This is a genomic window from Flavobacterium sp. GSB-24 (genome assembly GCF_027924665.1).
Lineage (GTDB): Bacteria > Bacteroidota > Bacteroidia > Flavobacteriales > Flavobacteriaceae > Flavobacterium.
The window spans coordinates 1,210,482-1,325,824 of sequence record NZ_AP027043.1 but is presented as its reverse complement, the minus strand read 5'-3'; the positions used below and the strand labels follow the sequence as shown (position 1 = coordinate 1,325,824).

Here is a 115,343-nt window from a genome sequence, read left to right as displayed (position 1 = left end):
AAAAGACTTTGCTTAGCACAGGTGCAAAAGCACAAGATGTTTCCTTTATTGCAGATTGTTTTTTTACAAAATTAAAAGAACAAAATTTAGGTCCAGCTGATTTACAAAATCCAAAAAATGGTGATTTGGTTCAAAAAATTGGTAAAGAATGTGGTGAAGAATTAATGAAAAAGAAATAATTTCAACTTAAATTAAAAAAGCCGTAATTACAATCTTGCAATTACGGCTTTTTCTTTATAATATTTTTTTATTAAACAAATTTAAATAGCTGGCTAAGATTCCATTAATGCTTTTATATTTTCTGCAACTTGTTCATAATCTCCAGTTTCATGATACCATATATAAATACGTTCACTTAATTTTTTATTGTTATCTAAAGGAATAAGAATTAAGTAATCACCACAACCATTTCCTGCAATAGCGATCGCATTTACTGGAAAATTATCCCATTCTTTAGCTTGTTTGGTTTCTAAAATAATATGATTACAAGTTCTGCTTATTCTCTTCTTATCGCTCTTATCAAAAAACGGGTAAAGATTCCAATTATCGTTTTCGGTTATAGCTTCACCTCCATTTTCTGCTGTCATTTTTTCTTTGAACAAAGTAGGAAAGCTTACTCCTAATTCTTCTTCCGTTTCAATTATATATTTTAGATCGACTGGAAATGCCATAAAACTTAATTTAACTCTATTTACAAAAGTAATTTTTAAACACTAGATAACAAAAAAACAATCCTATAGAATTCAAAAAAGCCGTAATTACAATCTTGCAATTACGGCTTTCTCTTTATAACAATTTATCTATTTACTATCACTTTTTTTATTCTCAACTCGTAACATTCTTTGTTCAGCATCTTCAAAATCTTCATCATGATCAATAGAAAAGGATACAAAATTTTCATTTTTAGGTATAGTTTTATAAATTTCTGACTCTCTAAATTCAAGTAAACATTCACAAAAAAGTTCCATTAATTCTTCAACAAAGAGTTTCCAAGATTTATAGTCATCATCTGGTAAATCATTAAATATTTTGTTCAATTCTTCTTCTGACAAAACATTAATTGTATCAAAACACATATATTCCCAATCACCTATATTATACTTTAGACCTTTAACAGCTTCATCTAATCTATAATACTCACTATATCTGCCATTTTTATAACGATTAAGAGTTTTTTCAAAATCCTGGATGGTATTGAAACATAAATTTACTTGCGCATCTTCAGCATTACAAGAGTAGGCGAAAGCATAAAATTCAAGATCTGGATTTTGTGATAAAAACTCCTGTACTCCAGTAGTGGTAAAATCGATAAGCTTCTGTTTTATTTTAGATCTGTCCATATTTTTATAATTTTAACTTGGCAAAAATACTTTCCTCAAATTATTAAATCACCTAAAAAAGCCATAAAGCAAACAGAATAAGCCATTTATAAAATCAAAAAAGCCGTAATTACAATTTTGCAATTACGGCTTTCTCTTTATAACAATTTTCTTTAATCTCTCAGATTATACCAAACCTGCTTGAATTAAATATTCAGCGATTTGAATCGTGTTTGTTGCAGCACCTTTTCTTAAGTTGTCAGCAACGATCCACATGTTTAATGTGTTTGGCTGGCTTTCGTCACGACGGATTCTTCCAACAAAAACATCATTTTTACCTTCTGCATATAATGGCATTGGGTAAGTAAAGGTATCTAAATTATCCTGAACCACTACTCCATCTGTATGGTGTAGGATTTCGCGAACTTCATTTACATCAAAGTCATTTGTAAACTCAACGTTTACCGCTTCGCTATGTCCGCCTACAACTGGCACACGAACTGCAGTAGCTGTAACTCTAATTGTATTATCACCAAGAATTTTTTGAGTTTCACGAACTAATTTCATTTCTTCTTTAGTGTATCCGTTTTCTTCAAAACTATCGCAGTGTGGAATCGCGTTTCTGTGAATTGGATATTTGTAAGCCATATCACCTTGAATTCCTGCGTACTCATTTTCTAGTTGTTTTACCGCTTTTACACCAGTTCCAGTGATCGATTGGTAAGTAGAAACAATGATTCTTTTAATGTTGTATTTTTTGTGCAGTGGAGCCAAAGCCAATACCATTTGAATAGTAGAGCAGTTTGGGTTTGCAATAATTTTATCTTCTTTTGTCAATACAGAAGCATTGATTTCTGGAACTACCAATTTTTTAGTAGGATCCATTCTCCAAGCAGACGAGTTGTCGATAACAGTTGTTCCTGCTGCAGCAAATTTAGGAGCCCATTCTAATGAAGTATCTCCACCTGCAGAAAAAACAGCAATATCCGCTTTCATATCGACAGCTGTTTGTAAGCCTACTACTTTATATTTTGTTCCTTTGTATTCAATTTCTTTTCCTACTGATCTTTCAGAAGCAACAGGAATTAATTCTGTAACCGGAAAATTTCTTTCCGCTAAAACTTTAAGCATTACTTCGCCAACCATTCCGGTAGCACCTACAACTGCAATTCTCATTTTTATATTTTTAAATAATTCAATAATCAAATTTTATAGGACAAAAATAAGTATAATAAAAGTCTAAACAAGGTGATTCACAAAAAATAACAAAATGTTACAAAATAAACATTTTGTAAAAAAACCGCCTCTTTAGAAGGCGGTTAAGTTAGACTTAGTGTAGCGGTATTATATCTTATTGTTTGTTTTTCAACAAATCTCTAATTTGAGTAAGTAATTCTTCCTGAGTTGGTGCTGCAGGTTGATTTGGAGCTGGTTCTTCTTTCTTTTTAAGACTGTTTAATCCTTTAATTATCAGAAATAAAACAAAAGCCACAATAATAAAGTTAATTACTGCCGAAAGAAACAAACCGTACTTAACACCTCCAAAAGCTGTTAAATCTTCTATTCTTGACAAATGAGCTGCATCTAAAGCAGGTTTTAATACTAAAGGCGTAATTACATCTTCAATAAATGAACTTACAATTTTACCAAAAGCCGCTCCAATAATTACTGCAACAGCAAGATCAACTACGTTGCCTTTCATTGCAAATGCCTTAAATTCTGAAAAAAATCCCATATCTAACGTGTTTGTGTTTATAATAAGTGAATATCGAAAATACGGAATTTTATTGAAAGTTTTTAAGATTATCGGAAAAATACCCGTTTTACGCGCTGCGAAATACTCGTCATAATCTCGTACGGAATTGTTTTTAAAGCTGCTGCCATTTCAATAACGGTTGGGCTTTCGCCGAAAATAATTACAGAATCGCCTTCTTTGCAATCTATTTCGGTTACGTTTACCATCAGCATATCCATACAGACACTTCCAACAATTGGTGCTTTTTGATTTTTTATGACAACAAAACCAACTTCATTTCCCCACAATCTGGCAATTCCGTCCGCATAACCAATTGGAATTGTAGCAATTTTAGTTTCTTTTTCGGCCATAAAACGGCGTCCGTAACCCACGCTGTCTCCAGCGGGAATAGTTCTAACCTGTGAAATAATCGATTTTAAGGTTCCAACATTTTCCAAATATTTTTGTTCTAATGGATCGTTGGAAACTCCATACAAACCAATTCCTAAACGCACCATATTGTATTGCGCATTCGGGAAATTACTAATTCCAGAAGTGTTTAAAATATGACGAATCGGATTGATATTTAATTCGCTTATTAATTTTGACGACAGTCTATCAAATAAGTTGATTTGTTGGTTTACAAATGCATAATGTTTTGGTTCATCGCTTGTTGCCAAATGCGATAGAACACTTTGAACACGAACTGTTGAATTTCCTTTTAAAGTAGCGATCAATTCGTCGATCGTATTGTCTTCAAAACCTAAACGATGCATTCCAGTATCAATTTTAATATGAATTGGAAAATCTTTTAGATTCTTTTCGCGGGCAATTTTCAAAAAGGCATTCAGCCCTTTTATGCTGTAAATTTCAGGTTCTAACTGATATTGTATAATAGATGGAAAACTTGTCGATTCTGGATTTAAAACCATAATAGGCAGTTTGATACCACCGTTTTTCAACAAAATCCCTTCATCGGCGAAAGCCACACCTAAATAATCTACTTTATGATGTTCTAATAATTTAGCGATTTCCAAACCTCCGTTTCCATAACCAAAAGCCTTAACCATTACCATCATTTTCACATTTGGTGCCAGTTTCGATTTGTAGTAATTAAAGTTATGACTGATTGCATCGAGATTAATTTCAAGAACTGTTTCGTGTGTTTTCTCTTCAAGCATTGAAACAATTTCTTCAAAATGAAACGACCTTGCTCCTTTTATTAAAATGGTTTCATTGGCAAAATTTAAACTTTCAATGGCCTCGATAAAGTCATTTTTAGTTGGAAAAATAGTACTGTTTGAAAATTTAGAGGCGAAAGCGCTAATCGTTTCTCCAATTCCAATTATACGGTTTATTTTATTAGAAGCAATTAAGTCAGCAACTTTTGAGTATAGTTCTTCATTGGAAAATCCGCTTTGAAAAATATCCGACAAAATAACTGTTTTAGCAGCATTCTTTTTTTGGCTTTCCAAGAAATCTAAAGCGATTTTTAACGATTGAAAATCGGAGCTGTAACTATCATCTATTATACTGCAATTGTTAATTCCATTCTTAACTTCAAGGCGCATTCGAACGGGATAAAGCATCTGGATTCGATTTTGAATCGCTGCCTGATCATAGTTAAAATGCAATAAAACCAATAAACAAGAAATACTGTTTTCTAAAGAAGCCGAATCACTGAACGGAATTTCTAAATCAAAAATTTCATTTTGATATTGATATTGAATCTGGGTGTGATCGTTTTTACTTTCTTTTTTCAGAATAAAAACATCAGCAGTTTTATCGGTAAAACTCCATGAAAAAAGTTTTCGAGGATGAAGCATATATTCGGCTGCAAATTGTGTCAAACAAGAATCTACAACTTCATTTTTTTGATAAATAATAACTGGGCAGTCTTTAAATAAAAGCAATTTCTCATCAATCTTCTGCACTAAATTTAAAAAGCCTTCATCGTGCGCGCTTCCAATATTTGTGAGCACGCCAATTGTAGGTTTAATGATTTTTTCGAGATTAACCATTTCGTTAACCGTAGAAATTCCAGCTTCAAAAATTCCGAGATTGTGTTTTTCGTTAATAGCAATTACCGAAAGCGGCACGCCAACCTGCGAATTGTAACTTTTTGGACTTCTGATAATATTGTATTCTGGACTTAGTAAAAAATTAAGCCATTCTTTTACTATCGTTTTTCCGTTACTTCCCGTTAATCCAATAACTGGAAAATGAAAAAGATTTCTATAATATGCTGCAAATTTCTGTAATGCTTCCAGCGTATTTTCAACAACCAAAAAATTAGCTTTTCCAGAATAATTATTGGGAATATATTGCACAACAAAGTTCTGCACTCCTTTTTCTATTAAATCGGGAATAAATAAATGAGCATCATTGTTTATGCCGGCCAAGGCAAAAAATAATGTCTGAGGTCCGTTTTGGAGTGAACGGCTGTCAATCGAAATATGATCTATAGAAATAGATTCATCAGAGCCAATCCATTTGGCATTAAGAACTGAAACTAGGCTTTTTAAATTTAGGCTCATTTAGGAAAATCTTTTTTTCAAAATTAAGATATTAAAGATAGAAAAGAGTTGTGATTTTCTTAAAAAATAAAGCGTTTTAGCTTCGCTATTTATATTTCTGTATATTTGTTTATTACCACAAATTTGAGCGTTTTGAAAAAGTTACTTCCTATTTTCTCCTATATATTACACCCCATTTTTATATCGTTGTATGCAACATTGTTTTATTTATTCTATAAAGGAGACATTTTTAGCACACAGGAAAAATATTTTGTTTTAATCCAGATTTTGGTGATTAATGTGGTTGTTCCTGTTTTATTTTATTTACTGCTGCGATCAACTGGACATGTAAAATCGATCATGCTGAGCCAGACTTCAGAACGCACCATTCCGCTAATTTTACAGTGCTTTTTGTATATTTTACTGGTAAAACGAAGTATAGTTATTATTCGTTATCCTGAACTTCATTTCTTTTTTCTGGGAGCCTTGTTTAGTACAATTTTGGCTTTAGTAAGTACACTATTTAAAGTAAAGGCAAGTTTACATATGGTTGCTATTTGTGGTTTTGCCATTTTTGTAATTGGCTTAAACATTCACCTGCAAATGCATAATCCATATTGGCCGGCTTTGCTTATTTTATTATCTGGAGTTGTGGCTTCATCCCGTTTAGAGATGAATGCACATACATCAAGAGAAATATTAATTGGATTATTTATTGGAATTATGCCCCAGCTTTTATTTTTATACCTGTGGTTATAAAATATAAAAGATCAATCCGGCATTTAAAGTTTTCAAATTGATTTTTTCGCCAGCCCCAGTAGTGGCAGAATTAAACAACGGATTTAAACCGTAGTAAATATATATGTTCCAGGTATTATATCCCGCGGCAAGATAAGGTCCGTATTGAAATTTGTTGATATCGGGATTATTATTGATTTTATAGGTTTTCTCTCCATCATCCAAAATTGATGCACTCGAAAAAACATAACTCAATTTCACACCGCCATAAATACGCCAGAATTTAGTGCTTTCATAAGTTGAATTTCTCCATCTAAATTCTATTGGAAGATCTACAGAATATTGTTTATAACGATTTGAAACAAATTCTCCGTAATCATTTACCCCATAAGCAATTGCACCTGATCCATCTTGAAAAATGGTTAGATTTTGATAATAATTTTGATAGCTTAATCCTAAACCGGCAGCAATTGATACTGTTCTTGATTTGTTAACCGGCATATCGCGCAGAAAACCTCCAGAAAGTCCCAAAGAAAATTTATTCTGTTTAAACTTATCAGGAATATCTGTAAACATGTTATAGGTAACCGAAAAGAAAAACTGATCTTCTCGATATAAAGAATCAATTTTGATTACTGGTTTTACTTCAGGTTTAACTTCTTCTTGTGCAAAAGAGCTAAAAAAAGTGAGTAAAAACAAGCAGCTAAAAATAATTCGCATATCGTGGTTTGGTTTTAAAGAGGTTTTAAAAATAAACGCTCTTCTGCGTCTATTTATTTCATATACAAATATAACATAATGCTTTTTCTAGTAACGATAAGAAATATAAATATTCTCTTTTTGTTGGAGATTAAAATTAATTGCTGCGTTTTTTGCAATAAATCAATAGGGATAAGCAAAAAATAAATGAATTTTCTTTTTATCTTTTATACCTTTGCTGGAAATGAAGAAAAAACAGCTCATATTAAGTTTATCTTTTGCTGTAACAATATTGTTCTCGATATTGTTTCAGTCGATACACAGTTATGAGCATATTGCAAAACAGCTTTTAGAAAAGCAGTGTCATCATAATTACAATGATCCCAGCGGAGAAATAACGCACCAGCATCATAATTATGAAGTTTGTTTTGTTTGTAATTTTGCGTTTGAATCATTTGTGGTTCCGCAAGATTTCTCTTTTCAGTTTTATTATTTCAACAGCGATATTCCTTATTTCTTTCCGCTGTCAGAAAAGATTTTTTCTGTTTCCCCAAGCGCCTATTTATTGCGCGGACCTCCTTTTGCTGTATTTTCTTAAATTTTTCGGTTTCTAAAAAAATCACATTTTCTTTTTATTTTAAATTGAAACTGCGTTGAGTTTCCTAATCCTAACTTATTTTTAATTAGGATCAGAATGCTTTGCTGCTCGTTTTGGTTTTCATTCAAAAAAGAAAAAATCAATTTAACTATAGCATCATTTTCAAATGAAAAAAATTGTAATTACCCTTATTTTAGGGTTCTCGAGCATTCTTACTGCTCAAAATTCGGTTTCAGGTATTGTAACCGATGCTCAAAATCAGCCATTACCAGGAGTTTCAGTTTACGCACCTGAATTACATAAAGGAACAACAACAGATGTGAACGGAAAATACGAATTAAAAAATCTTCCAAACGGGAGTCTTCGCATTGCTTTTTCTTATGTTGGATATGCTAATCAGAATCAAACTATTGCGAAATTAGTAAAGGAAAACACCCTTGATATTATTCTTTTAGAATCTGTTTTAGAAATGGATGAAGTGGTTGTTTCTACGCCTTTTAATAAATTGCAATCGCAAAACGTAATGAAAATTGAGCACGAAAGCATTAAAACATTACAGCAAAAAGGTACCTCAACTTTAATTGAAGGTTTAGCAACAATTCCTGGAGTTTCTCAGATTTCGACTGGAACTTCTATCGGAAAACCAGTAATTCGCGGACTTAGCGGTAATCGTGTTTTAGTATATTCTCAAGGCGTTCGTATCGAAAATCAGCAGTTTGGAGACGAACATGGTTTAGGTTTAAATGATGCCGGAATCGAAAGTGTCGAGGTTATAAAAGGACCAGCTTCCTTATTATATGGTTCTGATGCTTTGGGAGGAGTTTTATACTTTAATCCAGAAAAATTTGCTGATGCTGGTGATTTTAAAGCTAATTTCAGTCAAAAATATTTCACTAATACGCAGGGAAGTAATTCTTCTATCGGATTAAAAACTTCGACAGATAATTGGAAATTCTTAGTTCGTGGAAGTTACAACACACATTCTGATTACAAAATTGCCGATGGCGACCGCGTAACCAATTCGCGTTACAATGAAACTGATTTTAAAACTGGAATTGGATATAGCAACTCTACTTTCTCTAGTGTTTTAAGATACAATTACAACAAACTAGATATCGGAATTCCAGAAGATGGAATTGCAGAACAATCTTCAAGCAAAGACACTCAATTTCCGAGACAAGGAATTTTTAATCATTTATTGAGTTTGAATAATGTAATCTTTTTTGAAAACTCAAAATTAGATGTTGACTTAGGTTATATCGCTAATGATAGAAGCGAATTTGAAGACAGTAACGAGGCTTCTCTTCACATGAAATTGAATACTTTCAACTATAATGCAAAATATCATTTACCTAAATTCGGAAAAATCGAAACTATTTTTGGAGTTCAGGGAATGCATCAAACCAATAAAAATTCTGGTGAAGAATATTTAATTCCAGATGCTACAACCAATGATTTTGGCGTTTTTGGAACTGCGAATTACGAATGGGATAATAGTGTTATTCAAGCCGGATTGCGTTTTGATAACAGAAATATTACTTCAATTGCTCACGGAACTGAAGGCGAAGAAGGCTATTTTCAAGCTTTAGATAGATCGTTTGACAGTTTTAATGCTTCTTTGGGATATAAAACAAAACTGGCAGAACCGTTGACGCTTCGTTTAAATGTGGCAACTGGTTTTAGAGCACCAAACTTAGCTGAATTAACTTCAAACGGTGTTCACGAAGGAACAAATCGTTATGAAATTGGAAATGCTAATTTGAAAACAGAACAAAACGTTCAGACTGATTTGAACTTAGAATACAAAAATACACATTTCGAATTCTTTGTTAACGGATTTTACAATCACGTAAACAATTATATTTATACCTCTCCAACTGGAGACGTTTTAGATGATAATGATGTTTTTGCTTATGTTCAAGATAATGCAAAATTGTTTGGAGGCGAAGTTGGTTTACACTTTCATCCGCATCCTTTAGATTGGTTACATTTTGAAACTAGTTTTGAAACTGTAACAGGTAAAAAAGACAATGATGATTATCTGCCTTTAATTCCTGCTAACAATTGGAACAACACGCTTAGAACTGAATTTAATATCAAAGATTGGTTAAGCGAAGGTTTTGCTTCATTAAATGTTTCGTCTACTTTCAGCCAAGATAATGTAAGCGGATTTGAAACTGCTTCTAAAGGTTATACTTTAGTAAATTTAGGTTTTGGAGGAACTGTAAAACTAGGAAAAACAGCATTTGACATTAACTTAAACGGAAACAATTTATTTGATAAAAAATATATTGCACACCTTTCTAGATTAAAAACAGACGGAATTCCGAATATTGGAAGAAATATCGTTTTGGGAGTAAATTTTAATCTATAATATTTAATTTAACCGCAAAGAGCACAAAGAGTTTACACAAAGTTCGCTAAATTTAAAAAGTTGTAATTAAAAAATCTCGCAGAGACGCAGAGACGCAAAGTTAAAAAAACCTCTTTGCGACTTCGCGTCTTTGCGAGATTAAAACATTGCGCTCTTTGCGTTAAACATTTACCAATCTCACAAAAAGTGCTATTTTTGTTACAACAGATAAAAACTAACTATGAAAAAAACATTTTTATTAATGACACTTACAACCGCAGGAATTTCATTCGGGCAGCTAAAATACCCTGAAACAAAAAAAGGAGAAACTGTTGATGTATATTTTGATACCAAAGTAAGCGATCCGTACCGCTGGCTTGAAGACGACAAATCTGCAGAAACTGGAGCTTGGGTAAAAGCTGAAAATGAAGTTACTTATGGATATTTAGATAAAATTCCGTTTCGTGAAGAACTTAAAAAACGAATGGAAAAACTATGGAACTATGAAAAAATAGGTGCTCCTTTTAAAGAAGGAAAGTTTACTTATTATTCTAAAAATAATGGTCTTCAAAACCAATCTGTTGTTTATAGAAAAGATGCAAATGGAAAAGAAGAAGTTTTCTTAGATCCGAATACATTTTCTAAAGACGGAACAACTTCTCTTGGAGGTTTAGATTTCTCTAAAGACGGAAACAAAGCCGCTTATTCTATCTCTGAAGGAGGAAGTGACTGGAGAAAAGTAATTATAATTGATGCTCTTTCTAAAAAAGTTTTAGAAGATACTTTAGTTGATGTAAAATTCAGCGGGGTTTCTTGGCACGGAAATGAAGGTTTTTATTACTCAAGTTATGACAAACCTAAAGGAAGTGAATTATCTGCCAAAACAGATCAGCATAAATTGTATTTTCATAAACTGGGAACTTCTCAAAAAGAGGATAAAGTAATTTTTGGTGCAGATCAAAAAAGAAGATATGTAAGCGGTTATGTTACCGAAGATGATCATTTTTTAATTATTTCTGCTGCCAATTCTACTTATGGAAATGAATTGTACATCAAAGATTTGACGAAACCTAATAGTCCAATTGTTACGATTGTAGATAATTTCAATAGTTCAAACTCAATTATTGAAAATGAGGGAACTAAGTTATTTATAGAAACTGACTTAAATGCTCCAAACGTACGCGTAGTTACTGTAGATGCTGCAAATCCGAAGGTGGAAAACTGGAAAGATTTTATCAAAGAAACTGAAAATGTTTTATCTCCTTCAACTGGAGCAGGATACTTCTTTGCTAATTATACAAAGGATGCTGTTTCATTTGTACAACAATATGATTACAACGGAAAATTGGTTCGCGAAATCAAACTTCCTGCTGTTGGAACTGCAGGCGGATTTGGCGGCAAAAAAGAAGAAAAGATTTTGTATTACAGCTTTACAAATTACACAACTCCAGGAAGTATTTATTCTTTTGAACCAAAATCTGGTAAATCAGAAGTATATCAAAAACCAAAAGTTGATTTCAAAAGTGAAGATTACGAGTCTAAACAAGTATTCTACAATTCAAAAGACGGCACAAAAGTTCCAATGATTATTACTTATAAAAAAGGAATCAAATTAGACGGTAAAAACCCAACTATACTTTACGGTTACGGCGGATTCAATATTAGTTTAACTCCAAGTTTCAGTATAGCAAATGCTGTTTGGATGGAAAATGGAGGTGTTTATGCAGTTGCCAATTTAAGAGGTGGCGGCGAGTACGGTAAAAAATGGCATGATGCAGGAACAAAATTGCAAAAACAAAATGTATTTGATGATTTTATTGCTGCGGCAGAATACTTAATTGCTCAAAAATATACTTCATCAGATTATCTAGCTATTCGCGGAGGATCGAACGGAGGTTTATTAGTTGGAGCAACTATGACGCAGCGTCCTGATTTAATGAAAGTGGCTTTACCAGCGGTTGGAGTTATGGATATGCTTCGCTACAATGCTTTTACAGCTGGTGCAGGATGGGCTTTTGATTATGGAACTGCTCAAGACAACAAAGAAATGTTTGAATACTTAAAAGGATATTCTCCTGTTCATAATGTTAAAAAAGGAACTCATTATCCTGCAACAATGGTAACTACAGGTGATCATGATGATCGTGTGGTTCCAGCGCATAGTTTCAAATTTGCTTCTGAATTACAAGAAAAACAGACAGGAGAAAATCCGGTATTAATTAGAATTGATGTTAAAGCTGGTCACGGTGCAGGAAAATCTGTTGCTGCTTCGATACAAGAAAATGTAGACATTCAAGCTTTCACACTTTACAATATGGGTTTTAAAGCTTTACCGAAAAAGTAAAACTTTAAACTGGATTTTTTTAAGCCACGAATTCACGAATATATTTTGTGAATTTGTGGCTTTCTTTTTTGCCACATATAAAAGGATTAAAATGATTTATTCGCGTGCTTTTAATTTAATCTGTGAAAATCCTTTAATCTGTGGCAAAAATTCAAAAAATAAATTCGTGACAATTCGTGTAATTCGTGGCAAACCTTTTTTAAATTTGAGAAACTAAAAAACCAAACGATGAAAATTATAAAATGGGGAATTATAGGCTGTGGGAATGTAACCGAAGTAAAAAGCGGACCCGCTTTTCAGAAAGCCCCAAACTCTGCTTTAGTTGCTGTAATGCGAAGAGATGCCGCACTTGCTGAAGATTATGCAAAACGCCATAATGTTCCGAAATGGTACTCAAACGCCGCAGATTTAATAAACGATCCAGAAGTCGATGCTGTTTATATCGCAACTCCTCCATCATCTCATAAAGAATATACTATTTTATGTGCCAAAGCCGGAAAACCAGTTTATGTTGAAAAACCAATGGCGCTGACTTTTGAAGAATGTAATGAAATGATCAGCGTTTGCAAAGAACATAATGTTCCGTTGTTTGTTGCTTATTATAGAAGAGCTTTACCGCGTTTCTTAAAAATAAAAGAAATTATCGACCAAGGAAAATTAGGAACAATAAGACATGTAAACTGTGTTTTATATCATCCTTTTGAACAGCGCTATGATGATGAAATCAATCTTCCGTGGACTGTTCTGCCTCACATTTCCGGGGGTGGAATTTTTGTTGATTTAGCGTGTCATACTCTAGATTTTCTAGATTTCGCCTTAGGTCCGATAAAATCAGTTCGCGGTCATGCAACTTCTCAATTACAAGCTTATCCTGCTGAAGATGCTGTTTCGATGTCGTTTTTATTCGAAAACGGAATTCACGGATCTGGTCTATGGAATTTTGCCAGTTTTGAACGTTATGATAATACTGAAATTGTGGGTGATAAAGGAAAAATTTCTTTCTCAACTTTTGGCAATGATCCTTTGCATATTCAATATGCAGATGGAGAAAAAGAAAGTATTACGATAGAAAATCCATTACATATTCAACAGCCATTTATAGAAACTGTGATTGCTGAACTTTTAGGAGAAGGCGCTTCTCCATCAAAAGGGATTTCTGGCTCAAGAACGACTTGGGTTATTGATGAAGTTTTGAAAGAGTTTAGAAATTCTTCAAAATAATAATATTTAGAATTGAATAGCCTCCAGCTTTAGCTGGAGGTTTATGAATTTATTACAGTAATAGGGCTTTAGCCAAATTTAGGTTTGGCTAAAGCCTTTTTATTCTAGTCCATTTTCAACCTCCAGCTAAAGCTGGAGGCAATTCATCGTAAAAACTTTGACAAAGGCTGGTATCTGTAAAAAAAAAGAGGATATTCGTTATGAATATCCTCTTTTTGTAAACTATAAAAAGTCTAAAATTACAAGCTGTATTTAAGACCGAAAGTCAACCCTAATCCAGAGATCCCAACATACGAACTAATATCATTCATAGCATCATTAGGTCTAGTTGTATCAGTAGGAATATTTGTTGTTGCAGTATTTGGATTAAACAAATAGTGATTAGACCCTGTGTTTAATTGCTTAACGTAATCAACATGACTAGCAGAATAAGAAGCGTCTGGACGGAAAGATGTAGGCGTGTTTAATTTGTCTACACCATTTTCAGTATATACCTCTGTTTCTTTACTTTTACCATGAACAGTAAAGTTACGGTACTCTAATTCTGCAAAAACAGCTATGTGCTTACCTAATTTATATGATGTTCCTAAAGCTGCCAAAAACCCTACTGTTGGATTTGGTTTTACTACATCTTTAGCATAACTATTGACAACTCCCGCAGGATTAGTGTAAGTTCTAGTAGTTTCGATTGTTAAATCTCCGTGTATAGGTACAATAACTCCTACTTTCGTATAAGGTTCAAAGCCGTGAGATTCTCCTAAAAACAATACAAGAGCTGGAGCAACATCAAAAGCTTCAATTTTCCCAACTGCTTTTCCACTAGCAAAAGTAGGTCCAGCAGCAACTAATCTATTAGTGGTTTGAACCATAGTTTTACTAGCACTGCTAAAATAATTAATTCCCATTTCAACTCCCAAACGAGCTGTAAAACGATATCCTGCAGTTATACCTGTACGAAATCCTTCCCCAAATGAGCCGTGATTTGTTTCTCTTGAAAGTAATGTTGTACCATCTGCGGCATAAACATCTGTATTTGGCAATGCACCATTTACAATTGGAAACTCTGTAGCTGCTGTTTGAATAAAATAAGATCCACCTAGTTTAAAATACCAGCTTTCTGGTTTATCTGCTTTTTCTGTTTGCGCCATTGTGGCCATAGAGCAAACTAATAATCCTAATAAAAATAGGTTCTTTTTCATAATTCTGATTTAATTGATTAATACAAACTTAGAGTATTTTAACATATTCTTATAGTTTGTAAAGTTAGACTTGGCACGAAAACGTTGTAATTTTGGGCAATATTACTAAAAAAGTATTATGCATGCATATTTTTAACTAAAAAATTTAACATCTGGTTAAATTTTAACTGTTAATTTTTTAGTTCAATTTAAAATTGATCTGCATTTTCTCCAATTCCTGCAATAATTCAGTTGAAATTCTCACTTTTAAACGACGACTTGGCATAGTTAATTTCGTCACGACTTTTATTTCTTCAACCTCATTTACCTCTTGCACTTTTGTACTTTCAAGTACTTCATCTTCGTTTTCATTTTCATCTTCAAAAACGGCATCATCGGGTTCAAAATCTGTTGGTGTTTCTACCTCAACTAATCGTTTTATCTTTTCTAATTCCATGATTTCAAAAGTCACAGAATTATCTCCCTTGTTCTCGTTAAACAAATGACTCAGTTTATGAATAAATTCTGCCTGAATATCTTTAATATTTAATAGGACAATTAGTTTCTTAGCAAAAGCTTCTAAAATATCCTGCAGTTGTCGTATCTCTACAAACTGCATCCTCGGTTCAGATTTTTTACCTGTGTCATGATTTACCCAACCGTCTTTTATCAATATCTTTATGTAGGCAAAATTATTCTGAATCAGGAAATGACGGAATTTTAAATATTCTTCACCAAAAATTTTAAACTCATAACTTTCGTCATATCCTTCTAAATTAAATACAGCCCAGCCTTTTCCATTTTTAGCTACACGGTGCTGTACGTTATTAATGATTCCGGCGAAGTTCAAATTTTTACCCACATATTCATTCATACTTTTTAATGCTTCTAATCGGGCATTACAGAAGTATTTCATTTCAAATCTAAAATCGTCCAGAGGATGTCCAGAAATATAAATTCCGACAACTTCTTTTTCTTTGGCCAGTTTTTCCATTGTACTCCAGTCCTCGCATGGAGGCACAACTGGTTCTGCAATTTGTACTTCGCTGGTTTCCCCAAATAAACTTACCTGAGAGGAATTTTCATTTTCCTGAAACTTCGATCCATAACGCATTGCTTTTTCATAAAATGTAATTCCGTCGCCATCATCATGAAAATACTGCGCTCTGGTTGTTCCTTCAAATGAATCAAAACCACCGGCAAGAGCTAAATTCTCAATCGCTTTTTTATTGGCAGCACGCAAATCAATTCGCTTCGCCAAATCAAAAATCGATTTGTATCTTCCGTCTTTTCTGTTGGCTACAATAGTTTCAACGGCTCCAGAACCAACACCTTTAATCGCTCCCATTCCGAAACGAACAGCATATTCATCATTTACCGTAAATTTATAATACGATTCATTTACACAGGGACCCAAAACCTGTAATCCCATACGCTTACATTCTTCCATGAAAAATGACACTTGTTTAATATCATTCATATTATTCGAAAGTACCGCTGCCATATATTCTGCAGGATAATGCGCTTTCAAATAAGCCGTTTGATACGCAATCCAAGCATAACAAGTCGAGTGCGATTTGTTGAAGGCGTAACTCGCAAAAGCTTCCCAGTCTTTCCAGATTTTCTCTAGAATTTTAGCATCGTGACCTTTAGCAGCAGCTTGTTCCACAAACTTCGGCTTCATTTTATCTAGTACGTCTTTTTGTTTCTTACCCATCGCTTTACGCAAAACGTCGGCCTCACCCTTTGTAAATCCTGCCAAAGACTGAGACAAAAGCATTACCTGCTCTTGATAAACCGTAATTCCGTAGGTTTCAGACAAATATTCGGCACAGGCATCTAAGTCGTATTTAATTTCTTCGTCACCATTTTTTCTTCGAACGAAAGACGGAATATACTCCAAAGGTCCTGGACGATAAAGTGCATTCATCGCAATTAAATCTCCAAAAACTGTTGGTTTCAGATCTTTCATGTATTTCTGCATTCCAGGTGACTCGTATTGGAAAATACCTACCGTTTCACCTCTTTGGAAAAGCGCATACGTTTCTTCATCATCAATCGGGAAATTATCTGGATCTAAATCAATTCCTGTTCTATATTTTACCAGTTTAACGGTATCTTTTATCAGCGTAAGGGTCTTCAGACCCAAGAAGTCCATTTTAAGCAGCCCGGCACTTTCTGCAACCGAGTTATCAAACTGGGTTACATATAAATCAGAATCTTTTGCGGTAGTAACGGGAACATAATTCGTAATATCCGACGGCGTAATGATTACCCCGCAGGCGTGAATTCCAGTATTACGCATTGATCCTTCCAGGATTTTTGCCTGCTGAATGGTTTCTCCTGCCAAATCATCTTCATTGGCAATCGCGATTAATTCTTTTACATTATCAAATTCGTCAGAACGAAGTGCTTTTTTTACCTCTTCTTCACTTTCAGAAATAAAACGTGCCAAATTCCATTTTGACGGCATCATTCCCGGAATCAGTTTGGCAATTCTGTCGGCTTCGAACAAAGGTAAATCCAGTACACGAGCGGTATCACGAATTGCCGATTTGGTTGCCATTTTACCATAAGTGATAATCTGCGCCACCTGTTTTTGTCCGTATTTATTGATTACGTAATCCATTACACGTCCACGACCCTCGTCATCAAAATCGATATCAATATCGGGCATCGATACACGGTCAGGATTAAGGAAACGCTCAAAAAGTAAGTCGTATTTAATAGGGTCAATATTGGTGATTCCGAGGCAGTACGCAACGGCAGAACCCGCTGCAGATCCACGACCTGGCCCTACCGATACGTCCATTTTTCTGGCTTCGGCGATGAAATCCTGTACGATCAAAAAGTAACCTGGATATCCAGAATTCGAAATCGTTAATAATTCAAAATCCAAACGTTCTTGAATCGATTCTGTAATTTCGCCATATCTTCTTTTGGCACCTTCCATAGTAAGGTGTCGCAGGTATTTATTTTCACCTCTAACACCGCCGTCTGCTTCATCTTCGGGAACCATAAATTCTTCTGGAATATCAAATTTCGGAAGCAATACATCTCGATAAAGAGAATATCCTTCAACCTTATCTATAATTTCCTGAATATTGATAATCGCTTCTGGCAAATCGGCAAAGAGTTTTTTCATCTCTTCTTCCGACTTGAAATAATATTCCTGATTTGGAAGTCCGTAGCGATATCCTCGACCGCGTCCAATAGGTGTTGCCTGCTTTTCACCGTCTTTTACACAAAGTAAAATATCGTGGGCATTGGCATCTTCTTTGTTTAAATAATAAGTATTGTTGGTCGCAATTAATTTGACATTATGCTTTTGTGAAAACTCAATCAGGGTTTTGTTTACGCGATTTTCATCTTCCTGATTGTGGCGCATTACCTCTAAATAGAAATCTTCGCCAAATTGTTCTTTCCACCAAATTAAAGCTTCTTCTGCTTGATTTTCACCAATATTCAAGATTTTACTCGGAATTTCTCCGTATAAATTCCCAGACAAGACCATGATATCTGCTTTATATTGCTCCACAATTTTTCGGTCAATTCTCGGAACATAATAAAATCCCTCCGTGTAAGCAATCGAAGCCATTTTCGCCAGATTATGGTAACCAGCTTTATTTTTCGCCAGTAAAACAACCTGATAACCGTTGTCTTTTTTGCTTTTATCTAAATGATTTTCACAGATATTAAATTCACAGCCAACAATTGGTTTTACCTCAGTTTCTGTTGGCTCTTCTCCCGCTTCAACCAGAGCTTTGTTTTTTCCAGATGCTGCTTTGTTATGGTTCATAACGGCGCTCACAAAGTGAAAAGCTCCCATCATGTTTCCGGTATCCGTCATGGCAACTGCAGGCATTCCGTTTTTGGCTGCAGCCGCAACAATATTTCCGATTCCGATAGTGGACTGCAGAACCGAAAACTGTGTATGATTGTGTAAATGAGCAAATTTTGCTGCTTTAAAATCTGCTTTATCAGATTCTGAAACTACAGTTGGAGTATCATCAACTTGTAAAGCTTTGATTTGTTCCCTAACTTTTTCAGAAGCCGCTTTTAAATTGATATGCTTTAAACCAATCAGTTTAAATTCCTGCGGATTTCTATCTTGAAATTCTTTGAAATATTCCTTCGGAACGTCTAATTCTTCTTTGGTAAAAACTTCTCTTCTTACCAATTCCAAGAAACAACGCGTAGTTGCCTCAACGTCGGCAGTTGCGTTGTGCGCTTCCGCGAATGGCTGATTGAAAAGATAACTGTGTAATTCTGTTAAGGTTGGAAGTTTGAATTTTCCTCCACGACCTCCAGGAAGCTGCAATAACGAAGCCGTAACTTCTGTACAAGTATCTAAAACCGGCATTGTACCCATAGGAGAATCCACGCCCATTCTATGAAATTCAGCTCCCATAATATTAACGTCGAAACCTAAATTCTGACCAACGATAAATTTGGTTTTGCTTAAAGCGATGTTGAATTTTTCTAAAACTTCGGCCAAAGAGATTCCATCGGCTTCAGCCAATTCAGTCGAGATTCCGTGAATACGTTCGGCATCATACGGAATATTAAATCCTTCTGGTTTTACCAAATAATCCTGATGCTCAATAAGCTGTCCCATTTCGTCATGAAGCTGCCAAGCGATCTGTATACAGCGGGGCCAGTTATCAGAATCGGTTATCGGGGCATCCCATCGTTTTGGTAATCCGGTTGTTTCGGTATCGAATATTAAATACATATGTTTAAATAGCAAAAATTAAATTCCAAATTCCAAACTTTTCCAATATAACCATCTGATTATATGGAACGTAAAAAATCGCTTTGCAAATTATGGAGAGAATTCAAATTTACGCTTTTTTTAGAGAAATAACGAAGCGAAAGTTGTTAACAAAAGCACTTTTAACACCTTGTAAAATGTAATTCTTAAAAAACTCAAAATATGGATTTCAACGCGGATGACACAGATTCGTTATCACGAAAGACGCTGATTAAAACGGGTTTTTCAGATAAAATACAAAATCCGTTTTAATCAGCATTTTTGCAAAGCAAATCCGTGTCATCCGCGTTATAATTTTACGTTAAATCATCGATTATTCATTTTGAACACTCATTACACCAAAATGAACACTTTTAAACTGTGATGTATCCTGAACTTTGCTTCATCAAATTATAACAATTAAAAAATAATAATCATGAAAACAATTTTTATCACAGGTGCATCATCAGGTTTAGGAAAAGCAACAGCAAAATTATTCCACGAAAAAGGATGGAATGTAATTGCAACTATGAGAACTCCAGAAAAAGAAACAGAACTTTCTAATTTAAAGAACGTAACGCTATTACCGTTAGACGTTACAGATTACGATCAAATACAAAATACAGTTCAAAAAGCACTTGAAATTAGTGACATCGATATTGTCTTTAACAATGCTGGTTATGGGTTAATTGGCCCTCTAGAAAGCTTTTCAGATGATCAGATCACAAAACAATTGAATACTAATTTATTGGGAGTAATTCGTGTTACAAATGCTTTTATCCCGTATTTCAGAGAAAGAAAAAGCGGATTATTTATTTCAACAACTTCAATTGGCGGATTGATTTCTTTTCCTTTAGGATCAATTTATCACGCAACAAAATGGGGGTTAGAAGGCTGGAGCGAAAGCATGGCTTATGAATTAAATCCATTTGGAATAAATATTAAAACAGTTTCTCCAGGCGGTATTAAAACAGAATTTCTGCATGGCTCTCTTGATACAGGAGCAAAACCCGAATACGAGGCCATGACCAAGAGTATGTTTGCAAGTGTTGACACGATGTTTGAAATGGCATCGACTCCAGAGCAAATTGCCGATGTCGTTTATGAAGCTGCAACTGACGGAAAAAATCAATTAAGATATGTTGCCGGAGAAGACGCAAAAGCACTTTACAAACAACGATTAGAGTTAGGCGCTGAAACTTTCCGTACCGAATTTGGAAAACAGTTTTTGGGTGCGTAATAATTCCTGATGAAGCTATCTAAAAAGCATTGAACAATCTTTTATTAAGCTCCAACGGAGCGAAATATTCACACAATACATTTATATTTCGCTCCGCTGGAGCTTTGCTCTCAATAATAAATACGATTTCTATACATATTTCGCTTCTCCGAAGCTGGTCTTTCAAAATCAAGAAGATTGTTTAATACTTGTCGGAAAGCCTGATTAATCCTATAATTTTCTTATTTTTATATCATGGAAAAGAAAAACAATAATCCGGAAAAAATCTCTTCTATATCGCAGTTTCATAACCTGCTTCGATTGCCCAAACCGCTTCATCCGATGGTGAGTTTGGTAGACAATACACAATTGGTCATTAATGGAGACTTAGCGAATCATGCCTTTTTACTTGATTTCTATAAGGTATCTTATAAGTTTTCCACTAATGGCAAAATGGGCTACGGTCAAGGCTATTATGATTTTAATGAAGGCGGACTCCTGTTTGCTTCTCCCAATCAGTTAATTTTTACTGAAAATGAAGAAGGTGCTGAATATGGCGGTTATACACTACTTTTTAATCCAGATTTTATTCGAAATTATCCTTTGGGAAAAAGCATCAAAAAATACGGTTTCTTTTCTTATGACACCAACGAAGCACTGCATCTTTCTGACAGCGAAAAAACAATTATTATAGGTTTATTAAACAGTATTGACACTGAACTTCGGAACGCTATAGACGAAATGAGCCAGGATGTAATTGTTTCGTATATTGATGTTTTGCTGAATTACAGTAATCGTTTTTATAAACGTCAATTTATTACCAGAAAAACAATCAGTCATGACTTATTAATCAAAGTTGAAGAAACGCTGGATAATTATATAAATAATGCCGAAACCCTAAAAGAGGGTTTACCAACAGTAGATTTTCTTGCCTCCAAAATTAACGTGTCTACACACTACCTAAGTGACATGCTCCGCAATTTAACCGGACAGAATACACAGCAGCACATTCATTCAAAACTGATTGAAAAATCAAAGGATTTCCTAATTACTACCGATCTTTCAGTCGCAGAAATTGCGTATCAACTGGGTTTTGAATATCCGCAGTCGTTTAGTAAATTATTTAAAAAGAAAACAAACCTTACTCCTCTCGAATTTAAAAATTCATTGAACTAATTTTCAAAATTATTAGCAGCAAAAATTCCCTTTTTGACTAAAAAAAACATAAAATTTTATAAAAATATACTTCTTGGATGTCGTAGTATTTTGATACTTTATTGAATCTAAATAATGTCAATTAAACTCCTTTAAAAGCTTTAAAAAACCGCAAAAGCATGGCTTGCACACAGAAATCAAAACTAACAATTATTACTATTTTTATTCATTTTGTTAGATTTTTTTAATTAAATCCTTATATTTTATAGCGATTTTGAGATAAATTTGCAAACTATTAAAACAAAAAACAAACAAGGAAAATTAAAGCCGAAAAAGAAAATCAAAATCAATTTCTTTATCATTTTTCTTTCAAATTTTAATGCATAAAAGCAGTTTCGCAATTTGTAATTTAATTTGGGTATCGTATATAATGAAATATTGAAATTGACGCTTTTCTATCTTTTTTTACTTTTGTTTTGCTATTATAATGAACAGGAGATTGCTGTGGTTATAGAAATTACAATTAAAAAAAATAAAAATGAGTAAGACATTATTTGACAAAGTATGGGATTCACATGTAGTGCGTAAAATTGAAGATGGACCAGATGTGTTTTTTATTGACCGCCATTTCATTCACGAAGTTACGAGTCCTGTTGCTTTTTTAGGATTAAAATCAAGAGGCGTTAACGTACTATATCCAGAACGTACTTTTGCAACTGCAGATCACAATACACCAACCATAAACCAACATTTACCAGTTCAGGATCCGCTTTCTGCTAATCAGCTTAAAGCTCTTGAAGACAATGCAATCGAATACGGAATTTCTCACTGGGGATTAGGTCATCAAAAAAATGGAATTGTACACGTAGTTGGTCCTGAAAACGGAATTACTTTGCCAGGTGCTACTATTGTATGCGGGGATTCACATACGTCTACTCACGGTGCTTTTGGAGCTATTGCTTTTGGTATCGGAACTTCTGAGGTTGAAATGGTGCTTTCTACTCAATGTATTATGCAGCCTAAACCAAAGAAAATGCGTATCAACGTAAACGGTCAATTAAGCAAAGGTGTTGGTCCAAAAGACGTTGCACTTTATATTATCGCTCAATTAACTACTTCCGGAGGAACAGGATATTTTGTTGAATATGCTGGTGATGTTTTTGAAAACATGACTATGGAAGGTCGTATGACTGTTTGTAACTTAAGTATCGAAATGGGTGCTCGCGGCGGAATGATCGCTCCTGACCAAACTACTTTCGATTTCCTTGAAGGAAGATTATATGCTCCTAAAGGTGAAGCTTGGACAAAAGCTGTTGAATATTGGAAAACTCTTAAAACGGATGCTGATGCCGTGTTTGATGCTGAATTAAACATTAAAGCGGAAGATATCGAACCAATGATTACTTACGGTACAAACCCAGGAATGGGAATTGGTATTACAAAACATATTCCGAATGCCAACCAAGTTGAAGGCGGTGAGGAAACGTATAAAAAATCTTTAGCCTACATGGGCTTCCACGAAGATGATGTGATGATTGGAAAACCAATTGATTATGTTTTCTTAGGAAGTTGTACAAACGGACGTATTGAAGATTTTAGAGCTTTCGCAGAAATTGTAAAAGGAAGAAAAAAAGCAGATAATGTTACCGCTTGGTTAGTTCCGGGTTCTCACGTTGTTGAAGCGCAGATTAAAGAAGAAGGTATTTTGGATATTTTGACAGAAGCTGGTTTCGTATTACGTCAGCCGGGTTGTTCTGCTTGTCTAGCAATGAACGATGACAAAGTTCCTGCTGGGAAATATGCAGTGAGTACTTCAAACAGAAACTTTGAAGGCCGTCAAGGTCCTGGATCAAGAACACTTCTTGCAAGTCCAATTATGGCTGCTGCAGCTGCGGTTACAGGAAAACTAACAGATCCGAGAGAGTTATTTTAATTCCCGCTGTAAGCTTTAAGCATTAGGCTTTAAGCTTCTAACAGAATTTAAAAAAGGCCTACAGCTTAAAGCTTATAGCCTAAAGCAAATAAAAAATAAACGCTGTGCAAAAAGCTTAAAGCATACAGCTTATAGCCTAAAGCAGAAAACAGCCTAAAGCAAAAACAAAAATGGCATACGATAAATTTAATATACTTACCAGCAGTGCAGTGCCACTGCCAATTGAGAACGTTGATACAGATCAAATTATTCCAGCTCGTTTCTTAAAAGCTACAAAACGTGAAGGTTTTGGAGACAATCTTTTTAGAGACTGGAGATACAACGGAGACGATACTCCAAAAGCAGATTTCGTTTTAAATGATTCAACTTACTCTGGAAAAATCCTTGTGGGAGGAAAAAACTTCGGTTCAGGATCTTCTAGAGAGCATGCTGCTTGGGCAGTTTACGATTACGGATTTAGAGCTGTAGTTTCTAGTTTCTTTGCTGACATCTTCAAAGGAAACTGTTTAAATATTGGTGTTTTACCAGTACAAATCAGTCCCGAGTTTTTGGAAAATATCTTCAAAGCGATTGAAGCTGATCCTAAAACAGAATTAGAAATCAATCTTCCAGAACAGACTATTACTTTATTGTCAACTGGTCAGCAAGAATCTTTTGCTATTAACGGTTACAAAAAGAACAATATGATTAATGGCTTTGATGACATTGATTATTTACAAGATATGAAAGAAGATATTAAAGCTTTCGCTGATAAACTTCCTTACTAAATAGAAATCTCATTCAGGATATTAGACCCGACAGGTTTCAAAGACCAGTCGGGTCTTTCTAGAATAATAGGACGCGGATGAAACTGATTTCCTTTCGCAAAAGCGCGGATTGCCACGGATTTTATTCTATTCAATATAAAAAAATCCGTTTTATCAGCGTCTTCGTAAAGCGAATCCGTAAAATCAGCGACAAAATTAAATAGGATATTAATAATATTCGACCCGTTAGAAACATCAATATGGAAAAAAGAAAAATTGAAATAATGGATACGACGCTTCGTGATGGTGAACAGACCTCAGGAGTATCTTTTTCTGCTGCAGAAAAACTAACCATTGCGCAATTATTGCTGGAAGAACTAAATATTGATAGAATCGAAATTGCTTCGGCGCGCGTGAGCGAAGGAGAATTTCAAGCCGTAAAAGGCATTACTTCGTGGGCTGAAGAACGCGGTTATATTGACAGAATCGAAGTGCTTTCATTTGTTGACGGAGGTGTTTCAATTGATTGGATGAAAAAAGCCGGCGCTAAAGTGCAGAATTTGTTAACAAAAGGTTCAATGAACCACTTAACACATCAATTAAAAAAGACACCAGAACAGCATTTTTCTGAAATCGCTCAAATCATAGCTTTAGCTAAAGAAAACAATATTGAAACGAATGTTTATCTGGAAGACTGGAGCAACGGAATGCGAAATTCTCCTGATTATGTTTTTCAATTCCTGGATTTTCTATCCACGCAGCCCGTAAAAAGAATTTTACTTCCCGATACTTTAGGTGTTTTAATTCCGTCTTTGACTTTTGAATTTATTTCGAAAATTAGAGCAAAATATCCTCAAATTCATTTTGATTTTCATGCTCATAACGACTACGATTTAAGTATCGCTAATGTTATGGAAGCCATAAAAGCTGGAGTAAACGGACTTCACGTTACGGTAAACGGAATGGGAGAACGTGCTGGAAACGCACCCCTTGAAAGTACTGTTGCTGTTATAAACGATTATCTGCCAGAAGTAAGCATTAATATTAAAGAGACATCTTTATATACGGTCAGTAAATTAGTGGAAACTTTTACAGGTTATAGAATTCCTGCCAATAAGCCAATTGTCGGCGATAATGTTTTTACACAAACAGCTGGAATACACGCCGATGGAGACAATAAAAACAATTTATATTTTAATGATTTACTTCCAGAACGTTTTGGAAGAAAAAGAAAATATGCTCTCGGAAAAACTTCTGGAAAAGCCAATATCGAAAAAAATCTTCAGGAATTAGGTTTAAAACTAAACAATGAAGATCTAAAATTGGTTACCCAAAGAATTATCGAATTGGGCGACAAAAAAGAAACTGTAACTAAGGAAGACCTTCCATACATTATTTCAGATGTTTTGGACAGTCATACTTACGAAGAAAAAATAAAAATTGAGTCCTATATATTAGTACACTCAAAGGGAATGCGTCCATCGACCACTTTGTGTTTAAAATTTGGCGAGGAAATCATCGAAGAAAATGCACAGGGAGACGGTCAGTTTGATGCTTTTATGAATGCTTTATCCAAAATCTATAAAAGCAAAAAATTAACGCTCCCAAAATTAATTGATTATGCAGTAAGAATCCCGCCAGGAAGTAGTTCTGATGCGTTGTGCGAAACCATCATTACATGGGTTAACAACGGAAAAGAATTCAAAACCCGCGGATTAGACTCTGATCAAACCGTTGCAGCGATTATTGCAACACAGAAAATGCTTAACGTAATAGCCTAAGGTGCTAAGAGACTAAGATTCTAAGTTACTAAGATTTTTTCTTTGACCTTAGAATCTTAGCAACTCAGAACCTTGGAACCTTTTAAAAAAAAACTAAGTCACTAAGAATAAAAACCTTAGAATCTTAGCAACTCCGAACCTTAGAATCTTAAATAACACATAGAATGAAATTAAACATAGCCCTTTTAGCCGGAGACGGAATCGGACCAGAAGTAATAAATGAAGCTGTAAAAGTATCTGATGCTATTGCAAAAAAATTCGGACATGAAATCACTTGGAAACCAGCTTTAACTGGAGCTGCTGCAATTGATGCAGTAGGCGAACCTTATCCAGATGCAACACACGAAATTTGCAAAAATGCTGATGCAGTTCTTTTTGGAGCAATCGGCCACCCTAAATACGATAATGATCCTTCTGCACCTGTAAGACCAGAACAAGGTTTGTTAAAAATGCGTAAAGCGTTAGGTTTGTTCGCAAACGTTAGACCAACTTTTACATTCCCTTCGTTATTAGATAAATCTCCATTAAAAAGAGAAAGAATCGAAGGAACTGACTTAGTTTTCTTAAGAGAATTAACTGGCGGTATTTACTTTGGTGAAAAAGGAAGAAGAGACAATGGCGATACTGCATTTGACAACTGTGTTTACACAAGAGCTGAAGTGCAGCGTTTGGCTAAAAAAGGTTTCGAATTAGCAATGACACGTTCTAAAAAATTATGCTGCGTTGACAAAGCTAACGTTCTAGAAACTTCACGTTTATGGAGAGAAACAGTTCAGGCAATGGAAAAAGATTATCCAGAAGTTGAAGTGAGCTACGAATTTGTTGATGCGGTTGCTATGCGTTTAGTACAATGGCCAAACTCTTATGATGTATTGATTACTGAAAACTTATTTGGAGATATTTTAACAGATGAAGCTTCTGTAATTTCTGGCTCAATGGGATTAATGCCTTCTGCTTCTATGGGAGCTGAAGTATCTTTGTTTGAACCTATTCACGGTTCTTACCCGCAAGCTACAGGATTAAACATAGCAAACCCAATGGCTACTATTTTATCTGCTGCTATGATGTTCGAAAATTTCGGATTGATGGAAGAAGGAAAAGCAATGAGAGATGCAGTAAACAAGGCTCTAGAAGCTGGAGTAGTTACCGAAGATCTAGCTAATGGAGGAAAAGCATACGGCACTAAAGAAGTTGGTGACTGGTTAGCTGCGAATGTATAATTAGTTAATTTTTGTTTCAGGTTTAAAGTTCCAAGTTGCTCGAACTTGAAACCTGAAACTTTAAACAAAAAAAGGGATCAACTTGCGTTGATCCCTTTTATATTGTAGAAAAAAAATATTAATATCCTCCTCTGTTTCCGCGGTCATTTCCTCCACGGTTGTTTCCATAACTTCCACGAGAGTCTCCTCCACGGTTGTTATTAAAACTTCTTCTTTCGCCTTCTGGTTTTGGCTCAGACTTATTAACAACGATTGTACGTCCTGAAACAACAGCACCGTTCAATTCGTCGATAGCTTTCTGAGCTTCGCTATCATTTGGCATTTCAACAAAACCAAAGCCTTTACTTCTTCCAGTAAATTTATCAGTAATAATTTTAACAGAGTCAACTGTTCCATAAGCCTCAAAAGACTCTCTTAAATCTGCTTCCTCAATACTGAATGGAAGGCTTCCAACAAAAATATTCATAGATATTTATTTATAATAATAAGCAAATGTACTCTTATTATTCTGTAATCTACTATATATTAGTTTATTTATGTTTTTATTTTGATTTTAAAACCTAAAAAGCCTCAAAAACCTTAATCTATGGTAAATTTAGGATCTAGTTCAACGGGGATTTTATAGAAAACACCTTCTGTAAAATGTATTTCTTTTTTTTCAGCACCATTATTTACATTAATGGCTGTAAATTTAAATGTACCCGAAATTGTCTTATCAATAGTATTGTATTCTGTAACTATAATTTGCCCACTGCCTTTGCCTTCTCCAGTAGTAAATTCTTCTTCTTGTCCTGGATAAGTATTTTTAAATGTCGCTTTTGTAACATCATCTACACCCAAAATATATGTTTTTTGAGATGGTGCAGGGAGCTGAAAACTTATTTTTTCATAACCCAAAGAACCTTCAACAACAAAAATTCCAGTTGTTTCTGTTCCCGACTTATAGCTCTGAGCCCTCCAAAAAACATTATCTTTTAAAGTTTGAAAAGCAGGATTATTAAACCTAATATCCTCTGTGCATGATGTTAGTAAAAATATAAGTGGTAAAAAGTAAAAGTATTTTTTCATATTCTTAGGATGAATTTGGCACAAAAATACCGCATTACAATTAATAAACGTTTGAAAGGAAAAGCAAAAACAGCCAAAAAAATGGTAAAAATTTATCTTAAAGATATTTAATACTTTTTGAAACGCATTATTGATAAAAAAATTATATCTTTGCGCCCTTAATTAACAGAGGTCGAGTACCTCAAAATTTAATCACAAGATTATGTCAGTAAAAATTAGATTACAAAGACACGGTAAAAAAGGAAAACCTTTTTACTGGGTTGTAGCTGCAGATGCACGCTCAAAAAGAGATGGTAAATACTTAGAGAAAATCGGTACTTACAATCCAAACACAAACCCAGCAACTGTTGAGTTAGACCTTGACAGCGCAGTTAAATGGTTACACAATGGTGCTCAACCAACTGATACTGCTAGAGCAATCCTTTCTTACAAAGGTGCTTTATTGAAACACCACCTTGATGGAGGTATCCGTAAAGGAGCTTTAACTCAAGAGCAAGCTGACGCTAAATTAGCTGCTTGGTTAGAGGCTAAAGCTGGAAAAGTTGATGCTAAAAAAGATGGTTTATCAAAAGCACAAGCTGATGTTAAAGCTAAAGCTTTAAAAGCTGAACAAGAAGTTAATGCTAAACGTTTAGCTGCTGCAGCTCAGGCTGAAGCTGATGCTATCGCTGCTGCAACTCCTGCAGTTGAAGAAGAAGAAGTTGCTGAAGTTGAAGCTGCAACTGAAGAAACTCCTGCTGCTGAAGAGAATAACGAAACAACTGAAGCATAATTTTACTTAGCGAGAATGCGTAAAGAAGAATGTTTTTATTTAGGTAAAATCGCTAAAAAATTTAGTTTCAAAGGTGAAGTTCTAATCTATTTAGATACGGATGAACCTGAGTTATACGAAAATCTGGAATCAGTGTTTGTTGAACACAACAAACACTTGGTTCCTTTTTTTATTGAAACAAGTTCTTTACATAAAAACGACTTTCTAAGAGTTCGTTTTGAAGATGTAAATACAGAGGAAGAAGCAGATTCTTTAGTAGGCAATGCGATTTATCTTCCTTTAACCATGTTACCAAAACTTACAGGTAACAAATTTTATTTCCACGAAGTTATTGGTTTTGAAATTGAAGACAAACGTTTAGGTGTTTTCGGAAAAATAACTTCTATTAATGACTCAACTGCTCAACCACTTTTTGAAGTTTTAAATGGTGAAGTGGAAATCTTAGTTCCAATGATCGACCATTTCTTGGTAAAGATTGACCGCGACAACAAAAAAGTAATCATGGATCTTCCAGAAGGTCTTGTGGAGATGTACCTTTAGGTTTAAATTCCAATTTTTTTTAAATTTCAAATTCCAAACTAGAATGAAATTCCAAATTCTAATTTGGTATCGAAGTTTTATGGCTTTATATTTTTATTAAAGAAAAACTTACATAAGTATAAATTCTTATTTTTGAACTTCAAATATTTGAATTTAAAAATTTGAAAATTATTTTCTTTATGAATAAACCCTATGATTTAGAAAAGAGGACTTTCTTGTTTGCAAAAGAATGTCGAACATATATTAGAACTTTATCGAAAACAACATCCAATATTGAAGACGGCAAACAATTAATAAGATCGTCTGGTTCTGTGGGAGCAAACTACATTGAAGCGAATGAAAAATTAGGTGATAAAGATTTAATATTTAGACTTAAAATATCCCGAAAAGAAGCCAAAGAATCTAAATTCTGGCTGCGCTTATTACACGAACTAAACCCTGATCAAAGAATGATTTCTGATTCTTTATTATTTGAGGTAGAAGAATTGCGTAAAATTTTATCAGCAATAATCACGAAAACTTCAAAATAATTATTAAGATTTTAATCTTACTTTTGCCAAACAATAAATCTTACTGATTTACTGCTTTCAATTGGTTTGAGAATTTCGCTTTGGAATTTACACTATTTGGTTGGAATTTGGAATTTAAAAAAAAAATTGGAATTTTTCACTTATGTTTTCATTTAAGCAATTTACCATTAATCAAGATCGTTGTGCAATGAAAGTTGGTACAGACGGCGTTTTATTGGGTTCTTGGGCTCCAATAAATCACAATCCGTTTAGTATTTTGGATATTGGTGCAGGAACAGGAATTATCGCTTTAATGCTGGCGCAGCGCACTCATGCAGAACAAATCGATGCTCTTGAAATTGATGAAGATGCTTACGAACAAGCCGTTGAAAATTTTGAAAGTTCTCCTTGGGGAGATCGTTTATTTTGCTTTCATGCTGGTTTAGACGAATTTATCGAAGAACCTGAAGACGAATATGATTTGATTGTTTCGAATCCTCCTTTTTATGCTGAAGATTACAAAACAGAGAATGAACAGAGAGATTTAGCACGTTTTCAAGATGCAATGCCTTTTGAAGAAATCGTCGAAGCTGCAGATTTATTGCTTTCAGAAAACGGAGTACTTGCTATAATTATTCCTTTTAAAGAAGAAGAAAAATTCATCGCTTTAGCAAAAGAAGCTGAATTGTACCCAATAAAAATCACAAGGGTAAAAGGCACTCCAAAATCAGAAATTAAGCGAAGTTTACTGGCTTTTAGCCGCAATGAAGTTTCCACAATTGAAATCGATGAATTAGTTATCGAAATCGACAGACATGTTTATACTCCAGAATATATCGAACTAACTAAGGATTTTTATTTGAAATTCTAAACTTGTTCAAATATACTTTTAAATTGATACAAGATTCTTTCAATTAATCGTAAATCTTCTGTCACAATTTCGGCACTTCCTTTCATTTCCTGCTGGAAGATAATTTGTTTATTATAAGATGTTTTTAAGCCGTTAGGAAGTGCGACGTCCAGCAATAAGTTTCCATCTTTATCGGGCACTAACGAAATATTTTTGATTTCACCTTTCAATACACCAAACTCTCTATCAGGATAATTGGCCAGACGAATATTGACTCTCTGCCCTACTTTTATTTTTCCTGAATTCAGAGCGGGAGCTTTTACTTTTCCAACAAAACTGTTTTTAGCATCTGGAATTATAGAGAAAACATTATCCCCCACATTTATAGTCTGATTTTCGTTCCAAACCTGCAGAAAAGTAACAACCCCGCTTACAGAAGATTTTAATGTATAAGCCAGTTCCCAGTCTTTTATCACTTTTTTCAGCTGATAAAATGACTGCGCCATACTCCTTCCAAGATTAACCTCCTCTTTTGTGCTGTTTATGTGCGAATTTTGGCTCGATTTTGTATTGTCGATCAAAGAGGACCTTAATTGGGAAATCGAGGTTAAAAGGCTTTTATAACTCTTCATTGCCTGAAGATAACCCAGTTTCTTCAATTCCATTTCCTGAGCAGAAATAATTCCTTTATTGAATAAAACTTCAAAACGCGCTATTTCATTTTTCTGCAGTTCCAGTTCACTTTCATTAATTACCTTTTGCTGCTGGAGAATATCCAGTCTTTCTTTGATCTGGATTTTCTCTGAGCTCTGCGCCCTGCTTTCAATTTCAAAAGGATGCAGATTTTCGTTTAATTCCTGAGCCTGATAATCTTTCTGAAAAACAGCAAAGGCACTTTCTATTTCACCTAGCTGTTTATTTTTCAGCATCGCAAACGGAAATACTTTTTTAGCATTAATATCATAGCTGTCTACAATGCTTTTTAATAAAAAAACATCCTTGTAGTCAGCGGTATTTTCAATGATGGCCAGTGTGCTGTTTTTAGGAACCAAAGTTTTGTTTTTTACCAAAATTGCCTCAATACGACCAGAAGATTTCGAAACAATTCTCTCAGGAGGAATATTAGTGGTAATTACGATTTCGGTATGCACAACATCTGGATATTTGACAAACCAGGAAACAAAAAACAGCATTACAATTATGGCAAATATCAGCACTGTTCCCCATCGGATCATCCAATGCGGTACTTTGGTCAGGATATCCTGAACTTCTTCGCTTCTTAACTCAAATGTATCTTCAGCCATGATTAATTTCCTAATTGCAGTTGATTTCTAACCAGTTCAAAATAATTTCCCTTCTGTTCTACTAATGCTGAATGACTTCCGATTTCGATAATTTTTCCTTTATCTAAAACCACAATCTGATCTGCATTCATAACAGTACTCAATCGATGCGCAATTACGATTACCGTTTTATTTTTGAAAAAAATATCTAATTTTTTCATTATTTCTTTCTCATTATTGGCATCTAATGCAGAAGTAGCCTCATCAAAGAAAAGTATTTCTGGGTTTTTATAAACAGCTCTGGCAATAAGAAGTCGCTGCTTCTGGCCTGTACTCATTCCAATACCTTCCGCTCCTATTTTAGTATTAAAACCCAACGGCAGACTGCTGATGTATTCTTTAATATTTGCCACATCTGAAGCGTAGATTAATCTTTCTTTATCAATCCTGTCTACTCCAAAAGCAATATTATTTGCAATTGTATCACTAAAAATAAAGCCTTCCTGCATTACAGCACCAATATTTGACCTCCAGGCTTTTTGAGATATATTTTTAAGCTGTGCATTTCCAATTAAAACCTCTCCTTTTTCGGGTTCGTAAAATTTCAAAAGCAGTTTCATCAGGGTTGTTTTACCGCTTCCGCTGACACCCACAATTGCAGTTACTTTATTGGCCGGGATGATTAAACTTAAATTATCCAATACTGGAATATCTGAACCTAAATAACGATACGAAAGATTTTTAATCTCAATATCAACATCATTCGGCACTTCAGTTGTCTGGTGCACTTCCTGCTGCAGTTCATCTTCTTTTTGATGAATCTCGGATAATCTGGCAAGTGAAATTTTAGCATCCTGCAATTCTCTAACAAATTCTATTAACTGAGTAATTGGGCCATTTAAATTTCCAACAATGGCGCTTATCGCGAGCATCATCCCTAATGTAATGGATCCATCAATTACAAGTTTTGCAGAAAGAAGAATTATAAAAATGTTTTTAAGCTCATTGATAACCGACGAACCGATCGTTTGTGCCTGTTCTAAAACCAAGCCTTTTATTGAAACCCTAAAAAGTCTTGCCTGCACATACTCCCAGCCCCAGCGTTTTTGTTTTTCGGCATTATGAAGCTTTATTTCCTGCATGCCGTTTATCAGCTCCATTACTTTACTCTGTTCGTTTGAAACTTCTGCAAAACGTTTATAATCTAAAACTTCTCTTCTTTTTAGGAACATTGTTATCCATGCAAAATAGAGCACGCTTCCTAAAAAGAAAACTAGGAATATCTGCAGATTGAAATAGGCTAAAACCGCTCCCATTATAAACATATTTATTACAGAAAACAGCACATTAAGAGAGGATGTGGTAAGTATTCTCTCGATACGGCGGTGATCGTTTATTCGCTGCATAATATCTCCTGTCATGCGGACATCAAAATAGGAAATAGGCAGATTCATTAATTTAATAAAGAAATCTGAAATTAACGAAATATTGATTCTCGTTGATAAATGAAGTAAAATCCAGCTTCTAATTAACTCCAAACCAGTTCTTCCTGCAAAAATAAAAAGCATTGCAAAAAGAATTAAATAGATAAAATGAATGTTCTGATTCTGAATCCCGACGTCGACTATACTCTGGGTTAAAAATGGAAAAATAAGCTGCAGCAGACTGCTGGCTACAAGTCCAATTGCAAGCTGTATAAGAAATGATTTGTATTGAAATAAATATTTAAAAAGAAATTTAAATCCTAAACCGGAATTTTCTTCTTTGTCAAAATCAGATTGAAAAAAGTTTGGTGTCGCTTCGATCAGTAATGCAATTCCTTCCTTCGTCTCATCGCCTGCATTATTACCAATCCAGAACTTAACAAAATCTTCTTTGTTATATTCTAAAAGTCCAAAAGCGGGATCGGATATATAGTATTTACCTTTTTTTATTTTGTAAAGAACAACATAATGATCTTTATTCCAATGCAGAATACATGGCAGCGGAGCTTCCTCTATTCTCTTTACAGACAATTTAACCCCTAAAGTCCTAAAACCGATTTTCTCGGCAGCATCACTCAAAAAAAGCAAATTACTTCCTTCACGAGTTGTTTCGCTAAAATCTCTCAACTCCTGAATATTGATTGTCTTACCGTAATATTTAGCTATTATCTTTAAACATGTCGGCCCGCAATCTTTATGATCGGCTTGTCTGTAATGAGTGAATTTTTTCAATTTCAATTTGATTTATTCAAGGCCAATTTAAGAAAAAAAATTCTTGTTAATCCATAAAAAAACAGAGAAGATATAAATCTTCTCTGTTTGGGTATTTAAAAACAAAATTACCAGTAACACAATTTCTTTAGGACATGGCCGCGGTTTACCCTAACCAATTAAAATTAACACAGCGGCCAACTCCTAAGAATCCCAGTACCAATCATCAATACTGAGAATTTGCTCAATGTTCCACGATCGAGCGCCTATACATTCAAAAAAAACATGACTAAATTCTAAATAAGGCTATATCGTATTACTTCTAAAAAAGTTAAAAAAATCAACAACAAAGACGACTTGTATCGCAAATACCTGATGTGGTATTTAAAGGACAAGTTTCGTCTGATGAAATTAAAATGCATCCAGCTTCTAAGGCATAAATCCAGCACTCAGGAATTCCTCCTCTCATGGTTTTCTGCTCATTTTTATTAATACTTTGAGCACCGTTCAGATTTAAAATTTTCTTTAACATCTTTAATCTCATTTTTAATAGTAACAGAGTTTTTTGGTCTCTGTTACTATTTAAATATTCAAATTAGCAAGCATAATATTTTTCGTCAGCAGGATTATTACAATTTGGTTCTAGTGCATATTCACCTGCCAAAATGTTTTTCTGCTCTTTTTTTGTCAGCTTTTTAGTTTCTTTACTTTTTAAAATCTTTTCTAACATAATTGGTTATTTACGTTTTCTGGGTATAAGCCTCAAATCTGTAAAAAACTTGATGCTTAAAAATTTCCTTAACAGCTTCCGACATAATTATTTGGCACACAATCCCAATATGATGATACTGTTCCAAATTCTGTACATCTTTTAGCTTTAAATCCGTCATCACAAATAGGAGCGTTACTTCCGTTTATTGTTTTTTGCTCATTAGCAGATAATTCTACTGCACCTTTCAACTTCAAAATATTCTTTAACATAACTGCAGGTTTTAGGGGTTATTATTTCTATTTAAACAGTTTAAATTCTGTTTTCACTTTATGCTGTTTTTTCTAAAATTTGAACTTCATCGACAAAATCGTTCAAGAAGTATTTTAACTCATTCAGCTCATATTCATTTGGAAATAACCTTTCGTTTACAATTTTAACTGGTGTGTAATTAAAATTATTCATTGAACACCAATCATATTGTTTTTGAATTTCCTGACTAATCATCATACTCACTGACTCAACAGGCCATTTTTTAAGCCATTTTTTATGAACCATTCTCTTAATGTACCAATCAGAAATTGCCTCTACTGTTTTTCCAGGCGTTGTTCTATTAATAGTTAAAAGTCTTTCAACAACTGCCTTATAAGGATTGTCGTTGTTTTCTGGATTAATATTAAAAAGAACGTTCAAATATATTTTATCTGGAAACTTCAATACTAAATCAAAAGCTTCCTGAAAAGTTTTATAACAGTGTCCGCAGCTTGGGCTTAGTATAATAGAAAGCTTTACGGCTGCATTTTTATTTCCAAAGTTCAACCCTCTTAAATCTTCAAATCCTTTTGTGTATTTTACTTTCTTAGACAAGAAGTTTAATAAAGAATAATTTCTTTTGAACTTTTTAAGTTCTTTTAATGAACTTTCATTATCAAGCATTTTTCTAATCATCACTTTAACTGTTGCCCAAATCGGGATTAAAAGCAATAAAGAAAATACATAAGGAAAAATAGCACTTAAACTAAAGCTCAATGTAAATAGGTCTGATGAAAACCATAAAACACTTTGAACTACAATTAAAAATGATACTGCTAAACACATAACACACCATTTTTGAATTTCAAATTTCTGAATCCAAATAGAACAAACTACTACTGGAATTGCCAACAGACTTAAAAACCCAACAAAAACTGCTGAACTCAATGGCTGTACCAAAATTGCAATAATGCTTGAACTAAAGAAAAGCAATGGTAAATCTGAAAAACTCAACCATCTATTTGCTATATCGTCATTAAAACTAATTACTGAGTGACAAGAAGAGTTAGAACTTAAATTACAAAATTTTGAAATTACAGTGTTTTTAACACCCCATTTCTCCTGAACAATAAATATGCTCACGATTAAACCCAATATTGATGTTACTAAAAAAATAGTACTAAATAAATCAAAGCCGTTATAGAAAAAAGATAATCCTGTAAGAAGGGCAAGAGGCAGAAAATATTTTAACCAATTATATTCTACTTTTAAATTATCTCTCGAAACTACATTATTTGGCTCAATAGCAACAATTACTCCATTCCAGTCCAAAAGAAATTTATCATAAGATAACTTTTGAGTTCCTTTTTTGTTAGTCGTAATTCGAACACCACTTTTAGTCTTTTCAACCAATATCAATTCATCTTTAAAATACGCCAAAAAATTAGACGGTAAATCTACAATTTGCTCTTTCGAAACTCTTACTGCTGCATTCTCTACAGAAAGCAAATCGAATGAATCTGTAATCGCAAATAAACTCGGATAATTGGGATGAGACAAAAACAGATCCTTGAACTCATTTTTTATATCTGAGTATCGATTAATTTGTAGAAATTTTTGGACCAGTTTCAACATCGCTTTTGATCGTTTTTAAATCATAATTACACTGCAAATATTGTAGTTTTTATTGATAAAAATCGCATGCATATATACAATTTATTAATTATACCACATACAATTTATAAATTATACCAAGTATAGTACACAACATAAATTACTGTAAAACAATATATTATGATTGATTATCTAGTATAAAAAGCTCAGAAAGGCTATTTTCGATTAACGGCTTTACTTTTTGCCTAGTTTTGGAAAAGCAATAATCTAAATACCGAAAAACATGAAAAACATGGTATCAAAATCGAATGGTTTTGAAGAAGAAAAAACAAAATAGAAGAGATTAAAATGACTCAAAAAAAGTCTAAAATCAACCTCAAATTCGCAGCAAAAATCCCCCCAAAAAAGCAATGCTTAAAAATAATTTGACAAGATTTAACTTATAAATAAAGTTCAATTTTATTGCTTTTTTTAAGTAAAATAACAACCCAAAATTCTTAACGTAAACCAATTTTTAGCGCTTTTTCATCGCAATATGACAAAATTGCTTAAAAATTTTATGAAAGATTAATCGTATTAAATTTAAATCCAAAAAAAATTAAAAGACATGAAAAATTCAGCATTCACATTAGAAAATTTTGAAACAGAAACAATTTCTAAACAACAACAGCAAGCTATTAAAGGCGGAGGTAATGACAGCCAAACACCACCACCTACTGACACAAACAATCCTGTAAAAGGTACTGGAGGAAACGGAAATGGTTAATTCTTTCTACAAAATTAAAACACATAGTAAATAGTATAAAAAGCAATCCAAAAAAAAAGAAACATGAAAAATAATTCACTGAAAATCAAAGATTTTGAAATAGAAAAAATAAGCACAGAAGCACAAAAAGTTATAAAAGGCGGTGATGGAGAATCTGTGGATCCGCAGAACAATCCAGCTAAAGGTACTGGAGGAAACGGAAATGGTTAACTCTCATTTATAATAGTGTAAATAATAATTAAAAAACATACGACATGAAAAATATAAAATTGGCAATTAAAGATTTTCAATTAGAAAAAATAAATAAAGAAGCTCAAAAAGTTATAAAAGGCGGTGATGGAGAAGATGTCGATCCGCAGAACAATCCAGCTAAAGGTACTGGAGGAAACGGAAATGGTTAATCTCATTTATAATAGTGTAAATAATAATTAAAAAACATACGACATGAAAAATATAAAATTGACATTTGAAGACTTTCAATTAGAAAAAATAAATAAAGAAGCTCAAAAAATTATCCGAGGCGGTGATGGAGAAGATGTTGATCCAAAAAACAATCCTGCTAAAGGTACTGGAGGAAACGGAAATGGTTAATAGTACAGCTTTAAATATTGTTCGCAAATTGAGCTGGAGATACTCCAGTTCTTTTGCGAAACGATTTTGCAAATGAAACCGCATTCTTAAACCCAACACTTTCTGCAATTGCCTGTGTTGAATATTTACGATATAAGTGGTTTGTAATCATTTGATTAATAACATAATTAATTTTTAACTCATTAGAATATTCTCCAAAAGATTTACCAAATCGTTTATTTACAACATAAGACAAATAAGTTGTATTAGTTTTGATTTTTTTGGCAACATAAGACAATGTAAAATCAGGATTTAGGTATTCTAATTTTTCTTCTAGTGCCAATAATTTTTCTACAATTTTATTTTCTTTAGCTTCATCAATACTAAGGTTTGCATTTTCCTTTTTAAGTAATGTATCTTCTAGTTCTGGAGTTTCAACAAGTATATTTTGTTCTGCAGCTGCTTTTTCGATTTCAGCTTTTTCAATTTCTTTTTTCTCCAGATTAGCTTTAAATTCTTCAATTAAAGCATTCATTTTTTTCTGTGCTTTATTTTTGTCCCGAATATTTTTAATTAGGAAAAACACAATTCCAACAACTAGAATAACATATAAAACTTTAAGGGCTTTATTCCATAAAACCTCGTACTTATACTTTTCCTGAATGCTTATCATCTCATCGCTAAGATTCGCCGTACCCAGTTTGTAATTGACTTCTAAAGCTTCTTCTCTTAATTCTCCTTCGTACTTTTCATAAGAATCTAAATACATTTTAGAATATTTGAAAGCTAATTCGGGTTCATTTTTTGCACTATAAATTTTAGCCTGAAGATAATTGGACTGAAAAGAAATTCTATCTGTTTTTTTTTCTTTAACAGACATAGAATCAACCTTCTTTAAAAATACCAAAGCTTTATCATAATTTTTTAATGAATGATAAAGGTCTCCTAAATTATAATTTGCAATCCTATAATAATAATCATCATTATTTTGCTTAGCATACATCGAAATATCGAAGTAGGTTCTTTCTGCATTTTTAAAATCTTTTTTGTATAGATAAATATTTCCTAAACTAAGAGTAGAAGTAATTTTATTGTCTAAATAATTTTGCGAATAATTGATTGCTCTTTTATAAAAGTATTCGGCAGAATCTAATAAAAATAATTTACCTCGAGCTTTCATGAAATAGCCTTCATAGACATTTCCTAAATTGGTATAAATATTACTTTTACTATTTTGAAATTGATCTTTTTCGTATAGACTTTCATTTTTATCTAAAAAAATACTATTCTGCCTTAGATTTCTAATAGCAAGTTCATAATTCCCTACTTCTTCATTAACTAAAGCTATATTGCTTTTAAACTTAACGATCTGTATAACATCCAATGTTTTGGTAGAAAGTTTTATTCCTTCCTGGTAATTACTTAAAGCATTACTGAAATTTTTTCTTTTCCATTCCGTTAATCCTCTATAATTATATAAGTAGGCGCGAAGATTTATTTTTTGAACAGATTCGGGAATTCTATTATAATATTCTAGTGCTTTTTTATACCATTCATCACACTTAGCTCTATTGTTCTTTAGTTGATATAAATAAGATCCTGATCCATAAGCAAAAGCTAAATGTTCATTATTACTAGATTTTTGTAATTCAGCAGCATACTTAAGTCCTTCATCAAAATTACCGTTCATGCTGAAACGAATTTTATCCTGCAATTCTAAATACTCTTGTTCAGTAAGCTCTTTTTTAGGTTGAGCCACAGTAGTATTAAGTATCAATAAAAATAAAAAAGAGATGATCAGCCTCATTTAATTAGTTTTTGGTATTCAAAAATAGTCTATAAATTATCAATAAACTACAATTAATTTGCCAAATTCCTATTAATTTTATTTTTGCCTTAAAAAAATATAACAATTTAAGCGTTATTTGTTATATTTTTATTACGTAAATTTGTTTAAGTAAAATTAAAAAACATGAAACCAGACTTATTTCAATCTCCAGATTATTATAACCTAGATGATTTACTAACCGACGAACATAAATTGGTTCGAGAATCTGCTCGAGCATGGGTAAAAAAGGAAGTTTCTCCTATAATAGAAGAATATGCTCAAAAAGCAGAATTTCCTAAACAAATTATTAAAGGACTTGGAGAAATTGGCGGTTTCGGACCTTATATTCCTGTAGAATATGGCGGAGCGGGATTAGATCAAATCTCTTACGGCTTAATCATGCAGGAAATTGAAAGAGGCGATTCTGGCGTAAGATCTACCTCATCTGTTCAATCTTCTTTAGTAATGTATCCTATTTGGAAATATGGTAATGAAGAACAGCGAATGAAATACCTTCCGAAGCTAGCAACTGGTGAATTTATAGGATGTTTTGGTTTGACCGAACCAGATCACGGTTCTGATCCTGGAAGTATGATTACCAATTTTAAAGACATGGGAGATCATTATCTTTTAAATGGTGCCAAAATGTGGATCTCAAATGCGCCTTTTGCTGATATTGCTATTGTTTGGGCAAAAAATGAAGAAGGAAGAATTCATGGTTTAATTGTAGAACGAGGAATGGAAGGTTTTACAACTCCAGAAACGCATAATAAATGGTCGCTTCGTGCATCTGCAACTGGAGAGTTGATTTTTGATAACGTAAAAGTTCCTAAAGAAAATCTTTTACCTAATAAATCTGGTTTAGGAGCTCCACTTGGCTGTTTAGATTCAGCTCGTTACGGAATTGCCTGGGGAGCAATCGGAGCAGCGATGGACTGTTACGATACGGCATTAAGATATTCTAAAGAAAGAATTCAGTTTGGAAAACCAATTGGAGGTACTCAATTACAGCAAAAGAAATTAGCCGAAATGATTACTGAAATCACAAAAGCGCAATTATTAACCTGGCGTTTAGGTGTTTTAAGAAATGAAGGAAAAGCTACTACAGCACAAATTTCGATGGCAAAACGTAATAATGTTAACATGGCAATTACCATTGCAAGAGAAGCTAGACAAATGCTTGGAGGTATGGGAATCACTGGTGAATACTCTATTATGCGTCACATGATGAATCTTGAAAGTGTAATTACTTATGAAGGAACTCATGACATCCATTTACTAATAACTGGAATGGATGTGACTGGAATTCCAGCATTTAAATAGTAGACAACTATTAAAATATATACAAAATCGATTTAAAAAGCTTCTTCTAACAAAGAAGCTTTTTATCTTTGCACCAAAATTTTTTCCAAAAATGAATATTGAAGCAATAAACAAAAGCATACAACCACAAAAAGACCAACTGTTAAAACATTCTTTATATAATAAGATTCAGAACATAGATGACTTACATAGTTTTTTAGAAAGTCATGTTTTTGCTGTTTGGGATTTTATGTCGTTATTGAAAGCTTTACAAGCCAAACTTACCTGCACAACAACGCCTTGGTTTGCTACTAAAAATCCAGAAACTCGTTATTTAATTAATGAAATTGTTCTTGCCGAAGAAACAGATTTAACGCTTGACGGAAGAAGACAAAGTCACTACGAAATGTATTTGGAAGCAATGGAAGCTTGTGGCGCTGACACAACTGGTATTTTAAATTTCCTATCAGAAGTAAGTTCGCTTCACAATATATTTGTTGCTATTAAACAAAGTCAGCTTCACCCGAATGTGAAAGCTTTCTTAGATTTTACTTTCAGAGTTATTGAAGAAGGAAAACCACACCAAATTGCCGCTGCATTTACTTTTGGAAGAGAAGATTTGATTCCGAGTATGTTTACCGAAATCCTAAAAAATTTCCAAAAGAATCTTCCAGAAGTCGATTTGACAAAATTGCTTTACTATTTTGAAAGACATATCGAATTGGATGCCGACGAACACGGACCAATGGCCATGCAAATGATTACAGAATTATGCGAAGATGATGCTCAAAAATGGAAAGAAGTAGAAGAAGTTTCTATTCTAGCCCTAGAAAGACGTATCGGACTTTGGAATGCAATCGAAGAAGATATTGTGATGAAAACCGAAATGGTTTAATAAATCCAAACCCGCATATTTAACGTAACTATTTGTTTAAAACGACCTCAAGATTTAAATTTAAACAAATTATGAAACCATATTTTAAACAAATAGTTACCATTATACTTTCAGTATTTCTGATGAGCTGCAGCTCATCAGAAGAATCTGCTCCTATCACAACTACACCGCCAGTTGTAACCCCTCCCAAAACCCCAGAGCCACCAATTGCTAGTTCGATCAATTATTTAGCATTAGGCGACAGTTACACAATCGGGCAGAGTGTTTGTGCTACATGTCGTTTTCCAGAACAATTAAAGACCAGTTTAAACGCGATGTATTCCAGTACAATTTCGCTAAAAATAATTGCTACAACAGGCTGGACAACATCCAATTTACTTTCAGCAATAAACACACAAAATCCAGAAGCCAATTACGATTTGGTGACGCTTTTAATTGGTGTAAACAATCAATATCAACACAGAAATTTTTCGGTTTACGAAAAAGAATTTCCAGAATTGGTAACCAAAGCAATCATGCTTGCCAAAGGTGACCGAAAAAATGTTGTCGTCATTTCCATTCCAGATTATGCTTACACGCCTTACGGAAAAAGTCTCGCCGGTGATCAAACCTCAACGATTTCTGCCGAAATTGACCAATACAATTCTTTTGCCGAGAAATATTGTGCCAATAATCAAGTGGCTTTTGTTTCCATTACAGACATTACACGACAAGGACTCAACAGTGCCAATCTTGTTGCTTCAGATGGTTTACACCCTTCAGAATCAGCCTATAAATTATTTGTGGACAAAATGATGCCGGAGGTAAAAAAAGCTTTGCAGAATTAATATTTTTATTTCCAGAAGCAGAAAATTCATTTTCATTACACCTTTAGTCCCGCTATTCACTATATCTTTTGCGGCGAACCCCGCCGCAAAAGGATATCGTTTCTATCGGGGCTAGATTAGATACTAAAAGTTTTTCAAGAAAAATATCCCTAATTTTGCTAAACTCATAATTACTTGCAAAATGACATTTCAATTTGCATTCAAATCAATTAGAGTTATGCAGGTTTCGCCATCAAAAGAATTATCACCTTATATCAAACATTATCTGTTTTTAGATAATGCAGAAACTGCTGTCCAAAAGTTTCGTTTGTTTTCTGATGGTAATACTGGTATTGTATTTTCTGTAAAAAGTAAACTCATTTCTGAAATCGGCGAAGTAAAAGATTATTTACCAGCTTCATTTTTGTATGGACAGCTTAACGGTTTTAAAGATCTATATTCTGAGAATAAAATAACATTAATAATTGTCGTTTTTCAACCCAACGGAATTCATCAATTATTAGGAATTCCTGCCCATGAATTTCACGATTCTATTATTCCGGTAGAAGATGTGTTTGACCAAAAAATTATTGAGCTCCAAGAAAAATTATTAGAACAAAATAATCAGGCTCGTGTTAATCTTTTAAATCATTTCTTCAGATCAATCATTGCCTCTAAACCGTCTTCAAATCAGTTCCTAATAAATGGTTCCCTAAATTTTATCATTGACAAAAAAGGTCTCTTTTCTATAAAAGAATTGGTTAAATATACTGGGTATACCGAAAGACATTTGGAAAGAAAATTCAAAGAATGCATTGGATTAAATCCGAAGAAATTTGGGAATGTTATACGAATCCATCATTTTTTGAAATTATTAAAAAACAAACCTGACGACACCAATCTAACCACAATTTGTTATAATGCAGGATTTTCAGATCAGTCGCATTTAATAAAAGAATTTAGAAAACATACCGGAATTACTCCAACAGAATATGTCTGCACCACGGGAAAACTAACCAACAATCTTATAAAAAGATTTCCCGCATCAACATTCTAAAATGTCGGTTTTATACAATTTATAACGTATTGCTCACACTAATTTTGACCCTAATTAATAGTGAACAATATGAAAAATCTAAAAATAGCTACAGCTCAATTTGAAAACAAAAGCGGCAATAAAAACTATAATTTATCTGTAATTGAAAAGCTTTCGAAAAAGGCATCTGAAGAAGGCTGCGATGTAATTTCGTTTCACGAATGTTCAATAACAGGATATACATTCGCAAGAAATCTATCCAAAGAGCAAATGCTGGACTTGGCAGAATTAATTCCGAGCGGCGAAAGTATTTTAAAATTGACTCAAATTGCTAAAAACAACAACATTGTAATATTGGCAGGGCTTTTTGAGAAAGATGAAAATGATAATTTATTCAAAGCATATGTATGTGTTGACAGAAATGGTTTAGTGGCCAAATACCGAAAATTACATCCGTTTATAAATCCATATTTAACCGCTGGAGATCGTTATTGTGTTTTTGAAATTGCAGGATGGAAATGCGGTATCTTAATTTGTTACGACAATAATATTATAGAAAATGTCCGCGCCACAAAGCTTCTAGGAGCCGATATTATTTTTATGCCTCATGTAACAATGTGCACACCTTCTACCCGACCGGGCGCTGGTTTTGTTGCTCCGCAGCTTTGGGAAAACCGAGAAGCTGATCCAACATCGTTACGATTAGAATTTGATGGGATGAAAGGCCGTGACTGGCTTATGAAATGGCTTCCGGCAAGAGCTTATGACAATGCGGTTTATACCATATTTTCAAACCCGATTGGTATGGATGAGGACCAGCTCAAAAATGGCTGTTCTATGATTATTGATCCGTTTGGAGATATATTAGCAGAATGCAGAACTTTTGATGATTCTTTTGCAACTGCTATAATTACTCCCGAAAAATGCATTCAAGCAGGAGGAAATCGTTATATAAAAGCTAGAAGACCAGAATTGTACAAAGATATTATTGGACAAGATCACAATTCTGAACAAAATGTCGTTTGGTTAAACCCTGATAAAAAAAGCATAAATTAAACATTTCACCCGTATAAAGCTGTTGAAAGATTTATCTTTGAAGATTCATTAATTTACAGAATTAGCCCAATAATGGAATTTTTTAAAACTACAACTCAAGATATCGACGCTGTTTTCGATATTTACAATCAAGCTACATCGTATCAAAAAACAGTCAATAATAAAAGCTGGAGAGGTTTTGAAAGGACATTAATAGAAAAAGAAATTGCCGAAAATCGTCATTTTGTAATCAAAGAAGGAGATGAAGTTGCTTGTACATTTGTACTTACTTTTAATGATGAAATTATTTGGAAAGAAGCCAGCAAAGATCCTGCGGTATATTTGCATCGTATTGCTACGAATTCAAAATTCAGAGGGCATTCTTACGTCAAAAAAATCATACAATGGACTAAAGAATATGCCAAAGAAAATGGTAAAGACTACATTCGGCTTGACACCCACAGCGGTAACGAAAGAATTAATAAATATTACACCAGCTGTGGTTTCACTTACAAAGGAATCAGCACCATAGAATGGACCAATGAATTGCCAGAGCATTATAAAGAAGGTTCTTTTAGTTTGTTTGAGATTAAGCTTTAGATTTATTTTTTAGATTTCCAGATAAAGCCATCCAACAGATAATGTGTAAACTGTGGAACGCTCAACAAAGGAACTAATAAAATCTGCCAGCTCGAAAAATCAAAATTGGTTATACTTATGTTTTCATTCCAAACAAAAAGTTCCCAAAGAAATTCTTCTGAAAAGGCAATTAAAACTAAAATAACAACGTAAATTAGAATGCCTTTATATTGCTTTAAAAAAGACAAACGACCTAATTCTGAATCTGATTTTCCGTCAATTTCTTTAAAATAAACCAGTGCCATATAAGGAATTCCATGCGAAACGACGTTTAGTAAAGTAAAAATCAAATCGTCATTAAAATACACAATTCCGAAATACCAAGAAAGTGCTGTGCCAAGAATAATGCTGTTTTTCGGAATATTAAAAAACTGATTTCGAATTGATTTTATGGCAGTATAAAAGACATACAAAATCAAAATTCCGATATAAATCCAAAATAGGATTTCTAAGATTGTTTGGCTTTCAAACCTAAAAAATTCATTTTCTACAAACCAGTTGAACTTTCGCTTAGACGAAAAAAACCAATACAACATTGGGTATCCGGTTGAAGCATAAATCGCCAGATTATCAATCCAAACCGATATTTTAGTTTTGGTTTCTTTTCTGGCGTACAATCTCATAAAACCATACTGCTGTCTGATAAAATGAAAGACAGCAACATAAGCCAAAAACGACCAAAAAACTAAACTGCCAAAAGAAAAAAGTACAATTCCTGTCAAAAAACAAATAATCGGTAAAAGAATCAATCTTTGTTTTTGTTTCTTGAATTCATCGGCAACAAAATAGGTTTTGAATAATGTTGCATAAACGTGTGCTACATCAATAAAAACAATTAAAAAAAGCCAAGTATAAAAAGAATAATTCTCTTCAATTCTTGTGATATAATCTTGAAAAATAAAGATTATGGCCAGCACAAAAAATGACGGACCTATAATGAATGCTAAATCTGTTTTTGCTTTATGAATCCACGGTTGTTCCATCTAAAATCTCATTTACAACATTAATTCCTTGGTGAAAAGCTTCTTCAAAAATCGAAATTCCTGATAAATCGCTATGTGCAAAATAAACAGCATTCTGAATATTCTGTTTGGCTAGTTTCTTCGATTCTCCAAAAATAAACCCCGGCGCAGGCGAAATCATGCCGTGCCCTAATAGAAAAACTTCAATGTCTTCTGTATATTCTTCAATATCAGGATGCGCAATTTTTAAATCATTCAAAACAAACTGTTTCCAATATTCTTTATCTTTTTTATACAACTCTATTCTCGTTTTTCTTAAATCTGCAGAAGAAAAACTAAAGTAATATGTAATTACTTTTTTCTCCTGAACCTGATTTAAATTCTGATGCTGATCGTAAACATAACCCAAACCTTTGGAACCGTAAATTACATTATCCCAAGCCAGCGGAAAACTGAAATTATCGGGCAAATCCTCTACAATCAAAGTTGCCAAAAGCCAAGGTGTATACTGAAAATCTTGGGTAAACGTTTTTCTGTCTTTGATCAAATACTGATTTACAAATTGCGGAGAAGCCATTATTACTTTATCTGCAATGATTTCAACAGTTGTTTTGCTGACATCATCAAAAGCTTTTGCAATTACTTTGTTATTTTCGATTTTTACTTCATAAACCAAATGGCTTTTTAAATCTTTATCGTTTGTATACTTTTTTAAATGATTGGCAAGACGCGAATTTCCTTCGGGCCAAGTTAAAACGCTCTCGTGTTTTTCGGCTGTGCTGTCTTGTTTTCTTCCTGCAAAATAATGAATCCCTGCCCAAGCCGAAACAAATTCAATTCCTAAACCAAAGTCATCTTTACAGCAGTAATCGATATAATTGAATAAAGGTTCAGAGGTAAAATGATTATCTCTAAACCATTTCTTCATTGTAATTTTATCTAAAGCTCTCGTCTTTTCATCTGACGATGAAAGATAAAGCGGAATATCAAATAAGTATTTCTGATCTTGTCCTTTTGCTGTTCTAAAAATATCCATTTCTTTGAAGAATTTCTGAAACTCCAAATCATCAGAAGCCGTGTTTCCGTCTTTTGGAACAACGCCTTCCTGCCAATTATTTTTATAAAACAAACGCTCGTCTGGTGCAAAAGTCAATTGTAATTCGTCGAAAACAGGAAAACCTTTTGGATCGTAACCCAGAATTATTTTTTCTTCTTCGAGAAAACCAAGCAATTCTTTATCTTGAAAATTAGGGAGCGGCAGATAATGCGCACCCAAAGGATATTTGGAATATTTGTTTTCTCCGTTTGAAGAATTTCCTCCCAAATGATTGTCTAATTCTACGATTAAAAAATCTGTTATTCCTCTTTTTTGAAATTGTCGTGCTGCACTTAAGCCAGCAATACCTCCTCCGACAATTAGATACGGAATCTCAATTTGTTTGGTTGATTTAGGAAAATCTTTGATCCACAAACGATGTCCGAGCAAATGTTTGGTGCCGGATAAACGAATCATTAGTACCGCAATTTTATCAGAACAAAACTGCAGAAACGGAATCAGCAGCAATGAAGCGCCGACACCTTTTATAAAATTCCTTCTGGATTTATTGCAGTCTTCCCCACTCTTCATCAAAATAGCGTACTAAAATCTGGTTATCTAAACGATTGATTTCGATTTGATTTGAAATCATATCGTTGGTAAAATAATTAAAACGATCAAACTGGTAATTGTAAAATTTTAGTCCGTCAGCTATTCGGTTTACGGTATTAAAAGTTGTTCCAAAACCATTTATGGCAATGGTATACCCCCACTCTCCAAACGACGGAACATAGGCATGATACGCATCGACCTGCGGAAAAACCTGCATTACTGTTTTATTGATACACCAAAAAGATTTTGGCGCAAAATATGGCGAAGTGGTTTGTATAACAACCGCTGCATCTGGATGTAAAATAGTTTTTATGGTTTGATAGAAATTAACCGAGTACAATTTCCCTAAACTATAATTGGACGGATCTGGAAAATCGATTATCACAGCATCGAATTTCTCTTTACAGCTTTTAGCCCAGATATAAGCATCGGTATTAATAACGGTAACCTTAGAATTATTAAGTGAACTTTTATTGAAATTGGTCAAGACTGTATTAGTTTTAAACAACTTTGTCATTCCTTCATCCAAATCTACAAGAGTTACTTTTTGCACCTCTTTGTATTTCAATATTTCGCGAACTGCCAAACCGTCTCCACCTCCCAACACCAAAACGTTTTTTACACTTTTTGCCATCGACATAACGGGATGAACCAAAGCTTCGTGATAACGATATTCGTCTGCCGAACTAAATTGCAGGTTATTATTTAAATAAAGCCTATAATCGCTTTTATTGTGCGTTAAAACAATACGCTGATAAGGTGTTGAATTGGTATAAATGATGTTTTCTCCGTACAATTTCCCTTCTGAGTAAGCTAGAATATCATTCGAAAAAATAAAAACGCCTAGCAATAATAAAAATGAAAAAACGGCTTTTGCACGCAGTAAAGCGGGTTTCTTTAGTTCTCTTTTCAATAAAAAACATAAAGCAATAGCAATACTTACGTTTATCATTCCGAAGAAAAGAGAGGTTCCCATAATTCCCAATTTTGGCACTAAAACCAGAGGAAATAATATGGAAGCCAATAATGCTCCGATATAATCAAATGTAAAAACATTCGAAACCAAATCTTTAAACTCGACTCTGTCTTTTAAAATATTCATTAAAAGCGGAATCTCTAAACCAACCAAAAATCCGGTTACGAAAACAAATAAATATAGGATGAATTGAAAAGAGCCCACACTTTCAAACAGTAAAAACAAAACTACCGAACTCAGACCTCCAATAAGTCCAACCAGTATTTCTATTTCTACAAAAGTGTTAAGCAGATTCTTGTGAAAAAACTTTGAAAAAAAAGAACCTATACCCATAGAAAACAGGTACACGCCAATAATAAATGAAAACTGTTTTACCGAATCGCCTAATAAATAACTCGCCAGAGTTCCTGCAACCAACTCATAAATAAGTCCGCAAGTGGCAATTATAAATACGGCAAAGAGTAAAAGAAATTCAAACCTAAGAAATTTTTTACCCATGAATTGCGGCGCTAATAATCATTGAAATTCCAATGATAAATGCTGCCAAAACAATGGCAACAGCAACATTATTCTTTTCTACAACTTCTTTCCAAGTATTTTCTGGAGTAAGTTTTTCAATAATATAATAACCGATTAATAAAATGATAATGCCTAAAAAAGAATAAATAATTGAATTTACTATTGGTTGCGCGTGAATTAATTCCATATTGTTTGAGTTTTTATTTGTGGTAAAAATGATTATAAGAGGAACGGCTTCCTGTTGGTTTGTAATTTTCTGTGGTTTCACAATCGCAGATTCTGTTCCCTGCAAGAGCAAAATAAATATAAACTCCAAAGCAAAAGAATCCAATTGCTAATGGCGCCCAATTATTGATAAAGAAATCTGAAATTCTTTTCATATTATTATTCGTAAGTCGAGTAGGAACTGTCTGACCATCTCTGTTTTTCAAATTGATTTTTAAAATATCGTATTACGAAATAAATCACAACCATACCGATGATAACCAGCCATAGATTTCTATTCGAAGGCTGATTCCAAACCACATTAACATTCATTTCACTATTATTAGCATCTTCAGGAGCTTTCATTGGTGTTATTAGAAGATGGTATTTACCTGCTTTTACGCCACAGATATTAAACTTCTCAGACTGACTCCCTTCTGTCCAAGATTCTCCATCAGAATAACCGTAATAGTATTCTATATCTTTGTTGGCATAAATCTCGTCGCCATTATCTTCATTAATTAAAGCAACATTCAAATTTGCCCATGAATTATTAACCCCTGTTGAAACCTTAATCGTCATAGGAGCAGAAGCACCATTGAGCACAAAAGATGGACTGGTAATTTCTTTATTATCAAATTCGCTAAATTTAATAGCACTATTGAAAACATTTTGCTCCACCTGATCTTTATAAATATACCAGTTTGCCATTATAATCAATAAGGCGAAAAGACAGAAAATAATGGCTGTATTTCTAAGGTCAAAGCGAGATGGCTGAATCATATTAACACCAGACTGATATGGCATTGTTCTTTTTGGAAAAGCTTTCTGAATGACACTTTTGCTCACATATTCACCATAATATGCCGTTTGTACGTTATTCATCTTTTCAACAGAAATGATATTAGGCGGATTTATAAATTCAGCAAGATGAATTAATTTGTTTTGAGGAAGTTCAAAATCAAAAAAACCTTGTGCATCTATAATTTCAGCATCCGAATGTTCAAACAGATCATAATCTACATCATCATGCTTTAGAACTTTAACACCTTTTTTTAGTTCTTCAATACTTTCCATTTCGGTAAGCATCATCCAATGTCCATTAGAAACAGAAAGATATAGAAATTCTTTAGCGTCATTCTGTAGAATAAACTCTGTCCATGTATAATTAGGATGTACATTTTTCCTTAATAAGCCTGTAACTTTGTATTCACTCCCTTTCAGAAATCCTACATCACCAATTTCTAGCGGATAATCTCTGAGAACGTTTCTATATTTGGATCTTCTTCGAAACTTTCCCTCTTTGTCAATAGCATATAAACTCTGACATTTCGGACAGACAAAATTGATTACTTCAAAACCAACCTCTAATTCGGTTTCTGTATTACAATCGTAACAAGGAATCTTCATATCTTATCGGTTAATTTCAAAATCCTTAATAATTTCTGCATCAAAATAGGCAATATAGTCGGCCATTACAGCACGTACTTTCTGTGAATTGTCCTGAAGATAATTGCACAAATAAACATCCAAAGTAAGCTGCTTGTATTCTGGCCAGGTGTGTATACAAATATGAGATTCTTTTAGGCAGAATGAAATTGTAAAACTTTCGTTTTCAAAATCATGCACTACAACACCAACCTTTTCAAGTTCATATTTTTCTAAAATGGAATTGGTAACCGCAACAAAACCGTCACTATTGGTAAGCTTAGAAATTTCGTCGACATGTAAAGTAACCAGTTTATGCAAACCTGGCGAATAAGGAGGTAAATCCATCAAATAATTTATATTACACAGCAGCCAAATATATAATAATTTCTGTAATAAAATAATCTAAAGAAAAGCATTTTTAGCATAACTTATCAGGACTATGTGTTGCTGTTTTTTTTGTTTTAGGAAGCAGATAATATTCATTTTCATAAAACCTTTAGTCCCGCTATTCACTATATCTTTTGCGGCGAACCCCGCCACAAAAGGATATCGTTTCTATCGGGGCTAGATTAGAAATTTTCGTTTTCATTTATAATTTTCAAAATCAACTTGCACCTTCTCAAACAGTTCTGACTGTTCCAAAATCGAATCAATCCTTGCTAAGCCATCCTGATTATTTTCTGCCATTATAAAAGCAAAACCCCAGATATCTTTCGAAATTGTAAAACTTCCAATTTCAGAATCGTACGTCATTAATACTTCATCGTTCATCCATAAATCGAGAATATCAATCATTTTTGGTTTTAATTCCTGAATCGCATGAACAAAATCAGGAATAAACGATTCATTTTCAGCTCCATTAAAAATATCAATTAAAAGCTCTTCAGATTTATACGCAGGACGAAAATGATATTTATACATGCAAATACTTTTTAATCCACAAATTTAAACTTTAAAAATTACTTGATTCGGTTGTAATGATAGCCCAAATTATAAGCAGATCCAGCCCAAAAAAGAAAAAGAATTGCACCAGAATTATCATAAGCATAATTGACCAAAAGTCCGTTGTCTTTTGCGAGTCCGATTCTTGTTTTATAATTGGTAAAACCGCCGGCAAGATAGGGAACGCCGTTTCGTTTTAAGAATTTATTGTCTAGGTAAAAAAGTCCATTTTTGAGTTTTCCACTTAACTCAATGCTGTCAATTTTAGCAGTTTCTTTTTTGGTAATAAACTTTATAGTGTTCTTATTAATTAGTTTTACCTCAACAGAATATTTCGATTTAGAATCGTATTTCACCTGTTTAGATGAAACAAAATAATTGAGACTATGGTTTATTTTAGAATCTTCAGAAGCAATTGGCTTGACCTTGCTTTTTTCATCATATTTCAAATCTGGAAATAATTCATAAGTTCCTTCCAGCTTCGATAAATTATTTTCTGATAAAGCTACTTTAGCATCTTTTATCATTTTGTCTGAAAATGAAGCGCAGGAAGATAAGAGCAGTATAATGAGAAATGCGATTGAGGTTGATTTCATATTCTTAAATGAGATGGATTGTATACTAATGTAAGGTTTTTGTTTTTAATTTATACTTATCTCCAATTATATCCTACATAATTACAAACGGTATCTTACAAAAAATACTTGTTTTTTACTCAAACTTATCTTTCTATAAAAAATTTTAAATACCTTTGATTTTATGAGCACAGCAACCAAACCATATCATATAGGAAGAAAAATCAGCCGAATTCGTGAGCTGAAAGACATGAAACAAGAAGCTTTGGCACAAGCTTTAGGAATGAGTCAGCAGACTGTTTCAGCTATGGAAAACAGCGAAACCATAGACGAAGAAAAACTGAAAGAAGTGGCAAAAGTACTTGGAATGACTGTTGAAGCAATTAAAAACTTTTCGGAAGAAGCCGTAATTAATTACTTTAATAATATTTATGATAATGCAGCTTTTAACAAGCATTATAATGATTGTACTTTTAATCCTCTTGACAAAGTTGTTGAACTTTATGAGCGTTTGGTACAGGCTGAGAAGGATAAAAATGAGTATTTGGAGAAATTGCTTAAGGGGAAGTAATGGCTTTTATCCGTATTAGCTAAACATTTTATCTTGTTTCGTTTTCAAATCTACTTTCAACTTTTAAATCTAAATTGTTTTTTAGTAATAATTGCTTTTTATACAAATAAGGTTTTGAGAAAAAAATTGATGAAAGAATCCAAAAAACAATGTTAACTGCCAAACCAATTATATAATCTATGATTTGAGATTCTTTATAAAATCTCAAATAATAAATCCCAATAAAAGTTAAAATAACAGCACAAATAGGAATGAATAAAAACCATGTCACTTTACTTCTCAATACAATAGCTTCATAATTTGCAATTTCTTCAGTGCGTATTCTGTTTTTTAATGCTTCTTCTGTTTTACTTAATTTCTTAGTTTTAATTTCATGTTCTCGTTTTTCATAAGATAAATTCTCATAAACAACATCATAGTCTTTAATAAATTTTAATTTTACTTCTTGAAACTCTCTATTTAAGGAAAGACTTATTTCTTCCTCTGGTAATCCTTTAAGTCTATTATTATGTAAATTTTGTGCTATTTTAACAACCTCTTCAGCCGGCAACTGTTCAATTTGTAATTCAGTGTCCAATAATTTTGACAAATCAGCAATTTGAAAAGTATTATTATCTGGATGTAAATCAAATCTAATGATATTAGCAAAAAGTGTAGAAAAATCTAAAGGATTAACATCCGTTCCACCATTATCAATAGCTAGCATATTAATTAAAGTCTCCAATTTTATTGCTATTGGCAAATCATCTTTAATTGGTTTAGCATGAGAATACCTATTCACTGATATTTCTTGAGAAAGAATAAATGCTTTTTCATTCTTTCGTAAATACTCAACGCCAGCAATCATTCCAACATCATGAAGCAAAGGAGATTCTTTCTTAAAATTACCTGTTGCTTTTTTATAAATAGAATTTATTAATGTCTTTTTTTCTTCATCATTTTGAGCTGTTTCAATTTGTTTATCTAAGGCTTCATCATTATTAAATAATCTAATTTCTTTTGAAGAATCCATTTTTTTTGGTGGCAAAGCTATTTGGGCACAAAAGCTTTCATAGTCTTCTAATTGAAAACACTTTCTTCTAATCGCAGATTGTAAGAAATGATCATCAGTAGCCTTCAATACATCATATGAAAATTTTTCGACCGCACGAAGAATTTCTTTCTTTTTATTTGCTATTGTTTTAGTATATTCTAATTCGGTTATATGAAAATATCCTGTATCGATGTTTAGCTTTTCAAAAACATTTTCGAGTTTTTTTATTGCCTCATGGTATTCGCTCGCTTCAAGCCCAATATTCATCAAAACATTTGTATCTAAAACACATTTTGAATCTCTAAATGCATTTATTGACATGGGGTCAGCTCCAACAGATGATTGCAATAAATTGGCAGCAAATGCAGATGTTCCATATTGCCAAAGATGTGCATCTAAATCAGGATCTTTTTTATAAATAATACAGTCAATAAATTTTTCTATCAACGTATTAAAGTCGTCTGCATTTAATTCTTTATTATTTTTAGTCCTTCTTCTAATATGATCTAATATATCTTCCTTTTTAGTTTTCAGTCTCTCTGTTTTAGAATAACATAAATCAGATATCCATTCAATTGAATATGATTTAAAAAATTCCACTGTTGCATCAGAAAACCACTCTAAAATAGCTGCCCTACTAGAATGAAACGGTACAAAATAATTATCAATTATTCTTTCCAATCTCTCTTTAGACTCATTATATCTTTTTTCTAAAGTCCTTACATTTGATTTTGTAAGCTTATATTTCTTATCTGTGATTTTAATTTCATTTTTTTCTAAAAGTTTATTTACACCTTCGATAATTCTATCTTCTGAAATAGATGTCTGTAATAGACGATTAACTTCTGTTGAAATTTCACCAATAGTAAGTGGCTTTTCTAATTGAAATAATATTCTAATTATCAATTGTGAAACAGCATTTTTAGTTAATGATTTAGAGGTACTATCTAGTCTTAAGTGAAGTGTTTTTATTATTTTATCCAAAGTATTTAATTTATGGTTATTAAAAAATTACCGAACTTATGAATGTCGAAAATTAAATTTAAAACAATATTAGGTCTAAAAAATAGCAACATTATTAACATCAAATTTATGACAATGTTTAACTATAGGCGAATATATAAACCTTAATACAATTAATCATTAAGTATAAATACCTTTTTTTTACGAAAGAAACAAAAAAACCCAAATTTCAAACAATGAAATTCGGGTTTTATTTCGCAGAAAGGAAGGGATTCGAACCCTCGATACAGTTACCCATATACTAGCTTTCCAGGCTAGCTCCTTCAACCACTCGGACACCTTTCTTTATTGGTCTGCAAAGAACACAAAAAAATCTGAGTTACAAAAACAAAATGCAAATTTACTTTAAATGCTTTTTTTAAATTCTTCCATAAACAGTTTTACTGCTTTCTTTTGGTAGCTTCCCAGCGTGAGCATATATGAATCTCGTTTAGTAATAACTCCTGTAATTTGAATAGCTTTGAGATCGTCCCAATCTTTTAGAGCCATCTCGGCAACAATTGTTGCCCAATCGCTATTTTCTACCATTTGCAATAATGCGTGAATGGACTGGAGCTCTATTGAAATTTTAGGTTTCATATTAAACTTTTTAAACAGTTCTTCGACATATTCTCGCGAATTGGATCCTTTCCCTGGCAAAATCAGCGGAATCTCTTCTATTTTCTTAAAAGCGATCTTATCTAAATGGGCTAAAGCATGATTTTTAGAAACCACCATAACCATATTTGAAGTAAATAATGGTACTTTCTGAATCGGCATTTCAATTTCGTGTGACGAAATAACGAATACTAAATCTAATTCATTATCAAGTAATTTCTGTTCTAAAACCTCGGTAGTTCCATACTCGACAATAATTTTGAGATTTTGGTATTTCTTGGCAAATGCATTTACAACAGGAAGAATCAATAATCCGAAGATATAGGTTACACCTATTCGAAGTTCTCCGCCAATCATTTCATTTAAATCTTCGATTGCCTGTTTTCCATTTTCTACGTTTTCTACCACTTTTTTAGCATGAATTAAGAAAACAGCTCCAGCTTCTGTCAATTGTACTTTTTTCCCAATTCTTTTAAACAAAGGCATTCCGAGCTCTTCTTCCAGCTTTTTAATTTGCTGCGAAAGTCCCGATTGGGTTACAAAACACAATTCGGCAGCTTTGGTAAAATGCAAAACCTCAGCTGTTTTGATAAAATACTGCAGTTGATAAATTTCCATATTGATAAGTTTTACTACTTATTATAAGTAAAATTATTAATTTTTCTAATGAAATCATAATGCCGACCTTTGTATCAAATATTTCAAGGTTATGTTTAAAGCGTTAAAATCAAAAAATTTCAAGTTATTCTTTTATGGTCAATCTGTTTCCGTAATTGGAACCTGGCTGCAGAAAACCGCAGTAAGCTGGATGGTTTACAGTATAACGGGATCTGTTTTTCTACTGGGATTGGCGACTTTTTTAAGCATGATTCCGTCACTGTTTTTAGCTCCGTTGGCAGGAAGCATTATTGGACGTTACGATAAACACCGCGCCATGATTGTTTTGCAGTCTCTTGCAATGCTTCAGGCTGGAACTTTAGCTTTGCTTATTTACCTAAAAATTTACAATATCAACTTTATTCTGGCTTTGAGTCTTATTCAGGGAATTATCAATGCTTTTGATATGACCTGCCGTCAAACGATGATGATCGATATTGTAGATAAAAGAGAAGATCTTCCAAATGCCGTTGCTCTTAACTCCACAATGAACAATTTTGCTCGTATCGCAGGACCTGCACTTACGGGAATTATTCTGCACCAATATGGAGAAGACATTTGTTTTATCGGGAACTTCATTAGTTATGTTCCGGTTTTGATTTCATTGCTGATGATGAAAATTACTCCGCACATTAAAGCCGAAAATAAGTTAAATATGCTCGACGATCTTATTGAAGGTTTAGATTATGTAAAAAAAGAAACCGAAATGGCAAGAATGCTTCTTATGCTTACCTGCAGCAGTTTGTTTGTAATTTCTTTTAATACTTTGATGCCAGTTTTTGCTAAAGATATTTTTAGCGGAAATGCTCAGACTTTCAGCTGGTTTGAAAGTGCTGCCGGAATTGGTTCTGTTTTATCTGCCATCTATTTGGCCAATTTAAAATCTGCTGAAAATATGAGCAAATTAATGATCTCTGCAAGTTTACTTCTTGGTTTCAGCGTCATTATTCTAGCCCTTTCAAGCAGTATTACAATTGCTCTTATCTGTATGACTTTAAGCGGAATAGGAATGATGGGACAAACTTCTTCTATCAACATCTACATTCAGACTCATAGTACTATCAATATGCGCTCAAGAAGCATTAGCTACTACATGATGGCTTATCAAGGGATGATTCCTGTTGGAAGTTTAATTATTGGCTATGTTTCCCACTTTTTAGGTGTTAGAGCAACAGTGGCTATTCAGGGAATTATCTGTATTATTTCTGTAATTGTTTATTTGTATTACAAAAAACATAGAGCTATCGAAGATTTGGAAACTTGTCCGGTTCCTTATCAAAATTCCAAAAATTAAAATTCCAAATTCCAATTTTAGAGAGATATTCCAATATAAAAATTCCAAATTCCAAACTGAGTGAATCTCAAAATTGGAATTTGGAATTTTTTATATTGGAATTTTCATCTACGATATCTCCCCGCGTAAAGCAGTTTCAAAAATATCTTTAAACTCGTTTTGTGGAATATTATGACCAAGCAGATACATCAATTTAGTAATTGCTGCTTCGGTAGTAATGTCTTTTCCTGAAATAACTCCAAGAGATTTTAAGGCTGTACTGGTTTCGTATTGGCCCATGTTTACGCTTCCGCCTGAGCATTGCGTAACATTTACAATATGCAATCCTGATTGAATTGCTTTCTCAATTAAATTTAAAAACCAATCTTCTGTCGGAGCATTTCCTGAGCCGTAGGTTTCTAAAACAATTCCTCTTAAATCTGGAATAGCAAGAATTGAAGCCAAAACTACTTCGCTCATTCCTGGAAACATTTTGATTATCGCTACATGATTATTCAGATTTTTGTGAACGATCAAATCGGCGTTTTTATTTATAGGAAGAAATAAATGTCTGTTTAGTTTTAAGTGAACACCAGATTCTACTAATTCAGGATAATTTGGTGCTGTAAAAGCTCTAAAATGTTCTGCATTTACTTTAGAAGTTCGGTTGCCGCGGTACAATTTGTATTCAAAATACAAGCAGACTTCGGTAATAACTGGTTTTCCGTTTTCTTGAAGTGAAGCAATCTGAATCGCTGTAATCAGGTTTTCTTTTGCATCGGTACGTAAATCTCCAATAGGAAGCTGAGAACCTGTAAACACAACCGGTTTAGTTAAATTCTCGAGCATAAAACTCAATGCAGAAGCCGAATATGACATTGTATCTGATCCGTGAAGCACCACAAATCCGTCATAAGCAGCGTAATTTTCCTCGATAATTGTGGCAATTTTTGTCCACATTTCGGGATTCATATTAGAAGAATCAATTGGGTGTTCGAATGAAATAGATTCGATTTCACAGTCCAATTGCTTAATTTCTGGAATCTTTTGTATTAATTTACCAAAATTGAAGGCTTTAAGTGCCCCTGTTTCAAAGTCTTTGCTCATACCGATTGTTCCTCCGGTATAAATCAATAATATTTTAGCTTTAGATGACATCTTGGTATTTTAATTTATTGACAACAGGATTGGCATACATTGCCAAAAATCCTTGTCTGGTAACAGGATTATCGCTTCCGATACGCATTTCTAAACGACGCTCAAAAAGCGATTTTTCGCTCTCTTTGTACTTGTGAGCAAATTTATCGGTTTCGTTTAAAATATCGTATGCAATAAAATTGGTCGGCCATAATTGGTAGTTTTTCAAAACAACATCATCAATAGTTTGTGCCAAAGCCTGAACTTGTTTATTAACATTGTCATTTTCAGCCACAATCTGATCGATTTCTTTGTCTAAAACATCTCCAACAGAAATATGGATTCTCTTTTTAGTTCCCATGATACCGCTTAAAATGGTCATGAAATCTTCGTTTTTATCTTTAACGTAAACTTCGTTATTTGCTTCTGCCATTAATTGCGGCATTTTCAAAACATCTGTTGGGTCGTATTCATAAGAGATCGAAACTGGAACGATTTTTAATTTCTTAAAATAATCCATCAAGTTTTCTTCATCAGAACCCATTCCAATCATTTTTAAAACTCCTGGGTTGGTTTCGTCGTTTCCATCTTTTGTTCTTCCTTCTCTTTGGGCAATCCAAACCGAACGATTTTCGCGAAGCAGCAATTGTCCGATATATTCGGCTAATAATTTTGAACTTTGAAGCATTTCACGAGGTGTTAATCCTCTTAAAACTAAAAAGTTTCTATTCAATTTTGCCAAAGTAGCCAAGAAAGCTTTTTTGACCAGATTATCTCCAATTGCCGATGCCGTCATGACCAAACCATGTTCGAAAAGACAGACATTTAATAATGTTGTATCTAAAAGAATATCTCTATGATTCGAGATAAACAAATAAGAAGTGTTTTTTTCCAGTTTCTCAAAACCCGAAGTTGTAAGTCCTTCAGAACTTTTTTCTAAAACCCTTTGTATCGTGTTATAAATAAAGTTGCATTGAAAATCACGAATCGAATGTGTCTTCTTCAATTGATCCTTCCAAACCTCATCTTCTACTTCCGGAAAAGTAAAGTTCATCATGGTTTTCATCATCGGATGGTTTACCACATCATGAAGTGCTTCATTTATTTCGGAATCATAAAACGGTCGAATGGCATCAAATTTCTGCATTATTTATATCGATTTTAAGTGGGCAAAAGAACAAAAAAAAAATTAGATTAAAGTAACGATTATATTAAATCCCAAAAACGTCTTTGGAGTTTTGAGTTGTAACTACTGCAATCTCTTCTTCAGAAACATCGTATAGAGCTGCCAGTTTAGAAATTACATTGACTAAATAACTGCTTTCATTTCTTTTTCCTCTGTATGGAATTGGCGCTAAATAAGGCGAATCTGTCTCCAAAACAATATGTTTTAAATCAATTTGATTTAAAAACTGATCAATTTTTCCGTTCTTGAATGTTACCACACCACCAATTCCTAATTTCATATTATAGGAAATTGCCTGCTGTGCTTGTACTAAAGTTCCGGAAAAACAATGAAAAATCCCAAACAAATCTTCAGATTTTTCTTCTTCTAAGATTTCGAAGATCTCGTCAAAAGCTTCTCGACAATGAATTACGATTGGAAGTTTGTATTGTTTTGCCAGTTGAATTTGCGTCTTAAAAGCGATTTGCTGTTCTTTAAGATGTGTCTTATCCCAGTACAAATCGATCCCGATTTCTCCAACTGCGTAAAACTTTCTTTTGGACAATTCAGTTTCTACATGCGCTAATTCGTCTAGATAATTATCTTTCACGTAAGTAGGATGCAGCCCCATCATCAGGAATATATTTTCAGGATAATTTTTCTCTAAATCGTACATAGACTGTGTCGCAGCCGCATCGATTGCCGGAATAAAAAAACGAGTAATGCCGGCATCAATAGCGCGCTGAATCATTTCGTCGCGATCCTGATCAAATTCTTCAGAATATAAATGCGTGTGTGTATCTGTAATAATAGGTCTCAAATTCAAGGGTATAATTTTAAAGCTGTCAAAATTACGACAATATTAAAAGAATAGCAATTTTGTAGAATTTGTATAGAAAAACGAAGACCTTTGTCAAGTTGTGAGCTTTGACAAAGGTCTGCTGATTTTAATCTTTTATTTTGTCATACTGAGCGAAGTCGAAGTAAGCAAAGAAAAGCCCCCAATTCTTTTCGAAATGCTTATTGAGCCTTCGACTTCTCTCAAGATGACATTTATTTTAATTATTTTCCTGTTTCAATAAAAAGCAAAGCACGATCTAAAACCTCATCTTTTCCTTCCTGAATTCCTTTTATGGTTGGTTTTACTTCAATATCAGGAATGATGCCAATTCTTTGGGTTTCGCGTCCATCAGGATAATAAACTCCAATTCCTGTATATCTTGTATGAAATCCTTTAAAATCAAGCTCGGTTACATTTCCATCTGCTCCAGCAGTCTGGCTTCCTATAATTGTAGTATTACCTGCTGTTTGAAAACACATTGCAGTCCATTCTGCCTGGCTTAAGGATTCTTCGTTAAGCAGAACAATAACTTTTCCTTTGTAATTATCTTTGTTTTCAGAACCGCAGGTTGATCCTTCTGTCCATTTAAATTTGCCTGGATAACTAAAATCTGGGTGCGTGTAAATCGCAAATTTTTCTTGATGAGCGTTTAAAAAATTGGCAATATCATTATAAGTCCCATTCGGATAATTTCTCATATCAAAAACAATTGCTTTTGTTGTTTTTAATTTTTCAATCATATCAGGAACGTTTATACTTTTAATAAGTCCCATATCTACATATCCGATATTCTGGTTTAAAGTTGTAAACTTTTCTTTTTTCTTTTTAGCTCCTTTTTTAAATTCATTTCTGTGAGAATCATGATAATTGTACCATGTCATCTCTTTTGTTATCTGCTTGCCGTCTTTTAAAAACTCCACATTGACTTTCTCAGAATTACTATGTAAAATTTTCCTAACCACTTTACTTAAAAGAGTTGGTTCGTTTGACGCTCCAAATAAATCTCTATATTCTGCAATGTATGCTGCTATTGTTTTATCATTTACTTTCGTAATTACGTCTCCAACTTTTATATCATCTGCTTGAGCAAGGCTGTCTGCAAGAATTTCAGTAACCACTATTTTGTTATCAATTATCTTACAGTCAGCAGGAAAAAATCTTCTATTTTCCTCAAATTTACTGCCACTATATGTCGCAAATTCAACATGACTATCATTGAGTTTAGAGGCTGTTTTTCGGACAACGGTATAAAATTCGTCGTCATTTTTAGCTTCAAGAACCAAAGGAAGCATTTGATCAAAAGTTATATCCCATTTTTGGTCCATTATATATTTATATGGAAAAAAATACTCGACTAAATTCCAATACATAAAAAACCACAAGATTCTTGAGTTTTTATTATCAAACTGAAGATTAAAATAATCTCCATTTTTAAGCGGATTATAACCTGGGCCTATTTCTTCTGTGGTTTGAAACCTATTCTCTTCAATAAATTTTAATTTCTTCGAAAGCTTTTTAGAAAACAAATTATTGTTAAACCAGCTTAAATCGAAATTCTTATCAAAAAACTTTACATCCTTTGGCACTGCAATTGGCGCTACTTCTTTTATTGGTCCGAGATCGTCGATCCAGTTTTCCAATATTAATGAAAACTCTTCTTTTGTTTTCGCGTTTTCTATTTTCGGCAGTTTTTCTAATAATTGATTGTCCCAATTGACTTCTCCTCCAGCAATTTTTGGATGATAATACTTTAAAAATCCCCAAACTTTGCAAGTGGCAAAAAGCTTTTCGGCTTCTGTAATTTTAGCAGCACTAAAAATGGTTTGAGAAAAAATGATAAAAAGAAACAATGTGATTTTTTTCATCGAATTGGGTTGGTTAGTTTTGGTTGTTTTGGTGGCAATTCTTATAAAAACAAAATCGAATTTAGAACTAAAAATCTAAATTCGATTGAGGTTTCACGTAAAAGCAGGAAAATTTTTAATTTATTTTCAAATTTGCTTTTTATTTTAAATTAATTCAACTCATCTAAAAGCTGTTCTACTTCATCATAATCTTCATAATCCTGAGAAATAGTCTGAAGAATCTCTTTGCAGGCTTTATAGTCTTTTTGTTTTAATTTGGATAATGCCAGATTCCATTTTGCTTTTTCTTTGTAAGCAGAGTTCCCTGCTTGCAATTCTTTAAAAATAGTATCTGCTTTATCGTACTGACTTTCTTCAACCAAAGAAATACCATAAAAATATTGAATTTCCGGAGATGTATTTTCTTTTAAAATTGCTTCAAAAAGCGGAATTGCTTTTGCATATCTTTTTCCATTAAAATTATCTTCTGCTTGTTTTAAAGTTTCTTCAGAGACACCTCTTTCTGTAAAATAAGCGCTTTCTGGATGATTATAATCATCAAACGAAGGATTCTCGTTATAATCAAAGAAAAACAATCCGAATAAAATAACTGCCGACGCTGCCGCGACGTAATACCAAGGTTTAAGGGAAGCTACTTTTCCTTTATTTTTATTAAAATATTTATCTGAAATTCGGCTTAGGTTTTCTTTAAAAATTTCTCGATCCTGCTCTTGTCCGAATTTATTTTCCAATTGAAAATGCATTTCTTTGAAACTCTCCAATGCCGATGCCAATTCTGGATCTTCAGCTAATTGTTTCTCCAAATTAGCTCTTTCATCAACGGTCAGTTCGCCTTGAAGATATTGATCAAATAAGATATAGCGTTCTTCGTTCATGATTACTTGTTTTTTAAAGAGTTAAAATTTTTCGCTTCCTGAATCCATTGCGTTAACTGCCCAACACATAACGATTTCTTTTTCCGAACATAGCCGTAAGTTACATTGAGTTTTTCGGCCACTTCTTCCATTGATTTTAAAGTAAAACTGAGTTTTAAAACTTCTTGGCATTTTTCTCCCAATTTCTGAAACATGGTGTCAAAAAGCTTTTGTTTTTCGTCAAATTCTTCCGTTTGTGCAATCAAGTCATGCGCAGATTCATTGATAGATAAAACATCTTCTAGAATTGTTACCCCTTTATTCGATGATTTTTTCAGCTCGTTGAGCCAGCGTCTTTTGCATAATAAGAAAAAGTAAGCATCAAACGGACAAGTCAATTGAAGCGCATTGGCTTTCGCCTGATTAAAAAGCAGTATCATAATTTCCTGAATCACATCCTGCGCCTGATCCTTATCTCCAGAATTGTTGGTTATAAACAAAACTACTTTTGGAGCGAACTTTTTATATATCATTTCAATAACCACCGAATCATTTGCGGCAAGTCCATCGATATATTTTTGGTCAGGATGAATTTTATTTTGATCCATAGAAAGCTATTTTAATACTAATGTAAAAAAAGAATCTCATAAAACTTCAAAACAAAGGGTAACAATAATGCAATGAATTGTATTTATGAAAACAAAAGTCTTTTAAAAACCTTTAAAAAATTAAAAGAAATGGAAAGTTACCAATTTGTAAACGAAAAAAACACAGATCGATTCTACGAGATAATCGCAGCCAAAACTCGCAGCGGTTTTGTAATTACAGAACATAATGAGAAACTGCCTTATGTGGTTTTATCTAAAGAAAAAAAAGCCATAAATCATTCCCTTCATTTATTTATCAGTTGTATGACTTTAGGTTTCTGGATAATTGTCTGGATTTATCTCATATTAAATTTCTCTCAAAAGAAAGATATTCTCGTAGCTGTTGACGAAGACGGAAATCTATTTGAAGATAAATGCCTTTCTGCCTAAATAAAAAAACAAATAAATGGGTAACAAATTTTAAAGCCAATTGATATAACCATATAAGCTTAAAAAATAATTCAAAACTGAGGGTAACAAAATTAAACCCGAATTGATTTAACTATAAAATTAATAACCAGAATCTGAAAACCACTTGAAACAATCAAGCCAGATTTATAAAACTAGAAATTATGAAAACAAATTTTAAAAAAATCGGTCTTTTAATAATAGCAATGACAACTTTCGCCAGCTGCGATAACAGCGACGGAGATGATATTAAACTTTCACCTCCAACTTCAGCAGCGTTTAAAAGTATTAGTGAAAAAGGTGTAAAAAGGAATACTCAAAATTTTACCATGACCGCGGGAAATGGAGTGGTAACTTTAACTTCCGCAAAGGGTGTAAAGCTTTACATTAACGGAGATTGTTTGACCAAAAACGGAAATCCCGTAACTGGACAAGTAGATATTGAATATATCGAACTCTTTGACAAAGGAAATATGCTGGTTACCAATAAACCAACAATGGGAATTACTTCTGATGGAAAGAAAAATTTATTAATCTCTGGCGGTGAATTCTTTATTAAAGCAACTCAGGGCGGAGTAGAACTTCAAACTTCTTGCTCATTAAATATGATTGTTCCAACAGCTTTAACTGACGGTTTTGACAATTTAATGAGTTTGTGGACTGGTGTAATTGATGAAAAAGGAGAATTGGCTTGGAGAGAAGCTAAACCAAACGCTGACGGAACTGGAGGAAAAGGCGGCGTACAAGGTGAAGGAAACAATTATTATGTAACATTCGGAAACTTTGGATGGACAAACGTTGATCGTTTTTACAGCGATCCGAGACCAAAAACAACAATTTTAGCCAAAGCACCAGAAGGATATGATAATAACAACAGCGCCATTTACCTTTCTTACGACGGCGAAGGAACAAATGCACTTGCCAAACTTGATACTTTTACTCCTGCAGGTTTATTTAGCGAACATTATGGACAAATTCCTATTGGATTAGCTTGTCACGTGATTTTTGTGACTGAAGACAATGGCCAATGGAGATATGCGATAAAACCCGTAACCGTTGCTGCCAATGACGTTTACACTTTTACCCTTGCCGAAACAACAGTCGGTACCGAAGCTCAGCTGGTTGCTGCAATTAATGCCATTCAGTAACTTACAAATGCTTTTTTAAGAAAAAGTGGTGATTTGCTCATCACTTTTTTTTACATTTAATCCTGTTTTAAGATTGATTCTGTTGATTTTAAAACCCAAAACTGTCTAGTTATGAAACCACAACTGTCTATTTTCTTTATTCTATTCAGCATTTATTCTATTGGACAAACAAAAGTTAAAGACACCATAACCCGAAGAGCCAATATTGGTTTTACACAAAACGGAAATCAGGTTATTTTTAAGCCTGAAACACCGCCTTTGATTCCGATTGCTGGTGCACCAAAACCAAGTTATTCTTATTTATGGGAACTTGGCGACGGACATTACAGCAAAGAAGCAGAGCCCAAACATGTGTACAAAAAGAAAGGAAATTACACCACAAGACTTGCTGTAACAAACAATTATGACAACGGGAAACCTCCTGCAACCCGCCCGAAAAAAGTCGCAGTAAATGATATTACGGATACGAATTTTAACGATATCGCTTCAATTGCCGATCAGAATGGGTTTGCTATTATTAAGAATTGTGATCCTATTCCAGATCAGGAAATGGTAGTCGTAGTAAGTTATCAAAATCTGGAAAATTATGTTTCTAACGGAAAGCTTTATTTATTTTATAATGAAAAGCAATTCAAACACAACAATTTCGAATTAAGCGACTTTAGAACTTATGCAGGAGAACGTGAAATAAAAGAAAACTTAGTTGCTGCGGTTGATGATCTTAACGATTCGAATAATTTTATGGCTTCCGCCGAAGGAAATTTCAAAACCAAAAAATACCGAAATACAACTACAGAAGAAGATTTGGATGCCTCGTTATTAGACGCCAATAAAACATATCATAATGTTTCTATTTTAGAATTTGATGACGCCAATCCAGGAGAAACGCGAAATGTTTTTTATACTTTCAAAACTACTCCTGAAATGATTAAAGACACGAGTGCAACGGTTACGATGCGAGGTATTTTTGTTCCGAATCGAAGTTATAAAAACCATAAAGTAAAAAATCTGGAAATGGAAATCGTAACTTCTCACGATCCAAACAAAATGGGATCTAACGGAAGGTTTATGAATTATAGATTGGTGCGTTTTAAAAGGGTAAATTTTAAAACCCGTTTTCAGAATAACGGAGAAGGTCCCGCTCGAAAAATTCGCTTGGAAACTGATATTCCTGATATGTTTGACAAGAAAACTTTCCAGATTGAAAGCATGTATCCCGAATGTCCAATTTGCCCTAAAGGCGAAGAACCAACTATAAGCTGTCTAGACACGATTATCAAACAGAAACAAATCATTTTTACCTTCAAAAACATTTATCTCCCAGGAAGCGAACAGAAAAATGTGCACGAAAAAGATTCTACAAAAGGTTTTGTAAAATATTCGATGAAGTTTGGAGAAGATTTTCATAAAGTAAAAACCAAAAGCAGAACCGCCATTATTTTTGACAAGAACGAACCGATAATTACCAATTATGCCACTACTCGATTTTTGCCTGGAATTTCGATTGGTGCCAAAGCGGGTTACAATTTATATCCAGATTTAGAAAATTCGACCAGTTATTTTGTTGGCGCTACAATTTCGCCTTTTAAATCGTATCGCTTTTATTGGCAGGTTGAGTGGGAAAATGCATTAAATAAATACGACAGCGACATTTCTGTACTAACTGAGACTGTATTGAATCCTAACGGACAAAAACAATTGCAACGTGTTACGACCTCAACAGAAAACAAAAATGTCAATTGGGAAGTTCCTGTTTTAATTCGTTACAACATTAATAATTACTTTGGAGTCGGGGCTGGAATTCAGGCTAATTTTGATGTTTCATCCCAACAAAATTACAATCGAACAATAGATCTTTTTGAAGGCGACAGTGATAAATATATTATTAATACCCGTTCAGAATCGAGTTCGTCTAAAGAATCTTTTACCAATTTTAAAACTGGATTACTGCTTGATCTTACAGCTGGTTTTGCCAGAATTGGTCCGAGTTTGGGCGCGCGATATGTGATTAATTTTGAACAGAATTTCAATTATTTTCAGTTTTATGGAATTTGGAAGTTTTAGAGATTGTGCCGCAGAGATACGCAAAGTTTTTTCGCAAAGACTTACAAAGTAAATAAACGTATTTTGTGCCTCTCTGAGCTCTCTTTGCGAATCTCTTTGAAATAAAAAACAGCTTAATATGAACTTATATCGCTTATATGGTTTTATTTTCCTTTTCCTGAGTCTAAATGTTTTTGGACAAAATCAGGCTGAGAAAATTTATAATGCGATTGATGGTTTTACGGCTCATCCTTCCGCGGAAGCGTTACAAAATTTAAGAAATATTGAAAGTGATTTTTGGAAAAGCGCTAAACCTAAAACCAAAGATGAATTACTGGCCATTGTGATTCTAAACTGCAATAAAGCATATTATGAAAATCAGTTTGGGCAGACTCAAAATGCGATTTCGAGTTATGAAAAAGCGTGGCAAATCTATCAAAAATATAAACTAAGCGATTACGACATTATTGAGTTCTGCTTAAAACCTTTGGGAAATTTATATACCGTTTTAGGCGACTATGACAGTGCAGAAAATACCATAAAACAATACTTTTTTATCGTAAATACTTCTAAAAATTATCCTGAAGCACAAAAACAAAAGTTTGCCGCAATTCTTAATTTATCAAATGTTTATCAGAGTTCAGGCAAAATTTCTTTGGCTATTGAACTTTTAGAAAAGACTTTAAAAACGGAGAAACTATCCAATTTGCAAATGGGAATTTTATGGAATAATCTGGGGAATAATTATCTGCTAAGTTCTACAGGAGATTTAATGAGACCAGAAACTCATCGAAAAGCTACGAAAGCATTTGAATCTTCGATAAAATATCTTCAAACCGAAAAAAATCAATCGGAAACCTTATCGAATTCTTATCGAAATCTTGCTGCTCTAAATCGTCAAAGACAAAATTTTGATGCTGCAAAATCTTATTTAGAAAAAGCTGAAAAATTATTTTTGCAGACAACAAATCAACAGCCTAGAAAACTAGCTAAACTTTATTATGAAAAAGCTTTACTGCTTTTTGATGAAGAAAAATATGAAGAAAGTACAAAGCAAATTGCTGTCGTTTTTAAAACATTGATTCCAAATTACAATTCAAAAAATGTTCTTCCAGCGAAAAATCAATTGTATGCAGAAACAGTCTTGGTTGACGCGCTCGATCTTCAAGCCGAAATTTTAAGGATAAATCAGCCCAAAAAGGCACTTATAGCTTTTGATATGTCTTTTTATATCGAAGATTTAATGATGAATAGTTTGATTTATGAAAATTCTAAAATCCTGATGCAGCTGCGATCTCGAAATCGTACCGAGAAATGCATTTCTATTTGTAATGAATTGTTTAAAAAAGAAGGCAAAACTTCATATTTGGAAAAGGCCTTTCAATTGGCTGAAAATACAAAAGCTGGAATTTTAAAAAGTTATCACTCTACTATTAAAAATGCTTCGACAGAAGAAAAAAAACTTTTATACAAACTTCAAAATCTAAATAATAATATTATAAAAGAACAGCAAAAAGGAGATTCTGCTGATATTTTGAAGATCAATCAATTTATAAAAAAGCAAAATGAATTGATGATTTCACTAAAAAAAATCCAATCTGAAAACCCAGATTACATTCCTGAAAAATGTGATTTGAAAGCATTATTTAAGAAATTGGAAAATGATAAAGCGATGATGGTTTATTATCTTATGGGATCCGAAAATCTCTATTTCTTCATTTTACAAAACAACCGAATTGCTTTAAACCATATTAATATTACTGATATTGCAATTCCAAAAATTGTTCAGTTTATAAACTATTTTAATAGTCCGGAAGCTATTACAAATGACATTTCAGGTTATAATCACTATGCAAAAATTGCCTATGATGTATTGAAATTACCTACCAATTATGTTAACCAAAATCTGATAATTGTTCCTGACGGAATTTTAAATTTTCTTCCTTTTGAAGCTTTAATTACTCGAGAATCAAATACGACGAATTTTAGCAAAATGAATTATTTATTGAACGATTTCAAGATTGCTTATAATACGTCAGCAAATATTTACCTCAACTCAAAACCAATTTCTAACTCGAAAAAAACGGTTTTAGGAATTTTTCCTGTTTTTGAGAAATCGGCTTTTGAACTTCGTTACTCCAAGAAAGAAATGGAATCTATCCGAAGTAATTTTAGCGGAAAATATTTAGAAAATTCAAATGCAAGTTTTACTAATTTTAAAAACAATGCCTCTCATTATTCCATGCTTCATTTGAGTACACATGCATCTTCTGGCGATATTGAAACTCCTGCAAGTATTAAATTTTCCGATCAGGAAATTCTGTATTCTGAATTATATAATCTTCATATCAATCCAGATTTAGTGGTTTTAAGTGCCTGCGAAACCGGTATTGGTAAATTGTATAAAGCAGAAGGCGCAATGAGTATTGCTAGAGGTTTTCAATTTGCAGGAGCACAAAATTTATTATTTTCTTTATGGAAAGTAAATGATTTTACGACTTCGGTTTTTATGTCGGATTTTTATATAAACATTCAAAAAGATGTTCCTTATTTTGAAGCGAATACCAATGCAAAACTGGATTATTTAAACAATAAATCAATTCCCAATGCAAAAAAGTCACCTTATTATTGGAGTGCTTTTGTGTATTACGGAACTCTTCAAAAACCAGAAAAGTCTCCAAATTATATCTTCTATATCATTAGTTTTTTGGCTGTAATTGGCTTATTTTTGGTTTTCAATCATTACAGAAATGGAAAATCTTCACGAAATTCTCAAAACAGAGAATTACAAAAAAATAAAATTCAAGATAACTAAAACGCAGCATTTACAGATAAAAGCCAAAATTAATGGTGTCTCTGGCAATTTCATTTTAGATACCGGCGCATCTAATACGTGCGTGGGTTTTGAAAGTATTGAACTTTTTGAATTGGCTGCAAAAAATTCAAAAACAAAAGCATCTGGAGCAGGCGGAAGCGGCATGAAAACGCAGATTTCGTCTCAAAATAAATTGCAGTTAGGATCTTGGAAAAACAAGGATTTCAGTATTGTAATTTTTGATCTTTCTCATGTAAATGAAGCTTTAGAATCTTTTAAAGCTAAACCTGTTCATGGGATTATTGGTGCCGATGTTTTATTGGAAGGAAAAGCTATAATTGATTATTTTAATCATTATTTGTACCTTAAATAGAAAAATTCCAAATTCCAAATTCCAAATTCCAAATTCCAAATTCCAAATTCCAAATAAAAAAGTCTCCATTAGAATGAAGACTTTTTTAGTTTTATATTGTTTCTTGATTATCAATTTCTATTTTGGGAACAGTATGTTTTTTCAACGAAAAATAAGCTACAACTGTACTTAGCAGCATTAAAGCTCCACCCAAAATAAATGGCGCTCCGGCAAATTTAAAAGGTGCATCACTATGTGTAAAAAAATAAAAGGTATTCGCCATCATAGGGGGACCAATGATTGAAGACGCGCTCATTAAACTGGTCAAAGTTCCTTGAATTTCTCCTTGTTCGCTTGGCGCAACTTTACTCGCCACAACAGATTGTAGAGCCGGACCAGCGATTCCGCCAAGACAATATGGAATTAAAAATACGAACATCATCCAGCTTTCTGTTGCAAAAGCAAACAACAGCATTCCGATTGTATATAACGCCAAACCAATGTAAATACTTTTTTCGTTTCCTATTCTTGGGTTGATAAAACGAACCAATCCACCTTGTACAACTCCAACTAAAAGACCAATTATTCCTAATGAAATTCCGATCATTCGTTCATCCCAATTGAACTGATAAATGGTGAAAAAACTCCAATTACTTTGTACGGCATGAGAACCAACGTATAATAAAAATATAGCTGCTATTAAGCCAATTAAAGTTGGATGTTTTCTTAAACCTAAAATAGCTCCAACAGGATTAGCACGTTTCCAGTCAAAAGGTCTGCGGTTTTCTTTCTTAAGTGATTCTGGTAAAATGAAAAATCCGTAAAGGAAATTGACCATACACAAAACTGCTGCTGCGTAGAAAGGAACTCTTGATCCGTATTGTCCTAATAATCCGCCAATAACAGGTCCGATAATAAATCCTAATCCGAAAGCGGCACCAATCAATCCAAAGTTTTTAGCTCTGTTTTCGGCTGTACTGACATCTGCAATATATGCAGAAGCAGTTGTAATACTGGCGCCCGTAATTCCTGCAATAATTCTTCCTATAAAAAGCCAGATAATTGTAGGCGAAAAAGCCAGTAAAATATAATCTAAAGAAAATCCGAAAAGTGAAATTAATATAATTGGCCTTCTTCCGAATTTATCACTTAAATTTCCAATTACTGGAGCAAAAACGAATTGTGTGATCGCATATGCGAAAGTTAACCAGCCGCCAATTTTTGCGGCTTCGCTGATATCTCCATGAATCAATTCTTCAATCAATTTTGGAATTACAGGAATTATAATTCCCCATCCTGTAATATCAATTAACATGGTTATGAAAATAAAACCAATTGCTGCAGATTTATCTTTTTGTAGCATAGTAAGTTTAGTAAGGTGATGCAAATAAACATATTTTTAAATTAACAATAGAAAAATTCCAAATCTCAAGGTTAAAATTCCAATACTAAAATTCCAAATTCCAATTTGAAGGAACTTGAATTTCATTATTGAATGATTTAAAATTATCTCTATATTTTTCAAGAATCAAAAAAATCCCAAATTCCTAATTGAAGGAACTTGGGATTTTAATGGGGAAATTCCAATTTCGGACTTTGGAATTTCTATTGAAAATCAAAACTATTAATGAGTATGTTTCGGATTAAAACCGTCTTCGCTTAATTCTGTATGCTCATAATCGGCAACCATTTCAGCTTCGTAATCGATTTTTTCTCCTTTAGAGAATTTTCTAATGATTTTCTCCATGATATCATAGATTACAGGAACTACAATTAACGTTAGGAATAATGAAGAAATCAAACCTCCAATAATTACCCAAGCTAATCCGTTTTTCCATTCTGCTCCAGCTCCAGAGGCTAATGCAATTGGGAACATACCAAATACCATCGCAATTGTTGTCATCAAGATCGGACGTAAACGTGCGTGGTTTGCTTGGATTAATGCTGTTCTGATCGATTCTCCAGCAGCTCTTCGCTGATTGGTATAATCGACAAGCATGATCGCATTCTTACACACCAGACCAATCAACATGATGACCCCTAAGATTGTAAAGATATTTAATGTGTTGTTTGTTAATGCCAGTGCAAATAATACTCCAATAAATGAAAGCGGAATTGCAAACAATACAACAAACGGGTGAACGAAACTATCATATAAACCAACCATCACAAGGTAAACCAAAATAATAGCCGCTAATAATGCGATTCCTAATGTACCAAAACCTTCTGATTGGTTTTCTTGGTCACCACCCCAGATGTAGTTAACACCTGTTGGTTTTTGTAATTTATCTAATTTTTCCTGCCATTGTGTTACAATTGTTCCGGCTGGCACCCCAACGTTCTGTCCTTGTACGGTTACAGAAGCTGTTTTATCTCTACGCTCTAATTTACTCGGTCCAGAACCTTCTGTAATTGTAGCAAACTGATTTAATTTAATTTGCTGACCTGCGTTGTTTATAAAAATCAAATTACTAACATCGGTAATGTTTTTTCTATCAAATTCGTTGTATTTGATATTGATGTCGTATTCGTATTCACCTGCTCTAAATTTACCGTCAGTATTACCGCTGTAAGCTGTCTGCATTGTTAAACCTACCGTTTGAAGTGTAAGTCCTAAAGCAGCCATTTTATCTCTATCAACCTGAACGTTAATCTCTGGGTTTCCGTCTTCAACTGTTAATTTGATCTCAGTTGTTCCAGGAATTGTACGTAATTCAGCTTCAGCTAATTTTGCAAATTTCATGGCACTTTCTACGTTTGGACCTGTAACGATCAAACCTAAAGTTGCATCCTCAGCCGTACCTAAGATACCTACAGGAACTGTTTTTACTTTAGCTCCAACTAAGATTTTCTCCAGCTTACGTTTTGTTTTAGCAGCATAAACGTTTGCATCATCTGTACGATCTTTTTGCTCGATCATTTTAACATCGATCTCAGCTTTGTAAGCAGTTGCCTGAGCAGCTCCTAAACCTTCACTGGTTTGTCCTACAGTTGTAATTTGACTGAAAACATACTTCTCTCCTTTTAAGAAAGCTTCTGCTTTTTGCGTCATAAAGTTAGTCTGCTCTAACGATGCATCTTTTGGCATCTCGATTTGTACTAAGAATTCACCACTATCAGATGATGCGAAGAACTCTCCTCCAATATATCCACCTCCCATTAACCAGAAGATAGAACCAAAGAACATTACTAATACAATTACAATTGTTTTAACATAATGATCTAAACACCAGTTTAGTAAGTTTGATACCCAGTTCGTAAAACGAGTTAAATAGCTTTCAAATCCAAGGATAACTTTACCGAAAAGATTTTTACCTTCAATATGCTCTAATTTTCCAAAACGTGAAGATAACCACGGAATAATAGTAAATGAAGCCAATAATGAGAACATTGTAGATATAATTACCGTAACACAGAATTGCGTAATAATGTTTGATACCAATCCTGTACTCATTGCAATTGGTAAGAACACCACCACAATTACTAATGTAATCGAGGTTACTGTACCGCCAATTTCGGCAGTTCCGTCGTAAGACGCACGAATTCGGCTTTTACCCATCTCCATGTGTCGGTAAATATTCTCCAATACCACGATGGCATCATCAACAAGAATACCAACAACAAGAGATAAACCAAGTAAACTCATTAAGTTAAGGGTATAACCTAATAAATAGATTCCAATAAATGTAGCGATCAAAGAGGCAGGAATAGATACCATTACAATCAATGAGTTTCTAATACTGTGCAAGAAGAACAACATTACAAATGCTACCAGAATAACCGCAATTAATAAATCGTGTACAACAGAATCTGCTGCTTCAAGTGTAAATATAGTACTGTCTTTTGCGACATCTAACTTCAATTGAGCTGATTTGTAATCGCTCTCTAAGGTTTTGATTGTTTTAACCAACTGCTCACTTACCGCAACGGCATTTGCATCTGATTGTTTTACAATTTGAAGTACAATTGCACTTTTTTGATCAACACGCGCAATTTTTTCCGCGATTTTTTGTGTATCCTGAACATCAGCAATATCTCCTAAACGAACTTGAATTCCGTTTTGTGAAGAAACTACTAAATTTCTTAATTCATCAACATTTTTATATTTACCCGCTAAACGAATTAATATTTTTTGGTTACGAGTTTGGATGTTACCTGTAGGGAAATCCAGATTCGAAGTTAAAATTGTCTGCTGTACTTGAGGAACAGAAAGTCCGTAACCCTGCATTTTAACAGCATCAAGATTTACCTGAATCTCACGTTCCTGCCCACCAATAATGTTTACCTGGGCAACACCTTGCACACGAGATAAAACTGGAGCAATCTTTTTATCAATCAAATCATAAAAAGCAGCTTCGTCCATTTTACCATTCGCACCAAGCGTCATAATTGGTAAATCACTCAAAGAGAATTTGGTTAACGACGGCGGATCAGCATCATCTGGTAAATCACTCAAAATCGCATTAATTTTTCGCTGCGCATCATTCATCGAAATATCAACATTTGCAGTAGAAAGCAATGTAATTGACACTACAGATAAACTCTCATAAGATTTCGAGTCAATTTTTTTGATATTTTCCAAAGATGCAATCGCGTCCTCAATTTTCTTTGTTACGGTATTTTCAACCTCACTTGGAGAAGCACCCGGATAAACAGTTGAAACCGTAATAACATTGGTTTCGAATTTTGGGATCAGCTCGTAGCCTAATTGGCTATAACTGAACAATCCACCAAGAATCAGAATTGTAAACAATACAATTACTAACGACGGACGTTTTATGGATATTTCGGCTAATTTCATATATGTTGTTTTTTGCTGTAGGCTATACGCTGTAGGCTTTAGGCTTTTATTAAAGGCTTAAAGCTTATTGCTTACGGCTTAAAGCGTACAATTACTTAATAATTTCTACTGTATTTCCGTCTTGTAAATTGATTTGACCTGTAACAATTACAGTATCTCCGTCATTCAAACCATTGATGATTTCAACCTTGTCTCCTAAGATTCTTCCAGCAACCACTTTTTTCAATTTTGTCACGTTATTTTCAACTACGAAAATTTCGTTGCTGCTTACACTTCCAACAAATGCATTTCTAGGAACCACTTTCAAGTTTTGTTTTTGGTTGTTTGAACCAAAGTTTGCAGTTCCGTACATACCTGCTTTTAAGTCGTTATTAGCATTGTTTGTGATTTCAATTTCAACTGGGAAGTTTAATGAAGCATCTGCTTTTGAAGCAATGAAAGTGATTTTTCCAGAGAATGTTTTATCAGGATAAACACTTGCTGTAATGTTTACTGTATTTCCTAATTTTAAACTTGCTACTTGGCTTTCGTTTACTGTAACTGCCAATTTTAATTTAGAAACATTTACGATATCAAACAAAGCAGTTGCAGGCATTCCAGCTAAAATAGAACCTGGCTCAATATATTTTTTATTGATATATCCATTAATTGGTGCTTTTACTTTAGTATCTCCAACATTAATATTTGCTTGTGTCAAATTAGACTGAGCATTTGTCAAAGCCAATTTTGCCTGATCTAATTGTTGTTTTGTAACACCACCTGTTTTAAAAGCATTTTCGTATCTCGCATAATCAGATTTTGCATTTTGATAAACTGCCTGTGCTTGTTGTGCGTTTACATTAATAACGTCACCTCTTACTGTTAAAAGAGTTTGTCCTACTCTTACGTAGTCACCTTCTTTTGCTAAAACACTAATTACTTTTCCAGATTTTTCTGCAGAGAAAGTTAATTCCTGAATTGGTGCAAAGTTTCCGTTTGCAGTAAAACCAAGATTAACATCTTCTGTTTTAACTGTTGCAACTTTTACAGAAACAGCAGCATTTTTCTCTGCTACGATTGCAGTTTTACCTTCGTTTTCTTTCTTATTTTTATTTAATATGTAGCTAATCCCGAAAAATGCTACGGCTATGATTACGATTGTTATAATTATTTTCTTCATTGTAATTAGTTATTTAATAAGAGATTTAAGTTCGCCTTTCGATTTGATTAGAGATATTTCGGCAATTTTATAATTTAAAACTGCTCTTGTATAATTGTTTTGAGCTTCAAGTGATGCATTTTCAGCGTCTAACAAATCGGTTAAAGATGCTAAACCTTGAAGGTAATTGTTTTTAGTATTGCTAAGGATCTCAGATGCCAAACGCATGTTTTCTTTTTGATTCTCGATTGTTACCAAATTATTATTGATTTGTGTAATGGCGTTTCTATAATCTAAATCAAGTGAAAGTTTGGTGTCTTTAATATCTTCCTGAAGTTCTCTAATTTGAACATCAGCTTGTCTTACTTTAGCACGAGTTCCAAAACCTGTAAAGATTGGCACATGCAGATTTAATCCAATTGCTGAGAAATCTGACCAGTAAACTCCTTTATCTGGTTTTGCAAACCAAGGAAATTCCGGACCTTGACCGATATAGTTGTACCCAGCAGTTAATGAAAGTGTTGGATAATATCCAGCTTCAACAGCTTTTTTATTATAGACTAAAAGCTCTTCTTGTTTTTTCAAAAGCAGATATTCTGTTCTGTTTTCGATATTTGGTTCTTCTGTTAATGCAGCAGGAACAACTTCAAATTCTTCTTTTGGCATCGCGATTTGAGTTTCAATAGGCATTCCCATATAAAACTTCAAAGCATTTTCCTGTAAAGCAATTTGGTTTTTAATCTGCTGACGTTCTGTATCGATATTTGACATTTTTACAATAATACGATCTAAGTCAATTTTCTTAGCCAAACCGTTATCAAATTGCCCTTTTACGATATCACGAACTTTAGTTGTGTTTACGTAATTGCTGTCTAACAAAACCAATCTTTCTTTTTGTACATAAACAGAATAGTAATTATTTGCAACTCTTTCTATAACTTGTTCTTCTGTTAACTGATCGTTTATTTGATAAAACTCACGTGTAGTTCTTGCTGCTTTTAATCCTGTAAAAACAGATTGATCAAATATTGCCTGAGTTAAAGAAAGCCCCGCAGTAGAAGTCCAAGTTTGTCCAAATGCTGCTTGGATTGTAGTTCCCGGTGCACCAAAACCTGCTCCGTCAATAACAGTTGTTTGAATTACCGGATTATAAGTTAGGTTTCCATTTGCGCTAATTTGAGGTAACGCTCTAGAACGTACTTCTTGAATTTGGTATTCACTGTTTTCAACCTGAAGTTTTGCTTTTTTAGCATCGGCTTTATTTACAAGCGCGTAGCTAACAGCGTCTTTTAAGGTTAAAGTGGTTACTTGTGCGTTGGCCGATAAGCCAATTGTGCACAAAACTATAAGAACTATTCGTTTCATATGTAGTTAAATATTTATTTTTAAATTTTGAGATAGTATCGCCATTATTATCTTCCCGCTCTCTAACAATAATGACAAATAGTTTTGAATAATAATTAATTGATAATTTTTTTAAGCTGTTTTTCTAATTCTTGCACTCCTTTTTCTGTTGCCATTGCACGAGTGTGATATTCTAATGCCTCTAACTCTATTCTTTGTGCTTCACTTTCAGAAACTGTATTTTCATTAATATGAAAGATTAACGTGTAATAAAATCTCACATAGATTTCTACATTTAAATCTGGTCTGTAAAGCTCTTCTCGTATTCCCTTTTCAATATTATCTCTAAAACATTGTGTGCATTGCTCAATTTCGTGAGATAAAATATTTTGATAAATCTCTGGATAATGTTTTTTTAACTGATAGATAGGCGAAGTATCCGTATTGTTTTTAAACATATCACGAAACATTTCTCTAATTTCAAAATTCTCGTGAATCGCATTATAATTTTTAGCAACAATGGTATCCATAATTTCATGAACCTGTCTGTGTACCATTGAAGTGCTCTCTTCAATCAAAACCTCTTTATTACAGAAATATTTGTAAATCGTTTTCTTCGAAATACACATTTCTCCTGCAATATCATCCATTGTAACACTTTTAAAGCCGAGCTTTAAAAAAAGCTCACTGGCTTTTGCTATGATTTTCTCTTTCATTTTAATTTTCCCAATTGCCATACAAATATAATTAGGAAACTAAAATTTAAAAAATAGTTTCCGTAATATTTGTAATAATTTTACATTAAATTATTCCTGCATGTAAGATTTATATGCTAAATTCAAGATTAGCTATTAGCTTAATGTCTTTTCCAAGAGCTAAGCCCCCATTATGATGAAAAGAGTTATAATCTAAGCCAAAGTCCTGACGCTTAATTTCACCTTTAATTTCAAAGGCTACTTTTTTTTCTCCATTATAAGTATTCACTCCTATAAATTCTGCATCAAGTTCTACAACTCTCGTAACATCTTTTATCGTTAAATCTCCCTTAAAGAAATTGATATTGTTATTTACTTTTTGGAATGAAGTCGATTTGAAACTAATGATTGGATGCTCATCTACATCAAAAAAATCCTGAAGCTGTAAATTGGTGTCAATTTGCTGAAAGCTTTCAGTTTTATTATTAATATCAAGTGAAAATTCAACCGATGCATCTTCAATTTCATTGTCTTCTAAGCTCACATAACCGCCAAATTTGTTCGTAGTTCCTCCTAAATAGGCAATTATCGAATGTCTCATTTTAATTAAAACATCTGATTGAGTAGAATCTAAAGTCCATGTTGTTTTCATAAATAACTGATTTTAATGAGTTTATAAATCATTCAAACTCTTATGGAAACTTTCACAGTGTTTCAAGTTTCCATTTTGATGTTGCAAATATAGACAGGAAACTGTAAATACCAAAAAAGTTTCCAAGTTTTTTAAAAAATATTTTAACAAATTCATTCTTAGTCGTTTTTATTTTAAATTTTAATGTTTTCTCAGCAAATGAAATTTAGAAAGCGAAAATTCATAATTGAATTGTATCTTTGAGGCTCGTAAATCAGAATTTCATTATGCACGATATTAGCCAGTACCAGGATTTTTTTATTAGTTATCTTAAAAAACAAGACATACATAAAGAACCTAAAAACCTTTACGAACCTATTGAATATATTTTAGGACTTGGCGGAAAACGCATACGTCCTGTTTTAACTTTAATGGCTGCTGAAGTTTTTGATACCGAGTACGATGCTGCACTTCCAGCTGCAATGGCCGTCGAAGTTTTCCATAATTTTTCGCTGGTTCATGATGATATTATGGATGATGCGCCTTTGCGAAGAGGACAAGTTACAGTTCATGAAAAATGGGATCTAAATACTGGAATACTTTCAGGAGATGCCATGCTTATTTTAGCTTATCAATATTTTGAACAATACGAACCGATAGTTTTTAGAAACCTGGCAAAATTATTTAGTAAAACTGCTCTTGAGGTTTGCGAAGGACAACAATGGGATGTTGATTTCGAAACTCGTAAAGATGTTACGATTCCCGAATATTTAAAGATGATTGAATACAAAACAGCTGTTTTGGTTGCCGCTGCCATGAAAATGGGTGCAATTGTTGCCAAAACTTCTGAAAAAGAAGCTGATTTAATCTATGATTTTGGACTTAATTTAGGATTGGCTTTCCAATTGCAGGATGATTATTTAGATGCTTTTGGTGACCCTGAAACTTTTGGAAAACAAGTTGGAGGCGATATTATTGAAAACAAAAAAACCTATTTATATCTAAAAGCTTTAGAGTTTTCTTGTACAGAAAAAGCTCAAGAATTAGAAAAATTATTCAGTTTACAATTAGAAGATAATTCAGAAAAAATAGAAACTGCAAAAGCTATTTTTAATGAATCTGGAGCTTCAAAAGCGACACAAGAAGCAATCGAAATGTATACGTTTAAAGCTTTTGAAACTTTAGAAAAAATGGAAATTAATGCTGAAAAGAAAAATGTTTTAAGAACTTTCGGCGAAAATTTAATGGGCCGTAAGGTTTAGTAATCAGTTTTCAATAAATCTAAAATCAACAATCTAATATCTAAAATCTCATGTTTGTAGCACCAACTAGTACAGAAGCACTTTTAGAGCAAGCTCAGGCAGAGACTTTATATTTAAACTTGATTGAGCAGATTAATAAAGATTTTAATTTGGCAAATGAAGGAATTGATTTTCCGCTTAGCATTTCACCTGACGAATTAAAAATCCAACTTCACGAAAAAATCTACAGAATGATTCAGTACAAGTTTGCTGAATATTTGAACCTTCTTTATATAATTGATGTTTCTGAAATCGAAATCAAAAAACTTGACGGATCAGATTTAGTCATTCTTGCTGAACAAGTTGCTTTTCTGATTTTAAAAAGAGAGTGGCAGAAGGTTTGGTTTCGAAATTATTACAAATAAAGACTATAATTAATTAGCCTTTTAACGGTATTTCATAAAGCTTAATAAATAGCTCTAAAGAGGTGTTTAAATTAGAAATTTTATCAAGAATTGGTTGTAATGTTTCTGGTGCATTTTCAACAAAATAATCAATATGAAATTTTAAAGTTTCTCCAAGCTGAGAATAATTCCCTGCTTTTGGAGGAAGTGCAAATGTTCTCAATTGTATTAAACCTCCTCCTCTTGAATGATCACGAATAAACCAAGAAAGAAACTCTAACGAAATTAAACTTTCAACAGATCGATCTAATGTAAATTCAAATTGCAACATTACTTCATCATTCAACCCTCCATCAGTCCTTAAAAGTGTTGCAATAGGAAGATGCGAAAATGATGAACTTCCTAATTCAGAGCCTTTAATTCCTTCTAAATTATCAATTCCACTACAAACATTTTCTATTCCTTTTAAACTTTCAAGCGTTTTTTGAAATAATTCAATTTCTTTTGGCAATTGTCCCATCTTTAAGTTGATTCTTTGATATTTATAATTAAACCCTCCAATCTATTAGTGGTTTTAATTTTTTTTCAATTACAAAGTTAATTATAAGAGCAACCAAAAGAAAGAAAAAACTTATTTTATTTTAAACTGTAATAATGTTACAAGCCAATAATAACCTTAGAATCTTAGCATCTCAGTCCCGAGACTTCGGGATAGCAACTTAAAAATAAACTCTCACAAAAGGCATAAATCCAGATCCGTAAAGACTTCTGTCTGGATCGTATAAAACATCGTAGCGTGCACCAATAGTTACATTTCCAGTTCTGTAACCTGCACCTAGATAAAGAGCGGTGTTCCAAAAATTATCAGAATAACTTGGCCTGTATGGTGTAGAATCATAATCTGTGTTAACACGAACCTGCTCTAACTCTGCGGATAATTGAAGTTCAGGAATCGGGTTTACAAGCGTAATTACGCTTCCGCCATAAACATACGATTCATAATAGTTTCTTGAGTTTAAGTAACCAAATTGTAAACCAAGACCAACGGCAACAATTTCGTTAACATTGTAAATGGCACTTGGCATTACAGAAATATCAGTATAACCAGAACCAATTCCTAAACCTAATCCGCCGCCAAATTGTACTTTTTCCCAGAAATGATTACTGTTGTCAATAACATATTTTTGTTGTGCAATAGAATAACTTGAGAATAAGGCTGTCAAAATCACAAATAAATATCTGCAATCGATTGAAAATTGAATTTTATTCATAGTTAACGTTTATTTTAACAAATTTTTACGTAAAAGTACGTAAAAAAAAGATTTAAATAAATGTGATTGTTGTACTTTTGCCTTTCTATATAACAAAAAGTATATTCACTCATATTATGGATAGGTTTTCATTTTTAAACGCAGCGCATACCGAGTTTTTTGCACAATTATACGATCAATATCTAGTAAACCCAGACAGCGTTGAGCCTAGCTGGAGAAGTTTCTTTCAAGGTTTTGACTTTGGAATGACTACTTATAACGACGAAAATCCAGTGCAGACTATAGTTGAGTACGTGACTAGCGACAACACAGATTACAGTCAGATTTCTGAAAAACTAAAGAAAGAATTCAACGTTCTTAAATTAATTGACGGATACCGTACGCGCGGGCATTTATTCACAAAAACAAATCCAGTTCGTGACCGTAGAACTTCATCTCCAACTTTGGATATCGAAAACTTCGGATTATCTACAGCAGATCTTTCGACTGTTTTTGATGCTGCACAAACAATTGGAATGGCACCATCTTCTTTACAAGATATCGTAAATCGCCTTAAGGCTATTTACTGCCAGCATATTGGTATTGAATATATGTACATTAGAAATCCTGGTGTTGTAAAATGGATTCAGGATAAATTAGCAGTTGATAATAATCAGCCTAATTTTTCTACAGAAGAAAAGAAAACGATCTTAAATAAATTAAACGAAGCTGTTTCTTTCGAGAACTTCCTTCATACTAAATATGTTGGACAAAAACGTTTTTCACTAGAAGGTGGAGAATCTATTATTCCAGCTTTAGATGCTTTAATTGAGCAGGCTGCGGAAAAAGGTGTTGAACAATTCGTAATGGGAATGGCTCACCGTGGCCGTTTGAACGTTTTGGCAAACATATTCGGAAAATCTACTCAAGATATCTTTGGTGAGTTTGACGGAAAAGATTACGATCAAGAATACTTTGATGGTGACGTAAAATACCACTTAGGTCTTACTGCCGACAAAAAAACAAGATCTGGAAAAAGCATCAATATCAATTTAGCACCAAACCCTTCTCACTTAGAAACTGTTGGAGCTGTAATTGAAGGAATTACAAGAGCAAAACAAGATAAATATTTCCCAGAAGATTTTTCAAAAGTACTACCTATCGCCGTTCACGGAGATGCTGCAATTGCAGGTCAGGGTATTTTGTATGAAATCATCCAAATGGCGCAGCTTGACGGTTATAAAACTGGAGGAACAATTCACATTGTAATTAACAACCAAGTTGGTTTTACGACTAACTATTTAGATGCTCGTTCTTCTACTTATTGTACAGACGTTGCTAAAGTTACACTTTCACCAGTTTTACACGTAAATGCTGACGATGCTGAAGCTGTTGTACATGCAATGTCTTTTGCATTAGACTATAGAATGCAGTTTGGACGTGACGTATTTATCGACTTACTAGGATACAGAAAATACGGTCATAACGAAGGTGACGAACCTCGTTTTACACAGCCGGTTTTATATAAAATCATCGCTAAACATAAGAATCCAAGAGATATCTATGCTGAAAAATTATTGTCTGACGGCGTAATCGATGCATCTTATGTAAATGCTTTAGAAAAAGAATACAAATCTGCTTTAGAGGAAAATTTAGAAGCTTCTCGTAAAAAAGATTTAACAATCATAACTCCATTCATGAAAAACGAATGGGATGGATTTGTTCAGGTAACTGATACACAAATGCTTCAAAAAGTAGATACTACCTTTAGTAAAGAAGGATTAGATTCTATCATCAATACAATCTCAACATTACCAGAAGACAAGAAATTCATTAACAAGATAACTAAAATTGTTACGGATAGAAAAGCAGGATACGACAACAACACTATCGATTGGGGAACTGCAGAAGCTCTAGCTTACGGTTCACTTTTAACAGAAGGATTTGACGTTCGTATTTCCGGTCAGGACGTAGAGCGTGGTACATTCTCTCACCGCCATGCTGTAGTTAAAGTTGAAGATTCTGAAGAAGAAGTAATTCTTTTAGATGCTATCGAAAACAAAAAAGGAAAATTCGGCGTTTTCAACTCTCTTTTATCTGAATATGGAGTTCTTGGTTTTGATTACGGATATGCATTGGCTAATCCAAAAGCATTAACTATTTGGGAAGCACAATTTGGAGATTTCTCTAACGGAGCCCAAATCATGATTGACCAATATATTTCATGTGGTGAAGACAAATGGAACAACCAAAACGGTATTGTTTTATTATTGCCTCACGGATACGAAGGACAAGGTGCAGAACACTCTTCTGCAAGAATGGAACGTTACTTACAACTTTGTGCAAGACAAAATATGTATGTTGCAGATTGTACAACGCCAGCTAACTTCTTCCACTTGTTAAGAAGACAAATGAAAACTAATTTCCGTAAACCTTTGGTAGTTTTCTCTCCAAAAAGTTTATTAAGAGATCCAAGATGTGTCTCTACAGTTGAAGAACTGGCAAGCGGAAGCTTCCAAGAAACAATTGACGACAATACAGTAGATAAAAAAGCAGTAAAAACTTTAGTTTTTGTTACTGGTAAATTCTACTATGACATTACTGCAGAAAGAGAAAACAATGGTAGAAATGATGTTGCAGTTGTTCGTATCGAGCAATTGTTCCCTTTCCCTGTTGAGCAGATTAAAGAAATCATTGCAAAATATCCAAATGCTGATGATTATGTTTGGGCTCAGGAAGAACCTAAAAACATGGGAGCTTACAGTTTTATGTTAATGAACTTTGATCTAGTAAAATGGAGATTAGCTTCGTTAAAAGCTTACGCTGCGCCAGCATCTGGAAGTTATACACGTGCAAAACGTCGTCATGCAGATGCAATTAGAATGGTATTCGATAAAAATTTATTTAGATAAAAAAAATGTTTCAAGTTTCGGTCCCGATAGCTATCGGGATTAAAACCATAAAAACCTTAAACAAAAACAAAGATGATTTTAGAAATGAAAGTCCCATCACCAGGGGAGTCAATAAAAGAAGTTGAAATTGCAACTTGGTTAGTAAAAGACGGAGATTATGTAGAGAAAGATCAGGCTATTGCTGAAGTAGATTCAGATAAAGCTACTCTTGAATTGCCTGCTGAAATGAGCGGTGTAATTACACTAAAAGCTGAAGAAGGTGATACAGTTGCAGTAGGTGCTGTAGTTTGTTTAATTGATACAGATGCTGCAAAACCAGCAGGTGATGCAACAGCTCCAGCGGCTGAAGCTCCAAAAGCTGAGGCACCAAAAGCAGAAGCTCCAAAGGCTGAAGCGCCAAAAGCTGAAGCACCGAAAGCAGCTCCAGCAGCAACAAGTTATGCAGCCGGAACTCCATCTCCTGCGGCAAGAAAAATATTAGACGAAAAAAATATTGCTCCAGCAACAGTTTCTGGAACTGGTAAAGGCGGAAGAATCACTAAAGATGACGCTGTAAATGCAGTGCCTTCTATGGGAACTCCAACTGGTGGAAGCCGTGGAACTGAGCGTACAAAATTATCAATGTTACGTCGTAAAGTAGCAGAAAGATTAGTTTCAGCTAAAAATGAAACTGCTATGCTTACTACTTTCAACGAAGTAAACATGACGCCAATCAACCAAATTCGTAATGAATACAAAGATGCTTTCAAAGCGAAACACGGTGGTTTAGGTTTAGGTTTTATGTCATTCTTTACAAAAGCAGTTACAAGAGCTTTACAATTATACCCAGATGTGAACTCAATGATGGACGGTGATTACAAAATCGCTTATGATTTTGCTGACATCTCAATCGCAGTTTCTGGACCAAAAGGATTAATGGTTCCTGTGGTTCGTAATGCTGAATTATTGACTTTCCGTGGTATCGAAGCTGAAATCAAAAGATTAGCTTTAAGAGCTCGTGATGGTCAAATTACAGTTGACGATATGACTGGAGGAACTTTCACAATCACTAACGGTGGTGTTTTCGGAAGTATGTTAAGTACTCCAATCATCAACCCTCCTCAATCAGGAATTTTAGGAATGCACAACATCATCGAGCGTCCAATCGCTGTAAACGGTAAAGTTGAAATTCACCCAATGATGTACGTAGCACTTTCTTACGATCACAGAATTATCGACGGACGTGAGTCTGTTGGTTTCCTGGTTGCTGTAAAAGAGGCTTTAGAAAATCCAGTAGAATTATTAATGAATGGCGATGCTAAACGTGCTTTAGAATTGTAATTATAATAATTTTCTGCTATACAAAAAACCTGTTCATTAATACGAACAGGTTTTTTTTGCTTAATATTAGCTTAAAATCTCCTTAATTTGTTAATTTTTTAAACAAATGTAAATTTTACCCTTTAAAAATATTTTATTTAGAATAAATAAAAACAAACTTGCATGATTTATATTCAACATGTAAATTTGCGCTATTAAAATCAATTCTAAATAAAAATGAAATCTAAATTTACAATTTCTTTTTTGAGTTTTTGTTTTTTCTTATTAGCGGGCACAATAGCTTCTGCACAGGAAAAAGCAACTATTAAAGGTCAAATTAGTTTATCCAATGATGAAGCTGCTGATAATGTTTCGGTATCATTAAAAGGAACCAAAATAGGAACCAATACAGATAGCAATGGTTTTTATGAAATTAAAAATCTTAAACCAGGAAACTACGTAATTAGAGTTTCTGCTGTCGGGTACTCATCAAAAGAAAAAAGTATTACCTTAAATAACGGTGATGATTTAGTTGAAGATTTTATTATTAGCTCAAATTCAGAACAATTAGATGAAATTGTTTTAAATGGAAATGCTAAAAAAAACACATTTGCTCGTAAAGAAACACAACAAGTTTCAAGATTACCTCTTAAAAATCTTGAAAATCCACAAGTATATACTACAATTACAAGCGAACTTTTAAAAGAGCAAGTTGTTACAAATATTGATGACGCTTTAAAAAATGCTCCAGGATTAACACCGCTTTGGGCCTCTACGGGTCGTGGAGGTGACGGTGCAGGATATTTTTCGTTAAGAGGATTTGCTGTACAGCCAACTATGATTAATGGATTACCAGGATTATCAAACGGAGGTTTAGATCCTGCAAACATTGATAAAATTGAAGTAATCAAAGGACCATCTGGAACTTTATTTGGAAGTAGTTTAATCTCTTACGGAGGTTTAATTAACTTAACTACAAAAAAACCTTACGATCATTTTGGTGGAGAGGTTAGTTATACTGCTGGAAGTAATGGTTTAAACAGAGTTACTGCAGATGTTAATACTCCAGTAGACGACGAGCACAAAATTAATTTCCGTGTAAATACAGCTTACCACACAGAAAATAGTTTTCAAGATGCAGGATTCAAAAAATCATTCTTTTTTGCACCATCATTATCATACCAAGTTAGTGACAAACTTTCGTTTTTCATCAATACAGAATTTATGAACAACAAACAGACTAACCCTACTATGTTATTTTTAGATAGAGGTGCTGTATTGAGAGTTCATAATATGGATGAATTAGGTTATGATAATAAACGTTCTTACACTAGTAATGAACTTGCAATTGAAACACCATCATACAACTTACAAGGTCAAATGATGTACAAATTTAATGATCAATGGACTTCGCAGACTGTAGTTTCAAGAGGTTCATCTTCATCTGAAGGATACTATTCTTACATCTACGAAGGCACGCAATATGCTCCTGATGAGATAAGTGAAGGAATTGTTTTATCACGTTATATGAATTACCAAAATTCAACAACCCTAACAACTGACATTCAGCAGAACTTTATTGGCGATTTCAAAATTGGAAACATGAGAAACAGAATCGTTGCTGGTTTGGATTACTTTAATAGAGGATTAATTGACAATAGTTCAAATTATGTAACAAATGGTAATATTTACATTGGTAATCTAGATGTAGCAACTGTAAATCAGTATTTATACCAAATTACAGACCCAGCTAAATATATTACAAATGGAGATAATGGAAATCTAACTAAAGCAGGAACTGACGCTCTTATCGCTAATGCAGGAATTAGCATGAATAGAACAAAGCAAGAAGTTTATAGTGCTTATGTTTCTGATGTATTTAACTTTACTCCTGCTTTGTCTGCAATGGCAAGTTTACGTGTGGACCGTTTTATTACTGCTGGAAATGTAGCAACAAAAGATGATGATTTTAATCAAACTTCTTTTTCTCCTAAATTTGGTTTAGTGTACCAGCCAATTCTTGATAAAGTTTCGATTTTTGCAAACTATATGGATGGTTTCGCTAATTCTGCTCCAGTAACAGAAATTTTAGCTGACGGATCTACACGTCCAAGAACTTTTAAACCAGAGCATGCTAACCAATTCGAAATTGGAACAAAATTAAACGTGTTTCAAGATAAACTTTATGCAACATTCAGCTACTATGACATTCAAGTAAAAGATCAAGTTTACGTAATTTATGGTGCAACAACTCAAACAGCTTTCCAAGATGGAGCACAAAGAAACAAAGGTTTTGAAGCAGAATTCGTGGCAAATCCAGTTGCTGGTTTAAACATCGTTGCTGGTTACAGTTATGTTGATGCTATCTTAAACGCTGGAGATCCATCGTTTGTAGGACAAAGACCAGAAAGTTCTGGACCAAGAAATTTAGCAAATCTTTGGGCAAGTTATAAATTCCCTCAAGGAGATTTACAAGGTTTTGGTTTAGGTTTTGGAGGAAACTATGCTGATAAAAACTTAATCATGAACAGAAATGTTATAGGTCAGTTTGCATTACCTTCTTATACAGTTTTAAATTCATCAGTATTCTACGGAACTGAAAAATATACCTTGACATTAAAATTAGACAATATTACTAATGTTGACACTTACGATGGTTGGTCTACAATTCATCCAAGAAATATGAGAACTGTTGCAGCAAACTTCTCATACAGATTTTAATAAAAACATTCAACCACCTTTCTTGCAAGAGAAAGGTGGTTTTTAAATTTCTAAGATTATGATAACAATTGCCAGCCTTATCGTTTTTCTAGCTTTTTATACGCTTTATTATACTTCAAAAAGAGCGGTTTTGTCTTATGATTTAGGTTTTGAAAAATGGATGCAGAAAAATCCAAAACAGACAAAAATCATCGGACTAGCCCTTTTATTATCTGCTTATTTGATGTGGCTTTTTACTCAGTCTTTAGGCTGTGGTACTTTGATGTTTTTTGTTCAGCTAATGACAGTTGGAAGTTTAATCATTATACTTACACCATTAAAAAAAGTAAACAGTAAAGCACTTCTAGCAATCTTGATTATAGTTGCATTACTAGAACTTTATTATAATTAGAAACCTCATTAAATTAAAATATGCCGGCAAATTCAAAATATTTAAATCCTGCTTTTTGGCCTCGTTTTACCAAAATAACAGCTGCTATTTTAGGAGGATACTTTGTTTCTGTTACTTTTCATTTGGCTTTAGCTTCTTGGTTTAGTCGTGCAGATGTTTTAATAACAATGGCTTTTACTGGTTTTATTCTTTGGGTTGCTTTAATGGTAATTGCATTTTTAGCTAAAAGCGGCTGGAAAATCTGGGGAATTTACATCCTGCTGACTTTACTTTTTTGTCTTTTTATTTATCTGGGTCAAACTTATAACCATACGGCAAAATAATATTTATGAACAACCGTCATTACAATATCTATTTTCATACACATACTGTCAGCGGAATCGTTATCAGTGTAGTGCTTTTTGTAATTTTCTTTGCTGGATCTTTTTCTTTTTTTAGAGATGATATCATTAATTGGGAAAGAAGTGAATCTACAGCAATTACAAGAGAAATTCAGTTAGACTACAATAAAGCCCTGCAGCATCTTGATAAAAAATATGTTTTGCACGGAAGAAATATTACTATTTCTAAGCCTTCTACAGAAGAAAGAGTAGCTGTTTATATGGAAGGGACCAAAGATACTCTGGCTCCAGCCAAGCAAAAAGAAGGACAGTTTTTTTATTTAAACACAAAAAACTTTAAATCTTTTACTTATGAAGAATCATATTCTTTAGGTGAGCTATTATATCGTTTGCACTTCTTAGCACAAATTCCTTATCCAATAGGATATTATCTTTCAGGTTTTACAGCTCTATTTTTCCTATTCGCAATTGTAACTGGAGTATTGCTTCATTGGAAAAAAATTGTATCTAACTTTTATATGTTCCGTCCGAAAGAAAAATTAAAAACACTTTGGACAGATGCGCACACGGCGCTTGGAATGATTGGTTTACCATTTCAATTCGTATATGCAGTTACAGGTGCTTTTTTTATGATCAAACTTTTGATCGTAGCTCCCGCAGTAATGGCTCTATACAATGGCGATCAAGATAAATTGTATAAAGAATTAGAATATAAAGATCCTGATTATAAATTTGAAAATAAGAAACTAGCAGCTCCTTTTAATATTGATGAGCTGGTTGCTAAAACAAAAAAGAATTGGTCTGATTTTGAAATCACACGCGTTTTTATTCAAAACTACGGCGATGCGAACATGCATGTTTTAGTTGAAGGAGAACTTTTAAGCCACAAAAAATTTACTGGAATCGGAAAAGTTGTTTACAGAATTGCTGATGGAAAAGAAATTGCTAAAAAAGATCCGATCTCTCAAACGAGTTACTTAGATGTTGTAAAAAATGTTTTATACCGCATTCATTTTGGTGATTATGGCGGATATGCTTTAAAAATCGTGAGCTTTATTTTAGGAATTATTACCTGTTTTGTAATTATCTCTGGAGTTATGATTTGGTTGGTTGCAAGACAGAAAAATAATATGCCTGAAAAGAAAAGACGATTCAATGCAGCTGTTGTTCGCATTTATCTGGCTATTTGTTTGAGCATGTATCCAATTACTGCTTTGGCTTTTATTGGAAGTAAAATTTTCTATCCGTTGAGCCAATCGAATCTATTTACGCTTTATTTTGGCGGATGGTTATTACTTGCAATCTTCTTTATCATTAAAAAGAACGATGCTTTTACCAATAAATTCTGTTTAATTTCAGGAAGTTTTTTAGGATTTTTAATTCCAATTACAAACGGAATTGTTTCAGGAGATTGGTTTTGGACATCTTTCTTAAACAACAAAATTCAAATTTTCTTTATTGATGTTTTCTGGATTTTCCTGGCTTCGATTTCATTATACGTTGCCTACCATTTAAAATCTAAAAAAGCGGTTGCTTAATTATTTTTTTTCCACAGATTATAAGAATTATAGTTTTTTTTTTAATTAAAGTGAACAAAACAAAAATCTGCTTAGATCTGTAGAATCCGCGCAAAAAAACTTTGTGCCTTAGCGTCTTTGCGCTATCTAAATCTTTTGCATAAACATCCATAACAAATAAAATAATCTACAATAATTTGTCCCATATAAGTTTTGAGCCTACTTTTACGCTTTTAATCAAAAATGGGATTCAAAACCAAAATACGTTTTCTGCATAAATGGCTCGGATTAATTTCTGGGCTTATTGTTTTTATAATCAGTATTACAGGCTGTATTTTTTGCTTTCATGATGAAATAAAAGATGTTACAAGAAAAGAATGGCGATTGGTTGAAACTCAAAACAAACCGTTTATACTGCCTTCTGTTTTAGAAAAAAAAGCAAAAGAGATTGTTCCGAAGAATAAAACGAGCATGGTTTCTTATTACGGCAAAAACCGTTCAGCAATTGTTTATACTTATTCTGAAACTGAAAATTTATACCTCTATTTCAATCCTTATACTAGTAAATATTTAAAAGCAGAAAATCCAGAAACAGATTTTTTTATTATTGTTGAATACATTCATTTGTATTTACTTCTTCCCGATTATATTGGAAAACATATTATTGGCGGTGCGACCATTATTTTTATTCTGTTATTAATTTCTGGACTTATACAATGGTGGCCTAAAAAGAGATCCGACCTTAAAAGAAGTCTCACAGTAAAATGGTCTGCAAAATGGCGTCGGGTAAATTATGACTGGCATAATACTTCTGGTTTTTACATTTCGATTATAGCATTAATTTTAGCCATTACCGGACTTACCTTTACTTACGAATGGGTTGGCGACGGAATTTACAAAACATTTAATTTTGGCGGCGACAAAGCAGTCGAAACAAAACTTCCTGTAATTGACACAACTCAATTCAAAACCAATTCAATTACAGCAATAGATCGCGCTTATATTCAAACCACAAAACTACAGCCAAATGCCGAAATGTTTTTTGTATTAATCCCGCAGCAAAAAGGAGATATTATTAGTACAGGCGCTTATCCGCACACGTTAAGATACGATCATCAAAGCAATTATTACTTTCATCCAAATGATGGGAAATTAATTGATAAACAACCTTTTGAAAACAAAACTCTGGGATTACAGATTGTCGAAATGAATTACGGAATTCACACCGGCCAAATATTAGATTTACCCGGAAAAATTATTGCTTTTATAGCAAGCTTATTTGCTGCAGCGCTTCCTGTAACTGGATTTATTATTTGGTACGGAAGAAAATACAAAAGAAAAAGATCTAAGGCATAAAAAAACCGCTCTGAAAAGAACGGTTTTATTTATCTCAATAAATCTTTTTAATTAATTTCTATTGGCTACAGGGTTTTTCTGTAAATTCTTAACAGAACTAACTTTACTATCTACATAAGCTACTTCAGAAAGATTTTTTTCATTGAAAAACATCCATTTTCCAGTTTTTAATCCATCTGCATATTCACCTACTACAGTTTTATTTCCGTTTTCATCATAAGATACCCAAACACCGTCCAATTTTCCATCTTTAAAAAAGCCTTCCTGCTGTATTTTTCCATTGTCATAATAGTAAGTAGCTTTTACTTTATTTCCAACAGCTTCCAATTCAGGTTTTGTTTCTTGTGCTGTTAGAATTCCAGAGAATAACACAGCCGCTAAAATCACACACTTTTTCATATCTTTAGGTATTAAATGTTATTGAATGTTATCAAATTGTTATCAAATATAGTTAATACTTTACATTAAACAAACTTTTACTTAACAATTTGGTAACATTGAATAAAAACTTAACATTGGAAAAGTATTAACAATAAAAAAACCAGCGCTCAAGCACTGGTTTTACTGGTATTTTAGAAAAAACTCTAATTTACGATAACGTTATAAATTTCGTAAATAATTTAGTTCAATAATGCACTTAGCTGTTTATCAAGTTCAGGATCAGATGGTCTAGGCGCTTCAGACTTCACAACATTTCCTTGTGGATCAATTAAGATAAATCTCGGAATTCCAGTTACACCATAATTAACGACAAACTCAGATTCCCAGTCTTTATCTGCAAAAAGCTGTGTACCTCCCAGATGTTTATCTGTCACAAACTTTTTCCATTTTTCATTGTCTTTCAATTTATCAATAGAGATACTTACGAATTCAATGTTTTTCCCGTGATATTTTTCCTCGATCTTTTGAAGATACGGAATTTCAGCTCTACAAGGCGCGCACCAAGTTGCCCAAAGGTCAATGTAAACATATTTCCCTTTTAAGTCAGACAGTTTTGTTTTTCCGCCTTTAAAGTTGTCGTAATTAAAATCTGGAGAAGCTTTTCCAACCATTTTATTAGCTTTTGCAGCTCTTTCATATTCTTCAGCAGCATATTGGTGGAAACCGTCAAAACTACGTTTTAGTGCTGTTTTAAATTCTGGGTCAAAATTTCCTTTTTCAAGACTTTCTGTATCTGCTTTTAATTTAGCATCAAGTAATGCTGTAAATTCCCCTGATTCTTTAGAAAAAGCATCTTTCTGAAAGTTTTCATCTTTTAAAGCTTGCTGCGCCAAAAAGTTACTTTCATCTACACCTTTACCTTTATATACAATAGTCTCATCAAATTCTTTAGCGTTCATGGTCAGATTAACTTCAGAATTTGGTTTTAAATATAAATTTGAAGATTCTGTTCCATCAGAAAACATATAAAATCCTTTTGGAGCATCAAAAGCCGCAGTAAAAACCTCTTTTTTATTGATTGGAATTACTTGCTTAAAATTATCTTTTCCTTTAATAACTAAAGTGTCACTGTTTCTATTTGATATTTTAGCCGTGAACTTAATCGAATTTTTACTTTGACCAATAACATTCAAAGCATTAAAAATTACCAACCCTGCAACAAAAAGTTTTTTCATAGGTATTTAAATTTGTTTTTAATGATTCAAAACTAAAGAATTTAAAGCTTCGTGATTTAAGAATTAACAAAATATTTAAAATTATTCTACATCAACTTATCACTTTACTATATTAATTTGAATTTTGTGTTTACTTTTGCAGTCTAAAATTTGCATCATGTATAGAAGTCATAATTGCGGCGAACTAAATGCCTCAAATATTAATACGGAAGTTACTCTAGCGGGCTGGGTACAAAAGTCACGCGATAAAGGATTTATGAATTGGGTTGACTTACGTGACCGTTACGGAATTACACAACTTATTTTTGATGAAAGCCGTACCGATAAAACAGTTTTTGAATTGGCTAAAACTCTAGGAAGAGAATTTGTTATTCAAGTAAAAGGAACTGTAATTGAGCGTGAAGCTAAAAACAAAAACATTCCAACTGGTGAAATCGAAATTTTAGTTTCTGAACTAACGATTTTAAATACTGCTTTAACTCCTCCATTTACAATTGAAGATGAAACTGACGGTGGAGAAGATATCAGAATGAAGTATCGTTATTTAGATATCAGAAGAAATCCTGTAAAAAACAGTTTATTATTCCGTCACAAAGTGGCAATGGAAGTTCGTAAATATTTATCAGATTTAGATTTCTGCGAAGTAGAGACTCCTTATTTAATTAAATCTACTCCAGAAGGAGCAAGAGATTTCGTTGTACCGAGCCGTATGAACGAAGGACAGTTTTATGCTTTGCCACAATCACCGCAAACTTTCAAACAACTTTTGATGGTTGGAGGAATGGATAAATATTTCCAAATCGTGAAATGTTTCCGTGATGAAGATTTACGCGCAGACCGTCAGCCGGAGTTTACACAAATCGACTGCGAAATGGCATTTGTAGAACAAGAAGACATTTTGAATGTTTTTGAAGGCTTGACAAGACATTTATTAAAAGAAATTAAAGGTATTGAAGTAGATAAATTCCCTAGAATTACTTACGACTATGCCATGAAAACATACGGAAATGATAAACCAGACATCCGTTTCGGAATGAAGTTTGGCGAATTAAACGAATTTGCACAGCATAAAGAGTTTCCAGTTTTTAATAGTGCCGAATTAGTTGTCGGAATTGCAGTTCCTGGAGCAGGAAATTATACTCGTAAAGAAATTGACGGGTTAATTGACTGGGTGAAACGTCCGCAAGTTGGAGCATCAGGAATGGTGTATGTAAAATGCAACGAAGACGGAACGTTTAAATCATCTGTAGACAAATTCTACGATCAAGAGGATTTAACAAACTGGGCAAAAGCTACAGAAGCAAATCCGGGAGATATGATTTTTGTACTTTCTGGTCCTGCAAACAAAACACGTGCACAGCTTTCTGCACTTCGTATGGAATTAGCAACTCGTTTAGGATTGCGTAAACCAGAAGAATTTGCACCATTATGGGTTGTAGATTTCCCATTATTAGAATTAGATGAAGAAAGCGGCCGTTATCATGCTATGCACCATCCATTTACTTCTCCTAAACCAGAAGACATGGCTTTGCTAGAAACAGAACCAGGAAAAGTTCGTGCAAATGCTTATGATATGGTTTTAAACGGAAACGAAATTGGCGGAGGATCTATTCGTATTCACGATAAAGCTACTCAGCAGTTAATGTTTAAATATTTAGGGTTTACCGAAGAAGAAGCAAAAGCGCAATTTGGTTTCTTAATGGACGCTTTCCAATTCGGAGCGCCTCCTCACGGTGGTTTAGCTTTTGGATTGGATAGATTAGTTGCTATTTTAGGAGGTCAGGAAACTATTAGAGATTTCATTGCTTTCCCTAAAAATAATTCTGGACGTGATGTTATGATTGATGCACCTGCAGCAATTGACGATGCACAATTGAAAGAATTACATATTAAAATCGATTCTATCTAAATTATAGAAATTAAATACCTAAAAGCGCCTGAAAAATTTTCAGGCGCTTTTTTTATATGAAAACATCAAAATAATCTTAAAATAATCATTTTTCGAAATATGAAATTCTTACAAATGGCTTGTTTTTATATTCCTACAATAAATGATTCTCAAATTATGGTATTTCATATAAAATTTGATGCAATAAACTACGTAAAAACACTGGAAATCAATAATTTTTACAAAAAATTAACACCTTAGTGTCTTTTGTATGAATTTATATGTTACATTTGCTTTATTATAAATTATTATTACAATTACAATGCGTACAGGTACAGTAAAATTTTTCAATGAATCTAAAGGTTATGGATTCATTACAGACGAAGAAACAGGAAAGGATATCTTCGTTCACGCTTCAGGAATTAACGCGGAAGAATTACGCGAAGGAGACCGTGTAAGCTATGAAGAAGAAGAAGGAAGAAAAGGGAAAGTTGCTGCTAAAGTAGCAGTAATCTAAGAAAAATATAGCAATTTATTTTTTTTGCCTCTGAATGGTCTAGAAAACGTTTCGATTAATATCGAGACGTTTTTTTTTTCTCTTTTCTTAAAATAATATTAAAATAACGTCCTGTTATTTATAATCAATAAAAATTAGGCATAAACGCTATTTCGTACCTCACTTAAAACCTTTTTTAGCTTGTGTTTTACAGAGTTGAAAGTTATCTTTGTGGCTCATTTTTTAAGTAAAAAATCGAAGTTTATGCAATCTGATCAATACAGTTACATTCCTATTTTAATGCAGTTTATTCTAGCTGTTGGTTTTGTAGTAGGAACAATCATTATTTCTGGAAAATTAGGACCAAGAAGAACCTCTGAAGTTAAAGATAAAAACTTCGAATGCGGTGTCGAATCTGTTGGTAATGCCCGTATTCCGTTTTCTGTTAAATATTTCCTAGTTGCCATTTTATTTGTATTGTTCGACGTAGAGGTAATTTTCCTTTATCCTTGGGCGGTAAACTTCAAAGATTTAGGAATTGAAGGAATGCTGAAAATGTTAGTTTTCATGTCATTACTTTTAGTTGGTTTCTTTTATATCATCAAAAAGAAAGCACTAGAGTGGGAATAAGAAAATTTAGATTTCAGATTTTTGATTTTAGATTGTTTTGATTTAGAATTTTAGATTTGAAAGCTTAATTTCTCAAAATACAATAATGATTTTAAAAATATAGATCATAGACTAAGATTTGAAAAAATCTAAAATCTAAAATCTAAAATCTAAAATAAAATGAGCGATTCAAAAGTAAATATGGTTGCGCCACCGGAAGGAGTTGTAGGAGAAGGTTTCTTCGCTACAAAACTTAATGATGTTGTTGGTTTGGCACGCGCGAATTCTCTTTGGCCTTTACCTTTTGCAACATCTTGTTGCGGAATTGAGTTTATGGCAACAATGGCTTCACATTACGATTTGGCACGATTTGGATCTGAGCGTGTGAGTTTTTCTCCACGTCAAGCAGATATGTTATTAGTAATGGGGACTATTTCAAAAAAAATGGCACCTATCTTAAGACAAGTATACGAACAGATGTCAGAACCTCGCTGGGTAATTGCAGTTGGAGCATGTGCTTCATCAGGAGGAATATTTGATACTTACTCTGTTCTTCAAGGAATTGACAAAGTAATCCCTGTTGATGTTTATGTGCCAGGATGCCCACCAAGACCAGAACAAATCGTAGATGGAGTAATGAGACTTCAAGAATTGGTAAAAAGCGAATCTGTGAGACGCAGAAGCTCACCAGAATACCAAGAATTATTAGCTTCATATAATATCTCATAAGATGGCTTTAGAAAATACCCAGATTCAAGATAAACTTACAGAAACATTTAATAACGATGTTTTTAACTTTCAACAAGAAAGAGATATTTTTTCTTTAGAAGCTTCGGCTGATAAAATTACAGCGTTGATTTTATTCCTTAAAAACGATCCAGAATTACGTTTTCATTTCTTAACTGATTTATGTGGTATTCATTACCCAGACAATGAAGCAGAACGTCAATTTGCAGTTGTATATCACCTGCACAATTGGTACGAAAACAAAAGATTAAAGATCAAAGTTTTTCTAAATGGTGAAAAACCAGAAATCAAATCAATTTCAAATATCTTTTTAAGTTCAAACTGGATGGAAAGAGAAACATACGATTTCTTTGGTATCAATTTTATTGGTCACCCGCAATTGAAACGTATTTTGAATATGGACGAAATGGTGTCTTTCCCGATGAGAAAAGAATTCCCAATGGAAGACAGCGGAAGAACTGATAAAGACGACAGATTCTTTGGAAGAACAACAACAAATTGCTAAAAAATAAATAATTCAACATTATAAAATGTCAGAACTATTATTACCACCAGAGCATCGTTATGCTAAAATAATTAAGGAGAAACTAAACGAAGACGGAAGTGAACTTTCAGTTCTGAATTTAGGTCCGACACACCCTGCAACACACGGTATTTTTCAAAATATACTGTTGATGGATGGGGAAAGAATTCTTGAGGCTGAACCAACTATTGGTTACATCCACAGAGCTTTCGAAAAAATCGCCGAAAATCGTCCTTTTTATCAAATTACACCTCTTACAGACCGTATGAACTATTGCTCCTCTCCTATTAACAATATGGGATGGTGGATGACTTTAGAAAAATTATTAGGTATTGAAGTTCCTAAAAGAGCACAGTACTTAAGAGTTATCGTAATGGAATTGGCTCGTATTACAGACCACTTAATCTGTAACTCGATTTTGGGTGTAGATACTGGTGCGTATACTGGTTTCTTATACGTTTTTCAATTTAGAGAAAAAATCTACGAAATCTACGAAGAAATTTGTGGAGCTCGTTTAACTACAAATATGGGAAGAATTGGTGGTTTTGAAAGAGACTGGTCTCCAGAAGCTTTCAAAAAACTAGATACTTTCCTTGAAGAATTTCCAATTGCTTGGAAAGAATTCGAAAACTTATTTGAAAGAAATAGAATTTTCCTTGATAGAACTGTAAATGTAGGCGCAATTTCTGCTGAACAAGCAATGGCTTACGGATTTACAGGTCCAAACTTGCGTGCTGCGGGTGTTGATTATGATGTTCGTGTTGCACAGCCTTACTCATCTTACGAAGATTTCGATTTTATTGTTCCTGTTGGAAAATCAGGAGATACTTATGATCGTTTCTGTGTGCGTAATGCTGAAGTTTGGGAAAGTTTAAGCATTATTCGTCAGGCGTTAGAAAAAATGCCTCCAGGAAACGAATATCATGCTGAAGTTCCAGATTACTACCTTCCTCCAAAAGAAGATGTTTACACTTCTATGGAATCTTTAATTTATCACTTTAAGATCGTAATGGGAGAAGTTCCTGTACCAGTTGCAGAAATTTACCACCCGGTAGAAGGAGGAAACGGAGAAATCGGATTTTATTTAGTTACAGACGGAAGTAGAACTCCATATAGATTACATTTCAGAAGACCATGCTTTATTTATTACCAAGCATATCCAGAAATGATCAAAGGTGCTTTACTTTCTGATGCAATTGTTATTTTATCAAGTTTAAATGTAATTGCAGGTGAATTAGATGCCTAAAAATTGTAGAATTTAGATTTTAGATTGCTGATTGAGAATGCATTTAGAATTTAGATTTAAAATTATAATTAGGAATTGAAAAATTCAGATTGAAGAATCTAAAACTTAAACAATGATTGAAGAATCATGGATTGTAGAGAAAGATTGAAAAAATCTAAAATCTAAAATCTGAAATCTAAAATTAAAAATGGAACGTAAACATTACAAACAAGAAATAAACATGACCGAAGCATTGATGAACCGCATCAATGAATTGATCAGTCATTATCCTGAGGGCAAACAAAAATCGGCTTTACTGCCTGTTTTGCACGAAGTTCAGGATGCACACAACAACTGGCTTAGTATTGAACTTCAAGATAAGGTTGCTGAAATTCTTCAGATAAAACCGATTGAAGTTTATGAAGTGGTTACTTTTTACACCATGTTCAACCAAAAGCCAATTGGTAAGTATATGTTTGAGTTTTGCCAGACTTCTTGCTGCTGCCTGCGTGGTGCCGAAGATTTAATGGATTATACTTCTGAAAAATTAGGCATTAAAATGGGCGAAACAACTCCAGACGGAATGTTTACCATTGCTGGTGTAGAATGTTTAGGTGCCTGCGGATATGCTCCAATGATGCAGTTAGGTGATTTCTACAAAGAGAAATTGACAGAAGAAAAAATCGATCAGATTATTGCTGATTGTAGAGATGATAAAATAATATTACACGATAAATAAGATGTCACAAAAAATATTATTAGATAAAATCAATATTCCTGGAATTAAAACCTACGAAGTATATCGCCAAAATGGTGGTTATGCTTCTGTAGAAAAAGCTTTAAAAACTCTTACACCAGACGAAGTTACTGAAGAAGTAAAAAAATCGGGGCTTCGCGGCCGTGGTGGTGCAGGTTTCCCTGCTGGAATGAAATGGAGCTTTATTGATAAAAAATCAGGAAGACCAAGACATTTAGTTTGTAATGCTGACGAATCTGAACCAGGGACTTTTAAAGATCGCTTTTTGATGGAGTATATTCCTCACTTATTGATCGAGGGAATGATTACTTCAAGCTACGCATTGGGAGCTAACCTTTCCTATATCTACATTCGTGGAGAATATATGTGGGTTTTCAAAATTTTAGAAAGAGCAATCGCCGAAGCTAAAGCTGCAGGATGGTTAGGAAAAAATATATTAGGTTCAGGTTACGATCTTGAACTTCACGTTCACTGTGGAGCTGGAGCTTATATCTGTGGAGAAGAAACTGCACTTATTGAGTCTTTAGAAGGTAAAAGAGGAAATCCTCGTATTAAGCCGCCTTTCCCAGCAGTTTCAGGACTTTGGGCAAATCCAACAGTGGTAAACAATGTTGAAACTATTGCAACGGTGCCATGGATTGTAAACAATTCTGGTGACGATTATGCTAAAATTGGAATCGGACGTTCTACGGGAACTAAATTAATTTCTGCTTCTGGACACATCAAAAACCCTGGAGTTTACGAAATTGAATTAGGTTTAAGTGTTGACGAATTCATGAATTCTGATGAATATTTAGGAGGTATGTCTTCTAGCCGTCCATTAAAAGCATTTGTGCCAGGAGGATCTTCTGTACCAATTTTACCAGCAGATTTGATTTTCAAAACAGCAAATGGTGAAGATCGTTTAATGACTTACGAATCTTTAAGTGATGGTGGCTTTGCAACTGGATCTATGTTAGGTTCTGGAGGATTCATTGTATATAACGATACTGCATGTGTGGTAAGAAACACTTGGAACTTTGCACGTTTTTACCACCACGAATCTTGCGGACAATGTACACCTTGCCGTGAAGGAACAGGATGGCTGGAGAAAATTTTATGGAGAGTCGAAAACGGTCAAGGCCGTGAAGAAGATATCGAATTGTTGTGGAGCATTCAAAGTAAAATTGAAGGAAACACAATTTGCCCTTTAGGAGACGCAGCTTCTTGGCCAGTAGCAGCTGCAATTCGTCACTTTAGAGATGAATTTGAATATCACGTTCGTTTTCCTGAAAAAATCAAAAATAGAGATCACTTTGTTGCTGAACCTTTTTCGCAAGTGAAGCATTTAGTAGGCAGACAAACAGTTTAAAATAGTTTCAAGTTTCAAGTTTTTTTAGTTTCAAGTTCAACCTGAAACATTAAACCTGAAACTAAAAAAACAAAATATAGAGATGAAAGTAACCATAGACGGTCAAAGTATAGACGTAGAGCCAGGAACAACGATCCTGCAGGCTGCACGTATGATTGGTGGAGATTTGGTACCGCCAGCCATGTGCTATTACTCAAAATTAAAAGGCAGCGGTGGAAAATGTCGTTGCTGTTTAGTCGAAGTTTCTAAAGGTAGTGAGGCTGACCCAAGACCAATGCCAAAATTGATGGCATCTTGTGTAACAGGATGTATGGACGGAATGGAAGTAAACAGTAAATCTTCTGCAAGAGTTACCGAAGCGCGTAAATCTGTGACAGAATTTTTATTGATTAACCACCCGTTAGACTGTCCTATCTGTGATCAGGCTGGAGAATGTGATCTTCAAAACTTAAGTTTTGAGCACGGAAATCCAAAATCACGTTATATTGAAGAAAAAAGAACATTTGAACCAGAAGATATTGGTCCAAATATTCAACTGCATATGAACCGTTGTATTCTATGCCAAAGATGTGTACAAGTTGCAGATCAATTGACAGACAATAGAGTTCACGGAGTATTAGATCGTGGTGATCACGCTAATATTTCGACTTGTATTTCTAAAGCCATCACAAATGAGTTCTCTGGAAACATGATCGATGTTTGTCCGGTTGGAGCTTTAACAGACAAAACTTTCCGTTTTAAATCAAGAGTTTGGTTTAACAAACCTTACAATGCACATAGAGAATGTACTACTCCAGGATGCTGTGGTAAAACTACTGTTTGGATGTTTGGTGGAGAAATTCAACGTGTAACTGGTCGTAAAGATGAGTACCATGAAGTTGAGGAATTCATTTGCAACAGCTGTCGTTTTGATCACAAAGATGTAAACGACTGGGTTATTGAAGGACCAAGAGAGTTTGAAAAAGATTCTGTTATCAACCAAAATAACTACACTCAAAAATTAGAAAAAGTACAAATCGATACTGAAAAGAATATTCTTATGGGTAGAGATGTTGACCGTAAAAAAATTAGTATGGCTGAAATTCCATTAAACACTAACAACAAAAATTCTTAACGATGGTAGATGGTGCGTTTATTATAGAAAAGAGTGTTGTAATTGTTGTGGTTTTTGCCGTAACAATGATTATGGCGATGTATTCCACTTGGGCTGAGCGTAAAGTTGCAGCTTTTTTACAAGATCGTGTTGGTCCAAACCGCGCAGGTTGGGGAGGTTTATTACAGCCGCTTGCCGATGGTATGAAATTATTCTCTAAAGAAGAATTTTTTCCAAATACTCCAAATAGATTTTTATTTGTTGTAGGTCCTGCAATTGCAATGAGTACAGCCTTAATGACAAGTGCTGTTATTCCTTGGGGAGACAGACTTCATGTTTTTGGCAGAGAAGTTATCCTTCAGGCAACAGATGTTAATATTGCTTTGTTATATATCTTTGGAGTTCTTTCTGTTGGAGTTTACGGTATCATGATTGGTGGATGGGCTTCTAACAATAAATTCTCATTAATGGGAGCTGTTCGTGCAGCATCTCAAATGGTTTCTTACGAGATTGCGATGGGATTATCGATGATTGCATTATTGATGATGACCGGAACAATGAGCTTAAAAGAAATGTCATTACAACAACAAGGTATGAACTGGAATGTTTTTTATCAGCCTTTGTCGTTTTTAATTTTCTTAATTTGTTCGTTTGCAGAAACTAACAGAACACCTTTTGACTTAGCAGAATGTGAATCAGAATTAATTGGAGGTTACCATACAGAATATTCGTCAATGAAAATGGGATTCTATTTGTTTGCTGAATATGCGAGTATGTTTACTTCTGCAACTATTATTTCGGTATTATTCTTTGGAGGATATAATTACCCAGGAATGGAGTGGATGGTAGAAAATGTTGGCGTTAATACTGGTAACTTATTAGGAATCGCGGTATTGTTTGCTAAAATATGTTTCTTCATATTTTTCTACATGTGGGTTCGTTGGACAATTCCAAGATTTAGATATGACCAATTAATGAACTTAGGCTGGAGAATTTTAATTCCGCTTTCGATTATTAATATTATGATTACGGGCGCTGTTATCTTAAGACACGATATCGCAGCTGCTTTAGGATTCTAAGAACCGTACTGCTCGAGACCTTCTATAAGCAATATCCTTTTATGTGAATAATAAAAGATACAGCGGACAGTAGGATTAAGCTTCAAATAAAAACAAAATAGATTTTGAATTTGATTACCTCAAATTATAAAATCACAAAATATAATAGTAAAAATGTCAATAGAAACTATATCATTATCGGGTAGAAAAAAGATGGTCTCTAATAAAGAGATGACTTTTTTAGAGCGATTGTATCTTGTGGCGATTGTAAAAGGATTGTTTATCACATTGAAACACTTATTCAGAAAAAAAGTGACTATTCACTATCCTGAGCAAGTGCGTACAATGAGTCCAGTTTATCGTGGTCAGCATATGTTGAAACGCGATGAGCAAGGTCGTGAAAACTGTACTGCCTGCGGATTATGTGCCTTGTCATGTCCTGCAGAAGCCATTACAATGAAAGCTGCTGAGCGTAAACCGGATGAAAAACATTTGTATAGAGAAGAAAAATACGCTGAGATTTATGAGATAAATATGCTTCGTTGTATTTTTTGTGGTTTGTGTGAAGAAGCTTGTCCAAAAGACGCTATTTACTTAACTACTTCTAAAGTTTTAGTTCCTGCAAGTTACGAAAGAGAAGATTTCATTTTCGGAAAAGACAAATTAGTGATGCCTTTAGAAATGGCTATGAAAAATGCTCAACTTAAAAACGCGAACTAAAAATGATACATATTCCTGATTTTGCACACGCAACTACTGTTCAAGTTATCTTTTGCTTTTTAGCGTTTATTACAGTTATTACTGCTTTCTTGACGATTTTCAGCAGAAATCCAATTCACTCGGCTATTTATTTAGTGATCTGTTTCTTTTCAATTGCTGGTCATTATTTATTATTAAATTCTCAGTTCTTAGCAGTTGTACATATAATAGTCTACTCCGGAGCTATTATGATTTTGTTCCTGTTTACAATCATGTTGATGAACCTGAACGAACAGCGAGAAGTACACCGTCCTAGAATTACACGTTTAGGTGCAATTGTATCTTTCTGTTTAATATTAATCGTTTTGATTGCGCTTTTCATCAATTCTAAACCAATTGTTGGCGAATACGACTCTACAGGAGAAGATTTCCAATCGATTAAAGTTTTAGGTAAAATATTATTGAACGAATATATGGTTCCATTCGAATTTGCTTCAATCTTACTTTTGGTTGCAATGATTGGAACAGTTTTATTGTCTAAAAAAGAAAAATTAAATAATAAATAATGGGTAATATATTAAATCAAATAGGTATTGAAAACTACATCTTTTTAAGTGTTGTACTTTTCTGTATTGGTATTTTTGGTGTATTGTACAGACGAAATGCTATTATCGTTTTCATGTCTATCGAAATTATGTTGAATGCGGTAAACCTTTTATTTGTTGCTTTTTCAACTTATCATCAAGATGCACAAGGACAAGTGTTTGTGTTCTTCTCGATGGCAGTTGCTGCAGCCGAAGTTGCGGTAGGATTGGCCATTTTAGTTTCTATTTTTAGAAATATCGGCTCAATTAGTATCGATAATTTAAAAAATTTAAAAGGATAATCAGAAATGGATACCAATTTAGCTTTAATTTTAGTTTTAACTCCTTTACTAGGTTTTCTAGTAAATGTCTTTTTTGGAAAAAGCTTAGGAAAAACAGTTTCTGGTGCCATCGGAACTATTGCCGTAGCAATTTCTTTTGTAGTTTCTCTTTTACTTTTTAATCAAATAACAGCAACTGGAAAAGGAATTCAGGTTACTTTATTTGATTGGATTCAAATCAGCAACTTAAAAATCAATCTTGGATTTTTATTAGATCAATTATCTGTTCTTTGGTTACTTTTTGTAACTGGAATCGGATCTTTGATTCATTTATACTCTATTAGTTACATGCATGATGACGAAAACATGCACAAGTTTTTTGCTTACTTAAACTTGTTCGTTTTCTTCATGATTACACTTGTAATTGGAAGTAACTTATTAGTTCTTTTCATCGGATGGGAAGGTGTTGGACTTTGTTCTTACCTATTAATTGGATTCTGGCATAAAAACCAAGATTACAATGATGCTGCTAAAAAAGCTTTCATCATGAACAGAATTGGAGATTTAGGTTTATTAATCGGTATGTTCATCATTGGTTCGATGTTCTCTACATTAGATTATGCAACTTTAAAAACGGCAATTGCTGGAGCTTCTAATTTAAATTTACCATTACTTTCTCTAGCAGCTTTATGCTTGTTTATTGGAGCTTGTGGTAAATCTGCTCAAATTCCGTTATACACTTGGTTACCTGATGCGATGGCTGGACCAACTCCAGTTTCTGCATTAATCCACGCTGCTACAATGGTTACTGCGGGTATCTTTATGGTAACGAGATTAAACTTTGTTTTTGATTTAGCTCACGATGTTCAAAACGTAATTGCAATTATTGGAGCGATCACTTCATTAGTTGCGGCTACAATTGGATTGGTTCAAACTGATATTAAAAAAGTACTCGCTTACTCTACAGTTTCACAATTAGGATTAATGTTTTTAGCATTAGGATTTGGAGCTTACGAAATAGCAGTATTTCACGTAATCACGCACGCTTTCTTTAAAGCTTGTTTATTCTTAGGTTCTGGATCTGTAATTCACGGATTACACGGAGAGCAAGATATGCGTAAGATGGGTGGACTGCGTAAAGCAATGCCAATTACTTTCTGGACTATGTTAGTTTCTTCATTGGCAATTTCAGGAGTTCCATTCTTTTCTGGATTCTTTTCTAAAGATGAAATCTTATTGACTGCTTTCCACCACAGTATTCCATTATACGTTGTTGGCTCTATTGCTTCAATTATGACAGCTTTCTATATGTTTAGATTAATATTCTTGACTTTCTTTAAAGAATTTAGAGGAACTGAAGAGCAAAAACATCATTTACACGAAAGTGGTTCATTAATTACAATTCCACTTATCATCTTAGCTATTCTAGCAACTTTTGGCGGATTAATCAGTTTACCTGGAAACAGCTGGTTGAATGAATATCTTGCTCCTCTTTTCACAAAAGTGGCTGGTGAACAACATCATTTAGGCACAACAGAATATACTCTAATGGGTGTCGCTGTTTTAGGAGGATTACTTGGAATTTTAATTGCTTACGTAAAATACTTTAAACAAGATAATGTTCCAGAATCTGATGAAAATATTACTGGTTTAAGCAAAGTGTTATACAACAAATATTATGTAGACGAAATTTACGATGCTGTATTTGTAGCACCTGTTAATAGTTTATCTAAATTCTTTAGAGATTACATCGAAACCGGATTATCTGCTCTTGTTTTTGGATTAGGTAAAATAGCAAACGAAATTGCTTTTCAAGGAAAAAAATTACAAACCGGAAGTATAGGATTATATCTATTTGTTTTTGTTTTAGGACTTTGTGCAATTGTTTCCTATATATTTTTAGCTCAATAATATTATTACTATGAACGTTTCTACTATATTAATTATACTTTTAATTGGTGCATTTGCCACTTATTTTTCTGGTGACAAACTAGCTTCGAAAGTTGCTTTACTTTTTAGTTTAGCCGCTTTAGGATGTTCAATTGTATTATTGAATAATTTTTCTGCTGGTGAAAATATCAGCGTAATCAACAGCTGGATTACACAGCCAAAAATTTCATTTGCTTTAAATGCTGACGGACTTGGACTTGCAATGGTTTTACTAACTGCCGCTTTAACTCCGATTATCATATTTTCTTCTTTCGGAAATGAATATAAAAATGCTAAAGGTTTTTATGCATTGATCTTATTTATGGCTTTTGCAATGACTGGAACTTTCTTAGCTGCTGATGGTCTTTTATATTATATTTTCTGGGAGTTAGCTCTTATTCCAATCTACTTTATTGCTTTAATTTGGGGTAATGGGGATGCTGAAGAACGCAGAAAAGCTGTGGTTAAATTCTTTATTTACACCCTTGCTGGTTCATTATTCATGTTAACTGCCTTCATTTATTTATATCAAAAAGCTGGTTCTTTCTTAATTGAAGATTTATATAAAGTAGAGTTATCTGCTTGCGAACAGTTCTGGATTTTCTTGGCTTTCTTCTTAGCTTATGCTATCAAAATTCCAATTATTCCGTTTCACACTTGGCAGGCAAATGTTTACCAAAAAGCACCAACTGTTGGAACAATGCTTTTATCTGGTATCATGCTAAAAATGGGATTGTACAGTGTAATTCGCTGGCAATTGCCTCTTACGCCGATTGCTGCTAAAGAATACATGTATATCTTTATTGGTTTAGGAATTGCAGGTGTAATCTACGGTTCGATCGTTGCATTGAGACAAAAAGATTTGAAGAAATTATTAGCTTATTCTTCTCTTGCTCACGTTGGACTAATTGCTGCAGGATCTTATACTTTAACTCTTGATGGTTTAAGAGGTGCTGTTTTGCAAATGATCGCTCACGGTTTTGTGGTAGTTGGATTATTCTTTGCTGCTGAAGTAATCTACAGAAGATTTGAAACTAGAGAAATTGGAGAAATGGGCGGTATCCGTACGCAGTCTCCAAAATTTACTTCAATGTTTTTAATCTTAGTATTAGCTTCTGTTGCATTGCCGAGTACTTTTAACTTTGTTGGAGAATTTACAGTTTTATACAGTTTATCTCAAATCAATATTTGGTTTGCAATTTTGGGAGGAACTACAATTATTTTGGGAGCTTATTATATGTTGAGAATGTTCCAGCATGTAATGTTAGGCGAAACCAATTCTAAAACTTTTGCAGATGTTTCTTTGAACGAAGGAATTTCATTTGCAGTAATAATTGCTGTTTTATTGTTCTTCGGATTTTATCCAAAACCAATTACAGATTTGATTACACCAAGCTTGGAAACGATTTTACAAGTTATCAATAAGAACTAATATTTTAAACAAAAAATAAATTAGGATTACAATCATAATTTGAAATCCTAACTCAAAAAGACAAAAATGAATACATTAATAGCTATAACAGGATTGGGTATTTTCTGCCTATTGTTTGAAATTCTTAATTTAAGAAAAGCCATCGTTCCTATTACCATTGTTGGTTTATTAGGTGTCTTGGCTCTTAATTTCTACGAATTTGGAACTGAACAAAGTTATTACAACAATATGATAGCAGTGTCAAAGTTCTCTACAGCTTTTTCATCGTTATTCATCGTTTTGACGATTTTCCTTGTAGCATTAAGCCATAATTTTTATCACAAACATCCATCAAAAATTTCAGATTTCGTGGCAATTAAAGTATTCTTACTTGCCGGAGCTGTTGCAATGGTTTCTTTTGGAAACTTAGCAATGTTCTTTCTAGGTATTGAAATCTTATCAATCGCTTTATATGTTTTAGCGGCCAGCGAACGTTTAAATTTAAAAAGTAACGAAGCGGGAATGAAATATTTCTTAATGGGATCATTTGCTTCAGGTATTATTTTATTTGGAATTTGTTTGATTTATGGAGCAATGGGAAGTTTTGACATCAGTGAAATACACGAAAGTGCATTGTCTGCAGAATTACCAATCTGGTTTCCTATCGGAATGATTTTAATGGTAGTTGGAATGTTGTTTAAGGTTGCTGCAGTTCCTTTCCATTTCTGGGCTCCAGATGTTTACGAAGGTTCTCCAGCTTTAACAACAGCTTTGATGAGTACATTGGCAAAAGTGGTCGCAATTGCAACCTTATTCAAATTAATTGCTGGTATGAATTTCATTTCTTCATTAGAAAACCAAGATCTTTTACATACGTTTGAAGTTATAGTGGTTATCATTTCAATCGCTTCAATGTCTGTTGGTAACATTATGGCACTGAGACAAGTGAACGTTAAACGTATGCTTGCTTTTTCTGGAATTTCTCATGCTGGTTTCATGTTAATGACATTATTAACTGTTTCTGCTTCTGCTGGTGTTTTATTATATTACACTGCAGCTTATGCTTTGGCCGGGATCGCTGCTTTCAGTGTTATCTTATATGTATGCAGAGATCATGACAATGAAGACATTACAAACTTTCATGGTTTAGGAAAAACAAATCCGTTATTGGCTGCTATTCTTACAGCTTCATTATTATCAATGGCTGGAATCCCGATTTTCTCAGGATTCTTTGCGAAGTTGTTCTTATTCAATCAAACTATCCAAGCAGGATATATTGGTTTAGTAATTGTTGCTGTAATCAATTCTATTATAAGTGTTGGATATTATTTCAAACTAATTATAGCAATGTATTCTAAAGAACCAAATCAAGAAAGAACTGGAAAACCATTTCTTATTTATGCCGTTGCAGTAGTGTCTATTGTATTAAATATTGCATTAGGTTTATTCCCTTCATTAGTTTTAGATCTTTTGAATTAAATAAGATTTCTTCTTAAATTAAAATATAAAAGAATCCATCAATTTAGTTTTGGTGGATTTTTTTTATACCGTAAATAAGGAAGAGAAATTCATGTTAAAAATTTCTCTCATTCAATTGCACTTCAAAAAATCTCCATATATTTGAGTTCAATTAAATGTATTAAATTATGAACTTTAATTCAAAAAATCCGTTTTTAAACAGTAAGCGTTTTTCTAGTGCAACTTCAAAAGCTGAAGAAGTACACCAAGCTCAAATTATTGATTACAATCAAGAAATGACTTTGTCTGGAACAATTAATAAAACGGCAATCTTATTTCTAATTTTATGTGGTGCCGCTATGGTAACATGGTGGATGGCTTTTAATGGAATGAACCCGATGCTGCCAACAATTGGAGGAGCAATAGTTGCTTTTATTCTGGTACTTGTTTCTGCTTTTAAACCTCAGGCTTCACCTTATTTAGCTCCAGGATATGCATTGTTTGAAGGTTTATTTATTGGAGGGATTTCTGCCATATTTGAATTGAAATTTCCTGGAATTGTAATTAATGCAGTTGGAGCAACTCTAGTAACTTTCTTAGTTTGTTTAGGTTTATACAAATTCAAAATTGTTAAAGTTACCGAACAATTTAAATCTGTTGTGATTGCAGCTACGTTGGCCATTGCAACTTATTATTTAATTTCTTGGCTTATATCAATGTTTACAAGCTTTACTCCTGTTCATTATGGAAATTCAATGATGAGCATTGGTATCAGCGTTTTTGTGATTATTGTAGCCGCTCTTAATCTATTCTTAGATTTTGATTTAATTGAAAAAGGTGTTCAAGAAAGAATGCCCAAGTTTATGGAATGGTATGGTGCAATGGGGCTAATGATCACATTAGTTTGGTTGTATATTGAATTCTTAAGACTTCTAGCTAAACTATCAAGCAAAGACTAATAATCTATTTAATATTATTAAGAGCCTTTTTGAGTAAAATCAGAAAGGCTTTTTTGTTGCAATCAATTCAAATCTATTTTTCCCTATTTCTAAAACGGAATTAACTTCTTCATTTTTAAAACTATTTCTTATATTTTAAAAGACAAACAAAGTGTATTCTTACAAAATTTTACAATGTAATAAATGTAATTAAAAAAAATGCATTTTTATTATTAAATCACATATTAGAAAATGAAATTCACAAAATACTAATAAAATTAAGCATTTTGCCAATATTCACAATATGTAATAAATTACAATCAATGCAATTTATTACATTTTTAATATTTTAAACGCTAATATTTTTTGTTATTATCTTTTTTTTGATAAAATAATTATTGATTTAAGAATTAATATATATTTTTGTGTAATCGATTACAATTAACCACTTGTAACGGTAGTAAAACCACTTACTATTATTAACATTCTTAAACCACACAATTATGAAAAAAAACCTACTCTTATTGGTTGTCTTTCTCATGACAGCTCAGTTATGGGCTCAATCACTTACAATTACCGAAGCTTCAGGCTGGTTAGAAACAGCATTTGTTAAATGGCAGCCTGTTAGTGGTGCGCAGTCTTACAATGTTTATTACACCGGAAACGGATTTACAGACAAAAAAATAGACGATCAGCTTATTAGAAGTTATGGATCTTACTTTCGTGCTGATATTCCAGGCTTGAAAGCTGGGACTTATACTGTAAAAGTAAAACCTGTCGTAAATGGGACAGAAGGAACTGGAGCTACTACAGGTAATTTAGCTGTTACTGCTCACGATAGAAATGGATTTGCTTTTGAAGGTGGCCGTGTTCCCGGCGGATACAAAGCTGACGGTACTCCGAAGGATAATGCCGTTATTCTTTACATTACACAAAATACCAAAAACACGATTTCAATGAATATTACTGGAGCAAGTACAAATCCTTGCATTGGTTTACAAAATATTCTTTATGCGATTAAGAAAGGAAAAGACACTCGTCCGTTTATCATTCGTTTGATCGGAAATATTACTGATATGACTGTTATGGAAGGTGGCGATGTTGTAATTGAAAATGCTAACAATGCTTCAAGTTATGTAACTTTTGAAGGAATTGGTAATGATGCTGTAGCTAATGGATGGGGAGTTCGTTTAAAATCGGCATCCAACATTGAAGTGAATAATCTTGGTTTCATGAATTGCAACAGTACAGCTGGAGATAATGTTGGAATGCAGCAAGATAATGATCATGTCTGGGTTCACAATTGTGATTTATTTTATGGAAATGCAGGAAGTGATGCCGATCAAATAAAAGGAGATGGCGCATTAGACAATAAAACTTCAACTTATATTACATTGTCTTACAATCACTTTTGGGATAATGGAAAAGCCAGTCTTTTAGGATTAAGTGAAGGAACAACATCTGGTTTGTACATAACATATCATCACAACTGGTTCGATCATTCTGATTCTCGTCATCCAAGAGTACGTTATTATTCTGCTCACATTTATAACAATTATTTTGATGGGGTTGCAAAATATGGCTCAGGATCTACATTGGGATCTTCCTTATTTGTAGAAGGAAATTATTTTAGAAATAGTAAACATCCAATGTTGACTTCTCTTCAAGGAACTGATATTTGGGATGAAGCCAATCAGGTAAACAACGCTGGTACAATGGGGACATTTTCTGGCGAAGCTGGAGGAAGTATTAAAGCTTTCAACAATACTTTCGATGCTTCAAATGGAACAAACAATATGCGTTTCGTAGCTTACAATGATCCAAATCCTTTATACAATATAGCAGGAAAAATCAGCTCTACAACAGATTTTGATGCTTACGTAGCTACAACAAGAGGTGAAGTTGTAAGCAGTTCTGTGAAATCTAAATCGGGAGCGAATACCTATAATAATTTTGATACTGATGCTGCTTTATACGTGAAAAACCTTGTAATCGATCAGCCATCAACAGCAAAAACGAAAACAACGCAATATGCCGGACGTGTTTCGGGAGGTGATTTACAGTGGGTATTTAATAATGCAACTGACGATACTTCATCATTAGTAATTACTGCATTAAAAACGGCACTGACAAATTATACAGGGACTTTAGTTTCGGTACAAGGAGAAGGTAATCCGCCTGCAGGAACTCAGACTTTAACATTAACTTCATCTGCAAATAATAATCAAACTGTCGTAAGTGGTTCAGCGATAAGTTCAATTGTTTTTACTTGGGGCGGTGATGCAACAGATGCAACTGTAACAGGATTACCAGCTTCTGGATTAACTTTTGTAAAAAATACAACTGCAAAAACAATAACTATTACTGGTACACCAACTGCAACTGTTTCTTACTCAATTGCAACTTCTGGAACTAGCGGCTCGCCAGCAACTGGATCTGGAACTATAACCGTGACTGCGGCAGGAAACCAAACTTTAACTTCTTCTGGAAACAATAGTCAAACTGTCGCTTCTGGAACCGCAATTAGCACAATCGTATTTACTTGGGGTGGAAATGCCACAGACGCAGCCGTTACTGGAATACCAGCTTCTGGATTAAGCTTTGTAAAAAACACAACCGCAAAAACAATAACTATTACAGGAACACCAACAGCAAATATATCGTATTCTGTAACGACTTCTGGAACAGCAGGATCTCCAGTAACAGCATCTGGAACGATTACTGTTTCGACAGGTTCTTCTGGAAGTGAAATTCATAACTTTACTACATCTGGAAA

104 protein-coding genes and 1 tRNA gene (2 of these 105 cut by a window edge) are annotated in these 115,343 nt (G+C 33.5%); 60 read left to right on the top strand and 45 right to left on the bottom strand.

Annotation, left to right across the window (positions count from 1 at the left end):
- Positions 1–179, top strand: partial view of a hypothetical protein gene (locus QMG60_RS05995; RefSeq protein WP_281867200.1) — the 3' portion only. It extends 358 nt beyond the left edge of the window; the window shows 179 of its 537 coding nt (coding positions 359–537); the start codon falls outside the window, past its left edge; the stop codon is at positions 177–179.
- A gap of 93 nt (positions 180–272) precedes the next feature.
- Here the strand turns inward: QMG60_RS05995 and QMG60_RS05990 are convergent, their stop codons facing one another.
- From QMG60_RS05990 to QMG60_RS05970, 5 genes are all read right to left on the bottom strand, one after another.
- Positions 273–671, bottom strand: coding sequence for an SMI1/KNR4 family protein (locus tag QMG60_RS05990; protein WP_281867199.1), 399 nt, complete (start codon positions 669–671; stop codon positions 273–275).
- 129 nt (positions 672–800) lie between these two features.
- On the bottom strand, positions 801–1,340 hold the full coding sequence (locus tag QMG60_RS05985) for a DUF4303 domain-containing protein (protein ID WP_281867198.1): 540 nt from the start codon (positions 1,338–1,340) through the stop codon (positions 801–803).
- Positions 1,341–1,505: 165 nt separating this feature from the next.
- Complete coding sequence (locus QMG60_RS05980; RefSeq protein WP_057115858.1) at positions 1,506–2,495, bottom strand: aspartate-semialdehyde dehydrogenase; 990 nt, start codon at positions 2,493–2,495, stop codon at positions 1,506–1,508.
- Between the two features lie 175 nt (positions 2,496–2,670).
- Entirely contained in the window at positions 2,671–3,054 is a 384-nt protein-coding gene (mscL, locus tag QMG60_RS05975; protein WP_281867197.1) for a large conductance mechanosensitive channel protein MscL, read from the bottom strand.
- A gap of 68 nt (positions 3,055–3,122) precedes the next feature.
- A complete protein-coding gene (locus QMG60_RS05970) occupies positions 3,123–5,591 on the bottom strand; it encodes a bifunctional UDP-N-acetylmuramoyl-tripeptide:D-alanyl-D-alanine ligase/alanine racemase (protein WP_281867196.1) in 2,469 nt (822 codons plus the stop codon).
- 132 nt (positions 5,592–5,723) lie between these two features.
- Between QMG60_RS05970 and QMG60_RS05965 the strand changes: the two genes are divergently transcribed.
- Positions 5,724–6,329, top strand: a complete 606-nt coding sequence (locus tag QMG60_RS05965) for a hypothetical protein (RefSeq protein ID WP_057115999.1) — start codon at positions 5,724–5,726, stop codon at positions 6,327–6,329.
- Here QMG60_RS05965 and QMG60_RS05960 read toward each other — a convergent pair.
- The gene (locus QMG60_RS05960) at positions 6,324–7,028 is read right to left on the bottom strand and encodes a porin family protein (protein WP_057115855.1); all 705 of its coding nucleotides are present in this window, start codon (positions 7,026–7,028) and stop codon (positions 6,324–6,326) included. The two genes, QMG60_RS05965 and QMG60_RS05960, sit on opposite strands and share 6 nt — an antisense overlap.
- 223 nt (positions 7,029–7,251) lie before the next feature.
- Between QMG60_RS05960 and QMG60_RS05955 the strand changes: the two genes are divergently transcribed.
- The 4 genes from QMG60_RS05955 (at position 7,252) to QMG60_RS05940 (ending at position 13,523) form a co-directional block, all read left to right on the top strand.
- Positions 7,252–7,605, top strand: a complete 354-nt coding sequence (locus QMG60_RS05955) for a hypothetical protein (RefSeq protein ID WP_281867195.1) — start codon at positions 7,252–7,254, stop codon at positions 7,603–7,605.
- 166 nt (positions 7,606–7,771) lie between these two features.
- The gene (locus tag QMG60_RS05950) at positions 7,772–9,979 is read left to right on the top strand and encodes a TonB-dependent receptor (protein WP_281867194.1); all 2,208 of its coding nucleotides are present in this window, start codon (positions 7,772–7,774) and stop codon (positions 9,977–9,979) included.
- A 220-nt stretch (positions 9,980–10,199) separates the two neighbouring features.
- On the top strand, positions 10,200–12,302 hold the full coding sequence (locus QMG60_RS05945; RefSeq protein ID WP_281867193.1) for a prolyl oligopeptidase family serine peptidase: 2,103 nt from the start codon (positions 10,200–10,202) through the stop codon (positions 12,300–12,302).
- A gap of 228 nt (positions 12,303–12,530) precedes the next feature.
- Complete coding sequence (locus QMG60_RS05940; protein ID WP_281867192.1) at positions 12,531–13,523, top strand: Gfo/Idh/MocA family oxidoreductase; 993 nt, start codon at positions 12,531–12,533, stop codon at positions 13,521–13,523.
- 239 nt (positions 13,524–13,762) lie between these two features.
- Here QMG60_RS05940 and QMG60_RS05935 read toward each other — a convergent pair whose 3' ends face one another.
- Positions 13,763–14,722 (bottom strand): outer membrane beta-barrel protein, encoded by a 960-nt coding sequence (locus tag QMG60_RS05935; protein WP_057115850.1) that lies wholly within the window; start codon positions 14,720–14,722, stop codon positions 13,763–13,765.
- Positions 14,723–14,900: 178 nt separating this feature from the next.
- Positions 14,901–19,436, bottom strand: coding sequence for a DNA polymerase III subunit alpha (gene dnaE, locus QMG60_RS05930; RefSeq protein ID WP_057115849.1), 4,536 nt, complete (start codon positions 19,434–19,436; stop codon positions 14,901–14,903).
- Between the two features lie 454 nt (positions 19,437–19,890).
- On the opposite strand from dnaE, the gene QMG60_RS05925 reads away from it, so the two are divergent.
- The 6 genes from QMG60_RS05925 to leuB all read left to right on the top strand — a co-directional run bounded on the left by QMG60_RS05925 (position 19,891) and on the right by leuB (position 27,508).
- On the top strand, positions 19,891–20,694 hold the full coding sequence (locus QMG60_RS05925; RefSeq protein ID WP_281867191.1) for an SDR family oxidoreductase: 804 nt from the start codon (positions 19,891–19,893) through the stop codon (positions 20,692–20,694).
- Between the two features lie 234 nt (positions 20,695–20,928).
- On the top strand, positions 20,929–21,849 hold the full coding sequence (locus QMG60_RS05920) for a helix-turn-helix transcriptional regulator (protein WP_281867190.1): 921 nt from the start codon (positions 20,929–20,931) through the stop codon (positions 21,847–21,849).
- A gap of 517 nt (positions 21,850–22,366) precedes the next feature.
- A complete protein-coding gene (gene leuC, locus QMG60_RS05915; RefSeq protein WP_057115846.1) occupies positions 22,367–23,761 on the top strand; it encodes a 3-isopropylmalate dehydratase large subunit in 1,395 nt (464 codons plus the stop codon).
- 170 nt (positions 23,762–23,931) lie between these two features.
- Entirely contained in the window at positions 23,932–24,528 is a 597-nt protein-coding gene (gene leuD, locus QMG60_RS05910; protein WP_057115845.1) for a 3-isopropylmalate dehydratase small subunit, read from the top strand.
- 239 nt (positions 24,529–24,767) lie between these two features.
- Positions 24,768–26,288: an alpha-isopropylmalate synthase regulatory domain-containing protein gene (locus QMG60_RS05905; protein ID WP_281867189.1), complete on the top strand. Its 1,521-nt coding sequence runs from the start codon at positions 24,768–24,770 to the stop codon at positions 26,286–26,288.
- Positions 26,289–26,452: 164 nt separating this feature from the next.
- Positions 26,453–27,508, top strand: a complete 1,056-nt coding sequence (leuB, locus tag QMG60_RS05900) for a 3-isopropylmalate dehydrogenase (RefSeq protein WP_057115842.1) — start codon at positions 26,453–26,455, stop codon at positions 27,506–27,508.
- A 118-nt stretch (positions 27,509–27,626) separates the two neighbouring features.
- On the opposite strand, the gene QMG60_RS05895 is transcribed toward leuB, so the two are convergent.
- Both QMG60_RS05895 and QMG60_RS05890 read right to left on the bottom strand, forming a co-directional pair.
- The gene (locus QMG60_RS05895; RefSeq protein ID WP_057115840.1) at positions 27,627–27,974 is read right to left on the bottom strand and encodes an RNA-binding protein; all 348 of its coding nucleotides are present in this window, start codon (positions 27,972–27,974) and stop codon (positions 27,627–27,629) included.
- A 113-nt stretch (positions 27,975–28,087) separates the two neighbouring features.
- Positions 28,088–28,576: a DUF6252 family protein gene (locus QMG60_RS05890; RefSeq protein WP_281867188.1), complete on the bottom strand. Its 489-nt coding sequence runs from the start codon at positions 28,574–28,576 to the stop codon at positions 28,088–28,090.
- A 202-nt stretch (positions 28,577–28,778) separates the two neighbouring features.
- On the opposite strand from QMG60_RS05890, the gene QMG60_RS05885 reads away from it, so the two are divergent.
- The 4 genes from QMG60_RS05885 (at position 28,779) to QMG60_RS05870 (ending at position 31,268) form a co-directional block, all read left to right on the top strand.
- A complete protein-coding gene (locus QMG60_RS05885) occupies positions 28,779–29,348 on the top strand; it encodes a 30S ribosomal protein S16 (RefSeq protein WP_281867187.1) in 570 nt (189 codons plus the stop codon).
- A gap of 15 nt (positions 29,349–29,363) precedes the next feature.
- A complete protein-coding gene (gene rimM / locus QMG60_RS05880; RefSeq protein WP_134139030.1) occupies positions 29,364–29,888 on the top strand; it encodes a ribosome maturation factor RimM in 525 nt (174 codons plus the stop codon).
- A 179-nt stretch (positions 29,889–30,067) separates the two neighbouring features.
- Positions 30,068–30,418, top strand: coding sequence for a four helix bundle protein (locus QMG60_RS05875; RefSeq protein WP_281867186.1), 351 nt, complete (start codon positions 30,068–30,070; stop codon positions 30,416–30,418).
- Between the two features lie 142 nt (positions 30,419–30,560).
- On the top strand, positions 30,561–31,268 hold the full coding sequence (locus QMG60_RS05870) for a methyltransferase (RefSeq protein ID WP_281867185.1): 708 nt from the start codon (positions 30,561–30,563) through the stop codon (positions 31,266–31,268).
- On the opposite strand, the gene QMG60_RS05865 is transcribed toward QMG60_RS05870, so the two are convergent.
- The 6 genes from QMG60_RS05865 to QMG60_RS05840 form a co-directional block, all read right to left on the bottom strand.
- Positions 31,265–32,551 (bottom strand): HlyD family efflux transporter periplasmic adaptor subunit, encoded by a 1,287-nt coding sequence (locus tag QMG60_RS05865; protein WP_281867184.1) that lies wholly within the window; start codon positions 32,549–32,551, stop codon positions 31,265–31,267. The genes QMG60_RS05870 and QMG60_RS05865 overlap by 4 nt on opposite strands.
- 2 nt (positions 32,552–32,553) lie before the next feature.
- Positions 32,554–34,746 carry a peptidase domain-containing ABC transporter gene (locus QMG60_RS05860; protein WP_281867183.1) on the bottom strand — a complete coding sequence of 731 codons (2,193 nt, stop codon included), beginning with the start codon at positions 34,744–34,746 and terminating at the stop codon, positions 32,554–32,556.
- Between the two features lie 319 nt (positions 34,747–35,065).
- A complete protein-coding gene (locus tag QMG60_RS05855; protein WP_128414932.1) occupies positions 35,066–35,269 on the bottom strand; it encodes a hypothetical protein in 204 nt (67 codons plus the stop codon).
- 51 nt (positions 35,270–35,320) lie between these two features.
- Entirely contained in the window at positions 35,321–35,455 is a 135-nt protein-coding gene (locus tag QMG60_RS05850) for a hypothetical protein (RefSeq protein WP_262487361.1), read from the bottom strand.
- A gap of 68 nt (positions 35,456–35,523) precedes the next feature.
- On the bottom strand, positions 35,524–35,706 hold the full coding sequence (locus QMG60_RS05845; protein ID WP_057115824.1) for a hypothetical protein: 183 nt from the start codon (positions 35,704–35,706) through the stop codon (positions 35,524–35,526).
- Positions 35,707–35,764: 58 nt separating this feature from the next.
- Positions 35,765–37,246, bottom strand: coding sequence for a vitamin K epoxide reductase family protein (locus QMG60_RS05840; protein WP_281867182.1), 1,482 nt, complete (start codon positions 37,244–37,246; stop codon positions 35,765–35,767).
- Between the two features lie 661 nt (positions 37,247–37,907).
- Between QMG60_RS05840 and QMG60_RS05835 the strand changes: the two genes are divergently transcribed.
- From QMG60_RS05835 to QMG60_RS05820, 4 genes are all read left to right on the top strand, one after another.
- Positions 37,908–38,066 (top strand): rSAM-modified peptide, encoded by a 159-nt coding sequence (locus tag QMG60_RS05835; protein WP_128414931.1) that lies wholly within the window; start codon positions 37,908–37,910, stop codon positions 38,064–38,066.
- A gap of 63 nt (positions 38,067–38,129) precedes the next feature.
- Positions 38,130–38,276: a hypothetical protein gene (locus QMG60_RS05830; RefSeq protein ID WP_166669260.1), complete on the top strand. Its 147-nt coding sequence runs from the start codon at positions 38,130–38,132 to the stop codon at positions 38,274–38,276.
- A 44-nt stretch (positions 38,277–38,320) separates the two neighbouring features.
- Positions 38,321–38,467 carry a hypothetical protein gene (locus QMG60_RS05825; protein ID WP_157848499.1) on the top strand — a complete coding sequence of 49 codons (147 nt, stop codon included), beginning with the start codon at positions 38,321–38,323 and terminating at the stop codon, positions 38,465–38,467.
- A gap of 43 nt (positions 38,468–38,510) precedes the next feature.
- Positions 38,511–38,657 (top strand): rSAM-modified peptide, encoded by a 147-nt coding sequence (locus QMG60_RS05820; RefSeq protein WP_281867181.1) that lies wholly within the window; start codon positions 38,511–38,513, stop codon positions 38,655–38,657.
- Between the two features lie 10 nt (positions 38,658–38,667).
- Here QMG60_RS05820 and QMG60_RS05815 read toward each other — a convergent pair whose 3' ends face one another.
- A complete protein-coding gene (locus QMG60_RS05815; protein ID WP_057115820.1) occupies positions 38,668–40,443 on the bottom strand; it encodes a helix-turn-helix domain-containing protein in 1,776 nt (591 codons plus the stop codon).
- A 165-nt stretch (positions 40,444–40,608) separates the two neighbouring features.
- Here QMG60_RS05815 and QMG60_RS05810 point away from each other — a divergent pair, with 165 nt between their 5' ends.
- The 6 genes from QMG60_RS05810 (at position 40,609) to QMG60_RS05785 (ending at position 46,138) form a co-directional block, all read left to right on the top strand.
- Positions 40,609–41,787: an acyl-CoA dehydrogenase family protein gene (locus QMG60_RS05810; protein ID WP_057115817.1), complete on the top strand. Its 1,179-nt coding sequence runs from the start codon at positions 40,609–40,611 to the stop codon at positions 41,785–41,787.
- Between the two features lie 91 nt (positions 41,788–41,878).
- A complete protein-coding gene (locus QMG60_RS05805) occupies positions 41,879–42,661 on the top strand; it encodes a DUF3050 domain-containing protein (protein ID WP_057115815.1) in 783 nt (260 codons plus the stop codon).
- Positions 42,662–42,732: 71 nt separating this feature from the next.
- Positions 42,733–43,488, top strand: coding sequence for an SGNH/GDSL hydrolase family protein (locus QMG60_RS05800; RefSeq protein WP_281867180.1), 756 nt, complete (start codon positions 42,733–42,735; stop codon positions 43,486–43,488).
- A gap of 181 nt (positions 43,489–43,669) precedes the next feature.
- On the top strand, positions 43,670–44,524 hold the full coding sequence (locus QMG60_RS05795) for a helix-turn-helix domain-containing protein (protein WP_281867179.1): 855 nt from the start codon (positions 43,670–43,672) through the stop codon (positions 44,522–44,524).
- A 69-nt stretch (positions 44,525–44,593) separates the two neighbouring features.
- Positions 44,594–45,559 (top strand): nitrilase family protein, encoded by a 966-nt coding sequence (locus QMG60_RS05790; protein ID WP_281867178.1) that lies wholly within the window; start codon positions 44,594–44,596, stop codon positions 45,557–45,559.
- 72 nt (positions 45,560–45,631) lie between these two features.
- Entirely contained in the window at positions 45,632–46,138 is a 507-nt protein-coding gene (locus QMG60_RS05785) for a GNAT family N-acetyltransferase (RefSeq protein ID WP_281867177.1), read from the top strand.
- Positions 46,139–46,140: 2 nt separating this feature from the next.
- On the opposite strand, the gene QMG60_RS05780 is transcribed toward QMG60_RS05785, so the two are convergent.
- The 9 genes from QMG60_RS05780 to QMG60_RS05740 form a co-directional block, all read right to left on the bottom strand.
- Entirely contained in the window at positions 46,141–47,160 is a 1,020-nt protein-coding gene (locus tag QMG60_RS05780) for a hypothetical protein (protein ID WP_281867176.1), read from the bottom strand.
- Positions 47,138–48,766, bottom strand: a complete 1,629-nt coding sequence (locus QMG60_RS05775) for an NAD(P)/FAD-dependent oxidoreductase (RefSeq protein WP_281867175.1) — start codon at positions 48,764–48,766, stop codon at positions 47,138–47,140. Before QMG60_RS05775 ends, QMG60_RS05780 begins: the two co-directional genes overlap by 23 nt.
- A complete protein-coding gene (locus QMG60_RS05770) occupies positions 48,741–50,261 on the bottom strand; it encodes a polyamine aminopropyltransferase (RefSeq protein WP_281867174.1) in 1,521 nt (506 codons plus the stop codon). Before QMG60_RS05770 ends, QMG60_RS05775 begins: the two co-directional genes overlap by 26 nt.
- Positions 50,254–50,469 carry a DUF350 domain-containing protein gene (locus QMG60_RS05765; protein ID WP_281867173.1) on the bottom strand — a complete coding sequence of 72 codons (216 nt, stop codon included), beginning with the start codon at positions 50,467–50,469 and terminating at the stop codon, positions 50,254–50,256. The genes QMG60_RS05770 and QMG60_RS05765 overlap by 8 nt, the downstream gene beginning before the upstream one ends.
- A gap of 13 nt (positions 50,470–50,482) precedes the next feature.
- On the bottom strand, positions 50,483–50,662 hold the full coding sequence (locus QMG60_RS05760) for a hypothetical protein (protein ID WP_057115798.1): 180 nt from the start codon (positions 50,660–50,662) through the stop codon (positions 50,483–50,485).
- 4 nt (positions 50,663–50,666) lie between these two features.
- Complete coding sequence (locus tag QMG60_RS05755) at positions 50,667–51,896, bottom strand: DUF4178 domain-containing protein (protein WP_057115796.1); 1,230 nt, start codon at positions 51,894–51,896, stop codon at positions 50,667–50,669.
- 3 nt (positions 51,897–51,899) lie between these two features.
- Positions 51,900–52,262, bottom strand: coding sequence for an S-adenosylmethionine decarboxylase (locus QMG60_RS05750; RefSeq protein WP_134139015.1), 363 nt, complete (start codon positions 52,260–52,262; stop codon positions 51,900–51,902).
- A gap of 240 nt (positions 52,263–52,502) precedes the next feature.
- Complete coding sequence (locus tag QMG60_RS05745; protein ID WP_281867172.1) at positions 52,503–52,838, bottom strand: hypothetical protein; 336 nt, start codon at positions 52,836–52,838, stop codon at positions 52,503–52,505.
- A gap of 38 nt (positions 52,839–52,876) precedes the next feature.
- Positions 52,877–53,455, bottom strand: coding sequence for a hypothetical protein (locus QMG60_RS05740; RefSeq protein WP_281867171.1), 579 nt, complete (start codon positions 53,453–53,455; stop codon positions 52,877–52,879).
- A gap of 163 nt (positions 53,456–53,618) precedes the next feature.
- On the opposite strand from QMG60_RS05740, the gene QMG60_RS05735 reads away from it, so the two are divergent.
- Complete coding sequence (locus QMG60_RS05735; RefSeq protein WP_248729050.1) at positions 53,619–54,005, top strand: helix-turn-helix transcriptional regulator; 387 nt, start codon at positions 53,619–53,621, stop codon at positions 54,003–54,005.
- Positions 54,006–54,033: 28 nt separating this feature from the next.
- Here QMG60_RS05735 and QMG60_RS05730 read toward each other — a convergent pair whose 3' ends face one another.
- The 3 genes from QMG60_RS05730 to QMG60_RS05720 form a co-directional block, all read right to left on the bottom strand.
- Positions 54,034–56,022 carry a hypothetical protein gene (locus tag QMG60_RS05730; RefSeq protein ID WP_281867170.1) on the bottom strand — a complete coding sequence of 663 codons (1,989 nt, stop codon included), beginning with the start codon at positions 56,020–56,022 and terminating at the stop codon, positions 54,034–54,036.
- Positions 56,023–56,259: 237 nt separating this feature from the next.
- A tRNA-Ser gene (locus QMG60_RS05725) sits at positions 56,260–56,346 on the bottom strand.
- Positions 56,347–56,406: 60 nt separating this feature from the next.
- Positions 56,407–57,276 carry a LysR substrate-binding domain-containing protein gene (locus QMG60_RS05720; RefSeq protein WP_281867169.1) on the bottom strand — a complete coding sequence of 290 codons (870 nt, stop codon included), beginning with the start codon at positions 57,274–57,276 and terminating at the stop codon, positions 56,407–56,409.
- Positions 57,277–57,367: 91 nt separating this feature from the next.
- Here QMG60_RS05720 and QMG60_RS05715 point away from each other — a divergent pair, with 91 nt between their 5' ends.
- Entirely contained in the window at positions 57,368–58,609 is a 1,242-nt protein-coding gene (locus tag QMG60_RS05715) for an MFS transporter (protein WP_281867168.1), read from the top strand.
- 108 nt (positions 58,610–58,717) lie between these two features.
- Here QMG60_RS05715 and QMG60_RS05710 read toward each other — a convergent pair whose 3' ends face one another.
- From QMG60_RS05710 to QMG60_RS05685, 6 genes are all read right to left on the bottom strand, one after another.
- Complete coding sequence (locus QMG60_RS05710) at positions 58,718–59,746, bottom strand: asparaginase (protein WP_281867167.1); 1,029 nt, start codon at positions 59,744–59,746, stop codon at positions 58,718–58,720.
- On the bottom strand, positions 59,736–60,872 hold the full coding sequence (locus tag QMG60_RS05705; RefSeq protein ID WP_281867166.1) for a 1-acyl-sn-glycerol-3-phosphate acyltransferase: 1,137 nt from the start codon (positions 60,870–60,872) through the stop codon (positions 59,736–59,738). The genes QMG60_RS05710 and QMG60_RS05705 overlap by 11 nt, the downstream gene beginning before the upstream one ends.
- Positions 60,873–60,936: 64 nt before the next feature.
- A complete protein-coding gene (locus QMG60_RS05700) occupies positions 60,937–61,716 on the bottom strand; it encodes a TatD family hydrolase (RefSeq protein ID WP_281867165.1) in 780 nt (259 codons plus the stop codon).
- A gap of 236 nt (positions 61,717–61,952) precedes the next feature.
- Entirely contained in the window at positions 61,953–63,596 is a 1,644-nt protein-coding gene (locus QMG60_RS05695) for a S41 family peptidase (protein WP_281867164.1), read from the bottom strand.
- A gap of 149 nt (positions 63,597–63,745) precedes the next feature.
- Positions 63,746–64,471, bottom strand: a complete 726-nt coding sequence (locus QMG60_RS05690) for a tetratricopeptide repeat protein (protein WP_281867163.1) — start codon at positions 64,469–64,471, stop codon at positions 63,746–63,748.
- A gap of 2 nt (positions 64,472–64,473) precedes the next feature.
- On the bottom strand, positions 64,474–65,058 hold the full coding sequence (locus QMG60_RS05685) for a sigma-70 family RNA polymerase sigma factor (protein WP_281867162.1): 585 nt from the start codon (positions 65,056–65,058) through the stop codon (positions 64,474–64,476).
- A 129-nt stretch (positions 65,059–65,187) separates the two neighbouring features.
- Here QMG60_RS05685 and QMG60_RS05680 point away from each other — a divergent pair, with 129 nt between their 5' ends.
- The 5 genes from QMG60_RS05680 (at position 65,188) to QMG60_RS05660 (ending at position 71,884) form a co-directional block, all read left to right on the top strand.
- A complete protein-coding gene (locus QMG60_RS05680; protein WP_057115994.1) occupies positions 65,188–65,487 on the top strand; it encodes a hypothetical protein in 300 nt (99 codons plus the stop codon).
- Between the two features lie 182 nt (positions 65,488–65,669).
- On the top strand, positions 65,670–66,653 hold the full coding sequence (locus tag QMG60_RS05675) for a hypothetical protein (protein WP_281867161.1): 984 nt from the start codon (positions 65,670–65,672) through the stop codon (positions 66,651–66,653).
- Positions 66,654–66,764: 111 nt separating this feature from the next.
- On the top strand, positions 66,765–68,717 hold the full coding sequence (locus tag QMG60_RS05670; protein ID WP_281867160.1) for a PKD domain-containing protein: 1,953 nt from the start codon (positions 66,765–66,767) through the stop codon (positions 68,715–68,717).
- 118 nt (positions 68,718–68,835) lie between these two features.
- A complete protein-coding gene (locus QMG60_RS05665; RefSeq protein WP_281867159.1) occupies positions 68,836–71,511 on the top strand; it encodes a CHAT domain-containing protein in 2,676 nt (891 codons plus the stop codon).
- Entirely contained in the window at positions 71,447–71,884 is a 438-nt protein-coding gene (locus QMG60_RS05660) for a retropepsin-like aspartic protease (protein ID WP_057115763.1), read from the top strand. The genes QMG60_RS05665 and QMG60_RS05660 overlap by 65 nt, the downstream gene beginning before the upstream one ends.
- Before the next feature lie 91 nt (positions 71,885–71,975).
- Here QMG60_RS05660 and QMG60_RS05655 read toward each other — a convergent pair whose 3' ends face one another.
- From QMG60_RS05655 to QMG60_RS05630, 6 genes are all read right to left on the bottom strand, one after another.
- Positions 71,976–73,226, bottom strand: coding sequence for a TCR/Tet family MFS transporter (locus QMG60_RS05655; RefSeq protein WP_281867158.1), 1,251 nt, complete (start codon positions 73,224–73,226; stop codon positions 71,976–71,978).
- A gap of 261 nt (positions 73,227–73,487) precedes the next feature.
- Complete coding sequence (locus QMG60_RS05650; RefSeq protein ID WP_057115758.1) at positions 73,488–76,664, bottom strand: efflux RND transporter permease subunit; 3,177 nt, start codon at positions 76,662–76,664, stop codon at positions 73,488–73,490.
- Positions 76,665–76,755: 91 nt separating this feature from the next.
- Positions 76,756–77,823, bottom strand: coding sequence for an efflux RND transporter periplasmic adaptor subunit (locus tag QMG60_RS05645; RefSeq protein ID WP_281867157.1), 1,068 nt, complete (start codon positions 77,821–77,823; stop codon positions 76,756–76,758).
- 9 nt (positions 77,824–77,832) lie between these two features.
- Positions 77,833–79,167 carry a TolC family protein gene (locus QMG60_RS05640; protein WP_281867156.1) on the bottom strand — a complete coding sequence of 445 codons (1,335 nt, stop codon included), beginning with the start codon at positions 79,165–79,167 and terminating at the stop codon, positions 77,833–77,835.
- A 95-nt stretch (positions 79,168–79,262) separates the two neighbouring features.
- Complete coding sequence (locus tag QMG60_RS05635) at positions 79,263–79,862, bottom strand: TetR/AcrR family transcriptional regulator (RefSeq protein WP_057115993.1); 600 nt, start codon at positions 79,860–79,862, stop codon at positions 79,263–79,265.
- A 109-nt stretch (positions 79,863–79,971) separates the two neighbouring features.
- Positions 79,972–80,493 carry a YceI family protein gene (locus QMG60_RS05630; protein ID WP_057115752.1) on the bottom strand — a complete coding sequence of 174 codons (522 nt, stop codon included), beginning with the start codon at positions 80,491–80,493 and terminating at the stop codon, positions 79,972–79,974.
- 266 nt (positions 80,494–80,759) lie between these two features.
- Here QMG60_RS05630 and QMG60_RS05625 point away from each other — a divergent pair, with 266 nt between their 5' ends.
- Positions 80,760–81,734, top strand: a complete 975-nt coding sequence (locus QMG60_RS05625; RefSeq protein WP_281867155.1) for a polyprenyl synthetase family protein — start codon at positions 80,760–80,762, stop codon at positions 81,732–81,734.
- 50 nt (positions 81,735–81,784) lie between these two features.
- Complete coding sequence (locus QMG60_RS05620; RefSeq protein ID WP_281867154.1) at positions 81,785–82,138, top strand: hypothetical protein; 354 nt, start codon at positions 81,785–81,787, stop codon at positions 82,136–82,138.
- A 13-nt stretch (positions 82,139–82,151) separates the two neighbouring features.
- On the opposite strand, the gene QMG60_RS05615 is transcribed toward QMG60_RS05620, so the two are convergent.
- Positions 82,152–82,637: a hypothetical protein gene (locus QMG60_RS05615; protein ID WP_134138996.1), complete on the bottom strand. Its 486-nt coding sequence runs from the start codon at positions 82,635–82,637 to the stop codon at positions 82,152–82,154.
- Between the two features lie 199 nt (positions 82,638–82,836).
- Positions 82,837–83,388 (bottom strand): hypothetical protein, encoded by a 552-nt coding sequence (locus QMG60_RS05610; RefSeq protein WP_057115741.1) that lies wholly within the window; start codon positions 83,386–83,388, stop codon positions 82,837–82,839.
- A gap of 116 nt (positions 83,389–83,504) precedes the next feature.
- Between QMG60_RS05610 and QMG60_RS05605 the strand changes: the two genes are divergently transcribed.
- From QMG60_RS05605 to QMG60_RS05575, 7 genes are all read left to right on the top strand, one after another.
- On the top strand, positions 83,505–86,279 hold the full coding sequence (locus QMG60_RS05605) for a 2-oxoglutarate dehydrogenase E1 component (protein WP_281867153.1): 2,775 nt from the start codon (positions 83,505–83,507) through the stop codon (positions 86,277–86,279).
- Between the two features lie 72 nt (positions 86,280–86,351).
- The gene (odhB, locus tag QMG60_RS05600; protein WP_057115736.1) at positions 86,352–87,599 is read left to right on the top strand and encodes a 2-oxoglutarate dehydrogenase complex dihydrolipoyllysine-residue succinyltransferase; all 1,248 of its coding nucleotides are present in this window, start codon (positions 86,352–86,354) and stop codon (positions 87,597–87,599) included.
- A gap of 216 nt (positions 87,600–87,815) precedes the next feature.
- Positions 87,816–90,299, top strand: coding sequence for a TonB-dependent receptor (locus QMG60_RS05595; protein WP_134138993.1), 2,484 nt, complete (start codon positions 87,816–87,818; stop codon positions 90,297–90,299).
- A 58-nt stretch (positions 90,300–90,357) separates the two neighbouring features.
- The gene (locus tag QMG60_RS05590; RefSeq protein ID WP_134138992.1) at positions 90,358–90,690 is read left to right on the top strand and encodes a hypothetical protein; all 333 of its coding nucleotides are present in this window, start codon (positions 90,358–90,360) and stop codon (positions 90,688–90,690) included.
- Between the two features lie 20 nt (positions 90,691–90,710).
- A complete protein-coding gene (locus QMG60_RS05585) occupies positions 90,711–91,013 on the top strand; it encodes a hypothetical protein (protein WP_134138991.1) in 303 nt (100 codons plus the stop codon).
- Between the two features lie 5 nt (positions 91,014–91,018).
- Positions 91,019–92,569, top strand: a complete 1,551-nt coding sequence (locus QMG60_RS05580) for a PepSY-associated TM helix domain-containing protein (RefSeq protein ID WP_281867152.1) — start codon at positions 91,019–91,021, stop codon at positions 92,567–92,569.
- Between the two features lie 222 nt (positions 92,570–92,791).
- Positions 92,792–93,904: a PepSY-associated TM helix domain-containing protein gene (locus QMG60_RS05575; RefSeq protein WP_281867151.1), complete on the top strand. Its 1,113-nt coding sequence runs from the start codon at positions 92,792–92,794 to the stop codon at positions 93,902–93,904.
- 51 nt (positions 93,905–93,955) lie between these two features.
- On the opposite strand, the gene QMG60_RS05570 is transcribed toward QMG60_RS05575, so the two are convergent.
- Entirely contained in the window at positions 93,956–94,303 is a 348-nt protein-coding gene (locus QMG60_RS05570) for a membrane-binding protein (protein ID WP_057115722.1), read from the bottom strand.
- Positions 94,304–94,524: 221 nt separating this feature from the next.
- On the bottom strand, positions 94,525–95,520 hold the full coding sequence (locus QMG60_RS05565; RefSeq protein ID WP_134138986.1) for a TlpA disulfide reductase family protein: 996 nt from the start codon (positions 95,518–95,520) through the stop codon (positions 94,525–94,527).
- 157 nt (positions 95,521–95,677) lie between these two features.
- On the opposite strand from QMG60_RS05565, the gene aspS reads away from it, so the two are divergent.
- The 18 genes from aspS to QMG60_RS05475 all read left to right on the top strand — a co-directional run.
- Positions 95,678–97,429, top strand: coding sequence for an aspartate--tRNA ligase (gene aspS / locus QMG60_RS05560; protein ID WP_134138985.1), 1,752 nt, complete (start codon positions 95,678–95,680; stop codon positions 97,427–97,429).
- A 301-nt stretch (positions 97,430–97,730) separates the two neighbouring features.
- Entirely contained in the window at positions 97,731–97,925 is a 195-nt protein-coding gene (locus QMG60_RS05555; protein WP_007137066.1) for a cold shock domain-containing protein, read from the top strand.
- Between the two features lie 243 nt (positions 97,926–98,168).
- Positions 98,169–98,534 carry an NADH-quinone oxidoreductase subunit A gene (locus QMG60_RS05550; protein WP_057115716.1) on the top strand — a complete coding sequence of 122 codons (366 nt, stop codon included), beginning with the start codon at positions 98,169–98,171 and terminating at the stop codon, positions 98,532–98,534.
- Positions 98,535–98,693: 159 nt separating this feature from the next.
- Entirely contained in the window at positions 98,694–99,242 is a 549-nt protein-coding gene (locus QMG60_RS05545; RefSeq protein WP_035646217.1) for an NADH-quinone oxidoreductase subunit B, read from the top strand.
- Position 99,243: 1 nt separating this feature from the next.
- Positions 99,244–99,765: an NADH-quinone oxidoreductase subunit C gene (locus QMG60_RS05540; protein ID WP_057115713.1), complete on the top strand. Its 522-nt coding sequence runs from the start codon at positions 99,244–99,246 to the stop codon at positions 99,763–99,765.
- 25 nt (positions 99,766–99,790) lie between these two features.
- Positions 99,791–101,029: an NADH-quinone oxidoreductase subunit D gene (locus tag QMG60_RS05535; RefSeq protein WP_057115711.1), complete on the top strand. Its 1,239-nt coding sequence runs from the start codon at positions 99,791–99,793 to the stop codon at positions 101,027–101,029.
- 187 nt (positions 101,030–101,216) lie between these two features.
- Positions 101,217–101,747, top strand: coding sequence for an NAD(P)H-dependent oxidoreductase subunit E (locus QMG60_RS05530; protein WP_057115709.1), 531 nt, complete (start codon positions 101,217–101,219; stop codon positions 101,745–101,747).
- A gap of 1 nt (position 101,748) precedes the next feature.
- Positions 101,749–103,116, top strand: a complete 1,368-nt coding sequence (nuoF, locus tag QMG60_RS05525) for an NADH-quinone oxidoreductase subunit NuoF (protein WP_281867150.1) — start codon at positions 101,749–101,751, stop codon at positions 103,114–103,116.
- 82 nt (positions 103,117–103,198) lie between these two features.
- Positions 103,199–104,230, top strand: a complete 1,032-nt coding sequence (locus QMG60_RS05520; RefSeq protein ID WP_281867149.1) for a 2Fe-2S iron-sulfur cluster-binding protein — start codon at positions 103,199–103,201, stop codon at positions 104,228–104,230.
- 2 nt (positions 104,231–104,232) lie between these two features.
- Complete coding sequence (gene nuoH, locus QMG60_RS05515) at positions 104,233–105,288, top strand: NADH-quinone oxidoreductase subunit NuoH (protein ID WP_281867148.1); 1,056 nt, start codon at positions 104,233–104,235, stop codon at positions 105,286–105,288.
- Between the two features lie 153 nt (positions 105,289–105,441).
- Complete coding sequence (locus QMG60_RS05510) at positions 105,442–105,987, top strand: NADH-quinone oxidoreductase subunit I (protein WP_281867147.1); 546 nt, start codon at positions 105,442–105,444, stop codon at positions 105,985–105,987.
- 2 nt (positions 105,988–105,989) lie between these two features.
- The gene (locus QMG60_RS05505) at positions 105,990–106,532 is read left to right on the top strand and encodes an NADH-quinone oxidoreductase subunit J (protein WP_057115695.1); all 543 of its coding nucleotides are present in this window, start codon (positions 105,990–105,992) and stop codon (positions 106,530–106,532) included.
- Positions 106,532–106,852 carry an NADH-quinone oxidoreductase subunit NuoK gene (nuoK, locus tag QMG60_RS05500; protein WP_008466103.1) on the top strand — a complete coding sequence of 107 codons (321 nt, stop codon included), beginning with the start codon at positions 106,532–106,534 and terminating at the stop codon, positions 106,850–106,852. Before QMG60_RS05505 ends, nuoK begins: the two co-directional genes overlap by 1 nt.
- A gap of 6 nt (positions 106,853–106,858) precedes the next feature.
- On the top strand, positions 106,859–108,742 hold the full coding sequence (gene nuoL, locus QMG60_RS05495; protein ID WP_281867146.1) for an NADH-quinone oxidoreductase subunit L: 1,884 nt from the start codon (positions 106,859–106,861) through the stop codon (positions 108,740–108,742).
- 10 nt (positions 108,743–108,752) lie between these two features.
- Entirely contained in the window at positions 108,753–110,192 is a 1,440-nt protein-coding gene (locus tag QMG60_RS05490; RefSeq protein WP_281867145.1) for an NADH-quinone oxidoreductase subunit M, read from the top strand.
- 66 nt (positions 110,193–110,258) lie between these two features.
- Positions 110,259–111,650 (top strand): NADH-quinone oxidoreductase subunit N, encoded by a 1,392-nt coding sequence (locus tag QMG60_RS05485; protein WP_281867144.1) that lies wholly within the window; start codon positions 110,259–110,261, stop codon positions 111,648–111,650.
- Positions 111,651–111,817: 167 nt separating this feature from the next.
- A complete protein-coding gene (locus tag QMG60_RS05480; RefSeq protein WP_057115684.1) occupies positions 111,818–112,588 on the top strand; it encodes a Bax inhibitor-1/YccA family protein in 771 nt (256 codons plus the stop codon).
- Positions 112,589–113,070: 482 nt separating this feature from the next.
- A protein-coding gene (locus tag QMG60_RS05475) for a T9SS type A sorting domain-containing protein (protein WP_281867143.1) crosses the window boundary here: on the top strand, positions 113,071–115,343 show its 5' portion. 583 nt of this gene lie beyond the right edge of the window; 2,273 of the gene's 2,856 nt are visible here — the first part of the coding sequence; the start codon lies at positions 113,071–113,073; the stop codon falls past the right edge of the window.

Bases quoted from the DNA above. Each gene is read 5' to 3' on its own strand.
- QMG60_RS05990 (WP_281867199.1), bottom strand. From the start codon at position 671: ATGGCATTTCCAGTCGATCTAAAATATATAATTGAAACGGAAGAAGAA.
- QMG60_RS05985 (WP_281867198.1), bottom strand. From the start codon at position 1,340: ATGGACAGATCTAAAATAAAACAGAAGCTTATCGATTTTACCACTACT.
- QMG60_RS05980 (WP_057115858.1), bottom strand. From the start codon at position 2,495: ATGAGAATTGCAGTTGTAGGTGCTACCGGAATGGTTGGCGAAGTAATG.
- mscL (WP_281867197.1), bottom strand. From the start codon at position 3,054: ATGGGATTTTTTTCAGAATTTAAGGCATTTGCAATGAAAGGCAACGTA.
- QMG60_RS05970 (WP_281867196.1), bottom strand. From the start codon at position 5,591: ATGAGCCTAAATTTAAAAAGCCTAGTTTCAGTTCTTAATGCCAAATGG.
- QMG60_RS05960 (WP_057115855.1), bottom strand. From the start codon at position 7,028: ATGCGAATTATTTTTAGCTGCTTGTTTTTACTCACTTTTTTTAGCTCT.
- QMG60_RS05955 (WP_281867195.1), top strand. From the start codon at position 7,252: ATGAAGAAAAAACAGCTCATATTAAGTTTATCTTTTGCTGTAACAATA.
- QMG60_RS05950 (WP_281867194.1), top strand. From the start codon at position 7,772: ATGAAAAAAATTGTAATTACCCTTATTTTAGGGTTCTCGAGCATTCTT.
- QMG60_RS05945 (WP_281867193.1), top strand. From the start codon at position 10,200: ATGAAAAAAACATTTTTATTAATGACACTTACAACCGCAGGAATTTCA.
- QMG60_RS05940 (WP_281867192.1), top strand. From the start codon at position 12,531: ATGAAAATTATAAAATGGGGAATTATAGGCTGTGGGAATGTAACCGAA.
- QMG60_RS05935 (WP_057115850.1), bottom strand. From the start codon at position 14,722: ATGAAAAAGAACCTATTTTTATTAGGATTATTAGTTTGCTCTATGGCC.
- dnaE (WP_057115849.1), bottom strand. From the start codon at position 19,436: ATGTATTTAATATTCGATACCGAAACAACCGGATTACCAAAACGATGG.
- QMG60_RS05925 (WP_281867191.1), top strand. From the start codon at position 19,891: ATGAAAACAATTTTTATCACAGGTGCATCATCAGGTTTAGGAAAAGCA.
- QMG60_RS05920 (WP_281867190.1), top strand. From the start codon at position 20,929: ATGGAAAAGAAAAACAATAATCCGGAAAAAATCTCTTCTATATCGCAG.
- leuC (WP_057115846.1), top strand. From the start codon at position 22,367: ATGAGTAAGACATTATTTGACAAAGTATGGGATTCACATGTAGTGCGT.
- leuD (WP_057115845.1), top strand. From the start codon at position 23,932: ATGGCATACGATAAATTTAATATACTTACCAGCAGTGCAGTGCCACTG.
- QMG60_RS05905 (WP_281867189.1), top strand. From the start codon at position 24,768: ATGGAAAAAAGAAAAATTGAAATAATGGATACGACGCTTCGTGATGGT.
- leuB (WP_057115842.1), top strand. From the start codon at position 26,453: ATGAAATTAAACATAGCCCTTTTAGCCGGAGACGGAATCGGACCAGAA.
- QMG60_RS05895 (WP_057115840.1), bottom strand. From the start codon at position 27,974: ATGAATATTTTTGTTGGAAGCCTTCCATTCAGTATTGAGGAAGCAGAT.
- QMG60_RS05890 (WP_281867188.1), bottom strand. From the start codon at position 28,576: ATGAAAAAATACTTTTACTTTTTACCACTTATATTTTTACTAACATCA.
- QMG60_RS05885 (WP_281867187.1), top strand. From the start codon at position 28,779: ATGTCAGTAAAAATTAGATTACAAAGACACGGTAAAAAAGGAAAACCT.
- rimM (WP_134139030.1), top strand. From the start codon at position 29,364: ATGCGTAAAGAAGAATGTTTTTATTTAGGTAAAATCGCTAAAAAATTT.
- QMG60_RS05875 (WP_281867186.1), top strand. From the start codon at position 30,068: ATGAATAAACCCTATGATTTAGAAAAGAGGACTTTCTTGTTTGCAAAA.
- QMG60_RS05870 (WP_281867185.1), top strand. From the start codon at position 30,561: ATGTTTTCATTTAAGCAATTTACCATTAATCAAGATCGTTGTGCAATG.
- QMG60_RS05865 (WP_281867184.1), bottom strand. From the start codon at position 32,551: ATGGCTGAAGATACATTTGAGTTAAGAAGCGAAGAAGTTCAGGATATC.
- QMG60_RS05855 (WP_128414932.1), bottom strand. From the start codon at position 35,269: ATGAGATTAAAGATGTTAAAGAAAATTTTAAATCTGAACGGTGCTCAA.
- QMG60_RS05850 (WP_262487361.1), bottom strand. From the start codon at position 35,455: ATGTTAGAAAAGATTTTAAAAAGTAAAGAAACTAAAAAGCTGACAAAA.
- QMG60_RS05845 (WP_057115824.1), bottom strand. From the start codon at position 35,706: ATGTTAAAGAATATTTTGAAGTTGAAAGGTGCAGTAGAATTATCTGCT.
- QMG60_RS05835 (WP_128414931.1), top strand. From the start codon at position 37,908: ATGAAAAATTCAGCATTCACATTAGAAAATTTTGAAACAGAAACAATT.
- QMG60_RS05830 (WP_166669260.1), top strand. From the start codon at position 38,130: ATGAAAAATAATTCACTGAAAATCAAAGATTTTGAAATAGAAAAAATA.
- QMG60_RS05825 (WP_157848499.1), top strand. From the start codon at position 38,321: ATGAAAAATATAAAATTGGCAATTAAAGATTTTCAATTAGAAAAAATA.
- QMG60_RS05820 (WP_281867181.1), top strand. From the start codon at position 38,511: ATGAAAAATATAAAATTGACATTTGAAGACTTTCAATTAGAAAAAATA.
- QMG60_RS05815 (WP_057115820.1), bottom strand. From the start codon at position 40,443: ATGAGGCTGATCATCTCTTTTTTATTTTTATTGATACTTAATACTACT.
- QMG60_RS05810 (WP_057115817.1), top strand. From the start codon at position 40,609: ATGAAACCAGACTTATTTCAATCTCCAGATTATTATAACCTAGATGAT.
- QMG60_RS05805 (WP_057115815.1), top strand. From the start codon at position 41,879: ATGAATATTGAAGCAATAAACAAAAGCATACAACCACAAAAAGACCAA.
- QMG60_RS05800 (WP_281867180.1), top strand. From the start codon at position 42,733: ATGAAACCATATTTTAAACAAATAGTTACCATTATACTTTCAGTATTT.
- QMG60_RS05795 (WP_281867179.1), top strand. From the start codon at position 43,670: ATGACATTTCAATTTGCATTCAAATCAATTAGAGTTATGCAGGTTTCG.
- QMG60_RS05790 (WP_281867178.1), top strand. From the start codon at position 44,594: ATGAAAAATCTAAAAATAGCTACAGCTCAATTTGAAAACAAAAGCGGC.
- QMG60_RS05785 (WP_281867177.1), top strand. From the start codon at position 45,632: ATGGAATTTTTTAAAACTACAACTCAAGATATCGACGCTGTTTTCGAT.
- QMG60_RS05780 (WP_281867176.1), bottom strand. From the start codon at position 47,160: ATGGAACAACCGTGGATTCATAAAGCAAAAACAGATTTAGCATTCATT.
- QMG60_RS05775 (WP_281867175.1), bottom strand. From the start codon at position 48,766: ATGAAGAGTGGGGAAGACTGCAATAAATCCAGAAGGAATTTTATAAAA.
- QMG60_RS05770 (WP_281867174.1), bottom strand. From the start codon at position 50,261: ATGGGTAAAAAATTTCTTAGGTTTGAATTTCTTTTACTCTTTGCCGTA.
- QMG60_RS05765 (WP_281867173.1), bottom strand. From the start codon at position 50,469: ATGGAATTAATTCACGCGCAACCAATAGTAAATTCAATTATTTATTCT.
- QMG60_RS05760 (WP_057115798.1), bottom strand. From the start codon at position 50,662: ATGAAAAGAATTTCAGATTTCTTTATCAATAATTGGGCGCCATTAGCA.
- QMG60_RS05755 (WP_057115796.1), bottom strand. From the start codon at position 51,896: ATGAAGATTCCTTGTTACGATTGTAATACAGAAACCGAATTAGAGGTT.
- QMG60_RS05750 (WP_134139015.1), bottom strand. From the start codon at position 52,262: ATGGATTTACCTCCTTATTCGCCAGGTTTGCATAAACTGGTTACTTTA.
- QMG60_RS05745 (WP_281867172.1), bottom strand. From the start codon at position 52,838: ATGTATAAATATCATTTTCGTCCTGCGTATAAATCTGAAGAGCTTTTA.
- QMG60_RS05740 (WP_281867171.1), bottom strand. From the start codon at position 53,455: ATGAAATCAACCTCAATCGCATTTCTCATTATACTGCTCTTATCTTCC.
- QMG60_RS05735 (WP_248729050.1), top strand. From the start codon at position 53,619: ATGAGCACAGCAACCAAACCATATCATATAGGAAGAAAAATCAGCCGA.
- QMG60_RS05720 (WP_281867169.1), bottom strand. From the start codon at position 57,276: ATGGAAATTTATCAACTGCAGTATTTTATCAAAACAGCTGAGGTTTTG.
- QMG60_RS05715 (WP_281867168.1), top strand. From the start codon at position 57,368: ATGTTTAAAGCGTTAAAATCAAAAAATTTCAAGTTATTCTTTTATGGT.
- QMG60_RS05710 (WP_281867167.1), bottom strand. From the start codon at position 59,746: ATGTCATCTAAAGCTAAAATATTATTGATTTATACCGGAGGAACAATC.
- QMG60_RS05705 (WP_281867166.1), bottom strand. From the start codon at position 60,872: ATGCAGAAATTTGATGCCATTCGACCGTTTTATGATTCCGAAATAAAT.
- QMG60_RS05695 (WP_281867164.1), bottom strand. From the start codon at position 63,596: ATGAAAAAAATCACATTGTTTCTTTTTATCATTTTTTCTCAAACCATT.
- QMG60_RS05690 (WP_281867163.1), bottom strand. From the start codon at position 64,471: ATGAACGAAGAACGCTATATCTTATTTGATCAATATCTTCAAGGCGAA.
- QMG60_RS05685 (WP_281867162.1), bottom strand. From the start codon at position 65,058: ATGGATCAAAATAAAATTCATCCTGACCAAAAATATATCGATGGACTT.
- QMG60_RS05680 (WP_057115994.1), top strand. From the start codon at position 65,188: ATGGAAAGTTACCAATTTGTAAACGAAAAAAACACAGATCGATTCTAC.
- QMG60_RS05675 (WP_281867161.1), top strand. From the start codon at position 65,670: ATGAAAACAAATTTTAAAAAAATCGGTCTTTTAATAATAGCAATGACA.
- QMG60_RS05670 (WP_281867160.1), top strand. From the start codon at position 66,765: ATGAAACCACAACTGTCTATTTTCTTTATTCTATTCAGCATTTATTCT.
- QMG60_RS05665 (WP_281867159.1), top strand. From the start codon at position 68,836: ATGAACTTATATCGCTTATATGGTTTTATTTTCCTTTTCCTGAGTCTA.
- QMG60_RS05660 (WP_057115763.1), top strand. From the start codon at position 71,447: ATGGAAAATCTTCACGAAATTCTCAAAACAGAGAATTACAAAAAAATA.
- QMG60_RS05655 (WP_281867158.1), bottom strand. From the start codon at position 73,226: ATGCTACAAAAAGATAAATCTGCAGCAATTGGTTTTATTTTCATAACC.
- QMG60_RS05650 (WP_057115758.1), bottom strand. From the start codon at position 76,664: ATGAAATTAGCCGAAATATCCATAAAACGTCCGTCGTTAGTAATTGTA.
- QMG60_RS05645 (WP_281867157.1), bottom strand. From the start codon at position 77,823: ATGAAGAAAATAATTATAACAATCGTAATCATAGCCGTAGCATTTTTC.
- QMG60_RS05640 (WP_281867156.1), bottom strand. From the start codon at position 79,167: ATGAAACGAATAGTTCTTATAGTTTTGTGCACAATTGGCTTATCGGCC.
- QMG60_RS05635 (WP_057115993.1), bottom strand. From the start codon at position 79,862: ATGAAAGAGAAAATCATAGCAAAAGCCAGTGAGCTTTTTTTAAAGCTC.
- QMG60_RS05630 (WP_057115752.1), bottom strand. From the start codon at position 80,493: ATGAAAACAACATGGACTTTAGATTCTACTCAATCAGATGTTTTAATT.
- QMG60_RS05625 (WP_281867155.1), top strand. From the start codon at position 80,760: ATGCACGATATTAGCCAGTACCAGGATTTTTTTATTAGTTATCTTAAA.
- QMG60_RS05620 (WP_281867154.1), top strand. From the start codon at position 81,785: ATGTTTGTAGCACCAACTAGTACAGAAGCACTTTTAGAGCAAGCTCAG.
- QMG60_RS05615 (WP_134138996.1), bottom strand. From the start codon at position 82,637: ATGGGACAATTGCCAAAAGAAATTGAATTATTTCAAAAAACGCTTGAA.
- QMG60_RS05610 (WP_057115741.1), bottom strand. From the start codon at position 83,388: ATGAATAAAATTCAATTTTCAATCGATTGCAGATATTTATTTGTGATT.
- QMG60_RS05605 (WP_281867153.1), top strand. From the start codon at position 83,505: ATGGATAGGTTTTCATTTTTAAACGCAGCGCATACCGAGTTTTTTGCA.
- odhB (WP_057115736.1), top strand. From the start codon at position 86,352: ATGATTTTAGAAATGAAAGTCCCATCACCAGGGGAGTCAATAAAAGAA.
- QMG60_RS05595 (WP_134138993.1), top strand. From the start codon at position 87,816: ATGAAATCTAAATTTACAATTTCTTTTTTGAGTTTTTGTTTTTTCTTA.
- QMG60_RS05590 (WP_134138992.1), top strand. From the start codon at position 90,358: ATGATAACAATTGCCAGCCTTATCGTTTTTCTAGCTTTTTATACGCTT.
- QMG60_RS05585 (WP_134138991.1), top strand. From the start codon at position 90,711: ATGCCGGCAAATTCAAAATATTTAAATCCTGCTTTTTGGCCTCGTTTT.
- QMG60_RS05580 (WP_281867152.1), top strand. From the start codon at position 91,019: ATGAACAACCGTCATTACAATATCTATTTTCATACACATACTGTCAGC.
- QMG60_RS05575 (WP_281867151.1), top strand. From the start codon at position 92,792: ATGGGATTCAAAACCAAAATACGTTTTCTGCATAAATGGCTCGGATTA.
- QMG60_RS05570 (WP_057115722.1), bottom strand. From the start codon at position 94,303: ATGAAAAAGTGTGTGATTTTAGCGGCTGTGTTATTCTCTGGAATTCTA.
- QMG60_RS05565 (WP_134138986.1), bottom strand. From the start codon at position 95,520: ATGAAAAAACTTTTTGTTGCAGGGTTGGTAATTTTTAATGCTTTGAAT.
- aspS (WP_134138985.1), top strand. From the start codon at position 95,678: ATGTATAGAAGTCATAATTGCGGCGAACTAAATGCCTCAAATATTAAT.
- QMG60_RS05555 (WP_007137066.1), top strand. From the start codon at position 97,731: ATGCGTACAGGTACAGTAAAATTTTTCAATGAATCTAAAGGTTATGGA.
- QMG60_RS05550 (WP_057115716.1), top strand. From the start codon at position 98,169: ATGCAATCTGATCAATACAGTTACATTCCTATTTTAATGCAGTTTATT.
- QMG60_RS05545 (WP_035646217.1), top strand. From the start codon at position 98,694: ATGAGCGATTCAAAAGTAAATATGGTTGCGCCACCGGAAGGAGTTGTA.
- QMG60_RS05540 (WP_057115713.1), top strand. From the start codon at position 99,244: ATGGCTTTAGAAAATACCCAGATTCAAGATAAACTTACAGAAACATTT.
- QMG60_RS05535 (WP_057115711.1), top strand. From the start codon at position 99,791: ATGTCAGAACTATTATTACCACCAGAGCATCGTTATGCTAAAATAATT.
- QMG60_RS05530 (WP_057115709.1), top strand. From the start codon at position 101,217: ATGGAACGTAAACATTACAAACAAGAAATAAACATGACCGAAGCATTG.
- nuoF (WP_281867150.1), top strand. From the start codon at position 101,749: ATGTCACAAAAAATATTATTAGATAAAATCAATATTCCTGGAATTAAA.
- QMG60_RS05520 (WP_281867149.1), top strand. From the start codon at position 103,199: ATGAAAGTAACCATAGACGGTCAAAGTATAGACGTAGAGCCAGGAACA.
- nuoH (WP_281867148.1), top strand. From the start codon at position 104,233: ATGGTAGATGGTGCGTTTATTATAGAAAAGAGTGTTGTAATTGTTGTG.
- QMG60_RS05510 (WP_281867147.1), top strand. From the start codon at position 105,442: ATGTCAATAGAAACTATATCATTATCGGGTAGAAAAAAGATGGTCTCT.
- QMG60_RS05505 (WP_057115695.1), top strand. From the start codon at position 105,990: ATGATACATATTCCTGATTTTGCACACGCAACTACTGTTCAAGTTATC.
- nuoK (WP_008466103.1), top strand. From the start codon at position 106,532: ATGGGTAATATATTAAATCAAATAGGTATTGAAAACTACATCTTTTTA.
- nuoL (WP_281867146.1), top strand. From the start codon at position 106,859: ATGGATACCAATTTAGCTTTAATTTTAGTTTTAACTCCTTTACTAGGT.
- QMG60_RS05490 (WP_281867145.1), top strand. From the start codon at position 108,753: ATGAACGTTTCTACTATATTAATTATACTTTTAATTGGTGCATTTGCC.
- QMG60_RS05485 (WP_281867144.1), top strand. From the start codon at position 110,259: ATGAATACATTAATAGCTATAACAGGATTGGGTATTTTCTGCCTATTG.
- QMG60_RS05480 (WP_057115684.1), top strand. From the start codon at position 111,818: ATGAACTTTAATTCAAAAAATCCGTTTTTAAACAGTAAGCGTTTTTCT.